The organism is Pedococcus sp. P2_F6 (genome assembly GCF_056403675.1).
Window position 1 is genome coordinate 171930 of record NZ_JBFUEZ010000004.1, and the last position, 113413, is coordinate 285342.

At 70.7% G+C, this 113413-nt stretch carries 100 protein-coding genes and 2 pseudogenes (2 of these 102 only partly in view); 50 read left to right on the forward strand and 52 right to left on the reverse strand.

All coding sequences use genetic code 11. From position 1 onward, the window contains the following. The 4 genes and pseudogenes from AC1DWP_RS12350 to AC1DWP_RS12365 all read left to right on the forward strand — a co-directional run. Positions 1-57: the 3' end of an ABC transporter ATP-binding protein gene (locus AC1DWP_RS12350; RefSeq protein ID WP_477614769.1), read on the forward strand. 690 nt of this gene lie to the left of the window's left edge; 57 of the gene's 747 nt are visible here — the last part of the coding sequence; the start codon falls outside the window, past its left edge; the stop codon is at positions 55-57. Further along, positions 54-632, forward strand: a pseudogene (locus AC1DWP_RS12355) (hypothetical protein); the annotation flags it as partial. The gene AC1DWP_RS12350 and the pseudogene AC1DWP_RS12355, both read left to right, overlap by 4 nt. A gap of 77 nt (positions 633-709) precedes the next feature. Then, on the forward strand, positions 710-1498 hold the full coding sequence (locus tag AC1DWP_RS12360) for an FtsX-like permease family protein (RefSeq protein ID WP_477614770.1): 789 nt from the start codon (positions 710-712) through the stop codon (positions 1496-1498). Positions 1499-1567: 69 nt separating this feature from the next. Then, positions 1568-3076 carry an RNA polymerase sigma factor gene (locus tag AC1DWP_RS12365; RefSeq protein ID WP_477614771.1) on the forward strand — a complete coding sequence of 503 codons (1509 nt, stop codon included), beginning with the start codon at positions 1568-1570 and terminating at the stop codon, positions 3074-3076. Positions 3077-3085: 9 nt separating this feature from the next. On the opposite strand, the gene AC1DWP_RS12370 is transcribed toward AC1DWP_RS12365, so the two are convergent. Then, positions 3086-3310, reverse strand: a complete 225-nt coding sequence (locus tag AC1DWP_RS12370; RefSeq protein WP_477614772.1) for an RNA-binding S4 domain-containing protein — start codon at positions 3308-3310, stop codon at positions 3086-3088. A 19-nt stretch (positions 3311-3329) separates the two neighbouring features. After that, positions 3330-3623, reverse strand: a complete 294-nt coding sequence (locus AC1DWP_RS12375) for a WhiB family transcriptional regulator (protein ID WP_477614773.1) — start codon at positions 3621-3623, stop codon at positions 3330-3332. 279 nt (positions 3624-3902) lie between these two features. Between AC1DWP_RS12375 and guaB the strand changes: the two genes are divergently transcribed. From guaB to AC1DWP_RS12405, 6 genes are all read left to right on the forward strand, one after another. After that, entirely contained in the window at positions 3903-5498 is a 1596-nt protein-coding gene (gene guaB, locus AC1DWP_RS12380; RefSeq protein ID WP_477614774.1) for an IMP dehydrogenase, read from the forward strand. A 149-nt stretch (positions 5499-5647) separates the two neighbouring features. Further along, a complete protein-coding gene (locus AC1DWP_RS12385) occupies positions 5648-7024 on the forward strand; it encodes a S8 family peptidase (protein WP_477614775.1) in 1377 nt (458 codons plus the stop codon). A 305-nt stretch (positions 7025-7329) separates the two neighbouring features. After that, a complete protein-coding gene (locus tag AC1DWP_RS12390) occupies positions 7330-8451 on the forward strand; it encodes a GuaB3 family IMP dehydrogenase-related protein (RefSeq protein ID WP_477614776.1) in 1122 nt (373 codons plus the stop codon). 70 nt (positions 8452-8521) lie between these two features. Continuing rightward, the gene (locus AC1DWP_RS12395; protein WP_477614777.1) at positions 8522-10114 is read left to right on the forward strand and encodes a succinic semialdehyde dehydrogenase; all 1593 of its coding nucleotides are present in this window, start codon (positions 8522-8524) and stop codon (positions 10112-10114) included. Between the two features lie 13 nt (positions 10115-10127). Then, a complete protein-coding gene (locus AC1DWP_RS12400; RefSeq protein WP_477614778.1) occupies positions 10128-11837 on the forward strand; it encodes a GMC oxidoreductase in 1710 nt (569 codons plus the stop codon). Positions 11838-12168: 331 nt separating this feature from the next. Further along, entirely contained in the window at positions 12169-13134 is a 966-nt protein-coding gene (locus tag AC1DWP_RS12405) for a hypothetical protein (protein WP_477614779.1), read from the forward strand. 124 nt (positions 13135-13258) lie between these two features. On the opposite strand, the gene AC1DWP_RS12410 is transcribed toward AC1DWP_RS12405, so the two are convergent. Together AC1DWP_RS12410 and AC1DWP_RS12415 are read right to left on the reverse strand one after the other, a co-directional pair. Then, the gene (locus AC1DWP_RS12410; RefSeq protein WP_477615301.1) at positions 13259-15055 is read right to left on the reverse strand and encodes an ABC transporter ATP-binding protein; all 1797 of its coding nucleotides are present in this window, start codon (positions 15053-15055) and stop codon (positions 13259-13261) included. A gap of 38 nt (positions 15056-15093) precedes the next feature. Continuing rightward, positions 15094-16881: an ABC transporter ATP-binding protein gene (locus AC1DWP_RS12415; protein WP_477614780.1), complete on the reverse strand. Its 1788-nt coding sequence runs from the start codon at positions 16879-16881 to the stop codon at positions 15094-15096. Positions 16882-16952: 71 nt separating this feature from the next. Between AC1DWP_RS12415 and AC1DWP_RS12420 the strand changes: the two genes are divergently transcribed. The 5 genes from AC1DWP_RS12420 (at position 16953) to AC1DWP_RS12440 (ending at position 22171) form a co-directional block, all read left to right on the forward strand. Beyond that, positions 16953-17696: an SURF1 family protein gene (locus AC1DWP_RS12420; RefSeq protein WP_477614781.1), complete on the forward strand. Its 744-nt coding sequence runs from the start codon at positions 16953-16955 to the stop codon at positions 17694-17696. Further along, positions 17689-18039 (forward strand): DUF3817 domain-containing protein, encoded by a 351-nt coding sequence (locus AC1DWP_RS12425; RefSeq protein ID WP_477614782.1) that lies wholly within the window; start codon positions 17689-17691, stop codon positions 18037-18039. The genes AC1DWP_RS12420 and AC1DWP_RS12425 overlap by 8 nt, the downstream gene beginning before the upstream one ends. A 108-nt stretch (positions 18040-18147) precedes the next feature. Continuing rightward, positions 18148-19713 (forward strand): glutamine-hydrolyzing GMP synthase, encoded by a 1566-nt coding sequence (guaA, locus tag AC1DWP_RS12430; protein ID WP_477615302.1) that lies wholly within the window; start codon positions 18148-18150, stop codon positions 19711-19713. Positions 19714-19716: 3 nt separating this feature from the next. Beyond that, complete coding sequence (locus AC1DWP_RS12435; protein ID WP_477614783.1) at positions 19717-20448, forward strand: lysophospholipid acyltransferase family protein; 732 nt, start codon at positions 19717-19719, stop codon at positions 20446-20448. A 352-nt stretch (positions 20449-20800) separates the two neighbouring features. After that, positions 20801-22171, forward strand: coding sequence for a GDSL-type esterase/lipase family protein (locus AC1DWP_RS12440; RefSeq protein ID WP_477614784.1), 1371 nt, complete (start codon positions 20801-20803; stop codon positions 22169-22171). A gap of 59 nt (positions 22172-22230) precedes the next feature. Here AC1DWP_RS12440 and AC1DWP_RS12445 read toward each other — a convergent pair whose 3' ends face one another. Further along, the gene (locus AC1DWP_RS12445; RefSeq protein ID WP_477614785.1) at positions 22231-23943 is read right to left on the reverse strand and encodes an NAD(P)/FAD-dependent oxidoreductase; all 1713 of its coding nucleotides are present in this window, start codon (positions 23941-23943) and stop codon (positions 22231-22233) included. A 63-nt stretch (positions 23944-24006) separates the two neighbouring features. On the opposite strand from AC1DWP_RS12445, the gene AC1DWP_RS12450 reads away from it, so the two are divergent. After that, complete coding sequence (locus AC1DWP_RS12450; protein ID WP_477614786.1) at positions 24007-25443, forward strand: hypothetical protein; 1437 nt, start codon at positions 24007-24009, stop codon at positions 25441-25443. Between the two features lie 173 nt (positions 25444-25616). Continuing rightward, positions 25617-26081, forward strand: coding sequence for a hypothetical protein (locus tag AC1DWP_RS12455; RefSeq protein ID WP_477614787.1), 465 nt, complete (start codon positions 25617-25619; stop codon positions 26079-26081). A gap of 109 nt (positions 26082-26190) precedes the next feature. On the opposite strand, the gene AC1DWP_RS12460 is transcribed toward AC1DWP_RS12455, so the two are convergent. Then, positions 26191-26592 carry a hypothetical protein gene (locus tag AC1DWP_RS12460; protein WP_477614788.1) on the reverse strand — a complete coding sequence of 134 codons (402 nt, stop codon included), beginning with the start codon at positions 26590-26592 and terminating at the stop codon, positions 26191-26193. Between the two features lie 1476 nt (positions 26593-28068). Between AC1DWP_RS12460 and AC1DWP_RS12465 the strand changes: the two are divergent. Continuing rightward, positions 28069-28386, forward strand: a pseudogene (locus AC1DWP_RS12465) (FHA domain-containing protein); the annotation flags it as partial. Positions 28387-28449: 63 nt separating this feature from the next. Further along, positions 28450-29175, forward strand: coding sequence for a hypothetical protein (locus tag AC1DWP_RS12470; RefSeq protein ID WP_477615315.1), 726 nt, complete (start codon positions 28450-28452; stop codon positions 29173-29175). Between the two features lie 30 nt (positions 29176-29205). On the opposite strand, the gene AC1DWP_RS12475 is transcribed toward AC1DWP_RS12470, so the two are convergent. After that, positions 29206-30207 carry an AraC family transcriptional regulator gene (locus AC1DWP_RS12475; RefSeq protein WP_477614789.1) on the reverse strand — a complete coding sequence of 334 codons (1002 nt, stop codon included), beginning with the start codon at positions 30205-30207 and terminating at the stop codon, positions 29206-29208. A gap of 49 nt (positions 30208-30256) precedes the next feature. Between AC1DWP_RS12475 and AC1DWP_RS12480 the strand changes: the two genes are divergently transcribed. The 5 genes from AC1DWP_RS12480 to AC1DWP_RS12500 all read left to right on the forward strand — a co-directional run bounded on the left by AC1DWP_RS12480 (position 30257) and on the right by AC1DWP_RS12500 (position 34310). Beyond that, positions 30257-30550: a YgaP-like transmembrane domain gene (locus AC1DWP_RS12480; RefSeq protein ID WP_477614790.1), complete on the forward strand. Its 294-nt coding sequence runs from the start codon at positions 30257-30259 to the stop codon at positions 30548-30550. 50 nt (positions 30551-30600) lie between these two features. Beyond that, a complete protein-coding gene (locus tag AC1DWP_RS12485) occupies positions 30601-31200 on the forward strand; it encodes a DUF1326 domain-containing protein (RefSeq protein ID WP_477614791.1) in 600 nt (199 codons plus the stop codon). A gap of 4 nt (positions 31201-31204) precedes the next feature. Continuing rightward, entirely contained in the window at positions 31205-32059 is an 855-nt protein-coding gene (locus AC1DWP_RS12490; RefSeq protein ID WP_477614792.1) for a DUF2182 domain-containing protein, read from the forward strand. 104 nt (positions 32060-32163) lie between these two features. Next, positions 32164-33492, forward strand: a complete 1329-nt coding sequence (locus AC1DWP_RS12495) for a DUF1727 domain-containing protein (RefSeq protein ID WP_477614793.1) — start codon at positions 32164-32166, stop codon at positions 33490-33492. Next, positions 33489-34310, forward strand: coding sequence for a type 1 glutamine amidotransferase (locus AC1DWP_RS12500; RefSeq protein WP_477614794.1), 822 nt, complete (start codon positions 33489-33491; stop codon positions 34308-34310). The genes AC1DWP_RS12495 and AC1DWP_RS12500 overlap by 4 nt, the downstream gene beginning before the upstream one ends. Positions 34311-34429: 119 nt before the next feature. Here AC1DWP_RS12500 and AC1DWP_RS12505 read toward each other — a convergent pair whose 3' ends face one another. Genes AC1DWP_RS12505 through AC1DWP_RS12515 form a run of 3 tightly spaced genes read right to left on the reverse strand, consistent with a single transcriptional unit; the run spans position 34430 to position 36845 of the window. Beyond that, positions 34430-34885 (reverse strand): hypothetical protein, encoded by a 456-nt coding sequence (locus AC1DWP_RS12505; protein ID WP_477614795.1) that lies wholly within the window; start codon positions 34883-34885, stop codon positions 34430-34432. Then, positions 34882-36015, reverse strand: a complete 1134-nt coding sequence (locus tag AC1DWP_RS12510; RefSeq protein ID WP_477614796.1) for a lysylphosphatidylglycerol synthase transmembrane domain-containing protein — start codon at positions 36013-36015, stop codon at positions 34882-34884. Before AC1DWP_RS12510 ends, AC1DWP_RS12505 begins: the two co-directional genes overlap by 4 nt. Further along, positions 36012-36845 (reverse strand): PIG-L deacetylase family protein, encoded by an 834-nt coding sequence (locus AC1DWP_RS12515; protein WP_477614797.1) that lies wholly within the window; start codon positions 36843-36845, stop codon positions 36012-36014. Before AC1DWP_RS12515 ends, AC1DWP_RS12510 begins: the two co-directional genes overlap by 4 nt. A 35-nt stretch (positions 36846-36880) precedes the next feature. Between AC1DWP_RS12515 and AC1DWP_RS12520 the strand changes: the two genes are divergently transcribed. After that, complete coding sequence (locus AC1DWP_RS12520) at positions 36881-38020, forward strand: glycosyltransferase family 4 protein (RefSeq protein WP_477614798.1); 1140 nt, start codon at positions 36881-36883, stop codon at positions 38018-38020. Then, positions 38017-38745, forward strand: coding sequence for an NUDIX hydrolase (locus AC1DWP_RS12525; protein WP_477614799.1), 729 nt, complete (start codon positions 38017-38019; stop codon positions 38743-38745). Before AC1DWP_RS12520 ends, AC1DWP_RS12525 begins: the two co-directional genes overlap by 4 nt. Before the next feature lie 7 nt (positions 38746-38752). Here the strand turns inward: AC1DWP_RS12525 and AC1DWP_RS12530 are convergent, their stop codons facing one another. Next, a complete protein-coding gene (locus AC1DWP_RS12530) occupies positions 38753-39208 on the reverse strand; it encodes a hypothetical protein (protein ID WP_477614800.1) in 456 nt (151 codons plus the stop codon). A 5-nt stretch (positions 39209-39213) separates the two neighbouring features. Then, positions 39214-40662 (reverse strand): PspC domain-containing protein, encoded by a 1449-nt coding sequence (locus AC1DWP_RS12535; protein WP_477614801.1) that lies wholly within the window; start codon positions 40660-40662, stop codon positions 39214-39216. A gap of 125 nt (positions 40663-40787) precedes the next feature. Here AC1DWP_RS12535 and AC1DWP_RS12540 point away from each other — a divergent pair, with 125 nt between their 5' ends. From AC1DWP_RS12540 to AC1DWP_RS12550, 3 genes are all read left to right on the forward strand, one after another. Next, on the forward strand, positions 40788-42161 hold the full coding sequence (locus tag AC1DWP_RS12540) for an ATP-binding protein (RefSeq protein ID WP_477614802.1): 1374 nt from the start codon (positions 40788-40790) through the stop codon (positions 42159-42161). After that, the gene (locus tag AC1DWP_RS12545) at positions 42148-42828 is read left to right on the forward strand and encodes a LuxR C-terminal-related transcriptional regulator (protein WP_477614803.1); all 681 of its coding nucleotides are present in this window, start codon (positions 42148-42150) and stop codon (positions 42826-42828) included. The genes AC1DWP_RS12540 and AC1DWP_RS12545 overlap by 14 nt, the downstream gene beginning before the upstream one ends. A 68-nt stretch (positions 42829-42896) precedes the next feature. Continuing rightward, positions 42897-43259: a hypothetical protein gene (locus AC1DWP_RS12550; protein ID WP_477614804.1), complete on the forward strand. Its 363-nt coding sequence runs from the start codon at positions 42897-42899 to the stop codon at positions 43257-43259. Between the two features lie 51 nt (positions 43260-43310). On the opposite strand, the gene AC1DWP_RS12555 is transcribed toward AC1DWP_RS12550, so the two are convergent. The 7 genes from AC1DWP_RS12555 to AC1DWP_RS12585 are packed head-to-tail and all read right to left on the reverse strand — an operon-like array spanning position 43311 to position 48051. Further along, positions 43311-44480 (reverse strand): DNA polymerase IV, encoded by a 1170-nt coding sequence (locus tag AC1DWP_RS12555; protein ID WP_477614805.1) that lies wholly within the window; start codon positions 44478-44480, stop codon positions 43311-43313. 30 nt (positions 44481-44510) lie between these two features. After that, the gene (locus tag AC1DWP_RS12560; RefSeq protein ID WP_477614806.1) at positions 44511-45491 is read right to left on the reverse strand and encodes a quinone oxidoreductase family protein; all 981 of its coding nucleotides are present in this window, start codon (positions 45489-45491) and stop codon (positions 44511-44513) included. A 23-nt stretch (positions 45492-45514) separates the two neighbouring features. Then, positions 45515-46078: a GNAT family N-acetyltransferase gene (locus AC1DWP_RS12565; RefSeq protein WP_477614807.1), complete on the reverse strand. Its 564-nt coding sequence runs from the start codon at positions 46076-46078 to the stop codon at positions 45515-45517. Further along, the gene (locus tag AC1DWP_RS12570; protein ID WP_477614808.1) at positions 46078-46914 is read right to left on the reverse strand and encodes a uracil-DNA glycosylase; all 837 of its coding nucleotides are present in this window, start codon (positions 46912-46914) and stop codon (positions 46078-46080) included. Before AC1DWP_RS12570 ends, AC1DWP_RS12565 begins: the two co-directional genes overlap by 1 nt. Beyond that, entirely contained in the window at positions 46911-47471 is a 561-nt protein-coding gene (locus AC1DWP_RS12575; protein WP_477614809.1) for a GNAT family N-acetyltransferase, read from the reverse strand. The genes AC1DWP_RS12570 and AC1DWP_RS12575 overlap by 4 nt, the downstream gene beginning before the upstream one ends. A gap of 18 nt (positions 47472-47489) precedes the next feature. Beyond that, positions 47490-47837 (reverse strand): type II toxin-antitoxin system PemK/MazF family toxin, encoded by a 348-nt coding sequence (locus AC1DWP_RS12580; RefSeq protein WP_477614810.1) that lies wholly within the window; start codon positions 47835-47837, stop codon positions 47490-47492. Continuing rightward, positions 47824-48051, reverse strand: coding sequence for a ribbon-helix-helix domain-containing protein (locus AC1DWP_RS12585; RefSeq protein WP_477614811.1), 228 nt, complete (start codon positions 48049-48051; stop codon positions 47824-47826). Before AC1DWP_RS12585 ends, AC1DWP_RS12580 begins: the two co-directional genes overlap by 14 nt. A 90-nt stretch (positions 48052-48141) precedes the next feature. Here AC1DWP_RS12585 and pcrA point away from each other — a divergent pair, with 90 nt between their 5' ends. Continuing rightward, complete coding sequence (pcrA, locus tag AC1DWP_RS12590) at positions 48142-50622, forward strand: DNA helicase PcrA (protein ID WP_477614812.1); 2481 nt, start codon at positions 48142-48144, stop codon at positions 50620-50622. Positions 50623-50749: 127 nt separating this feature from the next. Here pcrA and AC1DWP_RS12595 read toward each other — a convergent pair whose 3' ends face one another. Next, complete coding sequence (locus AC1DWP_RS12595; RefSeq protein ID WP_477614813.1) at positions 50750-51526, reverse strand: M23 family metallopeptidase; 777 nt, start codon at positions 51524-51526, stop codon at positions 50750-50752. Between the two features lie 113 nt (positions 51527-51639). Further along, the gene (locus tag AC1DWP_RS12600; RefSeq protein ID WP_477614814.1) at positions 51640-52557 is read right to left on the reverse strand and encodes an alpha/beta fold hydrolase; all 918 of its coding nucleotides are present in this window, start codon (positions 52555-52557) and stop codon (positions 51640-51642) included. Between the two features lie 191 nt (positions 52558-52748). Between AC1DWP_RS12600 and AC1DWP_RS12605 the strand changes: the two genes are divergently transcribed. Next, positions 52749-53159 carry a cobalamin B12-binding domain-containing protein gene (locus tag AC1DWP_RS12605; protein ID WP_477614815.1) on the forward strand — a complete coding sequence of 137 codons (411 nt, stop codon included), beginning with the start codon at positions 52749-52751 and terminating at the stop codon, positions 53157-53159. A gap of 38 nt (positions 53160-53197) precedes the next feature. Here the strand turns inward: AC1DWP_RS12605 and AC1DWP_RS12610 are convergent, their stop codons facing one another. Next, a complete protein-coding gene (locus AC1DWP_RS12610; RefSeq protein ID WP_477614816.1) occupies positions 53198-55105 on the reverse strand; it encodes a CocE/NonD family hydrolase in 1908 nt (635 codons plus the stop codon). A gap of 459 nt (positions 55106-55564) precedes the next feature. Between AC1DWP_RS12610 and AC1DWP_RS12615 the strand changes: the two genes are divergently transcribed. After that, positions 55565-57628: a M4 family metallopeptidase gene (locus AC1DWP_RS12615; RefSeq protein ID WP_477614817.1), complete on the forward strand. Its 2064-nt coding sequence runs from the start codon at positions 55565-55567 to the stop codon at positions 57626-57628. A gap of 110 nt (positions 57629-57738) precedes the next feature. Here the strand turns inward: AC1DWP_RS12615 and AC1DWP_RS12620 are convergent, their stop codons facing one another. Beyond that, positions 57739-58227 (reverse strand): hypothetical protein, encoded by a 489-nt coding sequence (locus tag AC1DWP_RS12620; protein ID WP_477614818.1) that lies wholly within the window; start codon positions 58225-58227, stop codon positions 57739-57741. Positions 58228-58287: 60 nt separating this feature from the next. On the opposite strand from AC1DWP_RS12620, the gene AC1DWP_RS12625 reads away from it, so the two are divergent. The 4 genes from AC1DWP_RS12625 to sucD all read left to right on the forward strand — a co-directional run bounded on the left by AC1DWP_RS12625 (position 58288) and on the right by sucD (position 62780). Continuing rightward, on the forward strand, positions 58288-59259 hold the full coding sequence (locus AC1DWP_RS12625) for a threonine dehydratase (RefSeq protein ID WP_477614819.1): 972 nt from the start codon (positions 58288-58290) through the stop codon (positions 59257-59259). A 222-nt stretch (positions 59260-59481) separates the two neighbouring features. Then, positions 59482-60501, forward strand: a complete 1020-nt coding sequence (locus AC1DWP_RS12630; RefSeq protein ID WP_477614820.1) for a DUF3048 domain-containing protein — start codon at positions 59482-59484, stop codon at positions 60499-60501. Between the two features lie 181 nt (positions 60502-60682). Beyond that, on the forward strand, positions 60683-61870 hold the full coding sequence (gene sucC / locus AC1DWP_RS12635; protein WP_477614821.1) for an ADP-forming succinate--CoA ligase subunit beta: 1188 nt from the start codon (positions 60683-60685) through the stop codon (positions 61868-61870). Positions 61871-61889: 19 nt separating this feature from the next. Next, entirely contained in the window at positions 61890-62780 is an 891-nt protein-coding gene (gene sucD / locus AC1DWP_RS12640; RefSeq protein WP_477614822.1) for a succinate--CoA ligase subunit alpha, read from the forward strand. Positions 62781-62880: 100 nt separating this feature from the next. On the opposite strand, the gene AC1DWP_RS12645 is transcribed toward sucD, so the two are convergent. Then, positions 62881-64323: a hypothetical protein gene (locus AC1DWP_RS12645; protein ID WP_477614823.1), complete on the reverse strand. Its 1443-nt coding sequence runs from the start codon at positions 64321-64323 to the stop codon at positions 62881-62883. Next, on the reverse strand, positions 64316-64816 hold the full coding sequence (locus AC1DWP_RS12650) for an RNA polymerase sigma factor (protein WP_477614824.1): 501 nt from the start codon (positions 64814-64816) through the stop codon (positions 64316-64318). The genes AC1DWP_RS12645 and AC1DWP_RS12650 overlap by 8 nt, the downstream gene beginning before the upstream one ends. A 189-nt stretch (positions 64817-65005) precedes the next feature. Here AC1DWP_RS12650 and AC1DWP_RS12655 point away from each other — a divergent pair, with 189 nt between their 5' ends. The 3 genes from AC1DWP_RS12655 to purH all read left to right on the forward strand — a co-directional run bounded on the left by AC1DWP_RS12655 (position 65006) and on the right by purH (position 68556). Continuing rightward, the gene (locus AC1DWP_RS12655; RefSeq protein WP_477614825.1) at positions 65006-66241 is read left to right on the forward strand and encodes a cell division protein PerM; all 1236 of its coding nucleotides are present in this window, start codon (positions 65006-65008) and stop codon (positions 66239-66241) included. A gap of 69 nt (positions 66242-66310) precedes the next feature. Beyond that, the gene (gene purN, locus AC1DWP_RS12660) at positions 66311-66922 is read left to right on the forward strand and encodes a phosphoribosylglycinamide formyltransferase (RefSeq protein WP_477614826.1); all 612 of its coding nucleotides are present in this window, start codon (positions 66311-66313) and stop codon (positions 66920-66922) included. Beyond that, complete coding sequence (gene purH, locus AC1DWP_RS12665) at positions 66919-68556, forward strand: bifunctional phosphoribosylaminoimidazolecarboxamide formyltransferase/IMP cyclohydrolase (protein WP_477614827.1); 1638 nt, start codon at positions 66919-66921, stop codon at positions 68554-68556. Before purN ends, purH begins: the two co-directional genes overlap by 4 nt. Before the next feature lie 203 nt (positions 68557-68759). On the opposite strand, the gene bar is transcribed toward purH, so the two are convergent. The 4 genes from bar to AC1DWP_RS12685 form a co-directional block, all read right to left on the reverse strand. After that, complete coding sequence (gene bar, locus AC1DWP_RS12670; protein WP_477614828.1) at positions 68760-69899, reverse strand: barbiturase; 1140 nt, start codon at positions 69897-69899, stop codon at positions 68760-68762. A 5-nt stretch (positions 69900-69904) separates the two neighbouring features. After that, entirely contained in the window at positions 69905-70879 is a 975-nt protein-coding gene (locus AC1DWP_RS12675) for a carbamate kinase (RefSeq protein WP_477614829.1), read from the reverse strand. A gap of 108 nt (positions 70880-70987) precedes the next feature. Further along, a complete protein-coding gene (locus AC1DWP_RS12680; protein WP_477614830.1) occupies positions 70988-72496 on the reverse strand; it encodes a carboxyl transferase domain-containing protein in 1509 nt (502 codons plus the stop codon). A gap of 28 nt (positions 72497-72524) precedes the next feature. Continuing rightward, positions 72525-73694, reverse strand: a complete 1170-nt coding sequence (locus AC1DWP_RS12685; protein WP_477614831.1) for a PucR family transcriptional regulator — start codon at positions 73692-73694, stop codon at positions 72525-72527. A gap of 152 nt (positions 73695-73846) precedes the next feature. Between AC1DWP_RS12685 and AC1DWP_RS12690 the strand changes: the two genes are divergently transcribed. Beyond that, the gene (locus AC1DWP_RS12690; protein WP_477614832.1) at positions 73847-74956 is read left to right on the forward strand and encodes a ferredoxin reductase; all 1110 of its coding nucleotides are present in this window, start codon (positions 73847-73849) and stop codon (positions 74954-74956) included. Positions 74957-74965: 9 nt separating this feature from the next. Further along, positions 74966-76282 carry a fatty acid desaturase family protein gene (locus AC1DWP_RS12695; RefSeq protein WP_477614833.1) on the forward strand — a complete coding sequence of 439 codons (1317 nt, stop codon included), beginning with the start codon at positions 74966-74968 and terminating at the stop codon, positions 76280-76282. A 115-nt stretch (positions 76283-76397) separates the two neighbouring features. Here AC1DWP_RS12695 and AC1DWP_RS12700 read toward each other — a convergent pair whose 3' ends face one another. From AC1DWP_RS12700 to AC1DWP_RS12765, 14 genes are all read right to left on the reverse strand, one after another. Beyond that, entirely contained in the window at positions 76398-77249 is an 852-nt protein-coding gene (locus AC1DWP_RS12700; protein WP_477614834.1) for a class I SAM-dependent methyltransferase, read from the reverse strand. 140 nt (positions 77250-77389) lie between these two features. After that, positions 77390-78481 carry an alpha/beta fold hydrolase gene (locus AC1DWP_RS12705; protein ID WP_477614835.1) on the reverse strand — a complete coding sequence of 364 codons (1092 nt, stop codon included), beginning with the start codon at positions 78479-78481 and terminating at the stop codon, positions 77390-77392. Between the two features lie 29 nt (positions 78482-78510). Beyond that, positions 78511-79692, reverse strand: a complete 1182-nt coding sequence (locus AC1DWP_RS12710) for a CaiB/BaiF CoA transferase family protein (RefSeq protein ID WP_477614836.1) — start codon at positions 79690-79692, stop codon at positions 78511-78513. Between the two features lie 8 nt (positions 79693-79700). Continuing rightward, positions 79701-81629 (reverse strand): hydantoinase B/oxoprolinase family protein, encoded by a 1929-nt coding sequence (locus AC1DWP_RS12715; protein ID WP_477614837.1) that lies wholly within the window; start codon positions 81627-81629, stop codon positions 79701-79703. Continuing rightward, positions 81626-83797, reverse strand: a complete 2172-nt coding sequence (locus AC1DWP_RS12720; RefSeq protein WP_477614838.1) for a hydantoinase/oxoprolinase family protein — start codon at positions 83795-83797, stop codon at positions 81626-81628. The genes AC1DWP_RS12715 and AC1DWP_RS12720 overlap by 4 nt, the downstream gene beginning before the upstream one ends. Positions 83798-83872: 75 nt before the next feature. Continuing rightward, positions 83873-85351 (reverse strand): serine hydrolase domain-containing protein, encoded by a 1479-nt coding sequence (locus tag AC1DWP_RS12725; RefSeq protein WP_477614839.1) that lies wholly within the window; start codon positions 85349-85351, stop codon positions 83873-83875. Between the two features lie 164 nt (positions 85352-85515). Further along, on the reverse strand, positions 85516-85974 hold the full coding sequence (locus tag AC1DWP_RS12730; RefSeq protein WP_477614840.1) for a VOC family protein: 459 nt from the start codon (positions 85972-85974) through the stop codon (positions 85516-85518). Positions 85975-86015: 41 nt separating this feature from the next. Then, complete coding sequence (locus tag AC1DWP_RS12735; protein WP_477614841.1) at positions 86016-86912, reverse strand: carbon-nitrogen hydrolase family protein; 897 nt, start codon at positions 86910-86912, stop codon at positions 86016-86018. After that, positions 86912-87550, reverse strand: coding sequence for an SRPBCC family protein (locus tag AC1DWP_RS12740; RefSeq protein ID WP_477614842.1), 639 nt, complete (start codon positions 87548-87550; stop codon positions 86912-86914). The genes AC1DWP_RS12735 and AC1DWP_RS12740 overlap by 1 nt, the downstream gene beginning before the upstream one ends. Then, the gene (gene cutA, locus AC1DWP_RS12745) at positions 87547-90024 is read right to left on the reverse strand and encodes an aerobic carbon-monoxide dehydrogenase large subunit (protein ID WP_477614843.1); all 2478 of its coding nucleotides are present in this window, start codon (positions 90022-90024) and stop codon (positions 87547-87549) included. The genes AC1DWP_RS12740 and cutA overlap by 4 nt, the downstream gene beginning before the upstream one ends. Then, positions 90021-90599: a (2Fe-2S)-binding protein gene (locus AC1DWP_RS12750; protein WP_477614844.1), complete on the reverse strand. Its 579-nt coding sequence runs from the start codon at positions 90597-90599 to the stop codon at positions 90021-90023. The genes cutA and AC1DWP_RS12750 overlap by 4 nt, the downstream gene beginning before the upstream one ends. Continuing rightward, complete coding sequence (locus AC1DWP_RS12755) at positions 90596-91498, reverse strand: FAD binding domain-containing protein (protein WP_477614845.1); 903 nt, start codon at positions 91496-91498, stop codon at positions 90596-90598. The genes AC1DWP_RS12750 and AC1DWP_RS12755 overlap by 4 nt, the downstream gene beginning before the upstream one ends. A gap of 110 nt (positions 91499-91608) precedes the next feature. Next, positions 91609-93027, reverse strand: a complete 1419-nt coding sequence (locus AC1DWP_RS12760) for a uracil-xanthine permease family protein (RefSeq protein ID WP_477614846.1) — start codon at positions 93025-93027, stop codon at positions 91609-91611. Positions 93028-93325: 298 nt separating this feature from the next. Next, positions 93326-95032: a PucR family transcriptional regulator gene (locus AC1DWP_RS12765; RefSeq protein ID WP_477614847.1), complete on the reverse strand. Its 1707-nt coding sequence runs from the start codon at positions 95030-95032 to the stop codon at positions 93326-93328. An 80-nt stretch (positions 95033-95112) separates the two neighbouring features. Here AC1DWP_RS12765 and AC1DWP_RS12770 point away from each other — a divergent pair, with 80 nt between their 5' ends. The 5 genes from AC1DWP_RS12770 to AC1DWP_RS12790 all read left to right on the forward strand — a co-directional run bounded on the left by AC1DWP_RS12770 (position 95113) and on the right by AC1DWP_RS12790 (position 100283). Next, positions 95113-96075 (forward strand): oxamate carbamoyltransferase subunit AllH family protein, encoded by a 963-nt coding sequence (locus AC1DWP_RS12770; RefSeq protein ID WP_477614848.1) that lies wholly within the window; start codon positions 95113-95115, stop codon positions 96073-96075. Continuing rightward, positions 96072-97661 carry an FdrA family protein gene (locus tag AC1DWP_RS12775; RefSeq protein ID WP_477614849.1) on the forward strand — a complete coding sequence of 530 codons (1590 nt, stop codon included), beginning with the start codon at positions 96072-96074 and terminating at the stop codon, positions 97659-97661. Before AC1DWP_RS12770 ends, AC1DWP_RS12775 begins: the two co-directional genes overlap by 4 nt. Next, positions 97658-99064 carry a YlbE family protein gene (locus AC1DWP_RS12780; protein ID WP_477614850.1) on the forward strand — a complete coding sequence of 469 codons (1407 nt, stop codon included), beginning with the start codon at positions 97658-97660 and terminating at the stop codon, positions 99062-99064. Before AC1DWP_RS12775 ends, AC1DWP_RS12780 begins: the two co-directional genes overlap by 4 nt. A 71-nt stretch (positions 99065-99135) precedes the next feature. Next, entirely contained in the window at positions 99136-100008 is an 873-nt protein-coding gene (locus AC1DWP_RS12785) for a bifunctional methylenetetrahydrofolate dehydrogenase/methenyltetrahydrofolate cyclohydrolase (protein WP_477614851.1), read from the forward strand. 5 nt (positions 100009-100013) lie between these two features. Then, a complete protein-coding gene (locus AC1DWP_RS12790) occupies positions 100014-100283 on the forward strand; it encodes a DUF3017 domain-containing protein (protein WP_477614852.1) in 270 nt (89 codons plus the stop codon). 637 nt (positions 100284-100920) lie between these two features. On the opposite strand, the gene AC1DWP_RS12795 is transcribed toward AC1DWP_RS12790, so the two are convergent. Continuing rightward, positions 100921-101913, reverse strand: coding sequence for a malate dehydrogenase (locus tag AC1DWP_RS12795; RefSeq protein WP_477614853.1), 993 nt, complete (start codon positions 101911-101913; stop codon positions 100921-100923). An 89-nt stretch (positions 101914-102002) separates the two neighbouring features. Between AC1DWP_RS12795 and AC1DWP_RS12800 the strand changes: the two genes are divergently transcribed. After that, positions 102003-103055, forward strand: a complete 1053-nt coding sequence (locus AC1DWP_RS12800; RefSeq protein WP_477614854.1) for a GNAT family N-acetyltransferase — start codon at positions 102003-102005, stop codon at positions 103053-103055. Next, positions 103052-103456, forward strand: coding sequence for a DUF6855 family protein (locus AC1DWP_RS12805; RefSeq protein ID WP_477614855.1), 405 nt, complete (start codon positions 103052-103054; stop codon positions 103454-103456). Before AC1DWP_RS12800 ends, AC1DWP_RS12805 begins: the two co-directional genes overlap by 4 nt. Before the next feature lie 49 nt (positions 103457-103505). On the opposite strand, the gene AC1DWP_RS12810 is transcribed toward AC1DWP_RS12805, so the two are convergent. The 3 genes from AC1DWP_RS12810 to aqpZ all read right to left on the reverse strand — a co-directional run bounded on the left by AC1DWP_RS12810 (position 103506) and on the right by aqpZ (position 107114). Further along, a complete protein-coding gene (locus AC1DWP_RS12810) occupies positions 103506-103916 on the reverse strand; it encodes a nitroreductase family deazaflavin-dependent oxidoreductase (protein ID WP_477614856.1) in 411 nt (136 codons plus the stop codon). A gap of 43 nt (positions 103917-103959) precedes the next feature. Beyond that, a complete protein-coding gene (locus AC1DWP_RS12815; RefSeq protein WP_477614857.1) occupies positions 103960-106173 on the reverse strand; it encodes an NADP-dependent isocitrate dehydrogenase in 2214 nt (737 codons plus the stop codon). A 149-nt stretch (positions 106174-106322) separates the two neighbouring features. Further along, on the reverse strand, positions 106323-107114 hold the full coding sequence (gene aqpZ, locus AC1DWP_RS12820; protein ID WP_477614858.1) for an aquaporin Z: 792 nt from the start codon (positions 107112-107114) through the stop codon (positions 106323-106325). Positions 107115-107453: 339 nt separating this feature from the next. On the opposite strand from aqpZ, the gene AC1DWP_RS12825 reads away from it, so the two are divergent. Further along, positions 107454-107900 (forward strand): hypothetical protein, encoded by a 447-nt coding sequence (locus AC1DWP_RS12825; RefSeq protein WP_477614859.1) that lies wholly within the window; start codon positions 107454-107456, stop codon positions 107898-107900. 2 nt (positions 107901-107902) lie between these two features. Here the strand turns inward: AC1DWP_RS12825 and AC1DWP_RS12830 are convergent, their stop codons facing one another. From AC1DWP_RS12830 to AC1DWP_RS12840, 3 genes are read right to left on the reverse strand one after another with little or no spacing between them, the layout of a single operon-like run. After that, positions 107903-108208 (reverse strand): PqqD family protein, encoded by a 306-nt coding sequence (locus tag AC1DWP_RS12830; RefSeq protein ID WP_477614860.1) that lies wholly within the window; start codon positions 108206-108208, stop codon positions 107903-107905. Beyond that, entirely contained in the window at positions 108201-108461 is a 261-nt protein-coding gene (locus AC1DWP_RS12835) for a hypothetical protein (RefSeq protein ID WP_477614861.1), read from the reverse strand. Before AC1DWP_RS12835 ends, AC1DWP_RS12830 begins: the two co-directional genes overlap by 8 nt. Then, entirely contained in the window at positions 108458-109390 is a 933-nt protein-coding gene (locus tag AC1DWP_RS12840) for a hypothetical protein (RefSeq protein ID WP_477614862.1), read from the reverse strand. The genes AC1DWP_RS12835 and AC1DWP_RS12840 overlap by 4 nt, the downstream gene beginning before the upstream one ends. A gap of 89 nt (positions 109391-109479) precedes the next feature. Here AC1DWP_RS12840 and AC1DWP_RS12845 point away from each other — a divergent pair, with 89 nt between their 5' ends. Beyond that, complete coding sequence (locus AC1DWP_RS12845; RefSeq protein WP_477614863.1) at positions 109480-111183, forward strand: tyrosine-protein kinase domain-containing protein; 1704 nt, start codon at positions 109480-109482, stop codon at positions 111181-111183. 70 nt (positions 111184-111253) lie between these two features. Here the strand turns inward: AC1DWP_RS12845 and AC1DWP_RS12850 are convergent, their stop codons facing one another. Further along, positions 111254-112804: a S10 family peptidase gene (locus AC1DWP_RS12850; protein ID WP_477614864.1), complete on the reverse strand. Its 1551-nt coding sequence runs from the start codon at positions 112802-112804 to the stop codon at positions 111254-111256. Positions 112805-112853: 49 nt separating this feature from the next. Next, a protein-coding gene (gene galK, locus AC1DWP_RS12855) for a galactokinase (RefSeq protein WP_477614865.1) crosses the window boundary here: on the reverse strand, positions 112854-113413 show its 3' end. The gene runs 604 nt beyond the window's last position; 560 of the gene's 1164 nt are visible here — the last part of the coding sequence; the start codon falls outside the window, past its right edge — the gene reads right to left on this strand; its stop codon occupies positions 112854-112856.

Consider the following 113413-nt stretch of genomic DNA (forward strand, 5'->3'; position numbering starts at 1 on the left):
CTTGGTTCCGCGGCGTCGGCGTCGGCTTCGGCCTCGAGCCCGCGGGCCGGCTCATGACCCTCCTCCAGGCCTTGAGGTTCGCGCTGACGGGTGGGCGCGTCGACCGGCTGCGCCTCGCGATCACGGCGCTCGGCGCCGCCTTCACCGCCTTCATCCTGCTCACTGCGGCAGTTGTGGTGTCGGTCCCGGAAGGGCGGGCTTACCGCGTCGAGGTGCTCAACGACTCCGGACTGCACGCAGGGGTCGTCACCGCGCTCGTCCTCCTCAGCCTGCCTGCGTTCGTGCTCACCGGCCTCGGGGTGCGCGTCGGGTCACCCCGGCGGGACCGGCGCCTCGCGGCGTTCCGCCTGGCGGGTATGACGCCCGGCGAGGCCCGTCGCGTGGTCTCGTGGGAGACGGGGATCGCTGCGGCAGGGGGCTCGGCCCTCGCTGCTTCGGCCTTCCTGGTGGCCAGGTTGGTGCTCCGTGCCCCGAAGCCGTTCACCGCATCGGTCCGGGGCCCGGATGGTTCTCCTCGGCAGGTGCTCGTGGCCCCCGGTCCGGCCCTGCCGGTGGACGTCTGGCCGCACTGGTGGGCCGCCGCGATCTCGCTGCTCCTCGTGCCGGTCGGGGCCGTGCTGCTCAGCCGCCTGGCGCTACGTCGGGTCGCGCTGACGCCGTTCGGTGTCGTCCGCCAGGTCCGACGTCGCCCACCCGCAGCTCTCCCGTCGTGGCGCTGGTCCTTGCCTCTGCGGCCTTCGCAGCCTGGCCGAGCATCCTCGGGCGGCTGGAGCTGCTGGAGCACCGGTCGCTGTCCACGTGGCCGCCGATGGTCCTGGTCGTCGTCATCCTGGTCGCTCTGCTGTTCGGCAGCGCGTCCGTGTCACACCTGCTCGGCCGGGTGCTGGCCGCGCGCCCGACTTCCGTCGCCGCACTGATCGCGGCGCGGCGGATGGTGGCCGACCCGTGGTCTGCGAGCCGGGCGACGGCCAGTGTGATCCTGGCGGTGCTCTTCGGCGCGGGTGCCGCCGCCTTCACGATGGAGGCAAACCTGCAGCGACCGGACACAGCCTTCTTCGCGAGCACGTTCGACGTCATCTCCGTCGTTGTCGGGGTCGCGCTGCTCGGGGCCGCCGGCCTGCTGGTGATCCAGCTGGAGTCGATGATGCTGCGTCGCAGGGCGCTCGCGGCACTGGCCGTTGCCGGTGTGCCACGGTCGATGCTCGTCCGCGCCCACCTCATCGAGACGCTGCTGCCCGTGGTGCCCATGGTCGTGCTGGCTGCGGCGGTCGGGACCGTGGCGATGCGCGGTTTCACCGGCGGCGGGCGCCTCGAGGTCGCGAACGACGACTCGGGCAACTGGGACCTCGGCACCCACTTCGTGCCGATCCCCGTGGCGTGGGCCGACCTGGCCATGTTCGTCGGTGGCGCGGTGGGAGCCGTGCTGGTCGCCACGCTGGTGGGCGCCGCCACGATTGGCTCGTCGATGCACGCCAGGGAGCTGCGCGCCACCACCTGAGGGCTCGCCGCGACCTGGGCTCCGCGGCATACGATGCGGGAAGAGGGGTGGCGCAGAGCGAGGTGGCCCATGGCGGATCGGTTCGCCGAACCCCCCAGCTTCGACGAGTACGTCGTGGCCCGGGGCGCCGACCTGCTGCGGACCGCGTGGCTGCTGGTTGGCGACGAGAGGGGCGCCGAGTCCCTCGTCCGCGCCACGCTCGCGCGCAGCTGGCCGCAGTGGCACCACCTGTCCGAGGTAGGTGCAGGGTCCTACGACGCCGAGCTGCGCAAGTCACTGATGGCGAGCTACCTGCGGCCGCAGCTGCGTCGTCGCAGTCACGACGAGCCCGAGGGTTCCGCGGGGCCGCGAAACGCAGCTTCGCCCCCACCCACGAAGGCGGCCGTGCTCGCCGCCCTCGCCGGGTTGTCCCGTCGTGAACGCGCGACGCTCGTGCTGTGGTCCTTCGACGGCCTCAGCGAGGCCCAGATCGCCGATGCCCTCGACGACGGCGTCGCCGCGGTGCACCGCCACCGCCTGCACGCCATGGCGACCGTCGGCGCGCTCCTCGCCCTCGACGAGGAGGGTCTGCGTGCCCTCCTGGCAGGCCTGCCGCCGCAGGACCCGTCGATCAACGGGCTCCTCCAACCGCCGAGGTCGTATGCCGGGTGGCTGCGTGGTGCGCGCGGGTGGGCGTTCGCCGTGGCCGGCCTGGCGGTGGTGGCCCTTGTCGGGGGAGTCGTCTCGCGAGGTGGCGACGGTGGGCTCCCGACTCCGCCGACGCCACCACCGGCGGCCCTGAGCTGCCGGACGACCTTCGGTCCGCCGACCCCGCCCGTCGTGCGCAGCCAGCCGCTCAGCATCACCGTCGCGGCCGTGCTCGTCTGCGCCCAGACCGACGAGGGGTCCGTCTGGGCAGGCTCACTGCCGCCCGATGCCCCGGTCAGCATTCCGCTCGCCGTCGACGCACTGACCCTGCAGCCGCGCACCAGCGGAGCCGAGTGCGCGGACCTGCCTCAGGGGCCAGCCTTCCGGATGGTGTTGCAGGGCAAGGACGGCATCATGACGACCTACGCCAACGAAGGTCTCGCCTGCAACGGCTGGCCGGCCCTGGCGAGCTACTACGTCGCGCTGGCGGAGCAGTCGGCCGAGGAAGGACCGGGGCCCGGCGACACCGGCGCCGTCTTCCTCGGGTGCCCGTCGATCTTGGGGAGGACCCGCTCGGCGCCGGGCGTCGCCCCACCGAGCCTGCCGCGGGGGACCGTGCTGAAGGCGGCCACTGCCTGCCTGCACCCACGACCGATGCTCACGAAGGTCCCTCGGTACCGCGGGATCCGGGGCAACGTCATGGGCGGCCCACAGCTCGCGCAGCTCAACGCCGACCTGGCCAAGGCCGGGTCGAGCGCGGTCCCCGGCAGCTCCTGCTCGGCTGGGAGCTCGCTGTTCGTGGTGCGAGTCATGACCGACGATGGCCGCGTCGTCGAGCTCAGCAGCGTCTGCGCCGACCGGTTCACCGTCGACTGGAAGGCGAAGGACTCCTGGCCGGTCAGCGCCCAGACCCGCGACATGCTGCGAGCCCTGCTCGTCGTCGCCGACTGAGCCCCCTGATCAGGCGTCGCTGACCACGGTCAGCTGCTGACCGGCATACCCGACGGTCTGTCCGGGGCGCACCTGGGCGCCGCGACGAACCTCCACCTCGCCGTCGACGGTGACCTCACCGAGCTCGATGACCGACCGCGCCATGGCGCCGTCGTCGACGACGCCGGCGAGCTTGAGCAGCTGCCCGAGCCGAATGGACTCGTCACGGATGGGGACTTCCACGGGGCTGCTCACGCAGCCGAGTGTAGGTCGCTCAGCTGGCGGCGGGGACGGCGTGGCCGGCGTAGTACGCCTCGCGCTCGTCCTCGGTCATCGCACCCCAGACGCCGTAGGGCTCCCGGACCCGCAGGGCGTGCTCCCGGCACTGCTTGAGGACCGGGCAGGCCAGGCAGACTTCCTTGGCCTGGGTGTCGCGGGAGCGGCGCGCCGGTCCGCGTTCACCTTCGGGGTGGAAGAAGACCTCTGGGTTGATCTGGCGACACGAACCGTCGAGCTGCCATTCCCACAGGTCAGCAACCGGTCCTGGAAGCCGTGACAACTCAGCCATGTCGTCCCTCTTCTCCCTGCGGCACGGTGCCGCACGTCTCGGACGCTACCGCCCTCTGACCTGCGGAAACAGGGTTGGAACGTAAGGACTTGTTCAAGGCCGCGCACCCAGACGGGGGCTGTCCCGAATGCTGGACGGTGCCGCGGCAGGGCCTCGGCAGCCGGTCGGCAGCGCGTCGCGAGCGCGTCGCCGGCCCGTCGTCAGCCCGTCGTCGACCCGCCATCGGCCGCTTCCGGAGGTCCGTCCGGGGGTGGGGTCGGCGCCCGTTACGATTGGGCAATGAGCCTTGGTGTGGACCTCGATGACATTCGGCGCCTGCAGGAGTCCGCTCCCGCCCCAGCCCCGGACCCCGCCGTCGATCCCGCTCCCGAGCTCGAGGAGCACGACCCGTTCGGCAAGCTGGGCCTGACCTACGACGACGTCCTGCTCCTGCCCGGCGAGACCGACGTGATCCCGTCCGAGGTCGACACCACCGCACGACTCACCCGCGAGATCTCGCTGCGCACCCCGCTGATCTCCAGCGCGATGGACACCGTGACCGAGTCGCGGATGGCCATCGCCATGGCCCGGCAGGGTGGCCTGGGCGTGCTGCACCGCAACCTCTCGATCGAGGACCAGGCCTACCAGGTCGACCTCGTGAAGCGGACCCAGACGGGGATGATCAGCAACCCCATCACGATCGGCCCCGACGCCACCCTCGAGGAGCTCGACCGGATCTGCGGCGAGTACCGCGTCTCCGGCCTGCCGGTCGTCGCCCCCGACAACTCCCTGCTCGGGATGATCACCAACCGCGACCTGCGGTTCACCCCCGTCGCCGAATGGGCCACCACCCGCGTCCGCGACGTCATGACCCCGATGCCGCTGGTGACGGGCGCGGTCGGCATCTCCCGCGCCGACGCCACGGCCCTGCTGCGCCAGCACAAGCGCGAGCGGCTGCCCCTCGTCGACGACCAGGGCCGGCTCGCGGGGCTGATCACCGTCAAGGACTTCGTGAAGTCCGAGCAGTTCCCCGACGCCAGCAAGGACGACCATGGACGCCTCATGGTCGGCGCTGCCGTCGGCTACTTCGGCGACTCGTGGGAGCGGGCGACCACCCTGATGGAGGCCGGTGTCGACGTCCTCGTCGTCGACACCGCCCACGGGCACGCCCGCCTCCTGCTCGACATGATCCGCCGGCTCAAGGCCGACCCCGCCACCGCGCACGTCCAGGTCATCGGCGGCAACGTCGCCACGCGCGCCGGCGCCCAGGCGCTGGTGGACGCCGGCGTCGACGCGGTCAAGGTAGGCGTCGGACCCGGCTCGATCTGCACCACGCGCGTCGTCGCCGGAGTGGGCGTCCCGCAGGTCACGGCCATCCACGACGCGTCCCTGGCCTGTCGCCGGGCCGGCGTACCGGTCATCGGCGACGGTGGCCTCCAGTACTCCGGAGACATCGCCAAGGCGCTCGTCGCCGGTGCCGACACGGTCATGCTGGGTTCGCTGCTGGCCGGGTGCGAGGAGAGCCCCGGTGAGCTGATCTTCGTCAACGGCAAGCAGTTCAAGTCCTACCGCGGCATGGGTTCGCTGGGCGCGATGTCCTCCCGCGGCAAGAAGTCCTACTCCAAGGACCGCTACTTCCAGGCCGACGTCACCAGCGACGACAAGATCGTCCCCGAGGGCATCGAGGGCCAGGTCGCCTATCGCGGCCCCGTCTCCGGCGTCGTCCACCAGCTGGTCGGTGGTCTGCACCAGTCGATGTTCTACGTCGGCGCGCACACCGTCCCCGAGCTCCAGGCCCGTGGCAAGTTCGTGCGCATCACCTCGGCGGGTCTCAAGGAGAGCCACCCGCACGACATCCAGATGACCGTGGAAGCCCCCAACTACAGCGGTCGCTGACGCGCCCGAGCTGACCAAGCCCGAGGTATGCCGGGTGGCGGCCACCCGGCACACGTCTCCTACGCGTTCTGGTCGATCCGCGGGCGCGGGGGTCGACCTAGCGTGGTCGTGCCCTCGATGCGCGGGGGCACCGGGCCCGGAGGTGGACCATGCGCACATCCCACCGGCGACTCCTGACCGCGATGTCCGCGGTCGCCCTCGCCTCGACCGCTCTGACCGGCACCGCTGTGGGTGCCACCCAGCGCACCCAAGCCGCCACGACCGGTGAGCTGAGCGCGATCTGCCACGACCTGTGGGACGGCGTGTTCGCCGCTCCGAGCAGTGAACCGCTGGCCGCGTGCCAGTGGGACATGGCCCTGATCGGCGCCAACGGCGCCACCCGGGCGCTGGCGGACGGCTCCGGCGTGCGCGTCGGCGTCATCGACTCGGGGATCGACTTCCGCCACCCCGACATCACGCCCAACCTGGACCTGGCCTCGTCCTGCTCCTTCATCCGCAGCGACGACCCCGCCATCCTCGCCGGGCTGGCGAGCGTCTCGGAGGCCGGCAACGGCGACTGCACCAACAAGGCCGCTGTCTATGACCGCTCAGGCCACGGCACGCACGTCGCTTCCGAGATCGCGGCACCCGTCAACGGCATCGGCATCGCCGGGATCGCGCCGAAGGCCACCATCGTCGCGCTCAAGGCCTGCACGATGCCGGGCTACTGCTTCGCGTACGCCGTGGCCGATGCCCTGAGGGCTGCCGGCGACCTGCGCCTCGACGTGGTGAACCTGAGCCTGTTCGCCGACCCGTACCTCTACTACTGCGGCAACGACGCGCAACAGCGGGCACTCGCGGCTGACATCTCCTCGGCTGCGCGCTACGCCCGCCAGCGGGGTGTTCTCATCGTGGCCGCGAACGGCAACGAGGAGGCCGACCTCAGGCACCCGATCCTCGACGTCATCAGTCCTGACGGGCCCGACGACACCCCGATCGAGCGGGTCGTCCACAACAGCTGCCGGGTGCTGCCGGCTGAGCTGCCTGGTGCGGTCACGGTCTCGGCTACCGGCCCGGTCGGCTACCCCGGTTACACGATGAACATCGCGGGCTACTCCAGCGTCGGCGGCGACGTCGCGGCACCGGGTGGGGACTACTTCTCCGCCACCGGAACCGTTCAGGACGCGATCCTGGGTGCCGTTCCGCCTGACAGTGACATCTGGGCGGGCTTCGACCCCCTCGAGGCGGTTTTCCCCGGGATCACCGTCATCGACCAGGGGGCGACCTACGTGTACCTCAACGGCACCTCCATGGCGGCACCGCACGCGACGGGCGTCGCAGCGCTGCTCATCCAGCGCCACCCGGGCTGGTCGCCGAGCGCCGTCATGGCAGCCCTGGAGCGCGGCGCGACACCGATGGCCTGCCCTGCGGACTGGGAGCCGCTTGGGCCGTCCGACGAACGGCTCAGGTGCTACGGCGGCTCCGACGGGTGGACCTCCTTCTTCGGTCACGGCCTGGTGAGCGCCTCCGGAGCAGCCGGTTCGTAGAACGGTCGTCTCACGCGCCCGTGCGGGGCGGGCATACGCAATCTGGGTGAGTCGCGGGGCGCGTGGGCGACCTAGGGTGACGACACGAGCGCTACAGCGTTCAGGCAGGGGGATCGCCAAGGACGTCGTTGCAACCGGCCGGACACGGTCCGCTGTGACGATAAAGGGCGTCCCGTCGCCGGCCGCCCCCTCACTCGGCGACGGGACGTCAAGCGCGCACGCGTGCCGGACCGAGGGGGTGCGGTGCCAAGACCCCGCGCGGACGGTGTCGCACCGTGCATCGCGGCTCCCGATAGCCTTGCGCGGTGACTGAGATCGAGATCGGCCGAGGCAAGCGGGGCCGTCGGGCCTACTCCTTCGACGACATCGCCGTCGTGCCCTCGCGGCGCACCCGAGACCCGGAGGACGTGTCCGTCGGCTGGCAGATCGATGCCTACCACTTCGACATCCCGGTCATCGCGGCGCCGATGGACTCGGTGATGTCCCCCGACTCCGCCATCGCGCTCGGCAAGCTGGGCGGCCTGCCGGTGTTGGACCTCGAGGGCCTCTGGACCCGCTACGAGGACCCGACGCCGCTGCTCGCCGAGATCGCCACGCTCGACCCCGCCTTGGCGACCGCGCGGATGCAGGAGATCTACTCGGCCGAGATCCAGCCGGAGCTGATCACCGAGCGGTTGCGCCAGGTGCGCGAGGCCGGAGTGACCGCCGCGGGTGCGCTCAGCCCGCAGCGCACCCAGCAGTTCTGGAAGACCGTCATCGACGCGGGGGTCGACCTGTTCGTCATCCGCGGCACGACCGTCAGTGCCGAGCACGTCTCCGGTCGCGCCGAACCCCTCAACCTCAAGCGGTTCATCTACGAGCTCGACGTCCCCGTCATCGTCGGCGGGGCCGCTTCCTACACCGCAGCGCTGCACCTCATGCGCACCGGCGCGGCAGGCGTGCTCGTGGGCTTCGGCGGTGGAGCCGCGCACACCACGCGACGCACCCTCGGCATCCACGCACCGATGGCGAGCGCGATCGCCGACGTGGCTGCGGCCCGCCGCGACTACCTCGACGAGTCGGGCGGCCGCTACGTCCACGTCATCGCCGACGGCGGCATGGGCGACAGCGGCGACATCGTCAAGGCCGTGGCCTGCGGTGCCGACGCCGTCATGCTGGGAGCCGCGCTCGCGCGCGCCACCGACGCTCCTGGTCGCGGGCACCACTGGGGATCCGAGGCGCACCACCCGGAGCTGCCGCGTGGCGAGCGGGTCGAGGTCGGCGCCCTGGCGCCCCTGGAGCAGATCCTGTTCGGCCCGGGACGCACCGCCGACGGCAAGACCAACCTCATCGGGGCGTTGCGACGGGCCATGGCCACGACGGGGTACTCCGACCTCAAGGAGTTCCAGCGGGTCGAGGTCGTGGTCGCGCCCTACCAGCGCAGCTGACCACCCGGATGTGGGCAAGGTCGCCAACTTACTGCTGGTAACAAAGGGTTGCCGGACCTAGGCTGCGTGCATGGCTCCGGACCTGATCGCCGACCCCGAGACCGACCCCACCGCGACGTATGCCGTGGACCCGGCGCACGCCCGACGGCTCGCTCGCCGGGTGGTCGCGGCCCCCCGAGCTGCGCAGTTCGTGAGCCACACGCCGCTGACCGGGGCGCCCCTGGCGTCGCTGCCGGTGTCGACCCGGGAGGACGTCGTCGTCGCGGTCGACGCCGCACGGTCGGCGCAGCGTTCGTGGTCGCGCACGCCGATGGAGCTGCGTGAGCGGATCTTCCTGCGCTACCACGACCTCGTCCTCGAACGACAGGTCGAGCTGCTCGACATCGTCCAGCTCGAGTCGGGCAAGACCCGTCGCCAGGCGTTCGAAGAGGTCGCCGACGTCGCCCTGGTGGCGCGGCACTACGCCCGCTCCGCGGCGGCATACCTGCGCCCGCGCCGCCGTGCCGGGCTCTTCCCGGTGCTCACGCAGAGCACGGTCCACCACCACGCGCGGGGGGTCGTCGGCATCGTCAGCCCGTGGAACTACCCGCTCTCGCTCGCGATCACCGACGCCATCCCCGCGCTGATGGCCGGCAACGCCGTCGTCCTGCGCCCCGACCAGCAGGCCTCGCTCACGGCGCTCCGCGCGGTGCAGCTGCTGACGGAGGCGGGGCTGCCCGAGTCGGTCCTCCAGGTCGTCCTCGGCGACGGCCCCACCGTCGGGCAGGCGGTCGTCGACCTCACCGACTACGTCTGCTACACCGGCTCGACCGAGACCGGCCGAGCGGTCGCGACCTCCGTGGCGGGCCGTCTGGTCGGCTACTCGCTCGAGCTCGGCGGCAAGAACTCGATGTACGTCGCGGACGACGCCGACCTCGACAAGGCGGTGGAGGGTGCGGTCCGTGCCTGCTTCTCCTCGGCTGGGCAGCTGTGCATCTCGATCGAGCGACTCCTCGTGCACGAGTCGGTGGCCGACGAGTTCACCCGCAGGTTCGTGGCGGCGGTTGGGCAGATGCGGCTGGGGGCGGAGCTCGCCTATGGCACCGACATGGGTTCGCTCGTCTCGGCGCAACAGCTCGAGCGGGTGGCCGCCCACGTCGACGACGCCCGATCCAAGGGGGCTCGGGTGCTTGCCGGCGGCCGGGCTCGCCCCGACCTCGGCCCGTACTTCTACGAGCCCACCGTGATCGAGGGCGTCACCGCCGCGATGCTGCTGCGCGACGACGAGACGTTCGGTCCGGTCGTGTCGATCTATCGGGTGCACAGCGACGAGGAGGCGATCCGGCTGGCCAACGACACCGACTACGGCCTCAACGCCGCCGTCTTCACCCGCGACGTGGCGCGGGGTCGCCGCATCGCCACCGCCATCCAGGCCGGCACCGTCAACATCAACGAGGGGTATGCCGCGGCCTGGGGGAGCATCGCGTCCCCGATGGGTGGGATGAAGCAGTCCGGCGTGGGTCGCCGTCACGGCAGCGAGGGCATCCTCAAGTACACCGAGTCGCAGAACGTCACGGCTCAGTACGTCCTGCCGATCGCACCGGTCGCAGGCATGGGCGAGGAGACCTACGCCCGGCTGATGACGAGTGCGCTCACGGTGCTCAAGGCATTGGGTCGTCGATGAGGCTGGGTCGTCGGTGACCCCGAGCGCGCCTGACCGCGACTACGACGTCGTGGTCGTCGGGTCCGGTTTCGGTGGCTCGGTCGCCGCGCTGCGGCTGGCCGAGAAGGGCTACCGGGTCCACGTCATCGAGTCCGGCCGTCGCTTCCGCGACGAGGACCTTCCGAAGACGTCGTGGGACCTGCGCCGCTATCTGTGGGTGCCGCGCCTCAAGTGTTTCGGCGTGCAGCGGGTCCACCGCCTTCCCGACGTCATGATCCTCGCCGGGGCCGGGGTGGGTGGTGGCTCGCTCAACTACGCCAACACCCTCTACGTGCCGCCCGCGTCGTTCTTCGAGGACCGCCAGTGGGGCGACATCACCGACTGGAAGTCCGAGCTGTCCCCCCACTACGACACCGCCTCGACGATGCTCGGCGCCGTCACCAACCCGTGTGAGGGCGTCGTCGAGGACGTCATGCGCCGGACCGCCGACGACCTCGGCGTCGGCGGCACGTTCCGCAAGACCCCCACAGGGGTGTTCTACGGCATGCCCGGCACACGTGTGCCCGACCCCTACTTCGGCGGCGCCGGCCCTGACCGCACCGGGTGCACCGAGTGCGGCAACTGCATGGTCGGCTGTCGCGTCGGTGCCAAGAACACCCTCGTGAAGAACTACCTTGCCCTGGCCGAGACGCTCGGCGTGACCATCGAGCCGATGCGCACGGTCGTCCGTGTCGCCCCGCGGCGCGGCGGCGGGTATGCCGTGACGCACGAGGCGAGCGGCGCCTGGTTCCGGCGCGCCCGGCATACCGTCACTGCGGACCAGGTGGTGTTCGCGGCGGGGACGTGGGGCACCCAGAAGCTGCTGCACTCCATGCGCCAGACGGGGGTGCTGCCGCGGTTGTCCGCCAGGCTCGGCCACCTGACCCGCACCAACTCCGAGGCGATCAACGGTGTCACGATGCACCGCGTGAAAGAGGGGATGGAGCTCAGCCGGGGCGTGGCGATCACGACGTCGTTCCATCCGGACGCCGACACCCACGTGGAGAACTGTCGGTACGGTCCGGGCTCAAACGCGGTCGGTCTCGTGGCCACCCTGCTCGTGCCCGGGGGCTCGCTGCCGAGGCCCGTGATGTTCCTGCGCGAGGTGGCCCGCCACCCAGCCGTCTTCGTGCGCTCGCTGTCACAGCACCGGTGGAGTGAGCGCACCATCATCGGGCTGGTCATGCAGAGCCGCGACAACTCCCTGCAGGTGACGGGCGTGCGCGGCAGGTTCGGTGGACGGACGCTGACCTCGCGACAGGGGCACGGTGAGCCGAACCCGACCTATATCCCTGCCGGGCACGACGCCATGAAGGCCCTGGCGCGCAGGCTGAGGGAGGCGACCGGCGTCCCGACCTATCCCACCGGCGGCCTGAGCGAGATCGCAGACATCCCTCTGACGGCGCACTTCCTCGGCGGCGTCACCATCGGTTCGACCCCCGAGCGCGGGGTCGTCGACCCCTACCAGCGGGTCTGGGGCTACCCGCAGCTGCACGTGGTCGACGGGTCAGCGGTGTCGGCGAACCTGGGGGTCAACCCCTCCCTGACCATCACCGCGCAGGCCGAGCGTGCGATGTCGCTGTGGCCCAACAAGGGCGAGACCGACCCGCGACCGGCGCAGGGTGAGGCCTACCACCCTCTCGAAGCCGTGAAGGCCGCCAACCCCGCCGTCACCCGCTACACCCACGACAGCGCGAAGGTCTGACCGCAGGTGCGGCCGGCCGACACCGGCTGTCCGACGCGACTCACCGGCTCTGGTTGAGCCACTCTGGGGACCAAAGACGGCGGGCGACACAAACCCCTGCCTTGTGCCGACCACCGTCCCAGGTGGTGTGGCTGGAGACGAGCCGGGGGGTGGGTCTCCAGCCACACCACCCAGACAACGACCCCGCTGAGCAGGGGTTACGCGGTAGTTGGAAGATTTCTGCGAGGCCCGGTCGAGAGTGCACGACACGCTGACCGGGCCGGCCATCCGTCCCCGGCCGCCTGTGGATGACCGGCCGGGTGGGCGGCGCAGGTGCACCACAGTGTCGCCGGTGGGACTGCAGTGGTTGCCAGCCGAGCTCGCTCGTGCGCCGTTCTCCGTGGCCGACGCGCGCGAGTCAGGTATGCCGCCTTGGCGCCTTCGCGACGCGGCGCTCCACCGGCCGACCCGGGCAGTCCGGGTGGGCGATCGGCCGAGCAGCTGCGAAGAGCTCGCGCGCGCGTTCCTGGTGGGGCTGCCGGACGACGTGGCATTCAGCCACATCACTGCGTGCCACCTCTGGGGTCTGCCCCTGCCTGGCGCACTCGAGGCGCAGACCGACCTCGACGTGATGCGCTCGACAGAGCACGCGCAGATCCGCCGCCAAGGCTGCATCGGACATCGCGGGCTCGAGCGACGCGGGACGGGGAGGTTGCGCGGGTTGCCCGTGACCGGACTCGCCGACACCTGGGTCGACCTGGGTGAGGTCGTGGATCGAGGGCTGGAGGTGGACGACCTGATCGTGGTCGGCGACAAGGTCGCCACGAGGCTGGGTGGTCGCTGGCGCCTGGGCGAGCAAGGGCCGGACGGCGCTGAGGAGGGCCATCGCCTGATGTCCGCGGCGCTCGACCGAAGGGTTCGGCCTCGGGGGCGAGCCCTGCTGGACGAGGCCCTGACCTTGGTGCGTGCGCCGGTCCGGTCGCCCATGGAGACCCGAGCTCGGGTGATGTTCGTCCGCGCAGGCTTCCCCGAGCCTGCGGTCAACCGGAACGTCTTCCACCGCGACGGCGGTTGGCTGTTGGAGGGCGACCTCGTCTGGGAATCCCACCGCGTGATCGGCGAGTACCAAGGCAGCGACCACGGCTCCATCCGCCGACGCAGCCACGATGCGAGTCGCAGCGCTCTGGCGCAGGACGAGGACTGGTGCGTTCTCGAGATCTTCGCCGAGGACGTGTATCGACCAGCCCGCCGGATCGACTGCCTGCGCCGGTTCGCAGGCGCCCTCGACCTCGACCCGAGAACCCTGGACATCTGCTGAGCGCCTGACCTCCGCCGCTTACCGGGCCGTCGGTTCCCCCGCCATCCCCAGTCGAGAGTGCACGACGCGCTGACCGCACCGCCCATCCGTCAGCGTGTCGTGCACTCTCGACTCACAGCGGTGGTCAGTCAGGGGCGCTGGTGCCGCCAGCCACGCCAGCGACGCCAGCCACGCCAGCCACGCCAGCGATGCCGGAGGCGGCGTTCGGCTGGTCGCGCCAGGAAGCCCAGAGCGCGGCATACGGGCCATCGGCGGCGACGAGCTCGTCGTGGGTGCCGATCTCGCTGACCACCCCGTCCTCGACCACGGCGACCCGGTCGGCGTCGTGCGCGGTGTGCAGCCGGTGCGCGATCGCGACCACGGTGCGCCCCTCGACCACGGCCGCCAGGGAGCGTTCGAGGTGGCGGGCGGCGCGAGGGTCGAGCAGCGACGTCGCCTCGTCGAGCACGAGGGTGTGCGGGTCGGCGAGCACGAGGCGGGCGAGGGCCACCTGTTGCGACTGGGCCTCCCCGAGCGGGTGCCCACCGCTGCCCACGAGGGTGTCGAGCCCCTCGGGGAGGTCGGCGGCCCACTCGTGGGCGTCGACAGCCCGGAGGGCTTCGTGGAGCTCGTCGCGTGAGGCGCCGGGCCGGGCGAGCAGGAGGTTGTCGGCGAGGGTGCCCACGAACACGTGGTGCTCCTGCGTGACCAGGGCGACCTCGCCGCGCAGCTGGCCGAGCGTGAGGTCGACCAGCGGCACGCCGCCCACCTCGACGCTGCCCTCGCGAGGACCGTCGATGCCTGCCATCAGCCGGCCGAGCGTCGACTTGCCCGCGCCGGAAGGGCCGACGATGGCGAGGCGTTCGCCCGGTCGCAGGTCCAGTGACACCCCGCTCAGCACGTCGTGACCGGGACGGTAGGCGTAGCGAACGTCGTCGACCGAGAGGTCGGAACCTGACGGCTGCTCCCCGGTGGAGACGCGGTCGGGCGGCACGTCGCCGACACCGATCACCCGGGCCAGGGACGTCGCACCCACCTGGATCTCGTCGAGCCAGCCGAGCACCTCGTCGAGCGGGTTGGTCATCTGGTGGATGTAGAGGGTCACGGCCGTGGCCGCACCGGCGGTGATGTGGCCGTTGATGGCCAGCCAGCCGCCCCAGAGCACCGCGCCGGCGGTCGGGACGTAGTAGCCGAAGACCACTGCTGGGAACCAGTGCAGCCGCAGGCCCAGGGTGTATCGCTCGGCGTGGAAGCACTCACGCAGCGCCTCGTGGAACCGCGCCCGACGCGCACCGGTGAGCGACAAGGCGTCGATGGTGCGGGCCCCGTCGACCGTCTCCGCGACGACGCCGTTGAGCTGGGCATAGGTGGCCCGCTCCCACAGGTAGCCATCCGACGCGTGCCGCAGGTAGCGCCTCGTCGAGAACCAGTAGAACGGCAGGCCGAGCAGGATCGGCAGGGTGGCGAGCGGTGAGGTGAAGAGTGCCGCGACAGTCGTCATCAGCACCGTCATCGACGCGACGAACAGCGAAGGGATGCCGAACCGCACGACGTGCGACAGCGCCTCCACGTCGTTGGTGGTGCGCGCAACGAGATCGCCGGTGCCCGCGCGCTCGACGGTGGACAGGGGCAGGTTGACCGCGCGCCCGACGAACTGCTCGCGCAGCTCGGCGAACACCGTCTCGCCGAGGATGAACGACCACCGCCGGGCTGCCCACGTCAGCCCCGTCTGGGCGACGACCGCGATGGCGAGGCCGATCGCGATCTTGTCGACGGTGCCGGCGCCGCCATGGCGCCCGCTGACGACGTCGACGAGCCGTCCGACCAGCCAGGGTGCGGCCAGGGCGGCGAGCGCGGCGAGGGCGTGCAGCCCCAGGACGCGGGCGACGAGGCCTCGGTGCTCCCGCACGAGGCCGCGAGTGTGCTCCCACACCCCGGCCATGTCGGCGATGGGCAGCGTGCGACGGGCGTGGTCGGTGATCACTGGTCGTCCTCCTCTCCGCGGATCACGATGTGTCGGTATGCCGGGTGGGCCAGCAGCTCGCGGTGGGTGCCGGTGGCGATGGCGAGGCCGTCCTCGAGGAGCACCACGTTGTCGGCCTGCCCGAGCAGGAGCGGGCTGACGGTCGTGACGACCGTCGTGCGTCCGCGACGGTGCTCCGCGAGGCGTCCGGCGATCCTGGCCTCGGTGTGGGCGTCGACAGCGCTGGTGGGTTCGACGAGCACGAGCACCGGGGCCTCGGTCAGCAGGGCCCGCGACAGCGCGAGACGCTGGCGCTGCCCTCCCGAGTAGGAGCGGCCGCGCTCCTCGACGGTGCCGTCGAGCCCGTCCGGGACGGCGTCGAGCACGTCGAGGGCGCTGGCCGTGGTGAGGGCGGCCATGACCGCGCGGTCGCCACCGCCGCCCACCTCGGACTGCGCGACCCCGGCGTGCTGGGCCTCGGGTCCGTCGTCGGCGCGCGGGGGTCGGACGGCGTTGCCACGGAGCTGCTCTCGCAGGACGCCGGTGAACAGCCTCGGGTCGGGCTCGCTGACGACGATGTGCCGTCGCACGTCGGCGATCGACAGGTCGTCGAGGCGGATGCCGCCCCAGGTCGTCTGGTGTGGGCCCGGACCGTGCCGACCCAGCCGATCGGCCAGGGCAGCAGAGTCCTCCGGTCGCGCCGAGACGATGGCGGTCAGCAGCCCGCCGCGAACCACGGTGCCCGACAACGGGTCCACGAGGTCGGCGTCGTCGGCGGGCACGGTGGCGGTGCCGGGCCGAGCTGCGTCGTGGTCGGGCTGGACCGCCATGACGCGCAGCATCTTGCCCGCCGCGATCTGCGCCCGGATGCCGCGGTCGACCACCTCGATGGCAGTCTGCAAGGGCATGGTGAGGAACGCCGTGTAACCGTAGAAGGCGACCAGCTGACCGGCCGTGAGCTCGCCGGCGACTGCCTCCCGCGCGCCGAGCCACGTCACGAGGACGACGAAGATGCCGGGGATGAGCACCTCGGCGGAGTCGAGGGCTGCTTGGATGCCCGCCACCTGGAACCCGCGCTCGCGGACCTTGGCGGACTGCTGCTCGTAGCGGCGCAGGAACGTCTGCTCACCGCCGATGCCGCGGAGCACCCGAAGCCCCGCGACCGTGTCGGCGCCCAGCGTGGTCAGTCGCCCGGCCTCCTCGCGCTGCCGGGCCTGGCGGCGTTGGAGGGGTCGCACGATGAGGCTGAGGCTGGCCAACATGACCGGGCCGCCGAGCAGCACCAGCCAGCCGAGCGGCGGGGAGGCCGCGAGCAGGATTGCGCCCACGACGGCATAGCTGACGACGGCGCCCGAGAACCGTCCCATCACGTCGTAGAGCCCGCCCAGTCGCATGACGTCGTTGGCGAACACGGCGACCACCTCGCCCGAGGGCATGGTGCGGGTCAGTGCCGGCCCTGCGCGCTCGGCTCCCTGCGCGGTGAGCTGCGCGCCGCGGTAGGACGCGAACAACCAGTTGTAGACGGCGAAGTAGTGCCGGATCGCTGCCGTGGCGGCGCAGATCGCCCCGAGCCCGATCAGCACCAGGGACCAGCGGACCAGGCCGCCGAGGTCGCCCGGGACGATGCCGTCGTCGACGCCCTTGCCGACCGCGGCGGGCACCAGCGCGATCGCCAGCATCCACGCCATGCCCGCCAGCATCCCGAGCACCTGGGTGCGCCACTGCTGGCGAGCGACCCAGAGCATGAACCGCGTCGTGTTGCGGGTGTCGGGCCGGCCGGGGTCGGGGAACGGAATCGTCTGCATGAGGTCCCCACCGTAGGCGGCAGGACCGACGCGCCGACACTGGTTTTCCGGGCGTCCCGTAGCCTGACCCGGTGCTGCGAACCGCCCTCAAGCCACGGTGGCTCGGCCTGTTCGCCCTCCTGCTCGGCATCATCGCGGCCTGCACCCAGCTCGGGCTCTGGCAGCTGCACGTCGCCCAGGACAAGGGTCTCGCCGATGCCCTCCGCAAGGCGCACGAGGCACGTCCGGCCCTGATCGACTCCGTCGTCCATCCGCACGAGGCCTTCCCGAACCCCCAGTCCAACCGCGCGGTCACCGCGATCGGCACGTATGCCGCGTCCGACCAGTTCCTCGTCGGTCCCCGCCGACTCGGGGGGCGAACCGGCTACTGGGTGGTGACGCCGCTCGACGTCACCGAGACCGGCGCCCGGCTCGCGGTGGTGCGAGGCTTCGTCACCGACGTGTCCCGGCCACTCGAGCCACCGACCGGCCCGGTCACCGTCGACGGATCCCTGGCGCCGGGGGAGGCCCCGGCCGCAGCGCCGGCCGGGGTGCCGCCCTGGCCACGGACTGCGCGGGGGTCGATCGACTTCTCGCTGCTCGTCAACGAATGGCCCGGCGAGCTCTACAACGCGTTCGTCTTCGCCCAGACCGAGAGGGCCGCCACCGGGGTCGCGATTCCGGCCCCCGCTGGGCTCGAAAGGGTGCCGCCACCCGAGGTGACGGGCGGCCTGAAGTGGCGCAACGCGGCATACGCCCTGCAGTGGTGGATCTTCGGCGGCTTTGCCGCGTTCATGTGGTTCAGGATGGTGCGAGAGGATGCCCAGCGTGAGTGACACCCGTGTGAGTGAGATCAAGGACGTCGAGGCGGCCCGCAAGGCCCTCGGCTTCTTCAAGGTGATGGCGTTCGTCGTCGGGACGGGGTTGTTGATCCTCGTCGCCGAGATGGTGCTGCGCTACGGCTTCGACAACCACGTGCTCGACTGGTGGCCGCAGCCGCACGGGTTCATCTACATCGTCTACCTGGTCGCCACGGCGAACCTGGGTTTCAAGGTGGGCTGGTCGCTCGGTCGGATGGTGCTCATCATGCTCGCGGGCGTCGTGCCGTTCCTGTCCTTCTGGGCTGAGCGCGTGGTCGCGCGTGAGACCGAGGCGCGGCTGGCCGCAGCCCGCCGGTAACCTGTGCGCGTGAGCGACCCCGCAGCCGCCGACGTGGTGACCCAGGCCCAGGACGACGACCGCGTCGAAGCCCCCGACGCCGAACGGTCGGAGGAGCCGGCCACGCCCCTGCAGGCGCGTCCGGTGCTCGTCGTCGACTTCGGCGCGCAGTACGCGCAGCTGATCGCGCGGCGCGTGCGCGAGGCGAAGATCTACAGCGAGGTCGTGCCCCACACGATGAGCACGGCCGAGCTGCTGGCCAAGGACCCGGCGGCCATCGTGCTGTCGGGTGGCCCTTCTTCTGTGTATGCCGATGGCGCGCCTGAGCTCGACCGTGCCGTCCTCGAGGCCGGGGTGCCGGTGTTCGGCATGTGTTACGGCTTCCAGGCGATGTCCCAGGCCCTCGGCGGCACGGTGGCCCACACCGGGCTGGGGGAGTATGGCGCGACACCGGCCGAGATCTCCGACACCGAGTCGACGCTCTTCAACGGCCAGCCCCTGGAGCAGTCGGTCTGGATGAGCCACGGTGACTCGGTCACGGAGGCACCCGCCGGCATGGCGGTCACCGCCTCGACCGCCGGTGCTCTCGTGGCGGCCATCGAGGACGACGAGCGCAAGCTCTACGGCGTGCAGTGGCACCCCGAGGTGATGCACTCGACCTTCGGCCAGCGGGTGCTCGAGAACTTCCTCTATCGCGGCGCGGGTCTCTCCGGTGACTGGACTGCTGCGAACGTCGTCGAGGAGCTCGTCGAGGCGATCCGCTCGAAGGTGGGCGACTCACGCGTGCTCTGCGCCCTCTCCGGTGGGGTCGACTCATCGGTGGCCGCGGCCCTGGTCCAGAAGGCCGTGGGCGACCAGCTCACCTGCGTCTTCGTCGACCACGGGCTGCTGCGCTCCGGTGAGGCCGAGCAGGTCGAGAAGGAGTTCGTGGCGGCCACCGGCGTCGACCTGGTCGTCGTCGACGCGCGTGGACGCTTCCTGTCGGCGCTCGACGGGGTGTCCGATCCCGAGGAGAAGCGCAAGATCATCGGGCGCGAGTTCATCCGGGTCTTCGAGCAGGCGGCGCGAGACGTCGTCGGCACGCGCGGGGACTCGGAGCACCCGGTGGAGTTCCTCGTCCAGGGGACGCTGTATCCCGACGTGGTCGAGTCCGGTGGCGGCACCGGCGCGGCCAACATCAAGTCCCACCACAACGTGGGCGGGCTCCCCGACGACCTGCAGTTCAAGCTCGTCGAGCCGCTGCGGTCACTGTTCAAGGACGAGGTCCGCCAGGTCGGGCTCGAGCTCGGGGTGCCGGAGGCGATCGTCTGGCGCCAGCCGTTCCCGGGTCCCGGACTCGCCATCCGGATCGTCGGCTCGGTGACCGCTGAACGGCTGTCCATTCTTCGTGCTGCCGACGCCATCGCCCGTGAGGAGCTGTCTGCCGCAGGGCTGGATCGTGACATCTGGCAGTGCCCCGTGGTGCTGCTCGCGGACGTGAGATCCGTTGGGGTGCAAGGCGATGGACGCACCTACGGTCACCCGGTCGTGCTGCGCCCGGTGTCCTCCGAAGATGCCATGACCGCCGACTGGACCCGAGTGCCCTACGACGTGCTGGCCAAGATCTCGACCCGGATCACGAACGAGGTCCGCGAGGTCAACCGGGTCGTGCTCGACGTCACGAGCAAGCCGCCGGGCACCATCGAGTGGGAGTAGTGCGTGCGGCCAGGTAAGGCTCGCGGCCTCAGCACGGCCAGCGTCAACGACGCCGTGAGCCGGGCCGTGATGCGCTACGTCCTCATCGGGCCGCCGCTCAAGCTGCTGACCGGCCTCCACGTCGAGGGCCGCGAGAACGTGCCGCGCGAGGGCAGCCTCATCGTCGCGTCGAACCACCTGTCGTTCATCGACTCGATCGTCATCCCCCTGGCCTCCGGTCGGCAGGTGCACTTCCTCGGCAAGGCGGAGTACTTCCAGGGCTCCGGGTTGCGGGGCGCGGCGGTGCGGTGGTTCCACTCGACTGCCGGGACGATCCCCGTGGACCGTTCCGACCCGCGGGCTGCCGCTGCGTCGCTGGAGATGTCCGAGGACGTCCTGCGCCAGGGGGAGGCGTTCGGCGTCTATCCCGAGGGCACCCGCTCACCCGACGGCCGCCTGCACCGCGGCCGCACCGGGGTCGCCCGCATGGCGCTCTCGACGGGCGCAACGTTGCTGCCGTGCGCCGTGATCGGCACCGACCACGTCCAGCCTTCTGGGTCCAACGGCTTCCGGCCGGCGAAGGTCACCGTGCGCTTTGGTATGCCGGTCGACGTGGCCGGCTTGTCCGCTCAGTTCCAGAAGGCGGCGCTCCTGAGGGCCATCACGGACGCCACCATGGACGCGATCGGCGAGCTGTCCGGCCAGGAGCGCTCCGGCCTCTACGCCTCCGACGTGAAGGCGTCCCTGGGCAGCTGAGTCATACATTCGTATCTCCCTGTCCTGCTCTCCGCCTCATACGCTGGGCGTCTACTCGACAACAGGATGTTCCTCGTCTCTGGTCACCGAGTCGCTTGGCCAGGCCCGATGAGCCCGCAACTGCGGCAGCTTCGGTTTGGGAGACGGGACGTCCACCATGGCAAGACCCGCCAACCGAGGCGCTTCCCTCGCGTGTGCCGCGATTGCCGTCACCGCATTGGCTACTTCCGCCTGCTCGGGGGGCTCGACGAACACGACGGCAGCCTCGAACGTGGCTCGCACTTCGACCCGATCTGGGCCTGCGCCTTCGAACCCACCCAACTCGGCCTCGGCAGCTCCCAACCTTCAGGGAATGATGCCGAACTCGGCACCCCCTTCGATGGGGATGGAGCCGAACGAGGAAATCGTCGATTGTTGGCCCGTTCTCTGTACGGGCAACGATGGATCGAACGAGCGTTACCAATTCGGACCTGTCTACGCGTTCGACGACGCCGGCCTCCGGGCCTATCGCGTGGCCAACTACCACCTGTGGTTCACCGGTGACGGGAACGGGTTCGTGCAACTAGGCGATGCCGCGATGTTTACCCCTGACGGCACCAGCAGCATCCACGCGGATCAGGTCAGCTGGAAGAACCCCGCATGCCTTCAAGGTGGAGCACAGGGAACCGTCCAAGGTGGTGGGTACAACGTGGTGAACCACGCCATCCTGACCCTGCCCAGGGACATGTGTTTCGCATTCGTGGGACCGAATGCCAAGATCCCGACCACCCTTCAGGCGCCCGGCGTGGTCAACCTGACCCGGGCCACCAGTACGGTGCCCCCGTCACTGGCGAGCGACGACAAGCTCACGCCCGAACAAGGCCGGCACGTTGCCGTGCTGGGTGACTCCTTCGCCTCCGGTGAGGGCACCTTCAACAACGGCCTTCCCGGCAACCCACTATCGGTCGACTACTACGAGGACACCAAGGTCGCTCCCGATGGCCACAGCGGCTGCCACCGTTCCCCTGTCGCCTACGCACCACTCATGGGGGTGCCAGAGGCCAATTTCGTAGCCTGCTCCGGCGCGACCACCGACCAGGTGCTCTTGGGATTCAAGGGTTCACCCCGCCTGTCGGACGTCGTGGTTCCGGGCATCAAGGTTGTCATCCTCAGCGTCACCGGCGACGACCTGGGGTTCGGCTCGATCCTGGACGGCTGCATCAACGTCCTGGTCGGGCACCCGAGATCTGACGCGACCTGCGACGCCGCCATCAGGACACACGCCAGCCCTGACGGGATATCCGGAGCAATGCTGAAGCTGAAGTCGCTGTGGGGCACGATCGAAGACGTCGACGACAACGTCAGGATCATTCAGGTCGGGTACCCAGCCTTCTTCCCGGTGGGCGGACATGCGAGCTGCAACGAGATTGGCATCAACAACCAGGTGAGCCTCAACTTCACGGTCAACGCGGTCGACTACGCGCTCGCCAACACCGCTGCGGACGACCCGCACGTCACCTTTGTCGATGTACGGCAGTTGTTCACCGGACATGAGATTTGCGGTGACGTCGCCGGGCCGTACATCAACGACCTGCAGCAGAACGTTGCTGCCATCCGCAACTGTCCGTCCGAATACGTGGTCAACCATGTCTGCTCGCAGAGCTTCCACCCCAACACGACGGGGTATGCGGCTGAAAAGGACCTGCTGATGCCGACCGTGAAGCAGCTGCTCGGCGTCAGCTGACGCTTCGTGCGTACAGAGATGAAGGCTGCAGGCGTGCGGCGCGTTGGTACGCCGCCAGGTCAACTGCCCGCAGATTCCACCAGCTGGAGGTACTGATGCACCTGCTGGATGGCGACGGACCCTTCTCCGGCGGCAGATGCCACGCGCTTCACTGAACCCGAACGCACATCGCCGACCGCGAAGACCCCCGGCATCGACGACTCGAACACGAAGGGCGCCCGGGCCAGCGGCCAGCCGTTGCTCGCGGCCCCAGTCACGACGAAGCCGTAGCGGTCGCGGGCGACCTGTTCGGGCAGCCAGTCCGTGTGCGGCTTCGCGCCGATCAGGATGAACACCGCGTCGGCAGGCAGGGTCTCGGTGGCGCCTCGCCCGGAGTCGTGAAGGGTGAGGCTCTCGAGCTCTCCGTCGCCCGCGCCGTCGACGATCTCGGTTCGGTAGCGAACGTCGATGTTGAGCTGTCCCTCGATCTCCTCTATGAGGTAGCGCGACATCGTTTCGGCGAGCGTGATGCGCCGCACCAGGATCGTCACCTTGTGTGCGTGCGCGGCCAAGTGGACGGCGGCCTGGCCGGCCGAGTTGCCGGCCCCCACGACGAAGACCGTACGTCCGGTGAACCGTTCCGCCTCTGAGGCCGAGGCACCGTAGAAGACGCCTTGTCCGACCAGGTCGTCGAGGGACGGGATGCCCAGCCTGCGATAGCTGACTCCCGTGGCGAGGACGACCGCGCCAGTCGCGATTTCCGCACAGTTCGACGTGGTCAGGTACAGCCGGTCGGCGTCGCTGCGGATCGCCTGGGTCTGGCACATCTGCAGGAACGTGGTCCCGAACACCCACGCTTGCTGGTGCGCCCGAGTGGCGAGGTCGGCACCGGTGACTCCACGCTGGAAGCCCAGGTAGTTGCGGATGAGCGAGCTCGACCCCGCCTGCCCGCCGATCGTCTCGCGTTCGATCACGAGGGTGCGTAGCCCTTCCGAGGAGGCGTACACGGCCGCGGCGAGTCCGGAAGGCCCGGCGCCCACGACGGTGACGTCGTAGTCGCGGGAGCCCTGCAGTCGGGTGCGTGCGCCGTACGCTTCGGCGATCTCGACGTTGGTCGGGTCGACCAGAACCCGCCCATTGCGTTGGACGACGACGGGAACGCCAGCGTCGGCCGCGCGGACTTCTTCCAGGATCTGCGTTCCTGCTGCCGAACCCGTTGGGTGGAAGACAAAGGGCACCCGGTTTCGGCTCAACAGGCTGCGCAGCTCTGAGGCGCGAGCGTTGCCCGCCTCGGCGACGATCGTCAGCTCCCTCGACAGCGAAGCGTCTGAGCCGGCCCACTCGTGGAGGTTCTCGGTCACTGTCCGGTGGAACAGTTCGTCGGCTGCGCGCCAAGGCTTGATCGCGTAGTAGTCGATCTGCCCGAGGCCGATCCCTCGGCGCAGCGGGTGGGCCGTGGCATCCATCGCCCACTCGCCCCATGAGATCAGCAGGAGCCGGCGTGAGTGTGGGAAGAGCTCCCTGGCCTGGGCCAGAAGCTCGCACCCCGTGCCGTCCGGTAGCCACTGGTCGGACAGGACCAGAGCCACCCGCTCGCCCGCCTCCTGCAGCGCGGTCAGCTGGTTCAGAGCCGAGGTGGCCGCCCGGGCAGTCCGTATCTGGTACGCCCGGCCGTATCGGTCATTCAGCTCCCCGCCCAGGAGCTCGATGGCGTCCGGGTCATCGTCGACGGCCAGGATGACGGGACGTCGCTCGGGTGGGTCGACGTCGCGCGGAGCCGGGAAGAGGGCCACGCCCCATTGTGGCGTCATAGATTCGTCAGCGACGAGCCCCGGCTTTCTTGAGACAATGACGACATGACCGAGCCCTCGACCCTGCCTGGGGCCAGCGAGGCGGTGTCGCGCTACGCGTGGGGCGAGGCGTTTCAGCTCTTCGCGGCGGCGGACGCCGTCGCACCGCTGGGTCCCGATGAGCTCGACCAGATGGCCGAATGCGCCTGGTGGATCGGCAAGATGCGCCACTGCATGGCGCTTCGTGAGCGCGCCTACGAGACGCACCGGAAGCAGGGCAACCCGCGCCGGGCTGCTCACGTGGCGATCGACCTCGCCCAGCACTATGGCGACCTCGGTGAGCGCGGCACGGCCACGGCGTGGCTGCAGAACGCCACCCGGTTGCTCGAGGGACAGCCAGAGAATGCCGAGCACGGGTGGCTCAGTTTCGCGCGCAGTATCGCTGCCCGCGACGAGGGCGACCTCGATACGGCGATCAGGTGTGCCGAGGAGGCCGAGGCCCTGGGCGCACGCCATGGCGACAAGGACCTGTTCGCCCTGGGACACGCTTTCCAAGGAATCGGCCTGGTCTACAGCGACGACCCCGACCGGGGCCTGCCCATGGTGGAGGAGGCGACAGAAGGGGCGGTGGCCGGGGACCTGGGTGCCCGGGCGACCGGAATGATCTACTGCATGATGATCGCGGTCAACGCACAGGTCGCCGACTGGCAGGCGGCGGGTCGCTGGACCGAGGCGGCCACGCGATGGTGCGACCGGCAGGCCATCAACGGCTTCCCCGGTGTCTGCAGGGTCCACCGGGCCGAGATCCTGCGCTTGCGAGGTTTCCTTTCCGAGGCCGAGGAAGAGGCTTTGACAGCCACCACGGAGCTGGGCTCCTTCAACTTGATGTTCTCCGCGCTCGCCTTCCGGGAGCTGGGCGAGGTCAGGCTCAAGATGGGTGAGATCAACGCGGCCGAGGAGGCCTTCCGGCAGGCGGAGGAGATGGGCGTGACGCCGCAGCCGGGTCTTGCCCGGGCCCTCGTCCAGCGGGGTCGCCCGGGGGCCGCGGCGACGGGCCTCCGGAGGATCCTCGGCGGCAAGGGCATGGGCGCGTTGGAGCGAGCGAAGCTCCTGCCCACTCAGCTCGAGGTTGCCCTGATGCTTGACGATCTCTCGACGGCGCGCACGGCCGCGATCGAGCTGGCCGAGATCGCGCTGAACCACCGGACCCCCGCCTTGCGGGCGATCGCCGACGCCGGTGAGGCCGCGGTCCTCCTCGCCGAGGGTGACCTCGCCAACGCCGAGAGAGCGGCGCGCAACGCGCACCAGCTCTTCACCGAGATCGACCTGACCTACGAGGCGGCCCGGGTCTCCTCGCTTCTCGGTCGCATCTACGCGTCAGGGGGCGACCTGGATCGTGCCCGGGCTCAGCACGAAGCCGCACTGGCGACCTACGACAGGATCGGTGCCGTGGTGGACGCCGCAGGTGAACGGGCATTCCTGACCACACCCGACATCGCATAGCTGCGGCCAACGGCTACGCGCCGAAAAGGTGCCAGCGTCGTCCTCCGGTCCACAACCCTGGTCCGCCCGGATGACGCACTCGGACCGTGCGGCCGATGACATGCGTTGAGGGGGGCGAGATGGTTTGTAGGTAGAAACCATTGTGCGACATGGAAAACCGCGTAGGAGGTGCCATGAAGCTGTTCGCGAGTCCGATCCGACGGGTGATGCCGCAGCCTTGGAACAGGTACCTGCTCACGGCGCTGATCGTGTGGCTCCTGTCGCTGGTCGCCACCCGGGCGCCGGTGTTCCTCAACGCCCCAGAGCCCTCCGTCTCGGACTATCAACTGGCGGTCGGTCTCAGGGCCACAGTGTTGGTGGCCACGGTGCTGTTCGGGTTCGCCATCGGTTGGACGCGACGCTCCTCGAGCATCGTGCGGTGCGCCCTCTATGGAGCGTTCGTGCTGACTACCACCCAGTTCCTGCTCGCTCACTGGGTGCCTGAAGGGGGCGAGCCCGTCTTTCCCATGCCGATCAACTTCCTCATTGCCCTGGTGTTCAACGGGATCTACATCGGAGTCTTGCTGGGCCTTGGTGCCCTCGCCGCGGCGGGAGCTCGCCGATGGTTGCGCCCTCGCACCGCGCACCGTGAGCCGTAGTTGACACGCCTGTTTCCTGGACGGTGAAGTGCTGGACCCGACCAGTGCATCAACGAGGAGGGGGGCCGGTCGCAGGACCGGCCCCCCTTGAGCTGTGTGTTGTGAGCGGTCAGCTGGCCGCGATGGAGACCGAGGCGGTCGAGAGGCTGCCACCGAGGATCCCCACGTAGGCGGACGAACACGAGGGCCGGTTCGCCGTCACGTTCGGGATCGCCGCCGGCGAGTTGCAGCTCGGCTGGTTGACAGTCAGGGTGGCCGCGCCGAAGCCCGTCCTCCCGGTGATCTGCCACGCGTCACCGAGGGTGCCGATCAGCAGGATGCTGCCTGACGGACGCTGGAGGGTGACGTTGCAGGTGGCTGTGCCCAGCATGACCGTTCCACCGGGCCAGTGCTGTGCGAAGTCATTGTCCTTGATGCCGGTGATCGTGTTCGTCAGTGTCGTGGAGGAGCAGGTGGGCGGCGGTGTCGTCCCGCTGCACACCAACGCGCCAGTCGCCGAGAAGCCCGTCACGGACTGCCCGGTCGGACACGTCAGCCCGGCAAGCCCGGTGATTCCCGGCGCGCCTTGGGGCCCGGCAGGCCCGGCAGGCCCGGCAGGTCCGGCAGGTCCGGCAGGTCCCGCAGGTCCGGCAGGTCCTGTGGCACCCATGGGGCCAACGGGTCCCGCGGGTCCAGTTGCGCCAACGGGCCCAGCGGGCCCGGCGGGTCCTTGGATGCCCTGCATGTTCCAGGAGATCGGGACCTCCGAGTGTCGGCATGTCTTGCTCCCGACGAGCAGTCGCAGCATCCCCTGGTTCTTCTGGTAGCAGGCCTTGATGATGCCCGAGGCGGACACGCTTTGAGACGGTGGAGCCTTGGCGGCGACGGCCTGCGTGCCCGTCACGAGCAGGACAGCGGAACCGATTACCACCAAGGAAACTCGCCAGTTGGGTCGAGACATCGTGGATCCTTCCCGTCAGAAGGGTGCGTAGGATCCGGCCCATTGCCGGATGCGTTGCGTCGCCCGTGTTGGATGCTACTCAGCGCCGTAGCGTTCACAATGGGTCAGCAACCTCAGTTTGGTGAACATCGGTGCCATTCATGGGTTTTCGACGCGGTATGTCCATGGTCGGCCCGTTTGTCGGATGCTCGGCCACGTTTCGAGTCGCGTGCTCCGGCGGGTCTGGCGATCACCCGATCCAAGCTCCTCCGTTTGTCGGGGGAGTCCGGCACATCGCCCGATTGGCCACAGCGTTGGGTAGGGGTTCGATGGAGGCAGAGACACGACCTCCGGAAGGGCGGCCCCGATGTTCGACTCGACACAAGAGAAGTCCGATGGCCCGGTGGCCGCCTGCACTGTCGACGCGGTCCATCGACGCGACCACCAACACGGAGGTGAGGAGCCCTGCCATCCTCACCTGATCGAGGTCGTCCACCTTGGCCCAAGAGCCGTCGCGGTCTGCCACGACTGTTGCCGAGACTCTGGCTTCCTTCCCGAACGCGACGCCGACCGGCTGGCTTCCGCCCACCGGCAAGAGACCGTCTCGGACGGGTGTTCCACCTTCACGTCACGGGTGGCGTGAGCGTACGTCCCAGGGCGACACATGAGCCAGCTCGGGTCTCGTAACCCGCCTCCTCGGCCTCCACCGGCCGCATGGCGACGCAGGGTGACCGGCCAGGAACGGACGGCCGCTCCAACCCCCTGGTGTGGAGCGGCCGTCCTGGATCTGGACGTCGATCACTCAACAGACAGGGTCTGGGTCTGCGGGCCAACCATCGACCTGGCACAGAACGGTACCCCCCCAAGATGGACGAAGGATGGGAAATCGGCGATCTGGGCTCGCGCCGTGGTGACCAGCTCGGTGAAGGTGCCGGCGGCGGCATACCCATCGATCCGCTTGGCTCGCGCAGCTGCCAACTCGATTGCGATCGACCGACTTCCGCGGGACCATCGGGGTGGAGGCGCCGTTGGATGGCGAGGCATCCATCAGCGCCGCGGGAGGGGATCATGGGCGATGGGGACCCCAGCACTCACGAGCGCGGGCGGCGAGACGCGACTGCATGGCTGGTCGATGCTGCGGACGGGACCTCGTGGCCGCTTCGCGAAGGTCCGACGGAGGCGTCACTGGGTCGGGAGCCAACTGCCGATCTTTGGGTCGACGACCCCAACGTCTCGCGTCGACACGCGACGCTGCGCCGCCACGGCGCGGCATACGTCCTGGCTGACCATGGGTCTCGCAACGGGACGTTCGTCAACGACCGTCGGATCCAGGCCGACACGCCCTTGACGGACGGTGACCGAGTGAGGGTCGGAGAGACCACGTTCGTCTTCCGCCAACCAGCGCCCACCGCGCGTCGTCAACCGCCGCCCTCCACATCGCCTCGACCGGTGCCGAAACGCCGCAACCTGCGGAAGGTGCTGACCATCTCGGCTGTGGTCAGTGTGCTCGGTATCGTCGCCAACTCACTGACGACCCTGTTCGCGCACAGCGGCAACCAGTGGTCCCGTTGGCTTCTGGCCCCGGCGGCGACGGTGGTCTTCGGCATGGCAACCGCTCTGGTGGGCGAGTGGGGCAACGCGGACGAGACGCAGACCCTCAACGACGAACCCTCCGTCGGCTGGCGTCCACCTCCGGCGCGGCGGGGTCGCGGTGGTCGGGCGATGGCAGGCGTCCTCACGGTGTTGCTGGTCCTCGGCGTCGGTGGCGTGGCCGTTACCGCAGGTGTCCGCGCAGTCGTCGGACACTTCAGCAGCGTGAACAGGCTCTCGGGAGCCCCCGTGGTGGGAGGCAACAGCAAGGTCCGGCTCACCGTCAGCCAGGTCCTCCAGGACACGCGCAGCACCTCCGTCGAGCTCACGGGGCTCAGCTCGAGCGACAGCGTTGTCCAGCTGCCCGCGGGCTTCGCACAGCTCACGGGCTCGGACGGGACCACCCTTGACGTCGATGTCCTGGGAAGTCACTGGTCGCCAACCCTGACTCGCGATGTCCTGCAACGTGGAACCCTTCGGTTCGAAGGACACTTCGACGACAGTGTCGCGTCCGTCACGCTGAGCTTCACCTTCGGCAACGCGGTGTCAGTCAAGAAGATCCCGCTTGTTCCTCCGCCGTCCTGACTCCTTCGCCCATCCCGCGAGACCCGGGCTTCAGCGTGCGGTGCGCCAGATGCTGGGGGCCAGCTCGTGGTCGCGTTTGAAGGCGCGGCTGAAGGCCTCTTCCGACTCGTAGCCGACCTTCGGAGCGATCGCAGCGACCGGCAAGGTCGTGGTGCGCAGCAGGTCCTCCGCGACGTGCATCCGCCAGCCGGTCAGGTAGCGGATCGGCGCGAGACCCAGCACCGAGCGGAACCGTTCGTCGAGCACGGTCGAAGAGACGGTTGCCTCGCGGGCGAGTTCGGCGAGGGTCCACTTGTGGCCCGGGTCGCCGTGGATGGCAGCCAGCGCCGGGGCGACGACGGGATCGCGCAGGGCAGCGAGCCAGCCGGTATCGGTGGCCGGCGCGTTGGCCAGGTGCAGCTTGAGCACCTCGCGCAGCAGCAGTTGCGGGATGTCGGTCGGTGCCGCGATGCGGTCGTCGGAGACCTGGCTCGTCTGCTGGAGGACCAGGTCGCTGCTGGCCTTGACCCACTTGCGGACCGGTCCTTCCGGTGGGGTGACGACGAAGACGGGCGGGAAGACTCCGAGGCTCGGGTCGAACAGCCGGTCGTCACAGGCAAGGAAGCCACACACGAGCTCACTCCGTGCACCTCCGAGGCCATGGACTATGTGCGGCAACGCATTCCACGGCGGCGGGTCGATGAGCTGCATCACCGGGACGATCTCAGCCGTCTCGTGCCCGCCCATCCGGTGCTGGTCGTTGTAGGGCAGGACGATGACGTCGCCCTCGTGGGCCCAGACCATGTGGGAACCGGCCTCGATCCAGCAGCTGCCGGAGACGACGACGTGGAAGATCACGATCTGTGCGGCATCGGGGGCCAACACCGCGGCCAGGTCCCGCGACGCCATCGACTCGTAGGCCCACGCCTCGGTGTACTCGCTGTGCAGGAAGATCGCGCCGGAGAGCTGGACCTGAGCCAACGCATTCGAAAGTGCGGCGGATCGATCAGCTCCTGCGGCATCCCGGTCATGGTCGGAGCGCCCGATCGTCATGAGACTGAGTGTGTCAGGACGAAGCACAAAGGAACCAAAGGAGACGGCGATGCAGCTCGACCAACTGGAGGTGGCGGTGTCCCGGGCCGACAGGTTCAACGCGACCCCGTTCTCGCAGTGGATCAACGGGCCGAGCGGCCGCGCGTTCCGGTTCGTCGCCGGCGTGGCCTGGCTCGCCTTCGCGGTGGCGTTCCGCGAGCACTGGTGGGGGCTCGCGGCAGGGGTCTTCGGACTGCTCCCGCTGACCGCAGGCACCTTCGACATCTGCTGGATCAGTGCCGCGATGGGCGGGCCGCTCCGGGGCGAGACGATCCGCCGGAACGCCGCGCTCCGAGGCCGTTGACGCTCTCGAAATGCGGCGGGACACTGGGGCTCTGGGGCAAGGAGGGTCCAATGTCGTGGAACCTGGCGGGTAGTTATGTCGAGACGTGTTCGTGCGAGCTCATGTGCCCGTGCAACCTGTCCCTGGATCACGGAGCCACCTACGACTTCTGTCGCGTGACCCTCGTCTTCAACATCAAGGAGGGAGGGGTCGACAGCACCGACATCGCCGGCTGCAAGGTCGCCCTGATCGCGGATACGCCCAAGGTCATGACCGAGGGGGGCTGGCGGGTCGGAGTGTTCGTCGATGCCGCGTCGGACGCGCAGTTCGAACAGCTCGTGCAGGTCTTCAGCGGCCAGCTCGGGGGGCCCATGGCGGGACTCGCGCCGCTGATCGGTGAGATGTTGGGCGTCGAGCGCGCCACGATCGACGTCGAGGACGACGGGCTGCGGCACAGCGTGAGAATCGGGGATGTCATCGACTTCGAGATCGGGGACATCGTGCCGTTCGGGGTGGAGTCCGGTGAGCCGGTGAAGTTCTCCGGCATGTTCCACCCTGCTGGTTCCGACCTGACGATGGCCGAGGCCAAGCGGTCGAGGATCAACGCCTTCGGCATCGAGTACGAAGGAAAGACCGGGCTCTCGAAGTCCGACTTCGCGTGGACCGCCTGAGCGAATGACCGACTTCGGGTCGGCGCCTCCGGCGACTTCGGCGGCCCCCGCGGCGACCTCCACTCGCGGAGACCTCCGTCCCGCGCTCGCGGCCAGCCGCGCCCACTGGGGGCTGGTCGTCGTTCTCTTCGCGCTCGCCGGCGCTGCCTGGTGGTGGACGGTCCAACAGATGCGAGGCATGGACAACGGCCCCTGGACCGCCCTCGGCACCCTCGGCTGGTTCCTCGGCGTCTGGGTGGTCATGATGACCGCGATGATGTTCCCGTCGGTCGCCCCGACGATCGCGCTCTACGCCCGCATGAGCGGGAAGTCGCGCCTCAAGCCACTGGTGTTCACCACCGGCTACCTCCTGACCTGGCTCGGTGCCGGCGTCGTCGCGTTCCTGATCGGCGTGGGGGCAAGCCGCGCGGCTGGGGGCGACCTGGCGTGGGATCGCGCCGGTCGCCCCATCGCGGGAGCCATCCTGGTCCTCGCCGCAGGCTACGAGCTGACCCCGCTCAAGAACGTCTGCCTCGGCAAGTGCCGGAGTCCCCTCGGCACCCTCCTCGGCTCCTGGCGCGGCGGCTGGTCGGGAGCCCTCCGCATGGGCGCGAAGAACGGCGCGTGGTGCGTCGGCTGCTGCTGGGCCCTGATGGCGTCGCTCTTCGCGTTGGGCGTCATGAGCGTGACCTGGATGGCGATCGTCGCCGGGTTCATCGCCGTCGAGAAGATCCTCCCGTGGCGCCGCACAGCCACCTACGGCACGGCGCTGGTCCTCCTCGCCCTGGGCGTCCTCGTCCTCGCCGCACCGGACGTGCTCCCGGGCCTCACCGTCCCGACCCACGACACCGCGCCCATGATGTCGCCGATGGGCTCCTGAAGGCCCAGTCGACGTCGCGCGCGTGACCTGCCGCACGGCATACGTCACTGCCTTGGGTATGCCGCGTGCTCGCCGCTGCACCGCGGGCGGTTAGGGTTTGGGGCGTGCTGAGGACTACGGCGGCGGTGGTCGCGGGCAAGGCGGTGCGGGCGGCTTCGCGCCTGCGCGGCGGAGGCTCGGCGCTCCCGGGCCTGGTCGCCGAGCGGATCGACCCCGGGTTCCTCGCCCATGCGCTGGCCGGCGTGCCCGGCGGGATCGTCGTCGTCACCGGCACCAACGGCAAGACCACGACCACCAAGATGCTGGTCGCGGTGCTGCGCGCCCACGGACGCACCGTCTTCACCAACCCGACCGGCTCGAACTTCACCCGCGGGGTCATCTCCTCGATGCTCGGCGAGCTGCCCGTCCGCGGCTGGCTCAAGGCGGACATGGCTGTGCTCGAGCTCGACGAGGCCCACGCGCTGAAGTTCGCCGCCGCGGTCCGGCCGACGCATGCGTTGCTGCTCAACGTCGCTCGTGACCAGCTCGACCGGTTCGCCGAGATCGACCACACCGCAAAGCTGCTCGCGTCTCTCGCCGAGCAGGCCACGGTGGGGGTGGTGCTCAACCTCGACGACTCCTTCGTCTCGCGGATCCGTGACCGGATCGCCGAAGGGGTGGCGGTGCAGTACTTCGGGGTCGACGCGTCCATCGCCGACCGGCTGCCCGAGCTCCAAGAGCAGGACGTCCGGTTCGACGACGACTTCGTCGCGCCGGTGGCAGGGCCGGACGACGGGTTGCTCAAGCCGTCCGACGAACGGACCTTCGAGGTCGTGTTCGGCGCAGGCGGTGGCGAGGGCGGGCCGGCCAGCGGCACGGTCGGGCCGCTCGAGCTCCAGCAGCGCGGACTCGCCGCCATGATCAACGCCACGGCGGCCACGGCAACGGCCCGGATGCTGCTGGGCGATGCGTTCGACCCAGCGTCTGCGGCCGAGGCGTTGCGAGCGGTCACCCCGCCGTTCGGTCGCGGTGAGGTGGTCATGGTCGACGACCAGCCACTCGAGCTGGTGCTGGTCAAGAACCCGGCCGGCTTCACCGTGGCCCTGGGCACCTATGGCTCGACCCCGGTCGCGACGATGATCGCGATCAACGACAACTACGCGGACGGTCGCGACGTCTCCTGGCTCTATGACGTGAGCTTCGAGAGCCTGCGGACCCGCGGCGTCACGATCACGAGCGGTGTCCGCGGCTACGACATGGCGCTGCGGCTCCAGTACGACGACGTCCCAGTGGCGGCGGTGGAGCCCGACCTCGACGAGGCGCTCGACGCGTTCCTCGCCCAGCACCCCGACGAGCCCAAGCGGATCTTCTGCACCTACACGGCCATGATGGCGTTGCGCCGCACCCTGGCCGCCCGCTACGACCTGCCCGATATCGGCGAGGAGGCGTCATGACCACCTCGGGTGACTCCGCGGCATACCCGCAGGACGTCCACATCCCCGGCGAGCCGGCGGGTTCGGCGCGCGTGCCGGACGCCGACAGCGCGGGCAAGGGCGCGATCCACGTGGTGCACCTCTACCCGCGCGAGATGAGCATCTACGGCGACCTCGGCAACACGCGGACGCTGGCGGCGCGGATCCGGCGCCACGGCTACAGCCCGGTCGTGCACCAGCACCACCCGGGCGGCGAGTTTCCCGAGGTCGCGCACCTCGTGGTCGGTGGCGGTGGCCAGGACTCCGGTCAGGTGCGGGTCGAGGCGGACCTCGAGCAGATCGCCGACCGGCTGCGTGGTCTGGCCGACGCCGGGACGCCGATGCTGATGATCTGCGGGATGTACCAGCTGCTCGGGAACGCGTTCATCACCGTCGACGGCAAGCGGCTGCCGGGGCTGGGCATCCTCGACGTCACCACCCAGGGCAATGCCAAGCGGATGATCGGGCCGGTCGTGCTGACCACCGACTTCGGCGACGTGGTGGGGTACGAGAACCACTCTGGGTCGACGACTCTCGGCGCGGGGCAGGCGGCGTTCGGGAAGGTGCGGTCGGGGTTCGGCAACAACGGCACCGACGGCACCGAAGGTGCGCGGACGGCCAACGTGTTCGGCTCCTACCTGCACGGACCGATCCTGCCGGCGAACCCGGTCTTTGCGGACGCGTTGATCGGGCTCGCCGCCGAGCAGGCAACCGGGCGCCCGTTCGAGCCGGAGGCCCAGGACGACGTCATCGCCGACGAAGCGCGCACCCGTCAGGTCCGCCGACTCGTCAAGCGCTGAGCAGGCTGGTCTTCCCCACCGCGACTTGTTGCCGCAAGGTCGTCACCAGGCGCCCGAAACCGGGGCTGCGTGACCACCAGGTGGCAACAAGTCGGAAGGACGCGGGCGGGAAAGCCCGGTCAGGTCGAGAAGTCGTCGCCGGCCTCGAGCCGCAACCGGATCAGCTCGGACAACGCGATCGACTCGCCGTCGCGAGCGCCTTCGCCCACCTGCAGGGGCGGGTCGCTCGGGTCGATCTCGACGCCGCGGAACCGGGCCAGCGGTCGTGGGGGTACCAGCAGCACGTAGTAGCGGCCGTCGGAGTCGACGGCGACCGAGCGGTCCCGCCGGAGGTACCAGCCACGCACCCCTGTGCTGTAGCGGCGGGGACCGCGCCAGGTGCGCGCCGACAGCTCAGTGGTGGCCAGGCCCCGGTCGCGGGCGGTGCGGACGAACTCGTCGAGCAGCACCTGCGCCTTCGCCGACTCACGGGCCCGCCGCTCCTTCTGCATGCGCACGTGGTAGTCGGCGCGCTCACCAGCGTCGTTGCCCTTGCCCACGTCGGCTCCCTCGCCGGCGGCTGTCGGCCCGTTCACGTCGGTCGCTCCAGGCTCGCGGCGGCGTCGTCGGCCTCGTCGGCGTGCGTGCTCTTGGGGCTGACCGTCCAGGCCGCCCAGCCGAGGGCCCCCAACGGGATCTCCATGAGGTGAGTGAAGCACGAGAACAGCACGACGCCAGCGAGGGCGTCGGCCGGATTCGCGCCCCAGGCCACCAGGGCCGCGACGGTGCCGCTCTCGGTGATCCCGAGCCCCCCGGGGGTCAACCCGACGGCGGTGAGCAGCCGGCCGATGGCATAGGCGGCGAAGAGCTGCCCATAGAAGAGGTCGACCCGCGTCGTGTGCATGCAGACGAGGAACAGCAGGTAGTACACCCCGAAGAAGCCGACGAGCCCCAGCGTCATGCTGAGCCACCCGGTGCGCACCACGTCGTTGATCCGCAGGCGCAGGTCGATGACGAGCGACCGCACGCTCATGCTGCGCCGTCGCCAGAGCCGGCCGATGACCTTGTCGATGCCCTGGCCGATCGCGATCGCGGCCCGCTCGGACACGAGGATCGACACGAAGACCGCGAGGATCACCCCACCGGTCAGCGCACCGGCGACAGCCGCGTCGCCGAGCGCCGGTGGGACGTCGGAGTCGCGTCCGGCGAACAACGCGAAGATCGCGATGAGGGGCAGTGCCACGCGGGACAGGACGTTCCAGACGCCGGTGACGATGGCGGAGGTCGAGATGTCGCGCCGCGAGAAGCCCCACGACCGGCAGATCGTGTAGGTCGCCGCCAGACCGGCCGCCCCTCCGCCCGGCAGCAGGTTGCCGACGGAGGAACCTGCGACGTTGACGATGAGCGCCTGCCAGTGCTTCAGGCCGGGCAGCGAACCCGTGAGGGTGAAGGTGTAGCAGTAGAGCCCCACCACGACCCCCGCAAGCAGCAGCGCGAAGGTCGTCGGCGGCACGTGAGACAGGACCGCCCACACGTCGGACCAGTTGGTCTTGGCCAGGCGGGGCAGGACGTAGACCAGCAGCACGGCCGCCAGTGCCAGGCCGACCCCGGCCTGCACGACCGTGCGAACCCGCGACCGCGACCTGCGCGGCTGTGCCGGCTCACGGTCGGCCACCTCGCGTGCGTCGGCCGCGTCACCCGCGGGCTCAACCCTCTCGCTCGTCACCCCAACCCCTCGAAGACGTCGTGCGACACCGGCAGCCCCGCCGGTCGGGCCGGGTCGATGAACCACTCGCGTCCGAAGACCAGGTCGTACACCGGCCGCGGGATCCGCAGGAACGCAGCGAGCGTGCGATCTGCCCCACCGTCCGCGCTCGACTGGGAGGCGTGCGCGCGCATCGAAGCCCGCTTCGCCGCGGCATACCGGCGCACGTCGATGCGGTGCGTGATCGCGGACCTGGCGCTGAACGCGCGGCTGAACGCCGCCAGGTCGAAGTCCGGGGGGAACGGGTAGACCTTGGCCGCGAGGCGGACGGCGCGCGCGATCGTGTCGCGCGGGACCGTCGCCTCGAGCACCCGCGGCGTGCCGGCGAGGTATGCCGCCCGCTGGCCGACCTCGTGGACGCGGACGTGGTCGCGGTGTCCGTAGCCGCCGTTGCGGTCGTAGGTGGTCAGCACCGAGGCGTCCTCGTCGCGGAGGATCTCGGCCAGCCGGGCGGCGGCCTCCTCGAGCGGTGCCTGGATGAACCGGACTCGCTCGGGCGGGTCGGGCAGCAGCTCGGGTCCCATGCCGCTGTCGGCGTAGCCGAGGTAGACGACGCGGGCGACCCCGAGCGCGGACGCCGACCGGCGCAGCTCCTCAAGGCGTCGCGCGGCCAACCCCCCGTCGGCGACGTAGGCGTCCGCAGCCAGGCCGAGGGCGCCGTCGGTGGCCACCACGACGACCACCCGGTGGCCCTCTGCCGCTGCCCGCGCCAACGTCCCCGAGGTGAGGAGGGCCTCGTCGTCGGGGTGGGCGTGGAAGGCCACCAGGGTGTGCTTCCGGGTGTGGGTCATCACGGGCCATCCTGACGCATGGCAGGCTCAGGTCCGTGAAGGTGGCCCTGCTGACCGACTGTTACCTGCCCAGGCTGGGTGGGATCGAGGTCCAGACGCACGACCTCGCGGCCCAGCTGCGGTCCCGCGGACACGAGGTCGAGGTCTTCACCGCCACGGTCGGGGAGCGCGGCGAGCGGCACGGTTTCATCGAGGACGTCGACGGCGTGCCTGTCCACCGGATGGCGGTCCGCCTCCCGTGGGAGCTGCCCGTCAACCCGTTCGCGCCACCGGAGGTACGGCGACGGCTTCAGGCGGGTGGGTTCGACGTGGCCCACGTCCACATGGGGGTGGTGAGCCCGTTCGCCACGGATCTGGCGGGGGTCGCGCTGGGGCTGGGGATGCCCACCGCGATCACCTGGCACTGCCTGATGGAGCGCTCGCAACCCCTCTTTCGCGCCCTCGGCCACGCTCGGCGATGGGGCGCCAAGGGGGCAGCCCTGTCCGCGGTCTCCGGTGTCGCGGCGGCCTCCGTGCAAGCCGTGGTCGGTCGGGGCACCGAGGTGCGCGTCTTTCCCAACGGCATCGACACCAGCGTGTGGCGGCCGCCGCCGCGCCCGGCCCGCGCGGCTGACGCTCCGGTCGAGGTCGTGGCGGCGATGCGGTTCGCGGCGCGCAAGCGCCCGCTTGCTGTCCTCGAGGTCGCAGCCAGGGCGAAGGAGCTCGTCTCCACCTCGGGCGGCTCCGGACCACGGATGCGCCTCACGCTCTTCGGGGAGGGGCCGGAGCGACGGCGGCTGGAACGGTTCGCCGCCCACCACGACATGACCGACTGGGTGTCCATGCCCGGCCGCGTGGGTCGGGATGAGCTCCGGGATCGCTACTGGGACAGCGACATCTACCTGACTCCCGCCCGCCTGGAGGCCTTCGGCATCGCCGCCCTCGAGGCGCGTACCGCCGGGCTTCCCGTCGTCGCGCGGCAGGACACCGGGGTGGGCGACTTCGTCGTCGACGGTGTCAACGGACTCCTCGGACCCGATGACGACGCCCTCGCCCGCGGACTGGCGCGGCTGCTCAGCGACCCCGAGTTGCGCCAGGGCATCACCGAGACCAACCGCACCGTCGCGCCCGCGCAGGACTGGCCCTCGGTCGCCGCGCTCGCCGAGGCCGAGTACCGGCGGGCCGGTGCCTCGTGACCGAGACCCCCACGCCGAGCCAGGGGCCCCCGTCCAGCAGTGAACGGGTGATGGTCCGGGCCAACGCCGCCGGAGGTCGCGTGGTGGCCGAGTTCGTCCTGGGGCACGGTGCGGACCCGGTCCGTGAGCTGGCTCGCCTCGGGTGGTCACGTCCCCTGCTGCGTGACGCCGAGCGCGACGCGGACGGCGCTCTCCTCTTCACCTACACCGTGACCGCCGCCTCAGCCGTGGCGAGCGTCGCCAGCCCGGTGCCCACCGACCCGGGGCTCGTGCTCGAGCCGGGGGAGGAGGCGCGCCCGTACCAGCGCGCCGCGGCCTACGGCGTGGTCACGAGCGAGCGCGGCGTCCTGCTCACCGAGCTGTCCGCCCTCACCTCCGCGCCCGGGCGGTGGACCCTGCCCGGCGGGGGGCTCGACCCGGGCGAGGCCCCTGTGGCCGCCCTGCACCGCGAGGTCTGGGAGGAGAGTGGCCAGGAGGTGGAAGCCGTTCGCCTGCTCGAGGCGCACACCTCGCACTGGATCGGCCGGGCGCCCAGCGGGCGCCTGGAGGACTTCCACGCCGTGCGGATCGTGTATGCCGCGTGGTGCCCTCAGCCGACCGACCCCGTCGTCCACGACGTGGGGGGTTCGACCGAGGCGGTGCGCTGGGTGCGGCGCGACGAGCTCGAGCACTACTACCTGAGCCGCTCGTTCGCGCCGCACATGAAGCGCTGGCTTGCCGGCTAGGCCTGCGTCACTGCGACTTGCGTCGTGAGCTGAGCAGCCCGGCGAGCCCGAACAGCACGAGCAGGGCACCGGCCGCCACGATCCCGAGTGGGCCGATGTCGCCCCAGTCGACGCTCAGACTCCCGACCTCCTGGGCCAGCACGATGCTCGCCACGGCCAGGCAGACCAGTCCCAGCACGATGGCAGGGGCGTGCGGGCCGCTGGGGCGTTCCGGGATGGCGGGGGGCCAGCCGGCATCGTCGGCGGCCACCCGGGCGTCGGTGGGCTCGGCCCACACTGGCGCTTCGTCGACCTCGATGGCGCGGGTCGCGTCCGTGGTGTCGAGCTGCTCGGTCCGCTCGGTCGTCCGGGTCACGTCGGCCTGGGTCGGGTCGCTCGGGGTCGGGTCGGACTGGGTCGTGGGGGTCTGCACTGCCTGCTCCACCTGTGTCGTCTCGTCCTGGGGTGCTTCGGGGTTGGTCATCGCGGTCACTCCTTGCCGATCAGGATCTGGCCCAGGCCGACGTGCGCGGTCACCACGACGTCGGGACTTCCCGTGCCGAACGTCTCCACGGTGCTGATGTTGCGGCCGTCGCCGTTGTCCAGCGGGACAGGGTCGCCATTGGTGCCGAGGTCAGGGCTGTCGACGCGGGAGATGTCCCCGGCGGCGACCGAGCTGCGGACCTCGACCGTGAGGTTCGAGGGGATGTAGATCCTCAGCTCGCCGATGCCCACGCGGGCCTCGATCTCCCGAGCCGTGCCGGGGTTGTCCTGGGCGCGGGCGAGGTCGAGCTCCGCCGACCCGATGCCCAGCCGGTAGGAGGACGTGGTGTCGCTGGTCGAGGGACGCCACGTGCGCTCGCCGACACCTCCGCCCAACGTCACGTCGGGCACGACCGACGCGGTCCACGTGACGAGGGCGAGCACGATGGCCAGGAAGCCGGTGAGACCAGCCCGTCGGCCCAGCAGGCCGAGCACCAGCGTGCCGAGGCCGAGGACACCGAGGGCGGCAGCCATGGCCACCGTCTCGTCGCTGCCGGCCCAGTGGGCCGCCCGGTGGATCGACAGCGTCGCACCGTAGGCCGCGACGGCCAGGCCGCCGATGAGCAGCACCGAGACGAAGCCACCGCTGCGTCGACGCGGCACCTTGGGGGGACGTGGTGGCTGCGGAGCGGCCGGGGTGGGTGGAGCGAAGTAGGTGCCGCCCGGAGGCGTGTCCGCGGGCGCGGGGGCGTAGGTGGTCGGTGGCACGGCGGCATACTCCTGGGTCTCTGGGGTGAAGGTCGCGGGCGAGGCGCTCGCGGTGGCCACGGTCGCGGTGGCGGTGGTCTGCGGGTACCCGCCCTCGGCGCCCCACGTCCCGGTGGCCGCGTGGGGAGCCTCGCCGTAGGGAGCCGGCGCGTAGGGACTCGGCGCGTAGGGGGCCTGGCCGGAGGGAGCCGGTGCATAGGGGTTCGGCCCGTACGGCGTCTGCGAGCGGGCCTTGCCGTCGCGGTTGCGGGTCACCAGCCAGACGACGAGACCGATGGGAACCACGACCCACCAGATCCACCCGACGCCGGGGGTGTCGCCGGCAAGACCGGTACCGCCGACCAGGGACAGGCCGATGATGACGAGCAGGATGATCCCGAGCACGTCACCGTCGCGCAGCGCCTTCTCGGCGACGATCTCGTCGCGGTTGTTGGGCAGGAAGGCCCAGGCGATGAGGTAGATGGTGATGCCGACGCCACCGAGGATCACCAGGAGCACCAGGGCTGCCCGGATGACGATGGGGTCCACACCGAGGCGCGTGGCGATGCCGGAGCACACGCCGGCCAGCCACTTGTCGTCGGCGTCCCGGCGAAGGTCCACGGAGCGGATCCAGCCGAAGAACCGGTCGAGGCCGGTCGCGTGGGTGGGGTTCGTCGGGCCGGCGGTCGGCCCAGGGGTCTGCGTCATGTCATCAATGGTGTCCGTGCGACGGGGGCCCTGCCATGAGGGTCGACCCTGAACTGACCCTGAAGCAGCGTCCGCGCACCCTGAATCTGCTCGGCATCCACCGGTTCGTGCGTCAGGATGAGGACATGCCGACTCCCTACGAGCGGCCCGTCCCCCCAGCGGAGGCAAGGGCCGCAGAGCGCCGTGCCGCTCGCCCGACCCTCACGCGACCCGTCGAGGGCAAGGTGATCGGCGGCGTCGCGGTCGGTCTGGCCCAGCACCTGGGCTGGCCGGTTCGGTGGATCCGGCTGGGGTTCGTGCTGATCTCGATCCCCACCGGAGCCGGGCTGGTGGCCTACATCTTCCTGTGGGCGCTCACGCCACAGTCCCGGGGTGGCATGGTCCGGGCCGGTCGTCGCGCGGTCGACCCGGCTGATGCGGCAGCGGTCGCGGCAGCCGGCCGCACCCAGCCCGATCCGGTGACGGGCACCATCGAGCGGGACGCGACCCGCGTGCTTCTCGTGGGTGGGCTGTTGCTCGGCATCGGCCTCGTCGTCGTGGCCCAGAACGCCGGTCTCAACGCGCGCCTCGGCATTCTCGTCCCCCTCCTGGTCGTGGCCGCCGGTGCGGTTCTCGCCTGGTCCCAGCTCGACGACTCCCAGCGCGGGCGCTGGCTCGGATCCGAAACGGGGACAAGGCGATTCAGCGTTGCGCGCCTCGCGTTCGGTGGGGTGCTGGCCCTCACCGGCCTGGTCATCATGGCTACGCGCGGCCGGTCCCTCGCAGCGATCTGGGACATCGGCGCAGCGGTCCTGGCGGTCCTGGCCGGTGTGGCCCTGATCTCCGCCCCCTGGGCCCTTCGTTTCTGGTCGGACCTGCGCCACGAGCAGGCCGAGCTCGCCCGCGCGACCGAACGCGCCGACATCGCGGCCCACCTCCACGACTCGGTGCTGCAGACCTTGGCGCTCATCCAGCGCAAGGCCGGCGACGCCGGCGCAGTGACCCAGCTCGCCCGTGCCCAGGAGCGCGAGCTCCGCTCGTGGCTGTATGCCGGCCCCTCCGACTCCGATGCCAGCCTTGCCACCGCGGTGGTCGAGGCCGCCCACGAGGTCGAGGACCTGCACGGCACGCCCATCGAGGTGGTGTCGACCGGGGACCGGCCGCTGGACGACGGCGGGCAGGCCCTCGTCCGTGCTGTGCGCGAGTCCCTGCACAACGCGGTCCGCCACGGGGCCCCGCCCGTCTCGCTCTACCTCGAGGTCGGACCCTCGGGGGTGGAGGCCTTCGTGCGCGACCACGGGCCGGGGTTCGAGGTCAGCGAGATCCCCGAGGACCGGCTCGGTGTCCGTCAGTCGATCCTCGGGCGGATGGAGCGGCACGGAGGTGCCGCGAGGGTCCGCCGCCTCGAGCAGGGCACCGAGGTCAGCCTCACCCTGCCTGCGGCCCAGCGACACCCACAGCCCCAGTCCGACCCAGATAATCCGCAACCCGTCTCGGAGGAGACCCGTGAACACGCCTGAGAAGAAGCCGGTCGAGGTCGTCCTCGTCGACGACCACCGCATGTTCCGCTCGGGAGTCCGTGCCGAGCTCGGCACCACGGTCTCCATCGTGGGCGAGGCGCCCGACGTGGACTCCGCCATCGCGGTGATCCGCCAGACCAAGCCGCCCGTCGTCCTGCTCGACGTGCACCTGCCGGGCGGCAACGGCAACGGTGGCATCGACGTGCTGCACGGCTGCAAGGGGCTGGAGACCGCGGACGGCCAGCCGGTGCGGTTCCTCGCCTTGTCGGTCTCGGATGCCGCCGAGGACGTCATCGCGGTGATCCGCGCAGGGGCGCGCGGCTACGTCACCAAGACGATCAGTGCCACCGACCTGACCCGGGCGATCCAGCGCGTGGCCGACGGCGACGCCGTGTTCTCTCCGCGGCTGGCCGGCTTCGTGCTCGACGCGTTCGGTGCGGCGGCCGGCGAGGTGGCTCAGGTCGACGAGGAGCTCGACCGGCTCTCGGCCCGCGAGCGCGAGGTCATGCGACTCATCGCGCGCGGATACCAGTACAAGGAGGTCGCCAAGGAGCTGTTCATCTCGGTGAAAACCGTTGAGACGCATGTCTCCTCGGTGCTGCGCAAGCTCCAGCTGTCGTCACGTCACGAGCTGACCGCCTGGGCCATGGGCCGTCGCCTGCTCTGAACGAGGGCGTGGGTCTCGCAGGCGATCCGCACGGCTTGGTGGTCAACCCTGCGGGCTAGGGTGAGGCCATGGACTTCGTCTACAACCTCGTCGTGGTGCTCCACCTCCTGGGCATGGCAGCGCTGGTCGGCGGCTGGGCCGCCTTCGCGCGCAAGGGGCTCGACACCGTCGAGCTGATGTCGATCGGCGCCCGCGCCCAGGTCCTGACCGGTCTGGTCCTGGTCGGCATGGCCGAGGCGATCTCCTCGCTCGACAAGGACCTCAACCACCCCAAGATCGGGGTCAAGCTGGTCGTCGCGATCGCGGCCGCCGCATGCATCGAGATCGCCCGCGGTCGCGCCAAGCGTGGCGCTCCCCTCAACCGTGGACTCGTGATGGCGTCGGGCGCCCTGGGCGTGCTCAACGTCGCGGTCGCAGCGCTCTGGAACTGAGCCGGGCGCCTTCGAGCGTGCCGACCGGTCAGCGGGGGGCGCGCTGACCGGTCATCCTTCGCGCGAGGTGTCCGCCGTCGCTCCCGGCGAGGAGTCCTCCACACCGCCCCCGGTGCCGGCGGCCCTGGCACTCGGACCGCCGCGTCCGGTGGTCCGTGGGTCGATGTAGCCACCCTCGGGCGGCACCATCTCGGCCCGGACCCCGAGGAGCCTGATGGGGCGGTCGTCCGCCAGGGCCGCGAGGAGGGCCAGCGCGGTGGAGGCGATGACGTCGACGTCGAAGGTGGGCTCGGTCAGCTTGCGGACCCGGTTGGTCGTGAAGAACGGCGCGAACCGCACCTTGAGGAAGACGCGCTGGCAGGCCCTGCCCTCGCGACGGATGTCCTCGACCACCTGCTCGGCCAACGCCCGGATCGCGACCTCGACCTGCTGGGGCTCGACGAGGTTGGCCTGGTAGGTCGTCTCGCGTCCGTGGGCCCGGGCGATCCACGGGGTGTCGTCGACGGTCGCGGAGCTCACCCCGCGCCCGAGCCGGCCGTAGTGCGGGCCCATGGTCGGCCCGAACTCGGCCGCCAGGGTCGCCTCGTCGGCCTCGGCGAGGTCGCGCACCGTCTGGTAGCCGTGGGACGCCAGCCGCTGCGAGATCCTGGAACCCACGCCCCACAAGGCGATCGTCGGACGGTCGCCCATGACCTCGAACCAGTTGTCGCGGGTCAGCTCGAAGACCCCCCGGGGCTTTCCGAAGTCGGTGGCGATCTTGGCCCGCACCTTCGTGTCGCCGATGCCGACCGAGCAGTGCAGGTCGGTGGCCTCGAGCACGGCGGCGCGGATCGCCTGCGCATAGGCCAGGGGGTCGTCGGTCGTCACCCCCACGAAGGCCTCGTCCCAGCCGAGCACCTCCACGACCGCACCCGGCATACCCCTGAGCACCTCCATGACCCGCGCGGACGCCTCCTCGTAGACCGGGAAGTCGACGGGCAGGAGCACCGCCTCGGGACACCGGCGCACGGCGACCTTCAACGGCATGCCTGACCGGACCCCGAACTCACGCGCCTCGTAGGAGGCTGTCGACACCACGGCCCGCTCGGTGGGATCGCCGCGACCGCCGACGATCAGCGGCACACCGGCCAGCTCGGGGTGCCGCAGGATCTCGACCGCTGCGAGGAACTGGTCGAGGTCGACGTGCAGCACCCACGGCACGGCGTCAGCGGCGGGAGCCATGGGCCCATCCTGCCGTGCTCCGGTGTCAGGTCAGGGGACCAGCAGCAGCTTGCCGGTCGTCCGGCGGGCTTCGAGGTCGTCGTAGGCGGTCGCCGCGTCGGTGAGCGGGTAGCGTCCGCCGATCTCGATCGCCAGCCGTCCGGCTGCGATGTCGCCGAGCACCGAGGTGCCGCGTTCGAGCAGCTCCTCGCGGGTGGCGGTGTAGCTGCCCAGGGTCGGGCGGGTCAGGAACAGCGAGCCCAGGGCGTTGAGCCGCTGGATGTCGAAGGGCGGCACCTGCCCACTGGCACCACCGAAGAGGACCATCAGCCCACGGGGGCGCAGCGACGCCAGCGAGGCGTCGAACGTCGCCTTGCCGACTCCGTCGTAGGCGACGTGGACTCCGTTGCCACCATTGGCCGCTCGCACTTCCGCGGCGAGGTCCTCGGACTCCCGGTAGTTGATCACCGTCTCCGCCCCCAGGCCGCGAGCGATCTCGAGCTTGTCGGGCGACCCGGCGGTCGCGATCACCCGACCGCCCTTGGCGGTCACCATCTGCACGAGCAGCTGCCCCACGCCGCCCGCAGCCGCGTGCACGAGGGCCACGGTCCCCGGCCCCACGGCATACGTCGAGTTGACGAGGTAGTGCGCGGTCATGCCCTGGAGCATCGCCGCGGCCGCCACGTCCAGCTCGACCCCGTCGGGCACGGGCACGAGTGAGTCGGCGGCCCGGTTGACCACGGAGCCGGCCGCACCGAGGCCGGCGCCCCAGGCGACGCGGTCGCCGACCGCGACGTCGTCAACCCCTGGCCCCACCACCGTGACGGTGCCGGACCCCTCGGAGCACGAGACGAACGGGGTGGAGAGGGGATAGACGCCCTGTCGCTGGTAGACGTCGATGAAGTTGACCCCGACCGCCGCGACCTCGACCTGCACCTCGCCCTGACCGGGCGGTGCCACCTCTGTCTCCTGGACCTCCAGGACCGAGGAGTCACCGTTGCGGGGGACGACGAGGGCGCGCGACATGGCCATGCCCAACACCATAGGCGTCGAGGTCAGGTGGCGATCCAGTAGCGCCGCTTGCCGCGCAGCTCGCCCTCGAACTCGCCCCCGTTGGCCTCGATGGTCCGCGCCGATGCCACGTTGTCGAGGTCGCACGTCACCAGCAGCCTCGGTATGCCGCGTGCCGCCGCCCGCGGCACGACCTGTCGCAGCGCGTCGCTGGCGAAACCGCGGCGGCGGGCGCTCGGGCGCACCGAGTAGCCGACGTGACCGCCGACGGTCGCCAGCAGGGGGTGGTCGATGTGGTGCCGCAACGAGATCGACCCCACGAACTCGTCGGCGAGTTCGGGGTCCTCCAGCCACCAGTAGGTCGCCGTGGTCCAGCGGGGTGGCCGGACGCTCGTCGGCTCGGCGTCGCCAACCCGGTTGGCCACCAGCCGGGCGAACTCGGCCGGGTCCTCCAGGCCCTCCCGTGTGAACACGACGCCCGGGAAGTCGCCCTCGGCAGGCCAGTTGAGCACCCCGTCGTGAGCCGACTCCCCGTTGGCGCGGAACTCGTCCGCCGCAGCGAGGAACGAATGGCGGAACCGCAGGTGGGGCACCGCGAGCAGCACCATCAGGGCACCGGTCGCAGCCTGGCGATCGCCGCGTCGAGCATCGCCTCGGTGAGCTTGCCCGTGAAGGTGTTCTGCTGGCTCACGTGGTAGCTCCCGACGAGCCGGACCGGCCGCCCGTCGGGGGACACCAGCACTGTCTCCGCCCCGTGCCCGAACTGCGGCTTGGGGCGTGGCACGTCCCAGCCGAGTCGTCGGGCACTGCCGAGCGTCGCGTCCCAGGCGATCGAGCCCAGTGCGAGCATCGACCGCAACCCCGGCGCGGCGAGCTCGAGGTCGCGGTCCAGCCAGTGCGCGCAGGCGGCCCGCTCCGTCGTGGTGGGCTTGTTGGCCGGCGGAGCGCACCGCACCGCTGCGATGATGCGTATGCCGTGCAGCACCAGCCCGTCACCGCTCGCCCACGACTGCGGCTGGCTGGCGTACCCGGCGCGGTGCAACGCGGCATACAGCCAGTCGCCCGACCGGTCGCCGGTGAACATCCGTCCCGTGCGGTTGGTGCCGTTGGCAGCGGGAGCCAGCCCCACGACCAGCACCTGGGCAGCTGGGTCGCCGAAGCCCGGCCCCGGTCTGCCCCAATAGGGCTGGTCCGCGAAGGAGGCCCGGCGGCCTTGTGTCGCAACGGTTTCACGCCACTCGACGAGTCGCGGACACGCGCGACAGACCGAGATCCGGGCATCGAGCTCGGCCACATCGGGTGAGGTGCAGGCGAGTGCGTCGGTCTGGGACGCGTTGCGGGCCACAGGGGTGGCGGCCGACGCCGGGTCGCCCGGCCAGCCGCTGCCCGGCGGCACCGGCGACTCGAACCGCTCACCCGTGACCGGGTGGGGGTCGACGTTCACAGCTCGATCCAGTAGCGGCGGGTGCCGTTGCGCGAGTCCTCGTAGACGCCGCCGTTCGCCTCGATGGCTCGTCTCGAGGCCTCGTTGTCCTCCAGGCAGGTCACCAGCACCCGGTCGAGACCGAGCCCGTCGCGCGCGATGGGCAGGGCCAGGCGCAGTGCCTCACGCGCATGGCCACGCTGGCGGGCTGTCGGCCGGACGCTGTAGCCGATGTGACCGCCCTCGCGCAGGAGGTAGTCGGTCAGCTCGTGGCGCAGCGCGAGCGATCCGACGTACCAGTCGGTGTCGTCGACGATCCAGCGGAAGGTGCAGGCGGTCCAGCCGGACCTCCGCGGTGCGTCCTCGTCGGCGGCCCGCCGTCGCTGCGCCACGAAACGCGCGAACTCGGCGGGGTCCTCCAGGCCTTCACGGGTGAACTGGTAACCCTCGTATCCCGCTTCGGCGGGCTGGGCCAGGTCGCCATCACCGTCGCGCTGCTCCCCGGACACCGTGAACTCGTCGGTCGCGGCCAGGTAGGAGTCCTGGTACCGGACATCCGGGACGACGAGACGGGTCACGATCTCGAGCCTATGAGGTCAGAGCCCCAGGTGGACGCGCAGCGCGTCGTCGAGCTCGCGCAGCTGTGCCGCCGGCACGATGCCGACCCTGCGCGAGAGCCGGCGTGCGTCGATCGACCGAACCTGCTCGGCCTGGGCCTTGGAGTTGTGCCGCAGTCCGGTGCCTGCGCGCGGCAGATAGGTCTGGAAGGCGTAGACCGTCTTGACGTTGCTGGTGACGGGCACCACCGTCACCACACCCTGGCCCAGTCGCTCGGCTGCGGTGTTGGCGCCGTTGTTGCTCACGACCACGACGGGGCGAGCCTTGTCGGCTTCGCCTCCGATGACGGGCTCGAGGTCGGCCAGCCAGATCTCACCCCGCCGCATCGATGCCGTCTCCGGTCGTGGACTCCCACGCCTCGGCCTCGCCGGAGTCGCGCCAATCCGCCCAGGCCGCCTCGTAGGCCGCCTCCAGACGCGACGAACGCAGCGAGCTCACCGCCTGGTGCAGGGCGGCAGAACGCGACTCAGCGCTGGCCTCGAGCACCAGCGCGTCGAGGAACTCGATGTCCTCCTCGGGCAGGCTCACACTGACCTTCATGCCCGGATGCTACCGCAGTGCTACCCCGGGTAACACTGTGGTCGTACCTGCGGTAGTCCTGTCGCTGGGGACACGTAGGCTGGGTGCAACATGAGCACGCTCTTCGACGACCTCTTCCCTGCCAACGGGCACGGCCCTTTCAACGAACAGGGCCCTGCCGACCCGCCGGCCCCCGGCACGCGCCCGACGGCTGCGGCTGCCCGGGCGACCGCGGTCGACGACCGCGGCGTCCCGACGTGGGCCCAAGCCGCCGCCGAGGGGCGCGGCCCTGACGAGGCGAGCAGCCGGCACACCGATCCTGAGACGCTGCTCGAGGGACTCAACCCGCAGCAGCGCGCGGCCGTCCTGCACGAGGGCGGTCCGCTGCTCATCGTCGCCGGCGCGGGCTCGGGCAAGACGCGCGTGCTCACCAACCGCATCGCCTACCTGCTGGCGGCCCGGGGCGTGCAGCCGGGGCAGGTTCTGGCCATCACCTTCACCAACAAGGCCGCGGCCGAGATGCGCGAGCGGGTCGCGTCCCTGGTCGGGCCGCGCGCCAAGGCGATGTGGGTCATGACCTTCCACTCGGCCTGCGTGCGGATCCTGCGCCGCGAGGCTGCGAAGGTCGGGCTCAAGACGACCTTCTCCATCTACGATGCCGCCGACAGCCAGCGCCTCATGGCGATGGTGATGCGCGACCTCGACCTCGACCCCAAGCGCTACCCGCCCCGGTCGTTCAGCCACCAGGTCTCCAACCTCAAGAACGAGCTGGTCGACGAGGAGACGTTCGCCTCGCAGGTGGTCGAGGGGACCCACCAGGAGCGGATGCTCGCCGAGGCCTACACCGGCTACCAGCGGAGGTTGCGCCAGGCCAACGCGCTCGACTTCGACGACCTCATCATGACGACCGTCAACATCCTCCAGGCCTTCCCCGACGTGGCCGAGCACTACCGTCGCCGGTTCCGTCACGTCCTGGTCGACGAGTACCAGGACACCAACCACGCCCAGTACCAGCTCGTCCGCGAGCTCGTGGGTGGCGCCGCAGGCAGCGCAGGTATGCCGGTCGGCGACGGGCCGTCCGTCGGCCCCGCCGAGCTCGTCGTGGTCGGTGACGCCGACCAGTCGATCTATGCGTTCAGGGGCGCGACGATCCGCAACATCGTGGAGTTCGAGGAGGACTACCCGAACGCGCGGACCATCCTGCTCGAGCAGAACTACCGGTCGACCCAGACGATCCTGCAGGCCGCCAACTCGGTCATCGCCAGGAACCCCGAGCGCCGCAAGAAGAACCTCTGGACCGACAGCGGCAACGGCGCGGCCATCATCGGCTACGTCGGCGACAACGAGCACGACGAGGCGGCCTTCGTCGCGAAGACGATCGACGAGCTCGGCGACTCTGCCGGGGTCAAGCCCAAGGACGTCGCGGTGTTCTACCGGACCAACGCCCAGTCGCGAGCGCTCGAAGAGGTCTTCGTGCGAGTTGGCTTGCCCTACAAGGTCGTGGGCGGCACACGGTTCTACGAGCGGCGTGAGGTCAAGGACGCGCTCGCCTATCTGAGGGTCATCTCCAACCCGACGGACACCGTCAACCTGCGGCGCATCCTCAACGTGCCCAAGCGGGGGATCGGCGACCGGGCCGAGGCCTGCGTCGCGGCCCTCGCCGAGCGCGAGCGGATCCCGTTCATCGCGGCCCTCGGCCGTCCCGAGGACGCTCCGGGCATCGCGACCCGCTCGGTCGCCGCGATCAAGGGCTTCACCGGGCTGCTCGAGCAGCTCGGCACCATCCACGCCGACGACGAGCAGGGTGTGGGGGCGCTCCTGGAGGCCGTCATCGAGAAGTCCGGCTACCTCGCCGAGCTGCGCGCCAGCCACGACCCGCAGGACGAGACCCGGGTCGAGAACCTCGCCGAGCTCGTCGCCGTCGCGCAGGAGTTCGACGAGACCCGCGCCGAGACCGGCGAGGTCGCCAGCCTCGAGGACTTCCTCGAGCAGGTCTCGCTGGTCGCCGATGCCGACGAGATCCCGGACGGCGAAGAGGCCGAGGACCTCGGGGTCGTCACGCTCATGACGCTGCACACCGCCAAGGGCCTGGAGTTCCCCGTCGTCTTCCTCACCGGCCTCGAGGACGGCACGTTCCCGCACCTGCGGGCGCTCGGCGACCCCAAGGAGCTCGAGGAGGAGCGCCGGCTGGCGTACGTCGGCATCACCCGCGCCCGCGAGCGGCTGCACCTGTCGCGGGCGGCCGTGCGATCGGCGTGGGGGGCTCCGCAGTACAACCCGGCCAGCCGGTTCCTCGACGAGATCCCGCCCGACCTCGTCGAGTGGCAGCGGGCCGAGGCAGCCACCACCTCGCGTCGACCGGGCACGCCCGCCGTCGCGACCCTGGCCCAGCGCCCCGGCGTCCGCTCTCCGGGCAACCGCCCGCTGATCTCGCTGCACTCGGGCGACAAGGTCACCCACGACAGCTACGGCATGGGCACGGTTGTCAAGACCGAGGGTGAGGGTGACAAGACGCAGGCGCACGTCGACTTCGGCGGCGACACCGGCGTCAAGCGGTTCCTGCTGCGCTACGCCCCACTCGAAAAGCTCTGACCGAGGAGGCAGCCGCTCCGCGCTGTCGCGGCGCTGACGCGGCGCTCAGGCGTCGCTCTCGCACTGCGCTGACGCGGCATACACGAAAGGCGCCCCGGAGGGCGCCTCGTGCGGTGCTGCGGGACTGCTACTGCAGGCCGTGGTCGTGCAACCAGGGGGCGGGGTCGATGGCCGCACCGCCGTCGGGGTGGATCTCGAGGTGCAGGTGGGGGCCGGTGGAGTGGCCGGTGTTGCCCGACAGTCCCACGACGTCGCCGGGGGCGACCTTGTCGCCGACGCTGGTCTCGATCTGGCTCAGGTGGCCGAAGACCGACACGGTGCCGTCCCAGTACTCGATCTCGATCTTGTTGCCGTAGCCACCCTCCCAGCCCGCGAAGGTGACGGTGCCGGTGGACATGGCCTTCAGCGGGGTCCCGACCGGGGTGCCGAAGTCGTCGCCGGCGTGCAGTCGGCCCCAGCGCCAGCCGTAGCCGGACGTGAAGACCGCGCCGTTGATGGGCATGACCCACTTCTCGCGGTTCTTGCGGTCGGCCTCGGCCTTGCGGAGGGCCGCGGCGGCGGCAGTCCGCTTGGCGACGGCCTTGCGCTCGGCGGTGCGGGCGATCCGCTGCGCCTCGAGCACGCGGGCCTGGACGGCCGTGACCTGCACCTCGCGCTGCTGGGCGGCCTCGACACGGTTGAACTTGGCGGCGGCCTGGTCCTGGGTCCGGGCCTTGGCAGCACCGTTCAGGTCGAAGTAGGCCGGGGCGGACTCGGCGACGGTTGCACCGGTCGCGGTCACGACGAGGGCGGCAGCGGCTGCCCCCGGCAGCAGGTACCCACTCTTGGCGAAACGGGGTCCCCGACGAGGCGCGCGGTGGCGACCTGGGGCGCGGTGGCGGCCCGAGTAGGAATCTGAACTCACGAAGCGATGACCTTGCGTGCGGGGGGACACGGAGTGACAGAGGGTAGCGTGATCAGTTCGTTATCCAAAATCGTTCCCCAGAAATCCGCCACATATGTCCTAAATGTTCGCCCTCAGGAGCTACGCCGTCGCAGCTCGGTGACGCCAGGGGTGAGGGTGTGCCCCTCGGAGTCCAGGTGCGCCAGCGTGCTCGAGATGCCGTGGACGACGCTCCCGATGATGGGCAGCGACATGTGGCCGACGCCGTGCAGGTCGATGTTGCGGGCCTGTAGGTCGGGGTGGGTCAGGGCGGCGTTGCGCTGCGGGAAGACCATCTGGTCGAGGTCGGACCAGTACACGACGAACCTCGTGCGGCAGTCGGGCACCGGCTGGTCCAGCTCGCGCATCAACCCGCTTCCCGGGCGCAGCTGACGGGTCAGCTGGTTGTGCCATCCGTATGCCGTGTAGGTGCCCTGGTGGGGCGTTCCCAGCGTCACGAGCGTGTGGACGCGCTCGTCGCCGCCCAGCCGGGTGACGTAGTAGCGGGCGATCAGGCCGCCCATCGAGTGGCCGACGACGTGGATCCGCTCGTAGCCGGTCTCGGCCACGAGGGCCTCGACCTCCTCGGCGAGCTGGGCAGCGGCCACGCGCACGTCCGCGGTGAAGGGGGAGTAGTTCATGCTCGTCACGCGGCCGAAGCCCCGTCGACGCAGGCCGAGCCTGAGCAGGGTGAAGATCGACCGGTTGTCCACCATGCCGTGCACGAGCAGGATCGGCGTGCCTGCCGCCTCGACGTCGGAGATGAGCAGGCCGCGCTGGATGGGGGGCAGGTGCTCGACCCCGAAGCCGAGCTGGCTGTCGCGTCCGTGGCGGCCCACGAGGCCCCACGGGTAGAGCGCGAGATGGGTCGTCACCCAGGCCGCCTCGACCGCGGCACCCAGGGCTCCGGTGGGAGTGGCCAGGGCCCTGGCTGCGCCCCCGACGACGTCGTCGGCCGCCGCGGCGGCGGCCCGGACGCCACGCGTCGCCCGGGTGAGGAGGCCGGGGCGCACCGTCTGCGCCGACGGGCGCCGCTGTGCTGCGGCGGGTCGGTGAGGGCGCGGGAGGCTCTGCGACATATCTAGCTGAACGTAGCGGTTGGAGGGGTGGCCATGGTGTGTTCAGCCGAAGTTTGCCGCGTGTCTGCCCGTGGCGTTCGCCACCCGAGGCGCTGTCTGCGACCGGGAGTGGCTAGTCTGCGGCCATGACTGAGTCTCCCCTGCGCGTCGTCGTGGCCAAGCCCGGACTGGACGGCCATGACCGTGGCGCGAAGGTCGTGGCGCGCGCCCTGCGTGACGCCGGCATGGAGGTCGTCTACACCGGGCTGCACCAGACGCCCGAGCAGATCGTCGAGGCCGCCATCCAGGAGGACGCCGACCTGGTGGGCCTGTCGGTCCTCTCGGGCGCGCACATGACCCTCTTCGCCAAGGTGATGGAGCTCCTCAGGGAGCGCGACGCCGCCGACATCATCGTCTTCGGCGGCGGCATCATCCCTGAGGCCGACATCCCCGAGCTCGAGAAGATCGGTGTCGCCAAGGTCTTCACCCCGGGAGCCACCACGACCGAGATCGTGGCGTGGGTGCGCGGCGCGGTCCGGCCCGACGAGGACGCCTGACCCACCTGACTCGCGGCTGACGCTGCGCATGCTGGGACTCAGGGCACCACGGGCAGGCTGAGGGTGGCCGGAGCCTGCGGTGACGCGCGCACTGTCACCGGCTGCACGGCATACGCGTTCTTGTAGGCGGCATCGGTGCTGGCGAGCACCAGCTGGAGCCGGTGGCCGGCCTCGACCCGGTGCACGATCGCGGGCAGCTCGATGTGCACCGGCTGGGTCACGTCGGCCACGCGGACCGGGCTGATCAGTTTGTGCACCAAGGTCTTCGAGCCGTCAGGGGCGACGTCGTAGAGCTTGGCGAAGACCTGCAGCTGACCGCTGGGGCCGACCGACTGGCTGAGCGCCACGGTGGGGGACTCGAAGCGCACGTCCAGGGTGGGAGCGCCGACGATCGTCAGTGGCTTCGACTGCGCCGGTGTCGACCAGGCGCCGAAGGTGCCGGGGGTGTCGAACGGTGTCTTGAGGCCGCTGGGGAGCGCCACCTGGCCCTCGAGCCCGGAGACCTCGCTGTAGGACGCGGCTGCGCCCCCTCCCGGGTTGGACCAGGACGTCGAGCCGGGCAGGATCGAGGACTTCGACGAGACCAGCTCGTCGGCCGACGAGAGGTAGAGCGCCTTGCGCGTGCCCACCGGGTAGCTGCCCGCGCTGGCGTAGGCCGGAGCGGCGCTGCCCGTGTAGCCGACCCAGTCGCGGAAGTAGGAGAACACCGGACCGGTCGAGACGCTGGAGCCCTTGAGGTAGTGGTCGAACCAGTTCTTGATGCGCAGGCCGAGGTAGGTGTCCTCGATGTGCTGCCCGCTCAGGTCGAGCTCGCCCGGGGCGGCCCCGGTGTTCGTGCCGGTCCCCCCGGAGTGGCCCCAGGACTGCCACGCCATGGTCACAGGCACGCCCTGCGCCTTGAGCGAGCGGTAGGTCGAGGCGGCTTCCTGCAGGTTGAACAGGGTGTCGTTCTCCCCCTGAATCAGGAAGGTCGGCACCTTCACCCTGTCGATGTAGTGGCCGACCGACACGCGGTCGGTGAGCTCGAACGTCGTCGGAGTGGGGTACCCGAGGGTGTCCAGCGTGGCCTTCGCCTCGCAGGCCTCGAGCACGAAGTTGGGGCAGCCGACGTTGCGGGTCGGGTCGATCGCGGCGCCCTGCAGCCCGTCGGCGATGCCGACGCCGAAGAACAGCCCGGTCCAGCCGATCTTCTCCGTGCCCGGAGCAGAGTTGGCATAGGTCACGCCCCTCGTGAAGCTCGTGTTGTTCGGCGCGAGGGAGTACCGCAGGTCGTTCCACGTGATCAGGGGGACGAGCGTGTCAACCCTGGAATCGACTGCGGCAGTAGCGAACTGGATCTGTCCACCGTAGGACCCGCCGATCATGCCCAGCCGCGGGTCGTGGGTGGCCGGGTTGTCGAGCACCGTGAAGTCCACGGTCGTCGTCCCCGGCCCACCAGCTGCGCCCCCCACCTGCGATGAGGTGTATGCCGCGGAGCCGCCACCCCCGAGGAAGGTCACCAACGAGGTGGCTGCGACGCCGTCCACGCCGGGGTCGTCGAGCGAGATCTTGCAGCCGCTGTCGGGGAAGCCGAGGCCGGTGTAGGACAGCACCGCGTAGCCGCGCTTGGCGAAGGCCTCGCCCAGCCCTGCCTGGTCGGCCTTGCTGCCGCCGAACCCGTTGGTGGTCAAGATGGCCGGCACCCTCGCGGAGGGGTTAGCGGAATGCGGCTTGTAGAGGTCCGCGTCGATCGTGCAGGTCTGCGGCTGTCCGAGGTCGTTGCTGCCCGCGGGGACGCTGAACTTCAGGCCGGTGTAGGTGTCGACCGAGTCCGGCGTGGAGGCCGCGGCGGCGCCGGGCGCGGCGGCGGCGGGTCCGGCGGCGGGCGCGACGAGCCCTAGGCCCGCAAGGGTTGCGGCCGCAAGCGCGGCGACGGACCGGATCTGGGACGAGGTGCGGCGCGACATCGAGCCTCCACGGTGGGCGCGCGGGCCGGGGTGGCGCCGCAGCAGTGGTCTGACAACGACGCCGTGGCCGGGCCGGTTACGTTCCGGGGTCGCTGGGTTGGCTCCGACCCTGCTCGAGGGCTCCCGTCGGGCTCGGGGCGAGGCTGCCCGGGAGCTTGCCCGCGCGTCCGCATGGTGAGCGCAGCGATCCACGACGTGGACGCGCGAGGAGAGCCAACGGCATACGGCTGACGTCGTCTTGGGCAACGGCAGAGAAAAAGTGCCTGGTATCTGTACGAATCAGCGGGTTCCCACGCATTTGGCAAAGTCTTCGCCAGTTTCATTGACCCGCTCTTCAGGCGGCCGGTTAGGTCAGCACGGCGCGAGGCCCACGGCAACCCTGAGCCGTCCCTGGAGGGGGACTCGACGCCACACGCAGCGCGGGCAACACACCTGCGCATGTCCGAGAAGAGGATTTTCGTGATCCGTCTGTCCACCGGCGCCGCACTCGGCGTCGCAGTCGCAGCCGCAGTGGCCACACCACTGTCCGCAGCGGCAGCCGCACCACAGTCCGCGCCAACCCACGTCGCCAGCGCCGCCTCCGCACAGTCCGGCGCTGACCAGGACCACGCCGCGCTGGGCCTTTCCAAGGACGAGAAGCTCGTGCTGCGCAACGTCCTCACCGACCGTGACGGCACGCAGCACGTCCGCTACGACCGCACCTTCAAGGGCCTCCGGGTCGTGGGTGGCGACCTCATCGTCGAGAAGACCGCAGCCGGCCAGGAAAAGAGCGTGCACTACAACGCCAGTGGGAAGGTCGCCGTCACCTCGACGACCCCGACGGTGACGCGGAGCAAGGCGGTGTCCGAGGGTCGGTCTGCCGGCAAGCAGACGGAGTCCCCGTCCGGTGAGCTGGTCGTGTGGGCCGGCGGCGCCAAGCCCGTCCTGGCCTACGACGTACTGGTCAAGAGCGTGCGGGCCGACCAGGTGCCCTCGCGGATGCACACCCTCGTGGACGCCAAGTCCGGCGCCATCCTCATCAGCTACGACGAGGTGCAGACCGGCACCGGCGACGGCATCTTCTACGACGCGACCCTCGAGACCAAGGCGCACACCGGCGGTGGCTACGAGCTGACCGACACCCACGGCAACAACACTCGGGACGCCCACAACCTGGGCGACCCCAACACCGGTGTCGGCCCGGCGGGTGACCTGTTCCTCGACTCTGACGACCTCTGGGGCAACGGAGCCGTCTCCGACCGGGCCTCGGCCGCGGTGGACGCCCACTACGGCGCCACGACGACGTTCAACTACTACAAGAACATCCTGGGCCGGAACGGCATCTGGAACGACGGTCGCGGCGCTCCCTCCCGCGTGCACTTCGCCAACGCGATGGAGAACGCGTTCTGGGACGGCACCCAGATGTCCTACGGCGACGGCGCAGCCAACGCGGCCCCGCTGACCGAGATCGACGTGGCCGGCCACGAGATGTCCCACGGTGTCACGGAGAACACGGCCGGCTTGGTCTACAGCGGTGACGCGGGCGGCCTCAACGAGGCGACGTCGGACATCTTCGGCACCGCCGTCGAGTTCTACGCCAACAACCCGAGCGACCCGGGCGACTACCTCATCGGCGAGGAGATCAACATCAATGGCAACGGGACGCCGCTGCGCTACATGGACAAGCCCAGCAAGGACGGCGCGTCCAAGGACTGCTGGTCATCGACCCTCGGGCAGCTCAACCCGCACTACTCGTCGGGTCCGCTCAACCACTGGTTCTACCTCGCCTCCGAGGGCAGCGGCGCCAAGACGATCAACGGCGTCAGCTACAACAGCCCGGTCTGCGGCACCGCCCCCGCCGTGACCGGTGGCGGTCGGGCCAACATCGAGAAGGTCTGGTACCGAACCCTCTCGACCAAGCTCACCAGCAACAGCAACTACGCCGCGGCGCGCAACGGGGCGATCAACTCCGCCATCGAGCTCTACGGGGCGACCAGCCAGACCTGCAAGTCGGTCGAGGCGGCCTTCACCGCCATCGCCGTCCCGGCCGGCTCGGCCACGTGCGGCACCACGCCCCCGCCCACCGGTGGCAACCTGCTGCTGAACCCGGGCTTCGAGTCCGGTGCGGTCAGCTGGACCGGCACCTCGGGTCCGATCACCAACAACACCGGGCGTCCGGCACGGACCGGCAGCTGGAAGGCCTGGCTCGGTGGCAACGGCTCCACCTCGACCGAGACGGTGCAGCAGAGCGTGGCGATCCCGTCGACCGTCACGGCCGCAACCCTGTCGTTCTGGCTCCGCACCGACACCGCCGAGTCGGGGAGCACGGCATACGACACGATGAAGGTGCAGGTGGTCGACGGCGCGACGACGACGACGCTGGCGACGTACTCCAACGTGGGGACGAACGCGACCTACACGCAGAAGTCGTTCAACGTCACGGCCTACAAGGGCAAGACCATCACGGTGAAGTTCCTCATGAACGAGGACTCCACGCTGCAGACGTCCTTCGTGGTCGACGACACCGCGCTGGCCACCAGCTAGCGGACCGGAGTCGGGTCGGCGGTTCCCCTGAGCGCCGGCCCGGCTCCCTCCTGACCAGCGGCAGGTCGCGGGCAACCTCCAGTCCGTGACCTGCCGCTTCCTCGCGTCGGCTACGTGCAGATCTTGCGGCGGGAGGCCGGACCCGTGACGTCGGCCAGGAGCTGGCTGACGATGGGTTCGGCCCGTGCCACGCGTTCGTCCCCGAGGTGCACGAGTCCTGTCCCCGCCCCGAAGAGCACATCCAGCTGGTCGGCGACCGTGCTCGGTGAGCCGGTGGGGGTGTCCGTGTCGTGGATCTCGAGGGCTGCCTCGTTGAGGACGGCCAGGCTGGCCTTGTCGATCGTGCAGGTGACCTTTCCCTGCTTGGTCGTGGCCAGCACCCCGCCGTCGTCCTGGATCGAGAGGCTGTCCGAGAAGCCCGCGATCCCCCCGAGCCTGCTCACCGTCAGGGGAAAGCTCGCCCGGCCGGTGACGGTCGGCGAGGGAGCGGCCGGTATCCGTGGGTCCGTGGTCCCGCAGCCGACCAGGGCGAGGGACAGACCGATCAGGCCGATCAGGCCGCCAGTGGCGCGGAAAGACAAGGGTGCGGTTCGCGGCATACCGGACATCCTGCCCACACTTGCCGGTCGTCGTCACGCACCTCGGGCAGACTCACGCCCATGACCTTCACCCGAGCCGAGCTCGACGCCGCGACCAGCGTCGTGCGCCGCCACTTCGCCGCGACCCCGCAGCTCGAGTGGCCGCTGCTGAGCGAGCACGTCGGCGAGGAGGTCTGGGTCAAGCACGAAAACCACACTCCGACAGGCGCTTTCAAGGTCCGTGGTGGGCTGGTCTACGCAGACCGCGCCGCCCGCGAGCGCCCGCAGGTCAAGGGCTTCGTCTCGGCGACGCGCGGCAACCACGGACAGTCCCTCGCGTATGCCGGCCGGGCGGGTGGGCTGCGCGTCGTCATCGTGGTGCCGGAGGGCAACAGCCCGGACAAGAACGCCGCGATGCAGGGTTTCGGCGCCGAGCTGATCGTGCACGGCCACGACTACCAGGAGGCTCGCGAGCACGCGATGGGCCTGGAGACCGAGCTCGGTCTCGAAGCCGTCCCGCCCTACCATCGCGACCTGGTCGTGGGGGTGGGCACCTATGCGCTCGAGCTGTTCGACGCGGCCGGCCCGCTGGACACGGTGTACGTGCCAGTGGGGATGGGTTCGGGTATCTGCGGCCTCATCGGGGTGCGCGACCTCCTGGGCCTGCCCACCGAGATCGTCGGGGTGGTGTCCGAGCGGGCTCCCGCGTCGGCCCTGTCCTTCGCGGCGGGCGAGGTCGTCACGACACCGGAGGCCGCCACTTTCGTCGACGGGGTGGCCTGCCGTGCGCCCATGGCCGACGCCGTGGCCGAGATGGTTCGGGGGGCTGCCCGCATCCTGCAGGTGTCGGAGGACGACACGGCCGAGGCGATGCGGGTCCTGCTCCGCACCACCCACCAGCTGCCCGAGCCCTCCGGCGCCATCGCGCTGGCCGGCCTGCTTGCCGAGGGCGGCTCCCAGAGCGGCCGGCGGGTCGGCGTCATCCTCTCAGGAGGCAACTGCGACGCCGACATCCTCACCACGGTCCTGGCCGGGAGCACGCCGGAGGCCTGAGCTCTCGTTGAGCGCTGCCGCGACCGCGCCGCGCGAGCGATCTGCCGGCGTCGAGCTGTGGCCTCGACGCCACGGATCAACGCCGAACCGGTGGCAGCACGTCGATTCGTGACGCTGGCGCCACGGATCGACGGGGCGGTAACGGCCGGGTGCCATCACGGCACCGGGCCGCTACGGGGCGTCGCCGCGTCCGGCCGGGGCCGGGCCCCTATTGTCGCGGACATGCCCTCCCGTGCTCAGCGTCAACGCACCGCAGCGGTCGCCGGAGTCGCCGTGCTGCTCATCGGGCTCACAGCCGCGTGCTCAGGTGGCAAACCCGCCGCGCGCACCTCCGCGACCACCAGGGCCTCGACGCCGGTGACACCCACGTCCACCCCGAGCACTGCCGGTCCAGCGATGCTTGCGGGAGGGCCGGTGCTCGCCGTCAAGATCGACAACACCCCGGCCGCGCGCCCCCGGATCGGGCTCGACGTGGCCGACGTCGTCTACGTCGAGCCGGTCGAGGGTGGGCTCACGAGGCTCCTGGCCGTTTTCAGCCGCAAGCTGCCGCCCGAGGTGGGGCCGGTCCGCAGTGGTCGGGAGTCGGACGTCGACCTCGTGGCCAACTACGGGAAGGTCGCGCTGGCCTTCTCCGGGTCGTCCGAGTACACGAAGCGGATCCTCGACGCGGGTCGCCAGGTCAACCTCAGCTACGACCAGAGCGCGCGCGGCTACCACCGTGATCGCTCGCGGCCGGCTCCCTACAACGTGATCGGAAGCCCCACGGTGCTCCTCGCCAGGGCGGGGGGCAGCGTCAGGCCCGCCGACATCGGGTTCCGCTACGGGCCCGCAGCCACGGGTGGCACGCCGGCCACCTCGGTCGCCGCCCGGTGGCCCTCCTCCAAGGTCACCCTGACGTGGAACGCCAAGCGCAAGCAGTACCTCGTCACCACCGATGGCCGCCCCGATGTCAGCCCGAGCGGTCGCCAGTACGGCGCCGGCACCGTCGTCGTCCAGTACGTCGCGACGCACAAGTCCAGCAACCGCGACGTCAACGGCCAGCCCACCCCGGTCGTCGACGTGGTCGGCTCCGGCAAGGCGGTGGTCCTCCGGGACGGCACGTCGTGGCAGGGCGTCTGGTCGCGCAAGGGCCTCACGGCACCCACCTCGTTCACGGTGGGCACCCAGCCGCTCACCTTCAACCCGAAGGGTCCCGTCTGGGTGCTCCTCGTCGCGCCCGGGCAGGCCGTCACCGTCCGCTGAGCAGGGCGAGGCCACGCCGAGCGGTGCCTGTGCCGCAGACCGGCCGCCCGGGGCATACCCACCGCTGATGGTGAGATTGGTCCCATTGGGCCCACGGGGCTGCACCCGAGGGAGCCAGCCGGTCCCTACAGGGCTAGTCTCGGCGTCGAACCAAACCCATCCGTAGACGAGGACGTCAGACGTGGATCTGTTCGAATACCAGGCCCGAGACATGTTCGAGGCGCACGGCGTGCCGGTGCTCGCCGGCGCCACCGCCACCACTCCGGAGCAGGCCCGCGCGGCCGCCGAGGAGATCGGTCCCAAGAGCGGCGGCGTGACCGTCGTCAAGGCGCAGGTCAAGACCGGTGGCCGAGGCAAGGCCGGCGGCGTCAAGGTCGCCAAGACCGTTGATGAAGCGGTCGAGGCGGCCGAAGCGATATTGGGCATGGACATCAAGGGCCACACCGTGGGCACCGTGATGATCGCCCAGGGCGCGCAGATCGCCGAGGAGTACTACTTCTCGATCCTGCTCGACCGGGCCAACCGCACCTACCTTGCGATGTGCAGCAAGGAGGGCGGCATGGAGATCGAGCAGCTGGCCGTCGAGCGCCCGGAAGCGCTGGCCCGGCTCGCGGTCGACCCCAACACCGGCATCGACGAGGCCAAGGCACGCGAGATCGTGGCGGCGGCCGGCTTCGACGAGGAGACCGGCGCCAAGATCGTGCCGGTCCTGCAGTCTCTGTGGACCGTCTACCGCGACGAGGACGCCACGCTGGTCGAGGTCAACCCGCTGGTCAAGACGGTGGACGGCGACATCGTCGCGCTGGACGGCAAGGTGACGCTCGACGAGAACGCCGGCTTCCGCCACCCCGACCACGAGGCCCTCGAGGACAAGGCCGCGGCCGACCCGCTCGAGGCCGCCGCCAAGGAGAAGAACCTCAACTACGTCAAGCTCGACGGCTCGGTCGGCATCATCGGCAACGGCGCCGGGCTGGTCATGTCCACCCTCGACGTGGTCGCCTACGCCGGCGAGGAGTTCCCGGGCCAGCCCAAGCCGGCCAACTTCCTCGACATCGGTGGTGGCGCCTCGGCCGAGGTGATGGCCAACGGGCTGCACATCATCCTCGGCGACGAGCAGGTGAAGTCGGTATTCGTCAACGTGTTCGGCGGCATCACCTCCTGCGACGCGGTGGCCAACGGCATCGTCGGCGCGCTGCAGAACCTCGGCGACGAGGCCACCAAGCCGCTGGTCGTCCGGCTGGACGGCAACAACGTGGAGGAGGGCCGGCGCATCCTCGCCGAGGCCAACCACCCGCTGGTGACCATCGAAGAGACCATGGACGGCGCGGCCCGCAAGGCCGCCGAGCTGGCTTCGGCCGCGACGAACTGACCGAAGGAACGGCATACCAATGGCTATTTTTCTCGACGAGAACTCCAAGGTCATCGTCCAGGGCATGACCGGCTCCGAGGGCATGAAGCACACGCAGCGCATGCTCGCCTCCGGCACCCAGATCGTCGGCGGCGTCAACCCGCGCAAGGCGGGCACGTCCGTCGACTTCGACGGTGGCATCTCGGTGCCCGTGTTCGGGACCGTGGCCGAGGCCATCGCGGAGACCGGTGCCAACGCGTCGGTCATCTTCGTGCCCCCGGCCTTCGCCAAGTCGGCCGTCGTCGAGGCGATCGACGCGCAGATCCCGCTCGCGGTGGTCATCACCGAGGGCATCGCGGTCAAGGACTCCGCGGAGTTCTACAACTACTCGCTCGGCAAGGTGACCCGCATCGTGGGGCCCAACTGCCCGGGTCTGATCAGCCCCGGCAAGTCCAACGCCGGCATCATCCCCGCCAACATCGCGGGCGCGGGACGCATCGGCCTGGTCTCGAAGTCGGGCACGCTGACCTACCAGATGATGTTCGAGCTGCGCGAGTTCGGCTTCTCCACGGCCGTCGGCATCGGCGGTGACCCGATCATCGGCACCACCCACATCGACTGCCTCGAGGCGTTCGAGAAGGACCCCGACACCGACGCGATCGTCATGATCGGCGAGATCGGCGGCGACGCCGAGGAGCGGGCAGCGGCCTACATCAAGGACCACGTGACCAAGCCGGTCGTCGGCTACGTCGCCGGCTTCACCGCGCCCGAGGGCAAGACGATGGGCCACGCCGGCGCCATCGTGTCGGGCTCGGCGGGCACGGCTGCCGCCAAGCAGGAGGCCCTCGAGGCCGCCGGGGTCAAGGTCGGCAAGACGCCGTCCGCGACCGCCGACCTGATGCGCGAGATCATGCAGGGTCTGCAGAAGTAGCTTCTGCCGCACCAAGGTTCACGACGGCCGTCACCCCGGAGGGTGGCGGCCGTCGTCGCGTTCAGGTCGTGGAGCAGTCCGCGGTATGCCGCGTGGGCGGCTACTTCTGGCGGGCCAGGGCGAGCAGCCGGTCGAGTTCCGCGAAGCCCTGGGCCGCCGTGCCCTGGAAGCCTTGGCCGTCGCTCGTCCCGTGGAAGACGACAGTCGTCATGGCGCCGGGCGTCGTCATGGTCGTGGTGCCGACCCAGCGATAGGCCGTGCCGGTGGCGTCGCCGGTGACCTTCTTGGTCAGCAGGAAGGTGCCGGCATGCGGCCCGCGCGTCGCGGTGACCTTGCCGTCGGCCTCGGTGCACCCCTTGGCCCGCAGTGACTGCTCCTGCGACACCTGGTCCTTCGCCCACGCCTTGCGAGCGCCTGGGTCGGCCGACTGGTCGACGCGCACCCGCTGGTGTCCGATCACGTTCGCGTCGCCCCTTCCGGCCCGGAGCTCGACTACTCCGAACTGGCCCCCGATGCCGGACAGGTAGTCGTCGGTCTCACAGAACACGCCGATGCCACCCAGATCGGCCGCCGACCCAGCCGCCCCGGCGTAGGCGGGAGCGCCCGCCGCGAACCGCGCCGACGTCCACTGGGAGGCTGCGACGAACAAGTCGGACGAGGGGAGTGGGTCGGCGCCGGCGACGGGCATCTGCTCGTTGATCGCCTTCGCGCCGGGGCCGCTGGGCACTGTGGTGGTCGGCGACGGGCCCGCGGCGGCGTAGCGGTCGAGTCGTGCCTGGGCGATGCGCGCGAGCGTGGCCACCTCGTCCTCGGTGAAACCTCCGAGCGAGACGTCGTTGAACGCTGGGTCGATCACCTGGAGCAGGGTCACGCCAGCAGTACCCCCGGCGACGGCGAACCAGCCTGAACCGGCGTCGGTCGTCGCATAGCTGTAGACCGAGACATCGCCGACCAGCCCGGGCGTGACCTTGAACCCCGGTCCCGCCTGGCACTTCGGCACGCTCTGCTCGAGCGCAACGACCTGGTCCTTGAGGTCGCCCTTTCCGTCGTACTGCCAGTAGGTCGCGGCGCCGGACACCGGGGAGTTGGCCTGGGTGGCCGACTCCTGGCGAGTCGCCTTGCCCAGTGCGTCGCCGCACTCGACCCCACCGCCCTTGGTGATCGGCGTGACCGTCACCGAGCCAACGGGCAGCTGCAGCGACTCCTGCCACTCGTTGGCGACAGGCAGGACGCCTGGGACGTCGAGACTGCTCGTGGTCGTAGGGGAGGAGGAGGCGCTGGTCGTGGCGCTGCGCGTCGCCGGCACCAGCGGGCTTGCGGCCTCGCGACCGAACTGGGAGTAGCCCACCGTCCCGACCACCACCGCTGCCGCGGCAGCAGCCGCCGTCCACGTGAGCTGCCGCTGGCGACGCCGCGCCATACCCCTTGCCCTGACGAAACGGACGTCGGGCAGGGGTGCGGCTTCGACGTCGGCGCGCAGCGACGTCAAGGCAGCCCGCAGCCGGGCGTCGTGCTCCGCCGTCCAGTCGTCGTGCTCAGCCATGGGGGTTCTCCTCGTGCCGCAGGGCCTGCGCGAGCTGTGCGCGGCCCCGGTGCAGGCGCGCCTTGACGGTGCCTGCGGGGGTGTTGGTCTCGTGGGCGATCTGGTCGATGGACAGGTCGCCGATGTAGTACAGGGTCACGGCTTCACGGACCGGGTCGGGCAGCGTCCGCAGTGCCGTCACGACCGCGACCCTGTCCTCGGTCGGCGGGCCCGTGGTGTCGTGGGCGCCGTGGCGTTCGTGGGCGCGGTCCTGGCTGGACTTCTTGCGCCACCCGGAGATGGCGATCCGTCGAGCGACGGTGCGCACCCAGGCGAGCGGGTCGTCGTGCGTGCGCACGGTGGACCACTGCTGCCAGGCGCGGGCGTAGGCCTCCTGGGTGGAGTCCTGGGCCACGGTGAGGTCACCGGTGAAGGCATAGACGAGGTGCACGACCCGGCGGGCGGTGTCGCGGTAGAACGCGTCGAACTCCGCCTCGGCGGACTGCGCGCCCATCGACACCCCCTGTCTGGTCGGTACTGCAGTGCCCGTCGGCACTTCAGCGCCCATCGGAACCGCTGGGGCCATCACACCGCAGCAGACGCGCTCGCGCGAGGTTGGGTTGCGGCGCGTTCGGACATTTCTCCGGGGTGTTCGGCGTTGCACGACGGCTGCGTCGTCCCGGTCCGCGACGATGGAGCAGCGATGACTGTGATGGAACTACTGCGTGGGGGCACCTCGTCGACCGACGGCGCGCCAGGCCTCGTCGCGCACCGGCGGGCCCTGGTGGCCGGGGCGCTGGCGGCGGCAGGTTCGGCGGCCGTCTTCGTCCTGCCGGCGCTGCTCGTCTGGGTGGCCGCGCCCGAGAGCACCGTGTCGTGGACCACCTCCCTGGGCGTCGGCGCGAGCCTGTGGCTGCTGGCCGGCGGCGCGCACCTGACCCTCGGTGTCGCGCACGTGACCGTGGTCCCCCTGCTCGCCTTCGGCGTGAGCGTCGTGATCGGCTCGTGGGCCGCCGGACGTGCGGCCCGTGAGGCCGCCGAGGCGCGCACCATCCGCCTCGTCCGGGACACCGTTCACGGCCCTGTCGCCTTCGCCCTCGGTGCCTGGACCGCCGGGTATGCCGCCTGCGCGCTGCTGTGGGTCCTCGTCGCGTTCCTGGCGGGTCCGAGCCCGGTCGCGTGGACGCTCGTCCTTCCCGTGCTCTTCGTGCCCACCCTCTCCGCCACGACCGCACTGGCCAGGCTGGTCAAGGGGCGACCCGAGCTCGCCGGACCCGGTCTGGGCCGACCCTCGTGGTTCCCCGATGCCGTGCGACGCGCGGTGCGCCCGGGGCTGGAAGGTGCCGCCACGATGCTGGGGATCGGCATGGCGCTGTGTGTGCTCTTCGTGGTGCTCCACTTCGACCAGGTGAGCCACCTCCAGGGTGAGCTGGCTCCCGGCGTCATCGGTGGCGCGGTCCTGGTCGTCGCCCAGCTGTCCGTGCTCCCCAACCTGGCTCTCTGGGCAGTGTCGTTCGTCGCCGGCACGGGGTTCTCCGCGGTGGAGGGCGCCTCGGCGACCTGGACGGGCAGCCGCACCTCCCTGTTGCCGATGGTGCCGGTGTTCGGGGCACTGCCCCAGCCGGGTGCCTTTCCGGGCCTGCTTCCCCTCGTGGTCCTCCTGCCGGTCGCGACCGGTGCCTTCATCGGCTGGCGTTCACTGCGCGCGGTGGCCCGCCTCTCGACCGAGCGCACGAAGCTCACCGTCACCGGCACGGCCGTGGTGGTGGCCGCGGGGGCGATGGGACTGCTCGACGTCCTGGGTGGCGGTTCGCTCGGGCTCGCGCGGCTTTCCGACATCGGGGCACCGGCCGGGATGCTGACCCTCGCGCTGCTGGTCGAGTTCGGCGCCGGCGCGTCACTGGTTCTCGCCTGGGACCGGTGGAAGCTCCGAGGCTGACCCTGCCCGTCGCCCTGTGGATGGACGCGGTGACCACGGCTGCGGGGGCGGTCGGTATCGTTCCTGACCGTGACTGCGCCTGAGCCCACCGGGATCGTCGTCCTGGTCTCCGGGTCGGGCACCAACCTCCAGGCGATCATCGACGCCGCGGCCGAGCCGGCCTATGGCGTCCGGATCCTCGCGGTGGGCGCGGATCGCGCGGGCATCAGCGGCCTGCACCGCGCGGCGGCCGTGGGCATCCCCACCTTCGTATGCCGCGTCGAGGACCACGACTCGCGCGCCGACTGGGATGCCGCGCTGGCGGAGCGGATCGGCGACCACGGTCCGGCCTTCGTCGTGTCCGCAGGCTTCATGAAGCTGCTCGGCCCGGCCGTCCTCGGCCGCTGGACCGTGATCAACACCCACCCCGCCCTCCTGCCGGCGTTCCCCGGCGCCCACGCGGTTCGCGACGCGCTCGCGGCCGGAGTTGCGCAAACCGGCTGCACCGTGCACGTCGTGGACGCGGGGATAGACACCGGACCGGTGCTCGCCCAGGCGGCGGTGGACGTCCTTGCCGACGACACCGAGGACACCCTCCACGAGCGCATCAAAGCTGTCGAGCACCCGCTGCTCGTCCAGGTCGTGGGCCGCGCGGCCCGCGAAGGAATCACCGTTTCCGATGGGAAGGCCACCATCCCGTGACCGAGCAGTCCACCACCCCCACCACCGATGCCCCGGACCCCGGGCGCCGGCCGATCCGCCGGGCGCTGATCTCGGTCTATGACAAGACCGGACTGGAGGAGCTGGCCCGAGGGCTGCACGAGGCCGGGGTCTCGCTGGTGTCGACCGGTGGTTCGGCCGCCCTCATCGAGGGCCTCGGCCTCCCGGTCACCAAGGTCGAGGACCTGACCGGATTCCCCGAGTGCCTCGAGGGCCGGGTCAAGACCCTGCACCCTCGCGTTCACGCCGGGATCCTCGCCGACACGCGCAAGGCCGACCACCTGAGCCAGCTCGCCGAGCTGGAGGTCGAGCCGTTCGAGCTCGTCGTCGTGAACCTCTACCCGTTCCGCGAGACCGTCGCGTCTGGCGCCGGACCTGACGAGGTCATCGAGCAGATCGACATCGGCGGACCCTCGATGGTGCGGGCCGCGGCCAAGAACCACCCGAGCGTGGCCGTCATCACCGACCCCGCGGCATACCCGGCAGTTCTTGCAGCGGTCGCGGGCGGGGGGTTCACGCTCAGCGAGCGCAAGCGGTTGGCGGCCCAGGCGTTCGTGCACACCGCTGACTACGACAACGCGGTCGCGAACTGGATGGGCAACGCCTACACCGACACCTCCGACGGCACCGGCTTCCCCGCGTGGACGGGCGCCACGTTCCAGCGGGCCAACGTGCTGCGTTACGGCGAGAACCCGCACCAGCCGGCCGCCCTCTACACGCACTGGCGTCCCGGCGTGGCGTCCGCGGAGCAGCTGCACGGCAAGGACATGTCCTACAACAACTACATCGACACCGACGCCGCTGTCCGCGCTGCCTTCGACCACGGCGACCAGCCCACGGTGGCGATCATCAAGCACGCCAACCCCTGCGGCATCGCCGTGGGCGCCACTGTCGAGCAGGCGTATGCCGCGGCTCACGCCTGCGACCCGGTGTCCGCCTACGGGGGCATCATCGCCACGAACGTGCCGGTGACCAAGGCGATGGCGCTCGCGGCGAACGAGACGTTCAGCGAGGTCATCGCGGCTCCGTCGTTCGACGCCGACGCGCTGGAGGTGTTGCGGGAGAAGAAGAACCGTCGCCTCCTCCAGCTCCCCGCAGACATGGCGGCGCACCGCGACCCGATCGAGACGCGGCCGATCAGCGGAGGGCTGCTCGTGCAGCTGCCGGACCGCATCGACGCGGTCGTCGAAGGCGAGACGCCCGGTGGCGACGACGCCTCGCGCTGGCGGCTCGTGGCTGGCGCGGCCGCCGACGAGTCGACCCTCGCGGACCTGCAGTTCGCCTGGCGAGCCGTGCGCGCGGTGAAGTCCAACGCGATCCTGCTGGCCAAGGACGGCGGCTCGGTGGGCATCGGCATGGGCCAGGTCAACCGGGTGGACTCGTGCCACCTCGCTGTGTCACGGGCGAACGCCGACGGAGCCGACCGGGCCCGTGGTGCGGTCGCTGCGTCCGACGCCTTCTTCCCCTTCGCCGACGGACTGCAGGTGCTGCTCGACGCGGGGGTGCGTGCGGTCGTCGCGCCTGGTGGCTCGGTGCGCGACGAGGAGGTCGTCGCAGCTGCCGAGGCCGCCGGCGTGACGATGTACTTCACCGGCACCCGTCACTTCAGTCACTAGCCACAGCGCGCACTGACTCCTCCCACTAGGCGACGTGTTGCCGCCAGATCGTCACTGACCCCCTTCGCGGGGCCTCCGGTGACGACGAGGGGGCAACAGGTCCCGCGGGTAGGCGACTTGTTGCCGCCAGGTCGTCACTGACCCCCGCATCGGGGCCTCCGGTGACGACGAGGCGGCAACAAGTGCGGGTGGGCGCGAGAGTCTTAGGCGGTGGGAGCGCGGTAACCCGTGGGCTCGCCGGAACCGAGGTCGACGATCGCGGCCACGGGGCCGCCGCCGTCGGGTCCCTGGTGCGCGGCCGACACCGAGACGAAGACTGCCGGGTCGCCGGTGACCGACGCGGTGACGCCGCCGACGGCCGACTTGATCTGGCGGTGCCAGTGCACGTCGGAGTCGTCCAGCATGGCGTTGCGGCGACCTCGCACGGCGCCGTCCTGGCTGACCTCGCACTTGAGGAACACGTTGACCAGTCGACCCTGGATGTCGCTCGTGTGCGGGCGGTCGGGCAGGTCGAGGCCAGCGTCCTTGATGGCGGCCCAGATGCCGTCGGCGTCGAGGGCGTCGCGCATCACCGAGTGGCCGATGCGGTAGCGACCGCCGATCCCCTTGGTGTTGCCCACCACCACGACCTGCGCCTGGTCGAGCTCGACACCCGAGGAGCACGAGGCGACCGCGGAGAACAGCGAGCGGTTGTTCATCACGTCCTCGTTGGTCGGCATCTCGATCTCGCCGAGCGCCACCGCGATGCCCAGACCGGTCGTGCCGTTGGACAGGTCCATCGACTCGTGGGTGTGGTGCGTCCAGACGGACTTGCCGCGGGACTCCGCGTCGCGAATGGTGTGGATGGTGAGCAGCGGGGTCTTGGTCTGCACGTAGTGGACGTCGGCGGGGTCGGTGATGCCGGCCTTGTCCATCGCGACCCGCACGGCCGCGGCGACCTTCTCGATCATGCCCGTGTAGCCGATCTCCTCGGGCAGGATCGGCTCGCTCATCGCGAACCCGACCGTCAGCCGCGCCTCGTCGGACTGCTCGGCCTGGTCGGCCGGGACGGTCGCGAAGATGGTCGCGTGCGGGCTGATGATCCCGTCGGTCCCACCGGACCAGACGATCGGCACCTGCTTCACCTGGTCGGATGGTGCGCCCTTCGCGACCAGCACCTCGCGGAAGGCACGGTCGGCGATGATGCGGGTGTAGTCGTTGACCCCGCCGTTGCCCTCGGTCTTGCCGATGATGGCGATGACCCGGCTGGCGTCCATCACCCCGTCGTCGATGAGCTTGGCCAGCTCGCTCGCGTCGGACACACTGTGGATCGGGACCTTACGGACCTCAATGGGCTCGGGCACGGGAGTTACCTTCCTGATGACGTTGCGGTTGTTGACGATTCGGTATGCCGGTCGGTCACCACGGTGCCGACCTCGCCGGAGAGCGCGTCAGCGATGCGGTCGAGGGCGGTGATGACGCTGCGCCCACCGCCGTCACGCACGAACCGCATGGCGGCCTCGACCTTGGGACCCATCGAGCCGGACGCGAACTGGCCGTCCGCGGCATACCCCTCCATCTCGGCGAGGGTGACGCGGCCGACGGCTCGCGCCTGCGGTGTCCCGAAGTCGAGGACGGCGTTCTCGACGTCGGTCGCGATGACGAGCGCGTCGGCGCCGATGGCGCGGGCGAGCACCGCTGCCGTGAGGTCCTTGTCGATGACTGCCTCGACACCGCGGACGGTGCCGTCCGCGTCACGCACCACGGGTATGCCGCCGCCCCCAGCCGCGACGACGACGTAGCCCGCGTGCAGGAGGGTGAGCAGGGTGTGGGTCTCGAGGACCTCGACGGGCGCGGGTGAGGCTACGACGCGACGCCATCCCTTGTCGCCGCGGTCCTCCCAGGTCTCGCCGTGCTCGATGAGCGGCCGGGCCTGGTCGTAGGGCAGGAAGCGGCCGATCGGCTTGGTCGGCGTGGCGAAACCGGGGTCGTCGGGATCGACCAGCGTGCGGGTCACGAGGGCAGCGACGGGGTGGTTCAGCCCCCGTGCGGCGAGAGCCGGCTCGAGCGTGTCGAGGATGGTGAACCCGATGGTTCCCTGCGTCTGCGCGCCGCACCAGTCGAGCGGGACGGGTGGGACGACGTTGGCCGCGAGCTCGTTCTTGACGAGCAGGTTGCCGACCTGCGGGCCGTTTCCGTGGGTGAGGACGACCTCGTGGCCCGCCGCGACGACCGTGGCGACGTGTCCCATCGCCCGCCCGATGGCCTCCCGCTGGGCCTGGGGGGTGGCGCTGCCGTCGGGACCGGTCATGGCGTTGCCGCCGAGCGCGATCAGGACCCGCATGCCACCTCCGTTCGTCGTCCGTGCGGCGAGCCTAGGGATCCGCGACGGCCGATGACGTTGGCAGGACCTGCCCAATGGCCGGACCCGCCTTGGCAGATGTGTTCACGTTCACCCCAGGCGGCGGTAGCGCTCCAGCCTCGCGGCCAGCCTGGCGGCCGGGTCCTCGCGGGCGAGGACGGCGAGCTCGTGCTGGATGGCTTGGGACATCCGGCGGCAGAACTCCTCGGGCTCGTCGGCCGCGTCGGGGTGCTCCGCGACGATCCGGTCCACGATGCCGGCGTGGAGCAGGTCGAGCGAGCGGACCCGTTGGCTGGTGGCGAGCTCCGGGGCGTGGCTGGTGTCGCGGTGGAGGATGGCCGAGGCGCCCTCGGGCGGCAGCGGGGACAGCCACGAGTGCTGCGCGCTGATCACGCGGTCAGCCGGCATGACGGCGATCGCGCCACCCCCGGTGCCCTGACCGAGCAGTACGCAGACGGTGGGCGCGTCGAGCATCACCAGCTCGGCGAGGCAGCGCGCGATCTCACCGGCCATCCCGCCCTCCTCGGCTTCCTTGGAGAGTGCGGCTCCCGCGGTGTCGATGATGCTGACGAGGGGCAGCTTGAGCTCGTGCGCCAGCTTCATGCCACGCCGGGCAACGCGAAGTCCCTTGGGGGACAACGGTTCGTCGAGGGTCTGGCGGTCCCTGTCCTGACCCAGCACGATGCACGGGGCGCCCCCGAACCGGGCCAGGGCCATCAGCATCCCGGGGTCGTACTCGCCCTGCCCGGTGCCGTGCAGGGGCAGCACGTCCGTCGCCCCGAGTCGCAGGAGGGCGCGCACCCCCGGCCGGTCGGTGCGCCGCGAGCGGGTGATCGACTCCCATGCGGGGGTGTCGGCGAGCTGCTCCTTGGGCACCTCGGGGACGTCGGGCAGGTCCTGCCGGGGGCCGGTCAGCACGGTGAGGGCGCGGTCGGCCACCTCCGCGAGCGCCTCGACGGGCAGGATCGCGTCGATGAGGCCGTGTTCGAAGAGGTTCTCGGCCGTCTGCACACCTTCGGGGAACGGGTGGTCGTAGAGCGCCTCGTAGACCCGGGCCCCGAGGAACCCGATCATGGCGCCGGGCTCGGCCACCGTGACGTGCCCGAGCGACCCCCACGAGGCGAAGACGCCGCCGGTCGTCGGGTGGCGCAGATAGACCAGGTAGGGCAGTCCGGCCTCCTTGAACTCGGCGCAGGCGGCGCTGATCTTGACCATCCCCACGAAGGCCGGCGTCCCCTCCTGCATGCGCGTGCCGCCCGACGAGGGGGCGGCGAAGAGCGGCAGCTCCTCGCGGCGGGCGCGCTCGAACGCGAGCACCACCCGCTCCGCGGCCGTGCTGCCGATCGAACCGGCGAGGAAGCGGAACTCGCCGGCGATGAGGGCGACCCGGCGCCCCCGGATGCGTCCCTCGCCGGTGATGATGGCCTCGTCGGCACCGGACCGTTCGCGGGCCGCGGCGAGCTCCGCGGCATACGCCGAACCCTCCGTCGCCACCTCGCGGACCGGGCCGTCCCACGACACCCAGCTGTCGGCGTCGAGCACGGTCGTGGCGAGCTCGAGCCCGCCGAGTCGGCGCGAGGGCCTGGACGGGTCTGACATGCCACCTCCCGGGTGCGAGGCGACGAGCCTAGGGCGTCAGCGTCTCGCCCGTGGGGGGAACGCCCAGCGCGAGGACGAGGTCGAGCACGACCCCGGCGTCGTCGAGGTCGTCGCCGAAGAGCTCGCGCAGCTGCCCCATGCGGTAGCGCACGGTCTGCGGGTGCACGAAGAGCCCGGCTGCCACCGCCTCGCGACGCCCACCGAACAGCAGCCACAGGCGCAGCGTCTCGACGAGCTTCTCCCGCGCCGCGGGGGACAGGTCGTCCAGCGGCTTGAGGGCGCGGGCCCTGAGGTCCGTGAGGGCTTCGGGATCGGCGCTCAGGACCAGCTCGGCCAGGTGGGCGTCCGTGTCGTATGCCGTGGTGTGGCGGGGGTTCTCGACGGCCAGCAGGCGCGCCGCCCGCAGCGCCCGCCGGTAGGAGGCGGCCGTCTGCAGCCACGGCCTGGCGGGACCGAGCACGCAGCCGTAGTCGCGCAGCGACCGCAGCAGCCGACGTCGCGCGGGCGCTCGCAGGTCGGGCACCAGCAGGGCCACGTAGTCCTCGGAGGCGGCCAGGTCGGGCAGGTCCTCGCCGAGGTACAGCGACCTCGGGTCGACGAGGGCTCGGGCCTGGTGCAGCCGCTCGTCCGGGACCAGCAGCACGGTGACCGTCGTCGGTGGGGCCCAGTCGGCACGCTCCGCGCGGCGGGTCGTCACCTCGTCGGACGCGCCGCGCACGAGGTCCAGGGCCAGCCGCTCGAGCCGGCGCTCCTGGCTGCGCTCCGCTGTGGCGAGCTCGTCGGCGTGACCGGCGACGCTGGCCGCGGAGAGCTCGTCGATGTAGGCGAACACCAGCTCGGCGAACTGCGCCAGGAGGGGCGCGGACATCCCGGCCCGCACCCCCACGGCCGACAGCTCGCGCCACGAGACGCGGGCGCCGATGCGGTAGGCGGACAGCAGGGCGTCCATGCTCCGCCCGCTGCGGGCCTCGCCGCGGCCCAGGGCGTAGGACGCCTGGCGCGCGGGCCCGAGCGGCGAGCTGGGGTCGTCGGACCGGGCGGCCATGGTCAGGAAGCTGCCGAGGGCCACCTGCACGGCCGACTCGATGTTGCCGACGAGGTAGTCGCGGGCCTCGGCGTAGCTGGGCACCTCGACGATGATGGCCTGGACGGCGTCGGCCGCCACCTGGGGGAGAGCGCGCTTGAGCTCACTCTGCACCTCAGGTGGGATACTGAGCTCCGCCGCGTGCTCAGCAGCGGTCCCGCTGGCCGACGTCACCATGGACTTTTGTCCTTTGCGAACAGTTCTGGTCGCGATTCTCACGCGCTGTGGTCAGGAAATTACCCTACCTGATCGCCCATAGTGGAACTATGACCGCAGTTCTCCCGCTCCGCACGACGCCAGGGTCCACGAGACCCCGGCCGTCCCTGCGCACGGTTCTCCGCCGAGTTGCCGAGGCAGTCGTCACCCCGGTGCTGCCCGACGACTACCTCGACCTGATCGCACCCATGCGCGCCGGCGCCGACCTCCGTGGTCGCGTCGTCTCCGTGACCCCCGAGACCCGGGACGCCGTCACGGTGCGCATCAAGCCCGGTCGCTCCTGGGCCGGCCACGTGCCCGGCCAGTACATCCGGATCGGCGTCGACGTCGACGGGGTGCGCAACTGGCGCGCCTACTCGCTCACCTCCCCGGTGGAAGCCCCGGACGGAATCATCTCGATCTGCGTCAAGGCGATCCCCGACGGCAAGGTCAGCAACCACGTCGTGCGCGCCCTCCAGGCTGGCACCCTGGTCCACCTCGACCAGGCGACCGGTGACTTCACGCTCCCGTCGGCCCGTCCGGCCCGCGCGCTGTTCGTCACTGCCGGCTCGGGCGTCACACCCGTGATGGGGATGCTGCGCAACCACCTCGACGAGCTGCAGGACGTCGTCGTCATCCACTCCGCGCCCACCGAGGCCGACGTCATCTTCGCCGCCGAGCTGCGCGAGTGGGCCGAGGCCGGCCGCATCCGCCTCGTCGAGCGGCACACCGACTCCCAGGGAATGGTCGGCACCGACTCGCTGGACGAGCTCGTGCCCGACTGGCGCTTCCGCGAGACGTGGGCCTGTGGCCCCACGGGCATGCTCGACGCCTTCGAGGCGGCCTGGGCCGACGCCCAGATCGCCGACCGACTCCACACCGAGCGCTTCCGCCCGGTCATCATCGCCGAGGGCGAGGGTGGCACGGTCACCTTCGGTACCCAGCGCATCACCGTCGATGCCGACGGTTCGACCCCGATCCTCGACGCCGGCGAAGCCGCCGGGGTCCTGATGCCGTCCGGTTGCCGGATGGGCATCTGCTTCGGCTGTGTCGTGCCCCTGAAGGAGGGTGCCGTGCGCGACCTGCGCAGCGGCGACCTCACCATTGCCGCCAAGGGCGACGGCATCCGCATCCAGACCTGTGTGTCGGCGGCTGCCGGCCACTGCGAGATCGACCTCTAAGGAGACGTCATGACTGCCACCGCAGAGAAGTTTGACCTCACGATCGATGGTTCCGCTGCCTCCACCCCCAAGGCGCCGGGCGCCCCCTCCGTGCGCACCGCGACCCGGACCACGAACAGCCGGCTGTCGACCGCCATCGCCGAGCGTCGCCACGTGCCGAAGCGCTCCGGCAAGGCCGACCCCACCGCGCACCTGACCGCCGAGGACGTCGAGGCCCTGGCCATGGAGCTCGACGAGCTGCGCCAGGGAGTCCTGGACTCCCGCGGGGCCGAGGACGCGGCATACATCCGCAAGGTGATCGACGTGCAGCGCAAGATCGAGCTCGCCTCGCGCGCGGTGCTGTTGTTCTCGATCTTCCCGCCGGCCTGGATCGTCGGCACCGCCGGCCTGTCGGTCGCCAAGATCCTCGACAACATGGAGGTCGGCCACAACATCCTCCACGGCCAGTGGGACTGGATGCGCGACCCCAAGATCCACTCGACCACCTGGGAGTGGGACAGCGCCACCCCGGCCGCCCTGTGGAAGCACAGCCACAACGAGCTGCACCACACCTACACGAACGTGATCGGCAAGGACAACGACCTCGGCTACGGCATCATGCGCGTCGACGAGGACCAGCGCTGGACGCCGGCCTACCTCGGCCAGCCGATCTACAACTTCGTCAACATGTGCTTCTTCCAGTACGGCATCGCGGCCTACGACCTCGAGATCGGCAAGCAGCTCGCCGGCCGCGGTGACAAGGAGGAGTTCAAGCGCAACGGCAAGATGGTGCTGCGCAAGGTCGGGCGCCAGGCCCGCAAGGACTACCTCCTCCACCCGCTGCTGTCGGGCCCGTCGTTCCTGCACACCATCGCGGCCAACGCGACGGCCAACTTCGTCCGCAACGTCTGGACGCACTCGATCATCATGTGCGGCCACTTCCCCTCGGGCGTCGAGACCTTCGCCCGCGCGTCCATCGAGGGCGAGAGCCGCGGCGAGTGGTACCTGCGGCAGATGCTCGGGTCGGCCAACATCTCGGGCAGCAAGGCCCTGCACATCATGTCCGGCAACCTGAGCCACCAGATCGAGCACCACCTGTTCCCCGACCTGCCGAGCAACCGCTACGGCGAGATCGCCCCGCGGGTGCAGGAGATCTGCGAGCGGTACGGCCTGACCTACACGACGGGGCCGCTCTACAAGCAGGTCGCGTCCGCGTGGGGCCAGGTCATCTCCCTGTCGCTCCCGAACCCGGAGCCCGGTCGCAACCGTGTCGGCATCGCCGCTCAGGCGATCGGCAAGCAGGTGCGCCGCAAGCTGCGCAACCGTCGCCCGGTCCGCACCGCCTGAGCCCGGAGCCCCTCACCCCCCCTCACCCGGCGCCCAGCGCCACGAACGACCACGTCAGCCCGCCCGGACTCCGGGCGGGCTGACGCGTTGGCGCTGGGGCCGGTCGCGGCGTCCGTCACACTCGCGCGGCGGTCACCAGCAGGTACTCCCAGTCGAGCACGGTGTAGCCGTCACCGCGGTCGAACCGTTCGGCCAGGGCGACGAGGTCACGGTCCAGGGCCGCGACCTTGTCGGCATCGTCGGCGATGGCCTTGTAGACGGCGATGGTCGGGCCGTAGTTGGCCTTGAAGAAGTCGCGGAACTCCTCCGGCGTCGCGAACTGGTCCACCACGAGGTCCTGCTGTCGCGCCGTGAGCCCCTCGACCCGGTCGCCGAACAGGTCGCGCACGTGGTCCACGTGGCCCCACAGCGGCGGGGGCTGCGCGCCGGGAGGCGGCGGCGGGGCGTACGGCTTCATGGTCGCGAACATCTGCCCGATGAAGCCCTCCGGCGTCCAGCTGAGCAGGGCTATCGTGCCGCCCGGCCGGCAGGTGCGGACCAGCTCGTCGGCCACCACCTGGTGGTGCGGCGCGAACATCACGCCGACGCACGACACGACCGCGTCGAACTCGCCGTCCGCGAAGGGCAGCGCCTCCGCGTCGGCGACCCGCCAGGCGATCGTCAGGCCCTCGGCCTCGGCGTCGCGGCGCCCCTTGTCGAGCAGCTCGGGGGTGAGGTCGGTGGCCACGACCTCGGCGCCGGTGCGCGCAGCCGGGAGGGCGACGTTGCCGGATCCGGCCGCGACGTCGTGCACGCGTTGCCCGGCCGTGATGCCGGCTGCCTCGACCACGATCGGGCCGAGGGAGGCAATGACCTCGCTGGCCACGGCGGAGTAGTCCCCGAGCGCCCACATCGCGCTGTGCCTGGCCTTGAGGGCGCGGTCCTCGTCGGTGTCGGTGATCGCCGTCCCTGATGTCTGGGTTGTCATGCCGTCCTTCCCCTTTTGTTTGCTCTCGTTCGTCCGGTTGCCCCTGCGATCCCGAAGGTAGGACTGCCCGGAGGAGGGCGGCATCCGTGGAGGTACCCAACTTCGGGGTGCGTGGAGGATGCCGCAGTGCGTGTATGCCGTCAGGCGCGGGTGAGCAGGCGGGCGACGGCCGCGGTGCGGGCGGACTTCCCGTGGAGGTCGAGCTTGGCGTAGACGTTGCTGAGGTGGCGCTCGACGGTGCGGACGCTCAGCGTCAGCGCGGTCGCGATGGTGTCGTTGTCCATCCCCCGCGCGGCGAGCTGCAGGATCTCCACCTCGCGCGTGGACAACCCGTCGAGGGACTGGGGGTGCCCGGAGGCGGGCCTCGCGGGCGCCGAGCCCTCGTCAGTGAGGAAGTCACGCAGCTCCGCGCAGTAGACCTGCCAGGCGGGTTCGTCCTCGAGCACGATGTGGTTGTCGCTCTCGAGGGCCACCAGTCGGGCCCCTTCGATGCCCGCCGCGAGGTAGCGGGCCTCCTCGAAGTCGTTCATCCGGTCGCCGCGTGAGTGGATCACGAGGGTGGGCAGGTCGAGCTCCGCGAGCAGGGCGCTGCTGTCGGCCGCCAGGCGCTGGCGACGTGAGCTCCGCGCGGTGTCGGCGTCGGTCGAGACCCGCTGGAGCTCGTCGAGCCAGGTGTGCTGCTCCTCGGTGGCGCGGGGGATCATCAAGGACGTGAACACGCGACGGAACGCCGAGTCGGGCCGCGCCCAGCCGACCTTGATCAGCGCGTCGAGCGTGTCGTTCATCTCGGCCTCGGTCGGGTCCTTCGACTGCTGTCCGGAGTAGCTGCCGTAGAAGACCAGCCGGGAGACGCGCTCGAGGTGCTTCGCGACGTAGGCGATCGCGACCGGCCCGCCCTGGGCCATCGCCTGCAGCGCGAACCGGTCGATCCCGGCGTCGTCGACGACGGCCTCGAGGTCGCCGAGCCGCGCCGCGAGGCTGTGGTCGGTGACGCCTCGGTCCGAGAGGCCGTGGCCGCGCTCGTCGAACCGGATGACGGTGTTCCGACGACCCCACTCCTCGAGGTAGTGCCGCCAGACCGGGGACTGCCAGTCGTACTGCAGGTGACTCAGCCAGCACGAGTCCACGACCATCGGCGGACCGGTGCCGTGCACGGCATACGCGATCCGCACGCCGTCGGGCGCGCGGCAGAACCGGATCTCCTGCCTCGGTTGCTGCGCCTGCACGCCCACCTCCCCGATGGTAAGTCCGGTCGCTGCGCTCAGTCCGGCGGTGCGTCCATCTCGTCGAGCCACGCGCGCACGCTCTCGTCGTGCTGGCCCAGCGTCGGTGGCGCGAGGTGCTCGCTGCGGCCACCGGCATACGCGTTGTCGTCGAAGCGGATCGGTGGCCCAGGGATCTCGATGTGCCCCAGGACGGGGTGGTCGATGTCGAGCACGAGTCCCTGCGAACGCGTCTGGTCCCAGTCGTAGACGCGGTCGATGCTGCGCACCTCGCCCGCGGGGATGCCCAGCTCGGCCAGGCGCGGGAGGAGGACGTCGAGGGGGTATGCCGCGAAGGCGGCGTTGAGGGCGGCCGTCACCTGGGGGCGGTTCACGGTGCGCTCGCGGTTCGTGGCCATGCCGGGCGTGGCAGGGTCGATGTCGAAGGCCTGGGCGAGCTTGACCCACAACGACTCGCTGCCGCAGGCCACCTGGATGTCACCGTCCTGGCAGTGGAACAGGCCGTAGGGCGACAGCGAGGGGTGGTGGTTGCCCTGCGCGTGCCCGACGTGACCGGCCACGGTGTAGGCCGTGCCCTGGAAGGCGTGGGCGCCGACGAGGGCAGCCAGCAGGCTCGTGCGCACCACCCTCCCGACACCGGTGGTGTTGCGCTCGTGCAGTGCGGTCACCACCCCGTAGGCGCCGTACATCCCGGCGAGCAGGTCACCGATCGGCACCCCCACGCGCTGGGGGGTGTCGGCAGCTGGTCCGGTCACCGACATCAGCCCGGCCTCACCCTGGGCGATCTGGTCGTAGCCGGGTCTTCCGCCCTGGGGCCCGTCGTGCCCGAACCCGCTGATCGACAGGATGACGAGTCGGGGGTTGAGCTCGTGGAGGCGGGCCGCGGAGAAGCCCAGCCGGTCGAGGACGCCCGGCCGGAAGTTCTCGATCAGCACGTCGCTGTGGGTCGCCAGCCGGGTGAGCACATCGCGACCGTCGTCGGACTTCAGGTCGAGGGTGATCGACTCCTTGTTCCGGTTGGCGCTGAGGAAGTACGTCGAGATGGGGTCGTCCTCGGGCCCGACGAACGGGGGTCCCCAGCCGCGGGTGTCGTCACCGGTGCCGGGCGACTCGACCTTGATGACGCGGGCGCCCATGTCTCCCAACATCATTCCCGCGTGGGGTCCGGCGAGGGCTCGCGACAGGTCGATGACGACGATGTCCTCAAGGGGCGCGTTCACGAGGCTGCTCACATCCAGTCGACGTCGGCCGACGTCTTGCCGTCGGCGAGGCGAGCGTAGCCGGGGCCGCGGTCGAAGAACGGCTCCTCGCCTGCGCGGGCGGCGCGCAGCTCGGCGCGAAGGGCGTCGGAACCCGCTGTGTCGACGACCGGAGCGTCCTTGGTCCCCGAGGCGACCACGCCGTATGCCGCGCGGGCGCCCTCGAAGGACACCTTGCCCCAGCGCAGGTCGCGCTCGACGTCCTCGTAGGGACGCTCGAGCGGGTCACCCCAGCCACCGCCGCCGGTGGTGCGGATCCTGATGACCTGACCCGCCTTGACCGGTTCGGCATCGGCCAGGGCGTCGACCTCGCGCTCGTCGGGACCGCCGAGGTCGATGGTGACGTTGAAGGAGCTGCCGGCCTTGCCGCCCTTGACTCCCCAGCAGGCGAGGATCGACCGGTCGGCGATGGACATGAAGTGCGCGTCCTTGAGCATCCGGATCTGCTTCTCGTAGCCCAGGCCACCGCGGAAGCGCCCAGCGCCGCCGGAGTCGACGGCGAGCCCGAGCCGCTCGACGATGAAAGGGAACCGGCTCTCGGTGAACTCGGTGGGCAGGTTCCGCGAGTCGGGCACGACGTGGATGGTGTCCTCGCCATCGGCGTAGTAGCGCCCTCCCGAGCCGCCGCCGAGCACCTCGCGCATGAGGTAGTCGTTGCCGTCGCGGTCCTTGCCGTAGACGCCGGTGTAGCGGATCGTCTCCTGGTCGGCGGGCATCTTGCCGTCGACGGCCTTGGCCACGACGCCGGCCAGCACCCCGAGCAGCCTGAGGATGACGAAGGTCCGGGCGTTCGTGGGGGCGGGGAAGATCGGCGTCAGCAGGGTGCCCTTGTCCGGGAAGCGCATCTCGATGAGCGGCACGATGCCCTCGTTGACGTCGAGCTCGGCCATCCGTTCCGGGGTGTCGGCGAGGTTGCGCAGGATCGGCGCGAGCCACTTCTTGAGGAAGTTGCCGCCGACGTAGTCACCGCAGTGGTTGATCGGCCCCTTGGCCTGCGGTGCCGTGCCGGTGAAGTCGATGATGAGCCGAGGGCCCCCGTCCCCCGGACCAGGACCCCCCGTGGGCTCCTTGGTCAGGGTGATCCGCTGGGTGTGCAGCCTGGGGTCGTCCACGCCGTCGTGCTCGGCGTAGTCCTCCCAGACGTAGGTGCCGTCGGGGATCTTGGACAGGATCTCTCGCCGGTACGTCTCCGTGGTCTGGTCGAGGATCGTGTCGAACGCCGCCTCGATTGTGTCGCGGCCATAGCGCTCGAACAGCTCGGACAGCCGCCGGGCCCCCATCAGGCAGGCCGAGCACTCCGCGTCGAGGTCGGCCGCCAGGGAGTCGGGCATGCGGGAGTTGCGGGTCATGATCCGCAGGGCGGCCTTGTTGGGAACTCCCTTGTCCCACAGCTTGATCGGCGGGACCGCCAGGCCCTCCTCGTAGACGCTGGACGCGTTGCTGGGCATCGAGCCCGGCACCGCGCCACCGATGTCGTCGTGGTGGCCGAACGCCTGCACGAACGCCACGACCTCACCGCCGCTGAACACCGGCACCGTCACGCACAGGTCGGGGAGGTGCCCGATGCCGCCCTCGGACTCGTAGACGTCGTTGTGGAAGAAGACGTCCCCCTCGCTCATCTCCGACAGCGGGAAGTCGCGGGCGATCGGGTGCACGAGGGCCGAGTAGGACCGGCCGGTGAGCTTGCGCAGCTGCCGGTCGTGGATGCCCGCCCGGAAGTCGTGCGCGTCGCGGATCATGGGGGAGCGGCTGGTGCGCGCGATGGCGGTCTCGACCTCCATCTCGACGCTGGCCAGCGTCCCCTGGACGATCTCCACGAGAATCGGGTCGACGGTGCTTCCCGGAGGTGTGAGCCGGTTGCCGTGCTCGTATGCCGTGGGCAGGCCGGCGTTGTTCATCGCGCACCTTCTGTTGAGGTGATGGGGGCTGCTGGGGGGTTCCGCGTGATGACGAGGTTGCCGATGGAGTCGACCCGCACCGTGAAGCCGGGGTGGACCGGCACGGTGGAGCCGAACTCCTCGATGACCGCAGGACCGTCGAGGGTGTCGCCGGCCCGCAGGTCCGGACGCCAGTAGATCGGGGTGTCGGCGGTCCCGGTGTCGGCGTCGAAGCAGACCGCCCGCGTGCTCGTGGGCGCGGGCAAGGCGGCAGAACCGGCCGAGTTTGAAGGATCGTGGTGACCATCACCCGGACTGGCCTTCAAAGTCGCGGCGTCGCGGGTCTCGACCTCGCGCAGCTCGGGACGCGTGATCGGGCCCACTCCCGTCACCCGGAGGTTGACCCACTCGACCTGCTGGGTCGGGTCGTCCCGGAAGTCGTAGCCGTACAACGCGCGGTGCTCCGCGTGGAACGCATCGGCCACGCCCGCGGCATACGCCTCGTCGACGGCGCCCTCGGGGGCGGCGACGCGCACCTCGAAGGCCTGGCCGAAGTAGCGCAGGTCGACGGTGCGCGAGTAGCGGTGCTCGTCGCGCGGGAAGCCTTCTCCGTCAAGGGCTTTCGCGGCCTTGGCGGTGAGCTCGTCGAACGTCTTCTGCACCCCCGGGTAGTCGAGCGTGGCGTGCTTGGACACCATCGTCTGGACGTAGTCGTTCTTGACGTCCACGGTGAGGAGCCCGAAGGCGGAGACGTTGCCCGGGTTCTGCGGGACGACGACCCCGGCGAGGTCGAGGATGTCCACGAGCCGGCAGCCGAGCAGCGAGCCGGAGCCGCCGAACGTCGTGAGCATGAAGTCGCGTACGTCCAGGCCACGCTTCACCGAGACCTGGCGCAGCGCGTTGGCCTGGTTCCACGCGGAGATCTCGAGGATGCCGGTGGCGCACCGGACCGGGTCGATGCCGAGCTGGTCGGCCAGGGCGTCGATGCCCGCGCGAGCGGCGTCCACATCGAGGGGGATCTCGCCGCCGAGCAGGTGCGGAGGGATCCGGCCGAGGACGACGTGCGCGTCGGTGATCGTCGGCTGGGTGCCCCCCTTGGCATAGCAGAGCGGGCCGGGATCGGCGCCGGCGGAGTGCGGTCCCACCTTCAGCGTGCCCTCGGGGGAGACCCAGGCGATGGAACCCCCACCGGCGCCGACGGTGACCACGTCGATCATCGGGATCTTGCTGGGGTAGGCCCCGACGGTGCCCTCGGTCGTCAGGGTGGGCTCGCCGTCGAGGACGACGCTGACGTCGGTCGACGTGCCCCCGCCGTCACACGTCAGCACCTTGGGGAACCCGGCCCGCTTGGCGATCAGGCCGGCCCCGAGCGCGCCCGCTGCCGGCCCGGACAGCACCGTCGTGATCGGCTGGTGCACGACCTCGTCCGCCGACAGCACGCCGCCGTTGGACTTCATGATGTAGAAGGGGATCCCGCTGGCGAAGTCGTCGAGCCGCGTGTGGATGTTGGTGACGTAGCGGCTCACGTTGGGCTTCACGGCCGCGTCGACGAGGGTCGTCATCGAGCGCTCGTACTCGCGGTACTCACGCAGCACCTCGCTCGAGATCGACACGATCGCCTCGGGGTGCTCGCGCTGGAGGATCTCGCGCATCGCCAGCTCGTGCGAGTCGTTGGCGTAGGAGTGCAGGAAGCACACGCCGAGCGTGGTGATCCCGCGGTCTCGGAACCAGTGGGCCGCAGCCACGGCCGTGGCCTCGTCGAACGGCCGGAGCTCGTTGCCCTGGAAGTCCATCCGGCCACCGACCGTGCGCACGGCGTCCGCCGGCACGATGCGAGGCGGCTTCACCCAGAAGTAGGAGTTGCCGTAGCCGTCAGGGACCGCCTGGCGGGCGATCTCGAGCATGAACTCGTAGCCCTCGCTGGTGATGAAGCCGAGCCGTTCGACCTTGCCCTCGAGCAGCTTGTTGGTCGCGACCGTCGTCCCGTGGCAGACCGCCGTGATGTCCGGCCCGGCCGCACCCATGAGGTCCAGCACCTTCGCGACGCCGTTGATGAAGCCGTCCGCCGGGTTGCTCGGTGTCGACGGCGTCTTGGTCGTCACCATCTCGCCCGAGTCCTCGTCGAACGCCACCACGTCCGTGAACGTGCCGCCCGTGTCGATACCGATCCTGATCCGCCGCTGAGCCATGGGTGAGATTCAACCGGTCAGGCGTCCACCTCGCCTTGGCACATGTTGCCAACCACGCCGGTGAAGGCTGTGTCGTCAGTCCTGCGCGGGGAGCGCCGGCCCCCGCACGGCACTCCGGAGCGGGTCGGCTCCGAGCATCGGCACCGCGCGCCAGCCGAGATGCACCGTGCCGTCGGTGCGGGTGTGGAGGCGCATGGTGTGTGGGGTCTCGATGAGGCGGACGTCCGCACTGAAGCAGCCGTCACCGTCCCAGCCGCCGGAGGCGACGACGGGCAGCTCGACGCCACCCACGGCGAGCGTCGATGACGCCCACGTGCCGTCGCCCACGTCGAGGACCACCTTGGTGCCGTGGCAGTCCAGGACCATCTCGTATGCCGCGCCGCCGGGCGAGAGGCTCATCGCGGCATATGCAGGGGGAAGGGTGCTGTCCTCGGCGCGCACCCACCACCCGGTTTCCGGGCCCTGGGCCGAGGACGACGGGGTGGGGACCGCCAGGGTGGCCAACCGCTCCTCGAGTGCGGCGTCGGCGAGTTCGTCGCCGCTCTCGTCCACGTGCCCGACGGCTGGCAGGAGGTGATCCCAGAGCAGGTCGAGGACGGCCTGCATGTCGAGGGTCTCGCTGGTGATGGCGACCGCCATGTCCTGCTCGGGGAGCACGATGGCGTACTGGCCGTAGGCGCCGTCACCGCGGTAGCCGTGCCGGGCGCTCCAGAACGAGACGCCGTAGCCCTCGCGCCAGTCGGGGTTGGGGTCGGCCTCACGGTTGGGCAGGCCGGTCGGTGTCGTGGCCGTCCTGACCCAATCGGGCGACAGCAGCGCGGACCCGTCCCACTGGCCGTGGTCGAGGTGGAGCTGCGCGAGGGCGAGGATGGCCTCGGAGCCGACGTGGATCCCCGAGAACCCCAGCTCACGGCCGGTCACGGTGCGGTGCCACACCACGTCGCCCCCGCTGCGGGGGTCGAGCAGCGGCAGGACCCGCTCGCGCAGCAGCGACAGCACCGACGAGCCCGTGACCCCCCGCACGGCACCCGCGGCGAGGTAGGTGGCGGTCTGGTTGTAGGCCCAGGCCGTCCCCGGCTCGTGCTCGGGCGGGGACGCGAGGATCGCGGCCAGCACGGGGTCGGTGCGGTCGCCCTCGCTGGGCTGGTCGTAGGTCGCCCGCGTGACGTCGGGACCCCAGCCCTCCCCGTCGTGACCGGTCGCCATCGTGAGGCAGTGGCCGAGGGTCAGCCGCCGGTAGCGGTCGGGTACGTCGACCCCGGCAGGCAGGTCGCCGGGAGGCAGCAGGTCGAGGACCGGCTGGTCGAGCGAGAGCCGTCCCTCGTCGACGAGCAGCCCGACCGCCGTGGCCGTGAACGACTTGCTCAGTGAGTAGACGAGCTGGACGCGCTCGGGGGCATAGGGCGCCCACCACCCGCGCGCGACGACGTGGCCGTGCCTTGCGACCAGGAGGCTGTGCGGGTCGTGACCGTCCGACTCGAGGGCGTCGATGACGGCGAGGAGGCCGAGCGCGTCGACGCCCTGGGCCGAGGGTGTGCTGGTGGGCAGCGGCATGCCGGTCAGTCTCGTTGCCGAGGTGCATTCGTGCCACTGGTGCCTCGGATCGACCGCGGTGTGGTCCGTACAGGTCGATCCATGGCTCGCGGCCGCGAAGGTCTCTCCACAACGTGAAACCGGCCTTCGCGATCGTGCAGGCTGGTTTCGCTTTCTGAAAGTTGCTAGGTGGGCTCCGGTCCGGGCTCCGGCTGGTCCGCTCCCAAGCGGCCTCGGTGGTCGAGGGGGATGAGCGGCTTCTCGCCACGGACCTTGAGCTGCTGGACGCCCCAGGTGTTGCCATCGGGGTCGGCGAAACCGAAGAAGGTGCCCCCGTCGCGTTCGTCGAACACGGTGATCTCGCTGCACTCGACCCCCCGGCCGGTCAGCTCCTCGCGGGCCGCGGCCGCGTCGGCGACCACGAGCTGCAGGCCACGCATCGAGCCGGGCGTCATCTCCTGTTGCGAGGGCAGGGTGCCGATGACGATCGAGCACCCGGAGCCCTCGGGGGTCAGCTGCGCGACGTCCATGAAGTCATTGGTGGTGCGGTGGTCGAGGTGGAAGCCGACCTTGTCGCGGTAGAACTCGATGGCCGACGTCAGGTCGGAGACGGGCAGGATGACAACTTCGAGGGTCCAGTCCATGGCGCCCATCCTGCCGGGTTCGCCTCCGCGCTGTAAGGACGTCAGTGGGGGAAGGACGTCTCCGCGGGGCGTTCGAGCTCGTCGCGGTGGTTGCGGATCAGGTCGAGGTTGCGGTCCCGCAGGTGGTCGAAGCCCTGGCCGATGTTGGAGCCCGGCGTGAGCGAAGACAGGGCCGTCGCCGGGTCGAGCAGGGCCGATACCCACCCCTCGTGCGACGCGGCCTTGGCGGCGATGTGGGCGTTCGGCGTCACGATGTGCGAGTTGCCGAAGTAGAGCACCCCCGCCGGGTCGATGCCGGTGGCGTTGGCGCCGATGACGTAGACGTGGTTGTCGTAGGCGCGTGCCCGAGACGTCAGCTCCCAGATGTCGGCCGACCGCAGCAGTGCCGACGGCCGGGCGATCACCTCAGCCCCCTGCACGGCCTGGATCCGGGACAGCTCGGGGTAGTCGCCGTCGAAGCAGATGATCATGCCGATCCTGCCGAGGTCGGTGTCACAGACCGTGACGGTGTTGCCGGGGGTCACCCACCCGCCGCCGTCCACGTGCTCGGTGCAGAACGGGTGGGTCTTCCGGTAGACGCCGATGACGTCACCAGAGCGGTCGATCAGCACCGAGGAGTTGTAGACGACCCCCCGCTCGGGCCCACGCTCGTAGGTGCCCAGCACGGCATAAACACCGAGGTCGCGGGCCACCGCCTGCACGGGTTCGGTCACGGGACCCGGGATCTCCGACACGAGGTCCCACAGCTCCTCGGTCGTGCAGTCGGGGGTGAACCCCGTCGTCGCCGACTCGGGGAGCACGACGAGCTCGGCGCCCGTCGCGTCGACGCAGCGCCGCGTGAAGTCGACGCACTTGTCGAGGTTCTTGCGCACCGACTCCGGGGACAACGGTCCCGGCACCGGCGCGAGCTGGATGGCAGCGGCTGTGAATGCACGCATCAACGTCCTCCGATCGCCCATCCCACGATAACCCCGGCCAGCGCGATCGCCCCGCCCGTGAGGACGCCCCAGGCATACGGACGGCCGCCGTACGCTGCCGTGGAGGTGCCGACCCCCTGGATGGGCCGGGGGCCGCTGGGCACCTCCTCGACGGAGACGCCGGGGCTGACGTACTTGCCGGCCTTCTTCTCCTTGCGGACCCCGGCGATGTCGTCGTCCACCGCCTCGAAGAACTGCCCGGCCATCTTCCTGGTCACACCGGCGAGCATCCGCTGACCGACGCCACCGATCACCCCGCCGACCGCTGCGTCGGCGTCGTAGCTCAGGTCCGTGCCACCGCCGGCCGAAGGCGCGAGGCGAACCACGACGTCCGCGTCGACCGTGCCCGGGCCGCCGGCGCCCTGCGCCTTCATCGTGAACTGCTCGGGATGCTGCGGGTCACGCAGCGCGACCTTGCCCTCGTAGGTGCCCTTGATCGCCGCGACACCCGCCGTGACGGTCATGGCGTACTCGTCGGGGCCGACCTCGGTGAGCGCCTCGCAGCCGGGCAGGCAGCGGGCCAGCACCTCGGGGTCGTGGAACGCGTCCCACACCTGTTGGGGCGTCGCCTTGAGGGCGGCGGTGCCGGAGATCTTCATGGTGCCTCCTGGGCAGGCGGGGCGGGTGCGGAGCCTGACGACGTGGTGGGTGCAGGTGGGGCCGAGGCGTGCCGCGTGCGGGCGAGCGAGGGGATCTCACCGCGGGCGTGCCGCTGGCGCAGCTCCCACAGCTCGACCGGGGAGATCGGCATCGAGGTGATCGGGAAGCCCTCGGCGTCCTCGATGGCCGAGGCGATGACCGCCGTCACGGGGATGCAGCCGGCCTCGCCAGCACCCTTGATGCCCAACGGGTTCAGCGGCGACGGGGTCTCGAGGTGGTCGGTCTCGATGTGCGGCACCTCGGAGGCGTAGGGCATCAGGAAGTCCATGAAGCTCGCATTGAGCAGCTGCCCGGACTCGTCGTAGACCATCCGTTCGTAGAGCGCTCCACCCACGCCCTGGGCGACGCCGCCGTGGACCTGTCCCTCGACGATGAGCGGGTTGATCATGTTGCCGCAGTCGTGGATGACGCAGTAGCGCAGGATGCGGATCTCGGCGGTGACCGGGTCGGACTCGACGATCGCCGCGTGCATGCCGTTGGCGAAGGTGGCCTGGGTCGGCGAGTAGAAGTCCTTGCCCTCCAGGCCGGGCTCGTCGTCGTCGGCGACGGGGGGCTTGTCGGGGTCGTTGCTCCCGGCGAACTGAGTGGCCGCCTTGGCCGCGTCGTCGAACGCGTAGCGCAACGGGTTGGACATGACGGAGATGGTGCCCAAGGACATCGTGGTTCCGGGGGCGCCCTTGACCTGCACGACGCCGTCGACGATCTCGAGGTCCTCGGCCGACACCTCGAGGGCGTCCGCCGCGATGCGAAGTGCCTTGGCCCTGACGTTGCGCGCGGCGAGGGCGATCGCGTTGCCGCTCATCACCGCTGCGCGGGAGGCGAACGTGCCGACGGCATACGGCATCCGGCGGGTGTCGCCGGTGGTGACGAAGACGTCCTCCAGGCGCACGCCGAGCTCCTGCGCGACGATCTGGGCGAACGACGTCTCGTGTCCCTGGCCCTGCGAGGTCAGGCCGGTGGACACGTTGACCCGACCACTCGTCTCGATCTGGATGTGACCGCCCTCGTAGGGGCCGACGCCGGTGCCCTCGACGTAGCAGCCGATGCCCAGCCCGACCCGGCGACCCTCCGCCTCGGCCTGGGCGCGGTAGGCCGCGAAGTCGTCCCAGCCCACGAGGGCCTTGAGCTTGGCGAGCGAGGCGGGGAAGTCGCCCGAGTCGTACTTGAGCGGCCGCCCGTCCTGGAAGAGCAGCCCGTGGTCGTAGGGCATCTCGCTCGGGAGGATGAAGTTGCGCGACCGCGCCTCGGCCCGGTCGAGACCCAGGCGGTCGGCGATGGCGTCCATCGTGCGCTCCATGGCGAAGCAGCCCTGCGGCCGTCCGGCGCCGCGGTAGGGAGTCACGAGCACGGTGTTGGTGTAGAGCGACCAGAACTCACACCGGTAGGCGCCCGGCTTGTAGGGACCGAGCAGCTGGGTGGAGGTGATGATCGGGACGATGATGCCGTAGGGGGTGTAGGCGCCGTTGTCGTGCCAGAACTTGACGTCGAGGCCGAGGATGCGCCCGTCGTCGTCGAAGCCGACGCGGATCTGCTGCAGCTGCCCACGCTCGTGCGCGCTGGAGATGAAGTGCTCGCGACGGTCCTCGGTCCACTTCACCTCCTGCTCGAGAAGTCTTGCGGCCCAAGGGATCAGGACCTCTTCGGGCCACGGGTGGTTGATCTTGACCCCGAAGCCGCCGCCCACGTCAGGGGCGATGCACTCGACCTTGGCGAGCGGCAGGTCCAGCTTGGCGGCCACGGCTGCCCGGACCCCCGTCGAGGTCTGGGTGGAGGAGAAGATGCGCAGCTCACCCTTGTCGGTGTCCCACCGGGCCAGGACGCCCTTGCCCTCCATCGGCATGCAGGCGCTGCGCTCGATGTCGAGGTCCAGCTCCAGCGTGTGGGGCGCGGCGTCGATGGCCGCGTCGACGTCGCCGACCTCCTGGAGCATGCGACAGGCGACGTTGCCGGGCACGTCCTCGTGGACCAGCGCCGACCCGTCGCGGGCGTTGGCGATCCCGACGACGGGGGTGAGCAGCTCGTAGTCCACCCGGATCCGCTGGCAGACGTCCTCGGCGACGTAGCGGTCGCGGGCGACCACCATGACGATCGCCTCGCCGACGTAGTTGACCTCGTCACGCGCCAGGGCGAACTGCGTGCGGCCGTGGGTCAGGGTGGGGTGGGGGATGAGCAGGGGGAGCGGTTCGCCGACCTTGCCCGGCAGGTCCTCGTGGGTCCAGATCCCGACGAGTCCGTCGATCTCGAACGCGTCGGTGACGTCGATGTCGACGATGCGGGCGTGGGCGTGCGGGCTGCGCACGAAGGCGGCAGCCAGCGCGCCGTGACCCATGTCGTCGAGGTAGCGACCGCCGCCGGTGACCAGGCGCGGGTCCTCCTTGCGGGTGACGCGCGCCCCGAACATCTGGGTCGTCACGTCGCCTCCCCGGTCGCGAGCTCCCCGCTCGCAAGCTCAGCGGGATGCCGCGTGCCCGGCTCCGCGGCATACCCCGCGCGTCCGCGCTCGGCACGGATCTCGGCTGCGCGCAGGACGGACTTCACGATGTTCTGGTAGCCGGTGCAGCGGCACAGGTTGCCCGAGATCGCCTCGCGAGCTTCCTCTGAGGTCGGGTGCGGGTGGTCCTCGAGGTAGGCGGTGATGGTGGTCAGGAAGCCGGGCGTGCAGAAGCCGCACTGCAAGCCGTGGCACTCGGTGAACGCCTGCTGGACCGGGCCCATGGCCTCGATGGTGCCGAGGCCCTCGACCGTGGTGATCTCGTGGGCCTGGGCGGTGACCGCGAACATCAGGCAGGACCGCATCGGCTGGCCGTCGACGAGCACGGTGCAGGCACCGCAGACCCCGTGCTCGCAGCCGACGTGGGTGCCGGTGAGTCGCAGGTCGTGGCGCAGGAAGTCGGACAGCAGGCGTCGGGCCGGAGCCTTCGCGTGGCGGGGGACCCCGTTGACCGTGACGGTCAGGTCGAGCAGCTCTTCGATGGCCGGTTCGGTCATGCTGCTGGACCCTCCGTGTCGTGTGAGCTCCGTTGCCAGGCAAGGGAGCTCGCGGCGGCCTCGGCCAACGTCAGTCGGGCGAGCTCGGCTGCCAGCATGGCTCGGTACTCGGCGGTGGCGTGGATGTCGCCCTCGGGCTCGATGGCGTCGCGGACGAGGTCGGCCGACGTCGACCAGTCGACGGCGCCCGGCTCCTGCCCCACGAACAGGGACGTCACGTCCAGGGTGCGGGGGACGTCGGTGACCGAGACGAAGGACAGGCGGGCGTCCGCCACGACACCGTCGGTCGTGCGGACCGCGGCGGCCACGCCGGCCATCGCGTAGTCGCCGTGTCGGCGGGCGCGTTCCATGAAGGCCGTGCCCGTGCCGACAGCGAACCGCCGGAACCGCACCGCGACAGCCAGCTCCTCGGCCTCCAGGGACGTCTCGAGGGCGCCCTGGAAGAAGTCGGCCACAGCGATCTCGCGGGAGCCGGACGTTGAGACCGCCTCGACGACCCCGTCGGTGAGGGCGAGCATCGCGGGCATCTCGCCGGCAGCATCGGCGTGGGCGATCGAGCCCACGGTGGTCCCCCGGTTGCGGATGACGGGGTGCGCCACGTTGACCAGCGCCTGGCGCAGCAGCGGCAACGCGGCATACGCCTCGTCGTGGTGCTCGAGCTGCGCGTGGCGCACCAACGCACCCACCCGCACCTCGGTGTCACTCACGGTCACGTCGGCGATGCCGGCGACCTGGTTGATGTCGACCAGGTGGGCGGGGGAGGCGAGGCGCATGTTCAGGATCGGGATGAGGCTCTGGCCGCCCGCCAGGACCTTGCCTTCGTGCCCGACCTCGGCCAGCACCGCGACCGCCTCTGCGACGGTGCGAGGGGCGTGGTGCACGAACGGGGCGGGCTTCACGGACTGATCCTGCCTTCTCGAGTCGGTGGGGGCTAGTTCCGCACTGGAGCGGTGGGCGGGGGAAAGGGTGTGGGCCCCCGATGCTGGATCGAGGGCCCACACCAGGGGGGTCAGCGTCGGGTGTCGCCCTGGTACAGGTCGTCGATCCCGTCGCTGTCGCCATAGGTGTCCTTGCCGCCGACGGTCAGCACCGTGCCCTCGGCCCGAGCACGCAGCTCGGCGGGTGCCAACGCCTTGGCGACGTGGTAGGCCACGACGGCCACGATCGTGCCGAGCGCGATCCCGGTGAGGGAGAAGCTGTCGGTGAACTTGAGCGTGACGTTGCCGATGCCGATGACGATGCCCGCGGCGACGGGCACCAAGTTGATCGGGTTGCCGAAGTCGACGCCGTTCTCCTTCCAGATCTTGGCGCCGAGCAGGCCGATCATGCCGTAGAGCACGACCGTGATGCCGCCCAGGACGCCACCGGGGGTCGACGCCACGAGGGCACCGAACTTCGGGGAGAACCCGAACAGGATCGCGACGAGCGCGGCGACGTAGTAGGCGGCCGTCGAGTAGACGCGCGTCGCCGCCATGACCCCGATGTTCTCCGCGTAGGTCGTCGTCGGCGAGCCACCCACCGCGGAGGCCACCACCGTGCCGAAGCCGTCAGCGGCGATGGCTCGGCCCATGTAGGGGTCGAGGTCGGTCTTCGTCATCTCGGCGACGGCCTTGACGTGGCCGGTGTTCTCCGCGATCAGGGCGATGACGGCGGGAACGACCAACAGGATGGCGGCCATCGAGAACGAGGGTGCGTGCCAGCCCACGACCTCCTTGCCGGCAACGACCTCGGTGTGCGGGGGGAACCCGAACAACGCGGCGTCCTTGATGCCCTGGAAGTTGGTGCGGAAGTGCGTGGTGATCTTGCCGGCGCCGGGGTCGAAGGCCGTGATCTGGCCAAAGCCCTTGTCGAACAGCCACGACACGACGTAGCCGAAGATGAGCGCGAGGAAGATCGCGATCCGGCCGATGAAGCCCTTGAAGGCGACCGCACAGATGATGGTGAAGGTCATCACCAACAGCGCAACCCACTGGTCCTGTGGCCAGTAGATGTTGGCGACCACGGGGGCGAGGTTGAAGCCGATGAGCATGACCACGGCACCGGTCACGACAGGCGGGAGCACCTTGTGCAGCACGCTCGATCCGAGGAAGTGGATGAGCACGCCCACGAGCGCCAGCACGACACCCGCGACGAGGATCGCACCCGTGACGGTGGCGGAGGTGGCCCCCGCCTGTGCCCGGATGGCGACGACGGCGCCGACGAACGAGGCCGACGTCCCGAGGTAGCTGGGGACCTTGCCCTTGACGATCAGGAGGAAGCAGATCGTCGCGACCCCGCTCATCATGATCGCGAGCTGGGCGTTGAGCCCCATGATCAGGGGAAAGACGAACGTCGCTCCGAACATGGCCACGACGTGCTGGGCGCCGAGCCCGACCGTCTTGCCCCACGACAGTCGCTCATCGGGAGCGACGACGTCGTCGGGGCCCATGGTGCGACCGTCTCCGTGCAGTTTCCAACCCAGGCCCAATGACATGCGGACTCCTTATCCACCAGCGGGGCCACCCTTGGTGACGTGGCCCACAGTCCCGTTCGGGATAGGCGAAAACTAGCGGCCAGACCGCCCGCTGCATTGGGCAATTGTTGCTATCGGGGCCGGAGCGGCTTTCGGCAGAGTATGCGGAGTGGCGCGCTCGCTTTGCGGGCTCGGCAGGAGTCGAATGGGCTGTGCCGCGTCCCTCCCGCCAGAGGGCGCGGCACCTTCATGCCCAGGCGGCATACCTGCGGGGTCAGATGCCGCGCATCTGGTGCACCTTGAGGGCCAGGGCCAGCTTGAGCCGCAGCTGGGGGTCGGTGGTGAAGGGGCCGAGCATCTTCTCGAGCTTCACGATCCGGTAGCGCAGCGTGTTGTAGTGGAAGAACAGCTGGCGGGCCGTCTCGGCGACGTTCATGTTGGTGTCGATCAGGATCGAGAGCGTGCGGCGCAGGTCGACGTTCTCGGGGGAGTCGTCGGCCGCCAGGCCGCCCAGCGACTCGTCCACGAACCGGCGCAGGTCGGCGCTGTCGGGGATCAGCGCGAGGAGGCGGAAGACTCCGAGGCCGTCGAAGTGGGTGACCGCCGAGTCGCCGTGGAGCTGGCGCCCGACACTCACCGCGCTGAGCGCCTCCTCGTAGGCCTGGGGCAGGTCCGCGACCGAGTCGATCGGCCGCGAGACGCCCGTGGAGAAGGTGCGCCGGCCGCCGCCGCCGATGCCGCTGATCACCCGGACGACCTCGGAGACCGTGCGCATGATGGAGTCGGTGTCCGCGCTCGGGGAGACGCCGCACAAGGCGACGACCTCCTGGCTGAACCCCATGACGGGGGCTCGTGGATCGCGCACCGCCATCGCCTGGCTCCACGCCCGCGAGAAGCGTTCCTGCAGGACCCCGACCTCCTCCGGGGGGCGCGTCGAGTGCGCGTCGTCCTCGTCGGTCTCGGCCACGACCACCACGAGCCTGCGGTCGATGTCCCAGCCCAGCGAGGCCGCGTGGGCAACTGCTTCGGTGGGGGAGCCGGCCCGTCCCGACAGGGCGTCGCGCAGGAACTCGGCGCGGTACTTGCTCTCGACCGCAGAGACGGCCTGCTCCTTGGTGATGGCCAGGGCCGCCACTGTCGCCGCGCGCTCCAGCAGGTGGACGTCGTCGGCGGTGAGGGGGCGGTCACCCACGAACGCGGCCAGCAGCCCGTGGTTGAGGTTGCCCGCCGCGATCCGCACCATGGCGCGACGGGCGTTGGCGCCGTGCGCGGGGCGGATGCCGACCGGTTCGTGCTCGGTGATCAGCCGCCCGGTGCGGTCGAAGCAGTCGAGGGCCAGGGCCGCGGCGAGGTCGTCCTCCGAGCCTGCCCTGGCCAGCACGCGACCGTCGCTCGTGGTCACCATCGCGGCGCCACCGAGAAAGCCGGCCAGGCGCTGGCAGAGGTCCTCCAGCCCGCCACCGGCCAGCACGACCCCGACCAGGATCTGGTGGGCCTCCTCGACCCGTTGGAGGATGCCTGACTGCTGGTCCAGCACTGCGCCGAGGACGTCGGTGACCATCCGCTCGGGCGCGGCCGTGGCGGAGGCCAGCACCAGGGGGAGGCCCGTCGCGGCAGCTCGGGTGCGCCAGTCGCGGAGCTGGACGGCGGTGCCGCCGGCGATGGCGATGGCCGTGGCGCCGTCCACCGAGGACTGTTCGAACGGGTCGCGCCCGGCCGCCTCCCACGCCGCGACGGTGTCGGCGTCCGCGCAGACGAGGTGCTGGCGCGGGTCCGGCGCGGCGCCGAGCAGCGAGGCCCGCATCACGCCGCGTGGCGGCTGCTCGGGGTCCTGGAGCAGCTCGGCGCCGGCGAGCGACGGCAGGGCCAACACGGCCTCGAGGCTCACCCCGCCGACGAGGTCGTGGCTGGGCGCCTGGGTCGGGGGGGCCGCTGGCAACTCCGCGTCAACCAGGCTGCCATCCTTGGCAACATTCACCATGAGGCGACTGTAACGGCAGTCGATAGCGTCGCTGCGTCAGTCCGAGGAAACGAGGAACCCGTCCGCGCCGGAGGTCGTTCGTGACAGCGTCCGTGACTGGGCTCGCGTCAGAGCTCGCGACTGGGCCCGAGCCGTTGTGGCCTGCCGCGGTGTCCGAGCGCGCGGTCGCGCTGGTGCACGGGCCGGCTCGCAGGGCGACGGTCCTCGCCACCTTCCCCACGGCGCTGTACCTCCAGGTGGGCAGTCACGCGCGAGTCCTGCCCATCGTCACGCCCGGCGGCCTGCGTCTGCCGACGGCCCTGGCCGTGGCCACGCCGTTGCCCACCGTCGGGTGGGGTGTCCAGCCGGGCGACCACGTCGTCGTGGGCGGCGGAGACGTGCTTCTGCCCTACGTCACGATCCGGGCCGTCCGCAGGTGGAGGCCGCACCCGGTCCACAGCGCGGCGGTCCACCAGGGTCGCGTCGGCGCCCGCCTCTCGTCCCTTCGCCTGGGCTGGCGCACCCCTGCGCGAAGCCTGACCGAGACCCTTGCGAAGGGTGACCGGGACGCCCTCCCGGATCGGGTGCACGCGCTCGTGGGCACGGGCCCCGGCCTGACCCCCAGCGGCGACGACGTCCTGTGCGGCGTGCTTCTCGGCCTGCGCCTGCACCCGCGCGGCTCGGACTCACTGGTGGACCGGTTGTGGCACGCGGTGCTCCCGAGGCTCAGCACCACCACGAGCCTTTCGGCCGCGCTGCTCACCGAGGCGGCCGAGGGGTATGCCGTGGTGCCAGTCGTGCGCCTCACCGAGGCTCTCGCGGGCTTCGACCCCACCGACCCGGCCGCGTCCGGCGAGGTCGACCTGGCCGTCCGGGCGGTGCTCGCCATCGGCCACTCGTCGGGGGCCGACCTGCTGGGCGGGCTCGCGGGCTGCCTCGACGCCCTCGACGCCCTCGACGCCCTCGACGCCCTCGGGGCCCTCTTCCCCCTCGACAGGGTGGACCACACCGATCCGCTCGCCCAGCCCCCTGGACCGGCCATGACCCACAGGAGCCTTCAGTGACCGACCACCTCGAACTGCGCGGCGGGGCCTACTACGACTCAGTCAGCCTGATGCAGGTCTCCCGGCAGGTCGCCGGGGCGCCGGGCGTGGCCGCAGCCCAGGTCGCCATGGCCACCGAGCTCAACCTCGAGGTGATCGGCGGCATGGGGTTCTCGGTGCCGGACAGCGCCCAGCCCAACGACCTCGTCGTCGCGATCCGAGCCGACGGGGAGGACGGCGTCGCCAACGGGTTGGCCGCCCTCGAGACCGCGCTGGCCGCCCTCAAGTCGGCTGGTTCCAGGGCCGGTGGCTTCGGCGAAGCGCCCGCGCCGCGCACGCTCGGCCGGGCCGTCGCCGTCGGAGGGGCCAACCTCGCCCTGGTCTCCGTCCCGGGGCAGTACGCCACCGTCGAAGCCTTCGACGCCATCGACCGGGGCGTCTCGGTGATGCTCTTCTCCGACAACGTGCCGGTCGAGGACGAGGTGCGGCTCAAGGACGCCGCGGCCGCCCGCGACGTGCTCGTGATGGGTCCGGACTGCGGGACTGCCGTGGTCGGCGGGGTCGCGCTCGGCTTCGCCAACGTCGTCGAGCGGGGACCGGTTGGCATCGTGGCGGCCTCGGGCACGGGCGCGCAGCAGGTGATGGCGTTGCTCGATGCCGCCGGCGTGGGGGTGAGCCACTGCCTCGGGGTCGGGGGGCGCGACCTCTCGGCTGCCGTGGGTGGGCGTTCCACGAGGCAGGCGCTCGCGGCGCTCGCCGCGGACGCAGCAACCGAGTCGATCATCGTCGTCTCCAAGCCGCCGGTCGCCGAGGTGCTCGCCGACCTCGAGGGGTATGCCGCGGGGCTGGGCAAGCCGGTCCACTGGGCGACGCTCGGGGCAGGTCGCCCCGACCTGACGGCGGCCGTCGAGGCCTTCCTCCGTGAGTCCGGGCGGGACGTTCCGACGTGGCCCTCGTGGCAGCCCCTCCTCGACCCCGAGTCCTTGCCGGACCCGACGGGTCCCGGCACGTCGGATCCCGCGAAGACCGATGGGGCGGGGGCGCAGGCAGGGGAAGCGCCGAGTGGAAGGTATCTGCGCGGTTTGTTCTGCGGAGGCACCTTGGCGGACGAGGCGATGCTGGTCGCGAGCGGTGAGCTCGGCGGCATACGGTCCAACATCCCGCTCGCTCCTGAGCTGGCGCTCGACGCGGGCCTGCGGGCCGACGACCACGTCGTGATCGACTTCGGCGACGACGGGCTGACCCGGGGCAGGGCACACCCGATGATCGACCCGACCTTGCGGCTGGAACGGATCGCAGCGGAGGGAGAGGACCCCCACTGCGGAGTGCTCCTGCTCGACCTGGTCCTGGGTCATGGTGCCCATCCCGCCCCGGGGCCCGAGCTGGCCGGAGCGATTCGTCGTGCTCGTGAGGCGGCGCGGGCCGGCGGGCGCGAGCTGCCGGTGGTGGTCTCGCTCACCGGCACCCGCGGCGACCCCCAGGACGTCGGCGTCACGGCTGCGGCACTCTCCGAGGCCGGCGCATCGGTCCACCTGTCCAACGCCGAAGCCACCAGGACGGCCCTGTCGCTCCTGTCCGACGCCGACCCCACCGGAGGATCCAGATGACCGCGACTCTGCACGGGCTGCTCGGCGCGGACCCGGTGCTCGCCACGGCCGGCGCCTCGATGTTCGCCGACGCCCTGCGCGACCAGGCGGTCGTCGTGACCGAGACGGACTGGCAGCCGCCGCTCGACGGGACGGCACCCCACCTCGGCATCGTCCTGGGGGACGCGCGCCGCACCGCTGCGAACGCCCTTGCGCTGCAACGGATGACCGCCGCCGGGGCGGACTTCGTCGACGTGCGTCCGGCCCAGGAGGCGCTGGGGCTCGAGCGCGGGACGTTCCTGCACGCGGGTCCTCCGATCGAGTGGGACCGCGCGTCCGGCCCGCTCAAGGGCGCCCTCATCGGCGCGATGCTCTTCGAGGGGATGGCCGACACGGCCGAGGCGGCGGAGGCCGCCCTGGCCCGCGGTGACGTCCAGCTCGAGCCGTGCCACCACCGCGACGCCGTGGGTCCGATGGCCGGCGTGATCTCACCCTCGATGTGGGTCTACGAGCTGCGCGACGAAGTTCACGACCACACGTCCTGGTGCTCGCTCAACGAGGGACTGGGCAAGGTGTTGCGCTACGGCGCCTTCGGCCCCGAGGTCATCGACCGGCTGCACTGGATGAACTCCGTCCTGGGGCCGTTGCTGCAGCAGGCGATCCGCGCCGCCGGACCCATCGACGTCAAGTCGATCATCGCCCAGATGCTCCAGATGGGCGACGAGGGCCACAACCGCAACCGCGCTGGCTCGCTGATGCTGCTGCGCGAGCTGCTCCCCTCGCTCATCGTCGCCGACGGGTCGTCGACCGACATCGCCGAGGCGGTGCGCTTCTCGGGTGCCAACGAGCACTTCTTCCTCAACCTTGGTATGCCGGCCTGCAAGCTCTCGACGCTGGCGGCGGAAGGGATTCCGGGCTCCACGGTCGTCACCACCATGGCCCGCAACGGGACCGACTTCGGCATCCGGACCGCCGGCACCGGGGCTCAGTGGTTCACGGGCCCGGCCAACACCCCAGAGGGCCTGTTCCTGGGCTCCTACGGACCGGACGACGCCAACCCAGACATCGGCGACTCGGCGATCACCGAGACCGCGGGCATCGGCGGTTTCGCGATGGCGGCCGCCCCGGCCATCGTGCGTTTCGTCGGCGGCGACGTGCCGCTCGCCCTGCGGGCCACGCGCACGATGTACGAGATCACCGTCGGCGAGCACACGGCATATCAGGTGCCCATCCTGGAGTTCCGCGGGACGCCGACCGGGATCGACGTCGCCGCTGTGGCCCGCACCGGGATCCTGCCCCAGATCAACACCGGCATGGCCGGTCGCGTGGCGGGGACCGGCCAGGTGGGCGCCGGGCTGGTGACGCCACCGGCCGAGTGCTTCACCCAGGCGATCGCCGCCCTCGCGGCCCAGGCGCAGTCCTGAGGCCCGGTGATTCGTCGGCGATTCGTGGTCGCCGACGGAGGTGAGGCGGCGGCGTGGCAGGATACGGGCTCGTGACGGCACGCATCCTCGACGGCAAAGCGGTCCTGGCGACCATCAAGGACGAGCTCCGCGGACGGGTCGACGTGCTGCGCGAGCACGGCGTCGTGCCAGGGCTCGGCACCGTGCTCGTGGGCGATGACCCAGGCAGCCGGTGGTACGTCAACGCCAAGCACCAGGACTGCGCTGAGATCGGGCTCACCAGCATTCGTCGCGACCTGCCCTCGACCGCCACGCAGGCCGAGGTCGAGGCCGTCATCGACGAGCTCAACGCCGACCCGGAGTGCACGGGGTTCCTCGTGCAGCAGCCGACCGGGCTCGACGAGTTCGCCCTGCTGTCCCGGGTCGACCCGACCAAGGACGTCGACGGGCTGCACCCCACCAACCTGGGCTGGCTCGTCCTGGGCAAGCCGGCGCCGCTGCCCTGCACCCCCGCCGGCTGCATCGAGCTGCTGCGCAGGTTCGACGTGCCGATTGCCGGCGCACGGGTGGCCCTGGTCGGTCGCGGGATCACCGTGGGTCGCCCGCTCGGGCTGATGCTCACCCGACGCAGCGAGAACGCCACGGTCGTCCTGTGCCACACCGGCACCCGCGACCTCGCCTCCGAGGTGCGCCAGGCCGACATCGTCGTCGCCGCAGCCGGCCAGCCCGGGCTCATCACGGCCGACATGGTCAAGCCCGGAGCCGCGGTGCTCGACGTCGGCGTCAGCCGGATCATCGCCGAGGACGGCAGGTCCAAGGTCGCCGGAGATGTCGCTGACGACGTGGCCGAGGTGGCCGGGTGGGTCAGCCCGAACCCCGGAGGCGTGGGTCCGATGACCCGCGCCATGTTGCTGTCCAACATCGTGGCAGCCGCCGAGCGTCAGCTCGTCGAGACCTCGGCCTGACCCGGATGACCGCGCCGCGCCTGGGCTGGTGGTGGGTCGCCGCCCCGGTGCTCCTGCTCGGCGTGGTCCTGTTCCTTCTCGACGAGGTTCGCCCGGCCGGCTACGTGATCGCGGGCGGCCTCGGCTTGGCCGCGTTGCTGCGGCTGGTGCTCCCCACCGCGCGCAGCGGTGGCCTTGCCGTCCGATCGCGAGGCGTCGACGTGGCAACCATGGCGGTCCTCGGGGTGGCGTTGGCGTTCATCACGTCGGTGCTCGACCTGCGTCCCCGCGGCTGACTGCGGGACTTGTTGCCACCTGGTGGTCATCCTGGCGTGGGATCGGGTCTGCGTGACGATCTCCCGGCACCAAGTGCGGGGCGCGCGGGACTTGTTGCCACCTGGTGGTCATCAGGGGCCGGGATCTGGCCTGCGTGACGATCTCCCGGCACCAAGTGCGGGGCGCGCGGGACTTGTTGCCACCTGGTGGTCATCAGGGGCGGGGATCGGGCCCCGGTGACGATCTCCCGGCACCAAGTGCGGGGCGCGCGGGACTTGTTGCCACCTGGTGGTCATCCTGGCGTGGGATCGGGTCTGCGTGACGATCTCCCGGCACCAAGTGCGGCGCGCGCGAGACTTGTTGCCACCTGGTGGTCATCAGGGGCGGGGATCGGGCCCCGGTGACGATCTCCCGGCACCAAGTGCGGGGCGCGCGGGACTTGTTGCCACCTGGTGGTCATCAGGGGCGGGGATCGGGCCCCGGTGCCGATCTCCCGGCACCAAGTGCGGCGCGTGCGGGACTTGTTGCCACCTGGTGGTCATCCTGGCGTGGGATCGGGGCTGCGTGACGATCTCCCGGCACCAAGTGCGGTCGGCAGCGACGTGAAAGCGGCCGCCCCCAGCAGGGACGGCCGCTTCGAGGTGGCGCGTGGCCGGGTCAGCCGAGCAGGCCCAGACCGCGCACCGCCTCGCGCTCCTCCTCGAGCTCCTTGACGGAGGCGTCGATCCGGGCGCGGGAGAAGTCGTTGATCTCCAGGCCCTGCACGATCTGCCAGTCGCCGTTGCTCGTGGTGACGGGGAAGGAGGAGATGAGGCCCTCGGGGACGCCGTAGGAGCCGTCGGAGCGCACCGACATCGAGACCCAGTCGCCCTCTGCCGTGCCGAGCGCCCAGTCGCGGGCGTGGTCGACCGTCGCCGACGCGGCCGAGGCGGCGGAGGAGGCGCCCCGGGCGTCGATGATCGCAGCGCCGCGCTTGGCGACCGTGGGGATGTACGTGTCGGCCAGCCACGCCTCGTCGTTGATGAGCTCGGCGGCGTTGCGCCCCCCCACCTCCGCGTGGAACAGGTCGGGGTACTGCGTGGCCGAGTGGTTGCCCCAGATCGTCATGTGGGTGATGTCGGTGACCACCGCACCGGTCTTGGCAGCCAGCTGGCTGATCGCGCGGTTGTGGTCCAGGCGGGTCAGCGCCGAGAACCGCTCCTGCGGGATGTCGGGCGCGTTGCTCATGGCGATGAGGGCGTTCGTGTTGGCCGGGTTGCCAGTCACCGTCACGCGGATGTCATCTGCCGCAACGGAGTTCAGCGCCTTGCCCTGGGGGGCGAAGATGCCGCCGTTCGCCTCGAGCAGGTCGCCGCGCTCCATGCCCGGACCGCGGGGACGAGCTCCCACCAGCAGGGCGTGGTTGACGCCGTCGAAGACCTTCTCGGCGTTGTCGCCGATCTCGACCTTGGCCAGCGTCGGGAAGGCGCAGTCGTCGAGCTCCATGACGACACCCTCGAGCGCCTTGAGCGCCGGGGTGATCTCGAGCAGGCGCAGCTCGACGGGGGTGTCCGGGCCGAAGAGCGAACCGCTCGCGATCCGGAAGAGGAGGCTGTAGCCGATCTGGCCGGCGGCGCCGGTGACGGCGACCTTGACGGGGGCAGTGCTCACGGTGGGACCCTTCGCGTCTCTGGTGGGGTGACTGTCGTCGACGCTAGCAGGCGCCGCGCAGCACGCAGCCGGGTGGTTAGGGTCGTCTCATGCCGACTCCTGACTTCATCCTGGCGCTGCGTGAGCGGGTCGGCACGCACCCTCTCTTCCTGACGGGCGTCAGTGCGGTGGTGCGCAACTCGCAGGGGGAGGTCCTGCTCGCGCGCCGCGTCGACAACGGCCAGTGGGCCCTCGTCAGCGGCATCCTCGAACCGGGGGAGCAGCCCGCCGAGGGGTTGCGTCGCGAGATCGAGGAGGAGACCGGGGTGGTGGCCACCATCGACGACCTGACCGGCGTCTGGACCCTGCCTCCGCAGGAGTACCCGAACGGCGATCGCGCCCAGTACCTCGACCTCTGCTTCACCGCGACGTACGTGTCCGGGCAGGCCCGGGTCAACGACGACGAGTCGCTCGACGTCGGCTGGTTCGCGCCGGACGACCTCCCCGAGATGATGGAGCGCTCGCGGGTGCGCCTCGAGCGCGCCCTCGCGTTCCGCGGTCACGCCTGGTTCGAGGGTTCGGATGCTCCCACCGGCCGGTATGCCGCCGCGCCCGCTGACGGTGGTCCGCTCCACGACGCTGGAACGCCGGCTCTCGCAACCTTTGCGGCAGCCGGCCGCCAGGTCGTGCTGCGACGGGCCACCGTCGCGGACGTGGGCGCGGTCGTCGCCCTGATCGCCGACGACCAGCTCGCCGCGGGCCGGGAGGACCCCGGCGACCTCGCGGCATACCTGCGGGCGTTTGCGGTGATCGACGCGGACCCGGCGCAGCTGCTCGTCGTCCTGGACGACGGAGGCGTCGTGGTGGGCACGATGCAGGTGAGCTTCATCCCCGGGCTGTCGCGCGGTGGCGCGCTGCGCGGGCAGGTCGAAGCCGTCCGGGTCGCGGACAGCCACCGCGGCCAGCGGCTGGGGGAGCAGATGATCCGGTGGGCGGTGGCCGAGGCAGCCCGCCGCGGCTGCGCCCTCGTCCAGCTCACGACCGACAAGAGGCGCGCCGACGCCCACCGGTTCTACGAGCGGTTGGGGTTCACGGCCTCACACGTTGGGTTCAAGATGACGCTGAGGGGCGACGAGGCCTCCACGACCGAGGAGCAGCGATGAGCGGAAGCGGCACGAAGGACGACCCCTGGGCACTCAAAACGCCCCCCGGGACCGGTGACTACGCGATGTACCGCGACGACGACGCCGACCCGGCCCAGCTGGTTTGCCAGGTGGGCTCGACCAAGCTGCTCTACGACGCGCGGGTCGTCGAGGATCTCCATGCATGGCTGCGCGAGCAGGGTGACTGGGTGCCGCTGGGCAGCGCCGACGAGCAGAAGCCTGCCAAGGACGGCACCGTCGAGGCGTGGGGCCGCTCGGAGTCCAACCCGGTCGGCGGGTGGTACGGCCTGCGCAAGGGTTACCGCGGCCGGGTCGGCATGTACCTGCCGCCCCTGCTCGAGGAGCTCGGGCTCGCGGAGGTCGAGCACAACCCGCGCAACAACCGGATGCGGGCCATCTGAGGCAGCGCACCCTTCGTCGGTCGTCGCCCGGTCGCCGGCTGCGAGCGGGTCAGGCGACCGGGCGCAGGCGCAGCACCGGGATGACCCGGCTCGTCTTGGTCTCGTAGTTGCCGAAGCCGGGTCGTTCAGCCACGATTCGTGGCCACTGCTCGGCGCGATCGGCCGGGCTGAGCTCCTCCGCGTCGACGCTGAACGTCCGGGTGCCGACCTCCACCTCGAACCGCGGGTTGGCGAGGACGTTGTGGTACCAGTCCGGGTTGGTCGGCGCGCCGCCCTTGGACGCCACGACGAGCATCGAGCCGTCGTCCTGCGGGAAGTAGACCAGCGGCGTCACCCGCACCGTGCCGCTCCTGGCACCGATGTGGTGCAGCAGGATCATCGGCGCGCCCTGGAAGTACCCACCGACCTTCCCCTCGTTGGCGCGGAACTCCGCGATCACGCCTTCGTTCCAGTCGCTCATGTCCGGTGCAACCCCTCGGCGCGGCATCCGATTCCGCGCGGAGTCACGCCAGGGAGGCGAGGGCCTCGTTGAAGGTGGCCGACGGGCGCATCACTGCCACGGTCCTCGCCTCGTCGGGCCGGTAGTAGCCCCCGATGTCGGCGGGGTGTCCCTGCACACCCAGGAGCTCGTCGTTGATCGTCGCCTCGTTGGCGGCAAGGGACTGCGCCACCTCCGCGAACGACGCGGCGAGCTCTGCGTCCTGGGTCTGGGTGGCCAGCTCGTGGGCCCAGAAGAGTGCGAGGTAGAAGTGGCTGCCACGGTTGTCGATCTGACCGACCTTGCGGGCCGGGCCCTTGTTCTCGTTGAGCAGCCGCTCGGTCGCCCGGTCCAGGGCCTCGCCGAGCACCTCGGCGCGAGCGTTGTCGGTGCTCGTCGCCATGTGCCGCAGGCTCTCGGCGAGGGCCAGGAACTCGCCGAGGCTGTCCCAGCGCAGGTAGTTCTCCTGGACCAGCTGCTGGACGTGCTTGGGGGCCGAGCCCCCTGCACCGGTCTCGAAGAGGCCACCGCCGTTCATCAGCGGCACGACCGACAGCATCTTGGCGCTGGTGCCGAGCTCGAGGATCGGGAACAGGTCGGTGTTGTAGTCGCGGAGCACGTTGCCGGTGACCGAGATGGTGTCCTCGCCCTTGCGGATCCGCTCGACCGACAGCGTGGCGGCGTCGACCGGGTTCAGGATCTGGAGGTCCAGGCCGTCGGTGTCGTGGTCGGCGAGGTAGGTGGTGACCTTCTCGATGAGGTTGCGGTCGTGGGCGCGGGTCTCGTCGAGCCAGAAGACGGCGGGCGTCCTGGAGGCGCGGGCGCGGGTGACGGCGAGCTTGACCCAGTCCCGGATGGGGGCGTCCTTGGTCTGGCAGGCGCGCCAGATGTCGCCCGGTGCCACCTCGTGCTCCATCAGCACGTCGCCGGCGGCGTTGACGACCTGGACCGTGCCGGCCTCGGCGATCTCGAAGGTCTTGTCGTGGCTGCCGTACTCCTCGGCCTTCTGGGCCATCAGGCCCACGTTGGGCACCGAGCCCATCGTGGTCGGGTCGTAGGCGCCGTGCGCGCGGCAGTCGTCGATGACGGCCTGGTAGACGCCCGCGTACGAGCTGTCGGGGATGACAGCGAGGGTGTCGGCCTCGGCGCCGTCCGGGCCCCACATGTGGCCGGACGTGCGGATCATGGCCGGCATGGACGCGTCCACGATGACGTCGCTGGGCACGTGCAGGTTGGTGATCCCCTTGTCGGAGTTGACCATCGCCAGTCGTGGGCCGTCGGCGAGGCCCTTGTCGATCGCGGCCATGATCTCGGCGCCCTTGTCGCCCAGGGCGCCCAGGCCGTCGATGATCGAGCCGAGGCCGTTGTTGGCTGACAGCCCGGCCGCAGCGAGGTCCGCTCCGTAGGTCGCAAAGACGTCGGGCAGGAACGCCCGCACCACGTGGCCGAAGATGATGGGGTCGGAGACCTTCATCATCGTGGCCTTCAGGTGCACCGAGAAGAGAACGTCGTCGGCCTTGGCGCGGGCGATCTGCTCGGTGAGGAAGGAGTCGAGAGCGGCGACGCGCATGACGGTGGAGTCGACGACCTCGCCCTCGAGAACCGTGAGCCCTCCCTTGAGGACCGTCGTGCCGTTGTCCGTGACGAGCTGGATGGTGAGGGTGTCGTCCGTCGGGAGGACCACGGACTGCTCGTTGGAGCGGAAGTCGTCGACGCCCATCGTCGCGACGTTCGTCGCCGAGTCGGGGCTCCACGCACCCATCGAGTGGGGATGCTTGCGAGCGTAGTTCTTCACCGCGGAAGGAGCCCGACGGTCGGAGTTCCCTTCGCGCAGAACGGGGTTCACCGCACTGCCCTTGACGCTGTCATAGCGGGCACGCGCGTCGCGCTGCTCGTCGGTGGTCGGTTCGTCGGGGTAGTCCGGAAGGGCGTAGCCCTTGGCCTGCAGCTCGGCGACGGCAGCCTTGAGCTGCGGCACCGAGGCCGAGATGTTGGGCAGCTTGATGATGTTCGCCTCTGGCGTCGTGGCCAGCTCGCCCAGCTCGGCCAGGGCGTCGCCGATCCGCTGGTCCTCGGGGAGCAGGTCGTCGAACGCCGCGATGATGCGTCCCGACAGTGAGATGTCGCGCGTCTCCACGTCGACCCCGGCGGTCCCTGCGAACGCCTCGATCACCGGGAGGAAGGAGTAGGTCGCCAGCATCGGCGCCTCGTCGGTCAGGGTGTAGATGATCTTGGCCATGGAGGCGACTCTCTCCTGAGGTGGTCTGGATGTCGAAGCGGTGCGGAGACGACCTTCAGGCTATCGGCCCTTCGAACTGTCGTCCCTCGACCTCGACCACAGTATCTTGATATCAAGATACTCGCGCAACCGGCCAGGTGGTGGACCCGTCAGGTGGTGGGCTTGAGGTCGTCCGGGTCGACGACCCCGGTGATGTCCTCGTCGCGGCGGTCGACGCCGGTCACCAGGTGGTAGGTGGCTCCTGCGATCGCGGCACCGACGACGGGCGCCAGCCAGAAGGCCCACAGCTGGCCCGGGGCGCCGTTGCCGTTGAAGAAGGCGACGGCGGTGGACCGTGCAGGGTTGACCGAGGTGTTGCTGATCGGGATCGAGATCAGGTGGATGAGGGTGAGCGCCAGCCCGATGGCGATGGGGGCGAAGCCGGTCGGCGCACGGTCGTCGGTGGCGCCGAGGATGACGTAGAGGAAGAAGGCGGTCAGGATCGCCTCGGCGCACAGCACGGCGACGAGGGTGTACCCGCCGGGGGAGTGGTCGCCGTAGCCGTTGGCGGCGAGGTTGCCCGTGGCGTCGAACCCGGAGACTCCGCGCGCGATACCCCACAGGGCCAGGCCGGCCACGAGTCCCCCGACGACCTGCGAGCCGACGTAGGCCGGAACGTCCCGCCACGGGAAGCGCCTGGCGACGGCGATGCCGACCGTCACAGCGGGGTTGAAGTGCGCCCCCGACACGTGCCCCACGGCATACGCCATCGTGAGGACGGTGAGACCGAAGGCGAGGGCAACGCCCAGGAACCCGATGCCGACCTGGACGCCCTGACCGGACATGACGTTGGGGGCGAGGTACTTCGCCGAGAAGATGGCGCTGCCACAGCCGCCGAAGACGAGCCAGAAGGTGCCCAGTGCCTCTGCGCCGAGGCGCGAGGTCAGTGCCGGTGTGCGCATGTAGCTCCCCTTGGTGCGGCGGATGGTGCGACCGGTGGGCCCCCGTGGCCCCTTGCCCGGACCACTCTGCCGCACCGTCGCGTTTTGCACACGCGCGACACCCGGATCCGCCGACACCGCGGGCCCGCCTCCGGGCGTCCGTCCGGCCGAGGAGACCCGCCCATCAGCCAAAAGGACTAGGTGACGATCAGTGGATACGTCGAATGAATGAGGTCATATCCGGACAAACAATGTCATTGAAGATTCATTTCTTTACCAAATGCTGGTGAAACTCAACCCTGTCCTTTACGTTCAGCGCATCATCAAAACGAGTCTGCGGGGCTCGGGAGCGGGGTTTCGATGGATCAGCAGGGGATCGTCAGGGACAGCGGCACGCCGCTGGTGAGTCGGCGCACGGTCGCGCTCGGGGCTGCATGGTCGGTGCCGGTGATCGTCCTGGCGACAGCCGCGCCCGCTGCGGCTGCGTCGGGGGGCGCGCCCGTGGTGGCTGCCACGGTCCTGGCGGACAAGGTGGCGGCCCACAAGTTCGACACGAAGACGGTCAACTTCACGATGACGCTGACCAACACCGGAACGGCTGCCGGGTCCGTCGAGGTCCTCTCGGTGACGTCCGACGCCACGACCGGAACCACGGTGGGTGTGCCGACGACGACCATCGTGCCGGTCGGGAGCAGCGTGCCGGTGAGCTTCTCGTACACGTACGAGGGCAACGCGGGGACCGCCACCTACACGATCAGCTACCGGACTGGTGGCGGTTCGGTCCAGATCATCACAGTCACCGCCTGAGCTCAGTCGGTCGTCATGGTGCGGTCAGGCGGCACGCGCGACACCAGTCCTCGTGACTCCAGCTCGGCCAGGAACGCGACCACGTCTGGTTCGACTTCGGCAGCAGGGATGCCGAAGTCATCCGCGACGCGGGCGACGACCTGGGCGGTCGTCGGCTGGTCGTCCAGGGCCTGCCAGATGGCGTGTGCCGAACCCTCCATGACGAAGGGCCGGGCGGTCTGGGGAGTGGTCAGGTCGAGCACGACGACCCGGCCCGGTGACTGGACCACGGCAACGTCGGGTTGGCGGCGCCACACGGCGTCAGTCAAGTTCCACCAACCCCTTGGCGGCCAGTGTCCGCAGTGCCACCTCGGTGGACTCGACGGCATCGACACCCTCGGGCGCCGGGCCGAAGGTGGCCAGCAGCACGTCGACGAGGTCCGAGGCCGGGGTCCAGTCGGGGCACGAGTCGAGCAGCGTGGTGGCCAGGGCCGACAGGCGCACCACCTCCCGTCCGACCAGCACGACGGCCTCCCCGTCCCGTTCCACCCGGTCCGCCGCCGGCAGGTACCGCGCTCTCACGCCGTCCCACCCACTGGCCCGTCCACCCCTGGTTCGTCCGCAGGCAGCCCGTCCACCAGCAGCCCGTCCACCAGCAGCCCGTCCACCAGCGGCCCGTCCACCAGCGGCCCGTCCGCCAGCAGCCCGTCCACCACCCCGGCCAAGTCGGCCGACTCCCGATAGGTGATCCGATGCACACCACCGAGCGACTCACACAGCGCCGCCAGGCGCTGCAGTGGTCGTGCCATCTCGGGCAGGTGCGACGTCTGGGGCACCAGGGCGACCAGCGCGTCGAGGGTGGGCAGCGTCTCGACGATGGGCTCGCCCTCGTGGGAAGGGTCACGCTCGAGCAGGCAGAGCGCGGCAAGCCGCACGCGCCGGGCGGGTGCCACGAGGCCGACCTCACTGGGCGGGGTCTCGTTCTTGAAGAGGCTGTCCGGGGTGCGGCGGATCGACAGCGGTTTGGGATAGGGCACGACCGTCCGGTCGTCGAGCACCACGGTCGTCTCGTCGGTGACGTACCAGCGACCCGGACCCAGGATGCTGACCAGGGTCGTCTTGCCGGTGCCGCCCGCCGCCACGAAGGCTGCGGCAGCGCCCGTCAGCGGGTCGGCGATGCAGGCGGCGTGCAGCATGAGGCACTCACCGGCGCGGGCGTCGATGGCAGACAGGGTGATCCGCTGGGTGAGCGCCTGCAACAGGTCATCGAGCTCGCGGCGGGAGACCGCGCCTCCGGCATCCGCAGCGGCCCAGGCGTCCGGGTCGCTGTCGAAGACGACGTCTGCGGTGACCTCGCCGGTCGCGCCGGGCGGAGCGGCACAGAACTCCCAGAGCCGGGGCAGCCGGTCCACGACCTCAGCGGCCCGGTCGCCGCGCACCCGCACCTCGACGTGGACACCGAAGGCGTCCACGACATGGCGGCTGGAGGTCTCCAGTTCGACTGCGGTCACAGGCCGCACAGTAGAGCAGTCCGCACCACTGCACGGGGCAACCGCACCCCTGCAGCCACGCGCGTCGACAACGCACGTCAGGAGCAGCAGTGGAACTGACCGACTACCTCAGGGTGCTCCGGGCGTACTGGCGCGGCGTTGCCGCCTTCGTGCTGCTCGGTGTCGCGGTCGCGGCCGGGGTCAGCCTGGTCCAGCCCAAGGTCTACCAGGCCGACGCGAGCGGCTTCGTCAGCGCCGGCACCACCAACTCCGCCGGTGAGGCGTCCGTCGGGGACAGCCTGGCCAAGTCGCGAGCAGCGTCCTACGTCGACCTGGCGAGGTCCCGGGCCACCGCACAGACGGTGATCAGCGACCTCGGCCTCGACGCCGCCCCCGCCAGCCTCATCGGCGCCGTGTCGGTGTCACAGCCCCTCGACACGGTGCTCATCAAGATCAGCGCCCGCGCCTCGACCCCTCGCTCGGCGCAGCAGCTGGCGGACGCGTGGGTCCAAGCGCTCAAGCAGCAGGTGGACCAGGTCGAGAACCCCTCCGGCTCCTCGACCCAGGCCCTGCGCATCGTCCCGATCGAGTCGGCTGCCCTGCCCTCCTCGCCCGTGTCGCCGAACACGACCCGCAACGTGGGCCTCGGTTTCGTCGGTGGTCTCCTCCTCGGCTTCGGGTATGCCGTGGCCCGCAGCCAGCTCGACCGCAAGCTCCGCCGGGCCGAGGACATCGAGCGCGAGTTCGGCGTCACCGTGGCGGCCGCGATCCCGGCGAGCCCCGCCATGGTCCGCAAGCGCGGCGCGCTCATCCCGCTGGTGGTCGGTCGCCCGAAGCTGAAGGACCCGGTGCACACCGCGGAGGCGTTCCTCAAGCTGCGTACGAACCTGCAGTTCATGGACATCGACAACCCGCCCCGCGTCATCGTCGTCACCAGCCCGCTGCCCGGGGACGGCAAGTCGACGATCGCGGCCAACCTCGCTGCCGCGCTGTCGATGTCGGACCGGCGGGTCGTGCTCATCGACGGTGACCTGCGCCGCCCGGTCGTCGCCGAGTCCTTCGGCCTCGTCGAGGGTGCCGGGCTCACCGACGTCCTCATCGGTCGGGTCGACTTCGCGGACGTGGCTCAGCGCGTGGCGGCCCTGCCCAACCTGACCGTCCTCGCAGCCGGCGGGATCCCGCCGAACCCGAGCGAGCTGCTCGGCTCCAAGGCGATGCGCCGGCTGCTGGACTGGCTGGCCGACAGCGGACACATGGTCATCATCGACGCACCACCGCTCCTGCCCGTCACCGACGGCGCCGTGCTCACGGCGGCGGCGGACGGTGCCCTCGTCGTCGTGACTGCCGGGAAGACCCTCGACACGCAGCTGGGGGCGGCGCTCGCCAGCCTGCACGCCGTGCAGGGCCACACCTTGGGTGTGGTGCTCAACCGGATCGAGCCCAAGGCTGCGGGCAGCGGCTACTACGGCGGCTACTACGGGACCGAGAAGTCCCACAAGGGCCTGCGCAAGGCCTCGCCGGACCGCAGGGAGGAGCTCCAACACGCACGCCAGCCCGAGGGCCGGCCCGTGCGGCTGGTCGAGGCGCTCGACCCGGTGGAGCGCGTCCAGGGAGTGCAGACCGTCCACGCGCTCGAGACCCCCCACGCGGCCGCGCCAGATCCGGCGGTCGAGGCGGCGCGGGCAGCGGCCGAGGCGGTCAAGGCAGCCCAGGCGGCGCGACCCAGCAAGCCCCCACGTGGCACGCCGCACGGCAAGCCGAGCGAGGCGGCCCCGCAGCAGCGCGCCCGGACCGCCGCAGGGGCAGGCCGCTGACGGCCGTGACCCCGGACGGACGTGGCGCCCGACGGACGGGCTGCTGATGGTCTGGCTGTGGACCGGTTGCTCAGCCGACGTCTGTCCCGCTGGACCGGACCACGAACGCGGCGAGGTCCCGGGACTGCTGGAGCCGGCTGGGTTCGTGGACGTACATCATGTGGCCGGCCTCGTAGTGACAGTGCTCGATGTTGCCGCGCAGTGACTCCGGGATCTCCAGGTGCGCCACGACGTCCTGTGCGCCGTAGTAGGGCGTGGCGCCGTCGTGGTAGCCGTAGGCGATGTGCACCTTGAGGTTGGGGTTGCCCCGCATGGCCCTCGCGAGCTGCGAGCTGACGTCGATCGGCTTGCCCTCGAACTCCTTGAACGACCACTCCGTCGACGCGAGCTCCGAGATCTGCGCGTAGGGCAAGTCGTTCTCGTAGCCGAGCTCGTCACGCACGTAGTGGTTCCACGCGGCGGCATAGGGACCGCTGATCGCGTCGTGGGACGGGTCGGCGTCCCACTTCTCGGCGTTGCCGTGCACGAGCTGCCCCGTGAACCGCGAGTCCAGCCGGCCCACCGCCAGCCCCTGGTCGCGCAGCAGCTCGGTGAAGAACCGGACGTGCTCGACCCTCAGGTTGGCGCGGTCGACGTACTCCTCGGACAGGCCGATCAACGCGGCGAGGCGACTCACGTGCTCGGCGCGCTCGGCTGCGGTGAGGCGTGACCCCCGCGACAACGCCCACGGGTAGTCGCGCGCGGCATACTCCTCCGCCTCGGCGAGGACGGTCTTGAGGGACTTCCGCCCGTGCTTGCCGTGGTGGTGGGCGGTGGCGGCGTAGGTCGGGAGGTAGTCGACGTGGGCACGGTCGTTGCGGAACTCGAAGTCGACCGTCGCGAGGTCGAGGACCGAGCTGATCAGCATGATGCCGTTGACGTAGAGGCCGTGGCGGGTCTGCAGGTGCTCGGCGAGGGCAGCGGCCCGGATGGTGCCGTAGGACTCGCCCGCGATGAACTTCGGTGACAGCCAGCGGTTGTGGCGGGTCGTCCACAGCCGGATCAGCTCGCCGACGCTCTCGATGTCGGCCTTGAAGCCGTGGTAGTCCTTGGGCTTGCCACCCTCGACGGCCCGCGAGTACCCGGTCGACACGGGGTCGATGAAGACGAGGTCCGACACCGCGAGCAGCGTCTCGGTGTTGTCCAGCAGGCCGTACGGCGGCGGCGTCGGGTTGCCCACGTCGCCGGAGTCGACCCGGCGCGGGCCGAGCAGGCCGAGGTGCAGCCACACCGAGCTGGAGCCCGGTCCGCCGTTGAACGCGAAGGTGACGGGGCGCTTGGTGCCCCGCGGCGCGTCGAGGACGTAGGAGGTGACGCTCAGCTCGGCCTTGGCCTTGTGCCCCTTGAAGACTCCGTCCTCGAAGACCTCCTCGCGCAGCACGATGCGCCCGGCTGTCGCCGTGTAGCGCAGCGTCCTGCGCCCGATCTTGAGGGTATGCCGCGTCGTCACGAGGTCGTCCGTCGGCGGCACCGGCGGTGCCTCGGCGTTGGGCTTGTCGGTCGGTGACTCGCCCCGGGCCAGGGGGGAGGACTCCGCGGATGTCGTGGGCGCGGGTGAGGTCTGGGTGGACTCGTCGGGCATGCGTCGCACCCTAGTGCGGGCCGCTGGCAGAGGTGAGGGAGAGGCTGGGTCAGCGGTCGCGGCGGGCTGCCTCGGAAGCCATCACCGTGAAGCAGTCAGGGGCGCGGAAACCCTTGGCAGCGAAGGCGTCCTCCACGGCGGACTGAACGGCGGCGGCGCGGTCGGCGGACACCAGCGTGATGGCTGAACCCCCGAACCCGCCGCCGGTCATCCGGGCGCCGAGGGCACCGGCGCCGACGGCCGACTCCACTGCCGTGTCGAGCTCCGCCACCGAGATCTCGAAGTCGTCGCGCATCGAGGCGTGCGAGGCCAGGAAGAGCTTGCCCACCGCTCGGAAGTCGTTGCTCCGCAAGGCAGCCGCGGCCTCCTCGACGCGCGCGATCTCGGTGACGACGTGACGTGCGCGTCGGCGCAGCAGGTCGGAGGACAGGGCGGACAGGCGGTCCTCGAGGTCCTCGGCCGACACCTCGCGCAGGCTTGCGACGCCGAGCTCGTGGGCGGCCGCCTCGCAGGAGGTGCGCCGCTCGGCGTACTGGCCGTCGACCAGGGCGTGCTCCGCACGGGTGTCGACCACGAGCAGGGCGAGTCCGTGGGCAGACAGGTCGAACG

Excerpts from the sequence above, each read along its gene's own strand:
- AC1DWP_RS12365 (WP_477614771.1), top strand. The coding sequence starts at position 1,568 with ATGGCGGATCGGTTCGCCGAACCCCCCAGCTTCGACGAGTACGTCGTG.
- AC1DWP_RS12375 (WP_477614773.1), bottom strand. The coding sequence starts at position 3,623 with ATGGCTGAGTTGTCACGGCTTCCAGGACCGGTTGCTGACCTGTGGGAA.
- guaB (WP_477614774.1), top strand. The coding sequence starts at position 3,903 with ATGAGCCTTGGTGTGGACCTCGATGACATTCGGCGCCTGCAGGAGTCC.
- AC1DWP_RS12385 (WP_477614775.1), top strand. The coding sequence starts at position 5,648 with ATGCGCACATCCCACCGGCGACTCCTGACCGCGATGTCCGCGGTCGCC.
- AC1DWP_RS12395 (WP_477614777.1), top strand. The coding sequence starts at position 8,522 with ATGGCTCCGGACCTGATCGCCGACCCCGAGACCGACCCCACCGCGACG.
- AC1DWP_RS12410 (WP_477615301.1), bottom strand. The coding sequence starts at position 15,055 with ATGGCCGGGGTGTGGGAGCACACTCGCGGCCTCGTGCGGGAGCACCGA.
- AC1DWP_RS12415 (WP_477614780.1), bottom strand. The coding sequence starts at position 16,881 with ATGCAGACGATTCCGTTCCCCGACCCCGGCCGGCCCGACACCCGCAAC.
- AC1DWP_RS12440 (WP_477614784.1), top strand. The coding sequence starts at position 20,801 with ATGATGCCGAACTCGGCACCCCCTTCGATGGGGATGGAGCCGAACGAG.
- AC1DWP_RS12450 (WP_477614786.1), top strand. The coding sequence starts at position 24,007 with ATGACCGAGCCCTCGACCCTGCCTGGGGCCAGCGAGGCGGTGTCGCGC.
- AC1DWP_RS12455 (WP_477614787.1), top strand. The coding sequence starts at position 25,617 with ATGAAGCTGTTCGCGAGTCCGATCCGACGGGTGATGCCGCAGCCTTGG.
- AC1DWP_RS12475 (WP_477614789.1), bottom strand. The coding sequence starts at position 30,207 with ATGACGATCGGGCGCTCCGACCATGACCGGGATGCCGCAGGAGCTGAT.
- AC1DWP_RS12480 (WP_477614790.1), top strand. The coding sequence starts at position 30,257 with ATGCAGCTCGACCAACTGGAGGTGGCGGTGTCCCGGGCCGACAGGTTC.
- AC1DWP_RS12485 (WP_477614791.1), top strand. The coding sequence starts at position 30,601 with ATGTCGTGGAACCTGGCGGGTAGTTATGTCGAGACGTGTTCGTGCGAG.
- AC1DWP_RS12490 (WP_477614792.1), top strand. The coding sequence starts at position 31,205 with ATGACCGACTTCGGGTCGGCGCCTCCGGCGACTTCGGCGGCCCCCGCG.
- AC1DWP_RS12500 (WP_477614794.1), top strand. The coding sequence starts at position 33,489 with ATGACCACCTCGGGTGACTCCGCGGCATACCCGCAGGACGTCCACATC.
- AC1DWP_RS12515 (WP_477614797.1), bottom strand. The coding sequence starts at position 36,845 with ATGACCCACACCCGGAAGCACACCCTGGTGGCCTTCCACGCCCACCCC.
- AC1DWP_RS12530 (WP_477614800.1), bottom strand. The coding sequence starts at position 39,208 with ATGACCAACCCCGAAGCACCCCAGGACGAGACGACACAGGTGGAGCAG.
- AC1DWP_RS12535 (WP_477614801.1), bottom strand. The coding sequence starts at position 40,662 with ATGACGCAGACCCCTGGGCCGACCGCCGGCCCGACGAACCCCACCCAC.
- AC1DWP_RS12540 (WP_477614802.1), top strand. The coding sequence starts at position 40,788 with ATGCCGACTCCCTACGAGCGGCCCGTCCCCCCAGCGGAGGCAAGGGCC.
- AC1DWP_RS12550 (WP_477614804.1), top strand. The coding sequence starts at position 42,897 with ATGGACTTCGTCTACAACCTCGTCGTGGTGCTCCACCTCCTGGGCATG.
- AC1DWP_RS12555 (WP_477614805.1), bottom strand. The coding sequence starts at position 44,480 with ATGGCTCCCGCCGCTGACGCCGTGCCGTGGGTGCTGCACGTCGACCTC.
- AC1DWP_RS12560 (WP_477614806.1), bottom strand. The coding sequence starts at position 45,491 with ATGGCCATGTCGCGCGCCCTCGTCGTCCCCCGCAACGGTGACTCCTCG.
- AC1DWP_RS12565 (WP_477614807.1), bottom strand. The coding sequence starts at position 46,078 with ATGGTGCTGCTCGCGGTGCCCCACCTGCGGTTCCGCCATTCGTTCCTC.
- AC1DWP_RS12580 (WP_477614810.1), bottom strand. The coding sequence starts at position 47,837 with ATGCGGCGGGGTGAGATCTGGCTGGCCGACCTCGAGCCCGTCATCGGA.
- AC1DWP_RS12585 (WP_477614811.1), bottom strand. The coding sequence starts at position 48,051 with ATGAAGGTCAGTGTGAGCCTGCCCGAGGAGGACATCGAGTTCCTCGAC.
- pcrA (WP_477614812.1), top strand. The coding sequence starts at position 48,142 with ATGAGCACGCTCTTCGACGACCTCTTCCCTGCCAACGGGCACGGCCCT.
- AC1DWP_RS12605 (WP_477614815.1), top strand. The coding sequence starts at position 52,749 with ATGACTGAGTCTCCCCTGCGCGTCGTCGTGGCCAAGCCCGGACTGGAC.
- AC1DWP_RS12610 (WP_477614816.1), bottom strand. The coding sequence starts at position 55,105 with ATGTCGCGCCGCACCTCGTCCCAGATCCGGTCCGTCGCCGCGCTTGCG.
- AC1DWP_RS12620 (WP_477614818.1), bottom strand. The coding sequence starts at position 58,227 with ATGCCGCGAACCGCACCCTTGTCTTTCCGCGCCACTGGCGGCCTGATC.
- AC1DWP_RS12625 (WP_477614819.1), top strand. The coding sequence starts at position 58,288 with ATGACCTTCACCCGAGCCGAGCTCGACGCCGCGACCAGCGTCGTGCGC.
- AC1DWP_RS12630 (WP_477614820.1), top strand. The coding sequence starts at position 59,482 with ATGCCCTCCCGTGCTCAGCGTCAACGCACCGCAGCGGTCGCCGGAGTC.
- sucD (WP_477614822.1), top strand. The coding sequence starts at position 61,890 with ATGGCTATTTTTCTCGACGAGAACTCCAAGGTCATCGTCCAGGGCATG.
- AC1DWP_RS12645 (WP_477614823.1), bottom strand. The coding sequence starts at position 64,323 with ATGGCTGAGCACGACGACTGGACGGCGGAGCACGACGCCCGGCTGCGG.
- AC1DWP_RS12650 (WP_477614824.1), bottom strand. The coding sequence starts at position 64,816 with ATGGGCGCGCAGTCCGCCGAGGCGGAGTTCGACGCGTTCTACCGCGAC.
- AC1DWP_RS12655 (WP_477614825.1), top strand. The coding sequence starts at position 65,006 with ATGACTGTGATGGAACTACTGCGTGGGGGCACCTCGTCGACCGACGGC.
- AC1DWP_RS12675 (WP_477614829.1), bottom strand. The coding sequence starts at position 70,879 with ATGCGGGTCCTGATCGCGCTCGGCGGCAACGCCATGACCGGTCCCGAC.
- AC1DWP_RS12680 (WP_477614830.1), bottom strand. The coding sequence starts at position 72,496 with ATGTCAGACCCGTCCAGGCCCTCGCGCCGACTCGGCGGGCTCGAGCTC.
- AC1DWP_RS12690 (WP_477614832.1), top strand. The coding sequence starts at position 73,847 with ATGACCGCAGTTCTCCCGCTCCGCACGACGCCAGGGTCCACGAGACCC.
- AC1DWP_RS12695 (WP_477614833.1), top strand. The coding sequence starts at position 74,966 with ATGACTGCCACCGCAGAGAAGTTTGACCTCACGATCGATGGTTCCGCT.
- AC1DWP_RS12700 (WP_477614834.1), bottom strand. The coding sequence starts at position 77,249 with ATGACAACCCAGACATCAGGGACGGCGATCACCGACACCGACGAGGAC.
- AC1DWP_RS12715 (WP_477614837.1), bottom strand. The coding sequence starts at position 81,629 with ATGAACAACGCCGGCCTGCCCACGGCATACGAGCACGGCAACCGGCTC.
- AC1DWP_RS12720 (WP_477614838.1), bottom strand. The coding sequence starts at position 83,797 with ATGGCTCAGCGGCGGATCAGGATCGGTATCGACACGGGCGGCACGTTC.
- AC1DWP_RS12725 (WP_477614839.1), bottom strand. The coding sequence starts at position 85,351 with ATGCCGCTGCCCACCAGCACACCCTCGGCCCAGGGCGTCGACGCGCTC.
- AC1DWP_RS12730 (WP_477614840.1), bottom strand. The coding sequence starts at position 85,974 with ATGGACTGGACCCTCGAAGTTGTCATCCTGCCCGTCTCCGACCTGACG.
- AC1DWP_RS12735 (WP_477614841.1), bottom strand. The coding sequence starts at position 86,912 with ATGCGTGCATTCACAGCCGCTGCCATCCAGCTCGCGCCGGTGCCGGGA.
- AC1DWP_RS12740 (WP_477614842.1), bottom strand. The coding sequence starts at position 87,550 with ATGAAGATCTCCGGCACCGCCGCCCTCAAGGCGACGCCCCAACAGGTG.
- AC1DWP_RS12750 (WP_477614844.1), bottom strand. The coding sequence starts at position 90,599 with ATGACCGAACCGGCCATCGAAGAGCTGCTCGACCTGACCGTCACGGTC.
- AC1DWP_RS12760 (WP_477614846.1), bottom strand. The coding sequence starts at position 93,027 with ATGGGCCCCGACGACGTCGTCGCTCCCGATGAGCGACTGTCGTGGGGC.
- AC1DWP_RS12765 (WP_477614847.1), bottom strand. The coding sequence starts at position 95,032 with ATGGTGAATGTTGCCAAGGATGGCAGCCTGGTTGACGCGGAGTTGCCA.
- AC1DWP_RS12780 (WP_477614850.1), top strand. The coding sequence starts at position 97,658 with ATGACCGCGACTCTGCACGGGCTGCTCGGCGCGGACCCGGTGCTCGCC.
- AC1DWP_RS12790 (WP_477614852.1), top strand. The coding sequence starts at position 100,014 with ATGACCGCGCCGCGCCTGGGCTGGTGGTGGGTCGCCGCCCCGGTGCTC.
- AC1DWP_RS12800 (WP_477614854.1), top strand. The coding sequence starts at position 102,003 with ATGCCGACTCCTGACTTCATCCTGGCGCTGCGTGAGCGGGTCGGCACG.
- AC1DWP_RS12805 (WP_477614855.1), top strand. The coding sequence starts at position 103,052 with ATGAGCGGAAGCGGCACGAAGGACGACCCCTGGGCACTCAAAACGCCC.
- AC1DWP_RS12810 (WP_477614856.1), bottom strand. The coding sequence starts at position 103,916 with ATGAGCGACTGGAACGAAGGCGTGATCGCGGAGTTCCGCGCCAACGAG.
- AC1DWP_RS12815 (WP_477614857.1), bottom strand. The coding sequence starts at position 106,173 with ATGGCCAAGATCATCTACACCCTGACCGACGAGGCGCCGATGCTGGCG.
- aqpZ (WP_477614858.1), bottom strand. The coding sequence starts at position 107,114 with ATGCGCACACCGGCACTGACCTCGCGCCTCGGCGCAGAGGCACTGGGC.
- AC1DWP_RS12825 (WP_477614859.1), top strand. The coding sequence starts at position 107,454 with ATGGATCAGCAGGGGATCGTCAGGGACAGCGGCACGCCGCTGGTGAGT.
- AC1DWP_RS12850 (WP_477614864.1), bottom strand. The coding sequence starts at position 112,804 with ATGCCCGACGAGTCCACCCAGACCTCACCCGCGCCCACGACATCCGCG.